The organism is Caballeronia sp. Lep1P3 (assembly GCF_022879595.1).
GTDB lineage: Bacteria > Pseudomonadota > Gammaproteobacteria > Burkholderiales > Burkholderiaceae > Caballeronia.
Window position 1 is genome coordinate 2,785,597 of the sequence record NZ_CP084265.1, and the last position, 111,249, is coordinate 2,896,845.

Consider the following 111,249-nt stretch of genomic DNA (forward strand, 5'->3'; position numbering starts at 1 on the left):
TCGGCCGCGCGGCCGCGGCGCTCGATCTCTCCAACGCCGTCATCACGCGTTATGTCTCGTTGCTCGAGACACACCTCAACACGCGCTTGCTGAACCGCACCACCCGCAGCTTGTCGCTCACCGAAGCCGGCAGGGCGTATGCCGATGGCTGTCGCGCGGTGATCGAACAGGTGGAATCCATCGAAGCGGCAGTGGCGAAAAGTTCCGTCGATCCGTCAGGAACGCTGAAGATCGTCGCATCGGCGTCGTTCTCGCTGCTGGAACTGACGCCCATGCTGCGCGCCTATCGCGACCGTTATCCGAGCGTCAAGCTGCGTCTCACGCTGTTGCATCGTCCGGTCGATCTCGTCGACGAAGGCTTCGATGCCGGCATCGTCGTGCCGCATCTGGTGAACAGCGGTACGCTCATCAACCGGCCGTTGTTTAAGGTGGCGGCGGCGCTCATCGCGTCGCCCGACTATCTGCACCGGCGCGGCACGCCTGCGCGACCGTCCGCGCTGTCGAAACACGACTTCGTCGCGCCGTCCGCCGACATGCACGGCTCGACGTGGACGTTCGTCGGTCCGTCGGGCGTACAGGAAAACGTGTCGCTGGATCCGGCTTATACGGTGAACAGTTCGCCCATGCTGCGGCAGGCGGCGCTCTGCGGCATGGGCGTGGCCGTGCTGCCTCTCAGTTACGTGACGGGCGACATCGAGACCGGCGCGCTGGTGCGCCTGTTTCCGGGCCATACGGTCAAGGACGCGGACAAGGAAGTGTCGATCGTCTATCCGGGGCGCCGGCACGTTTCCGCGAAGACGCGCTCGTTCGTGGATTTCGCGCTCGCGTACTTTCGAGATCGCGTGCCCGCCGAACCGGGCGTGGCCGGCGCAGCGGATTAGCGGCCCAGCGCAAGGAAAAGCGCGATGCGTGGACATCGCGCTTTGGCCGCACTATGCGATGGCGGCGCCCTTCGCCTCGATGCGCTCGAGCAGCGCGGTGCATCGTTCGATCAGTGCCCTGCCGTCGCGCCGCCAGGCATCGCGGTCCTTCTTCGGCAAATCGCGTCGGAACGCCTCCAGCGCCGCGAGCAACGGACGATATTGCAGCACGCTCACGGCGCCCACCACGCGATGATGCCACTCGCGCAGATGCTCGACGGTGCCATGTTCCAGCAGCGGCTCGAGCGCTTTTAGATCGTCGCGGAACGAAGAAACGAAGGCGTCCAGCAGCGCCTTCACCGTCGCCTCGCTGCCCCATAACTGAGCCATGGCGCTCAGGTCCAGTTCGTCGTCATCGCCGCGTTTCGGCTCGAACGCGCGGTGCCGCTGCGCTTCGTGCCGCTGATCGGCGCGCTCAGGCGTTTTCCATCGGTTCAGATGCTCGCGCAACGTGGCAAGACGCGTCGGCTTGACGAGGCAATCGTCCATGCCCGCCTCGCGGCAACGTGTCAACTCGGACGCGGACGTGCTCGCGGTAATGGCGAGAATCGGCAGGCGCGCCGCCCTGCCGCGCTCCTTCGCGCGAACGCGCCTCGCCAGTTCGTAGCCGGTCATGTTCGGCATATGACAATCGGTGATGAGAAAGCCGTAGCGCGTCGTCTCGAGCGCCGCGAGCGCCTCGACGCCGTCCTGCACGACATCGCATGCGAAGCCGAGCAGCGAAAGCTGATGCCGGATCAACTCCTGATTCACCGGATGGTCTTCGGCAACGAGCACGAGATTGCCGCTGTGCAGCGCCTGTTCGCGGCACGGCGGCTCCATCCGCCCTGCCGGAGCGAGCGTTGCGCGCACGGCGACCTGCGGCATGCCCGTCAGCGCCGCGACGCACGCCGCGCCCAGCCCGCGCCACGACAGCGGGTTCACGCTCACGCGGATGTGGTCCTCGAGAATGCGATAGCCGGTCGGCTTCGGTTTCTCGGTGACGTGGATCACGCGCGATCCGAGCGGCAGCGACGCCTTGCGCGTTTCGCTGAAGAAAACGAGATCGACGCCATCGAACGTGTGGATGTCGCGCAGCCGCGCGTCGTCAGGCGCAATGCGCTCCAGTTCCAGTCCGAGCGCCTGACCGTGACCGAGCAGCGCGCTCGCGACTCCGTTGTCTTCGACCGCGACGATGCCGCGCCGGCCGCGCAGTCCGTCCATCTGATAGTGCTGCATCTCGACGGGCATCCTGAGCCGAACGGTCATCGACGTGCCCGTGCCGACTTCGCTTCGCAGCGCAAGCGTGCCGCCCATGAGATCGACGAGGCGGTTGCAGATCGTAAGCCCGAGGCCCGTGCCGCCGAAGCGACGCGTGGTCGACGTCTCCGCCTGGACGAACGGCTCGAAAAGTCTCTCCTGCGCCGCCGGATCGATGCCGATGCCCGTATCGCTCACGCACAGTTCGATCACCTGCTCCGCGCCGCGCGCTTGCACCGCGCTCACGTGCACCGCGACTTCGCCCTTGTTGGTGAACTTGATCGCGTTGCTCATCAGATTGAAGAGAATCTGACGCAGGCGCACGCTGTCGCAGCGCAGGGACGCGGCCACGTCCGGCGCGACTTCCACGCGCACCCGCAAGCCTTTCTCGTGCGCGCGCCCGGCGAGCAGGCCGACGGCGTTATCCACGAGTTCCCGCAAGTCGATCGGTGTCGATTCGATCGAGAGGCGCCCGGCTTCGATCTTCGTGTAATCGAGTAGGTCGTCGAGAATCTGCAGCAGCGCGCCCGCGGAGTCCTGAATCATGCCGAGCATCTGCGACTGATCCGCATTGAGCGGCGTGTTTTCCATGACTTCGACGAGTCCGAGCACGCCATTCATCGGCGTGCGAATCTCGTGACTCATCATCGCGAGGAAGTCGTCCTTCGCGCGCGACGCCGCCTCCGCTGCGTCGCGCGCACGCGCGAGTTCTTCGGCTCGCGCGTGTTCGACGCTCGCATCGGCCCAATAGCCGCTCCACACAACCGAGCCGTCTTCCTCGCGGTGGGCGACGAGGTCCGCGCGTATCCACCGGAGCGTGCCCTTGACGGCGGAGCGGAACTCGGTGTGCACCGGCTCCAGCGTGCGCGACGACGCTTCGATCTCTTCGAGCAGGCGGCCGCTGTCCGCTGCATCGACGTGTCGAAGGACGTTGGTCGGATCGTCGGCAAGCGCGGCGAGGTCGAGGCCCAGTAACTGCCGCGTGTCCCCGTCGATATAGGGAAGGCTGTATCTGCCATTGCTCGTCCGGCGCAACTGGAACACGACGGCGGGCAATGACCGCGTGACGTCCTGCAGGCGCTGCTCGGTCTCGCGCGCGCGCAGTTCGGCGTCGCGGATATCGGTGATGTCGATCATCGTCCCCACGACGCCCACGCGCTCGCCGTTGGACGAGGAGAACGCGCCCGTCCAGAAGAGGCCATAACGCGCGCGGCCGCGGCTGTCGACGAATTCGGCTTCGATCTGATGACGCTTGCCGGAATTGAGCGTTGCCGCGGAGATATCGTCGAGCAGACGGCTCGGCCCCTCGCCCCACGCGCCGACTTCGACGCAATCGCGCCCGATAATGTCCTCTCGCCGCACGCCGAGCGTCTCCTCGAACGCCCGGTTGACAGCGATATACCGATTCTCCGTGTCCTTCGCGACAAGCGGATATGGAACCACCTCCATCATCGTCTGCTGAAAACTGAGCTGGGTGGCGAGGCGTTGTTCGGTCAGGACGCGCCGGTTCATCTCGCGCTGGAGAAGCAGGAATGCGCGCAGCGTGACCAGCAGCACCGCGGCCACGCCGATGAGTATGGGCAGCAGGCGCAGCGCGCTGATGCCGGCAGAACGAGGGACCCCTTGTGCGACCGTCTGCTGCAAGGGGCGCAAGACATCGTGACTCTTATCCAATGATGCGTGCTGCGCGCCCGCGACCAGATGAGAAGGCGTTGACGGATTCCGGTCGGACGCCCAAACATCGCGCGCGCCCGCAAGACCGAAGGCGGATGCAAGGATACAAACGACGAACCAGTAACGCGCCAGCAAGGATCTCATCTCGGCTCTCTGGGAAGTAGGCGCTCGGGCGCCGGGCGACGGCGCAGCGATGGCAAAACTTAAGAGTCTGACCGTGCGTGCGGCCGAGGAGAATCGGAGGTGTCCGAAATAATTCTTAGGACGCTCCGAAAATGCGCAGTTACGTGGCTTAGACGAGTCCGACCTGACGCAAGTATTCGACGAGTTCCGTTTCCGTATCCAGGCCGAGCTTGCGCATGCCGCTTCTCTTCTGCGTTGCGATGGTTTTGCTGCTCCGGCCGAAATGCTTGGCGATCTCGTGGATCAGAAGCCCGCTCGCGTACAGACGGAAGACTTCCCACTCGCGCTTGCTGAGGACTCCGGCGCGCGCAGGCGACGCACCCGGAAGCCCGTTCAGTGCCTGCGCGACCGACGGCGAAAGAAATGAGCCACCGCCCCGCGTGACCGTGACGGCGTCCATCAGGCATTCCAGCGGATCGCGCTTGTCGACGATTCCGTCGATACCCAACTGAAGCAAGCCCGCGAGCATCCGGCTATGGGAAATCATCGTCACCACGATGACTTTCGGGCGCCGCTCCTGCCACGACAGACGCCTGAGAAACGCGATCGAATTGCTCTCGCCATCGATGCCGCGCATGCCGATGTCCGCGAAGACGTAATCGCATGGCGCGGCGTCGAGTGCCTCGGCGAGTCCGAGCGTGTCATGAGCCGTGGCGACTACTTCTATTGCACCGTCGCGCTCGAGAAAGCATTGAATGCCCTTTACGACGGCGGAATGATCGTCCGCGATAATGGCCCTCAGCGGCGATGTCTGTCTCATATCTTTTTAGTTCTGATTCGAGCGAGCAGCAGTTTTCGGCATGAACCCCGCTGGCTCTGTGCGAGTCGAAAAGTCGGAACCGGGATATTTCCCGTATTCCTTAAATCAGATCGCTGTCTGCGATAAAGCGGAAAAGATCGGCGTCCGTGGACAAATCGAGCTTTCGCATTGCGGCACATTTTTGCGCGCTGATGGTCTTCACGCTGCGTCCCAATTCTTTCGCGATTTCGGTGACGTTCGAACCGCGCGCATAGCGCTCGATGACTTCGAGTTCGCGACCGGTCAGCCGCTGGCGAATGAAGCGCGCGCGGCTTTCCACATTCGCGACGGCGAGCGTGCGGCGAATGGCCGGCCCGAGATAGGTTTCGTTCGCGAGCGCCGAAACGATGGCGACGTAAATGAGGTCGAGCCGGTCTTCCTTGCTCAGGAACGCATGCGCGCCGGCCTCCAATGCTTGCCTGACGAGCGCGGGACTATCGCTGCGCGAAAGGACGACGATTCTAACTTCCGGATAAGCATGCGCAATATGTTGAATCATGGGTACGCCATCGCCATACCGGCCGCCTGGCATATAAAAATCCACGATAACGACGTCACATTCGCTGCGAGCAAGCGACTCGTCCAATTGCGTTGAATCCGCACTGCGGCTCACGACTTCCACATTAGGGAAGTTCCCCGCAAGCCCCTCGATTGCGAGTGTGACAAGCGGATGATCGTCCGCTATGGCCAGCCTTATCCGCTTTGCGTGCGAAAAAAGGTGGCTCTCATTCCCGAATTCCATCGAAACTAACCCCAACGTTATGCGACCTTACATCGCTTTAAGCCGCGAAATACAAGCATCGGATACCGCACCCCCAAAAGACATAAGATGCATCCGAAATCAAAATGCATCGCCGCTCAATTCAGCCGAGTCCCTGCGCTCTGACAAAAGCGAACAAACCCGGGTCATTTCTCACTCCGAGCTTGTGCATCGCGTCGCGCTTCTGACGACTGATGGTTCGCACGTCGCGCTGAAGTTCCTTTGCGATTTCAGTGATTGACCTGCCCTTTGCGAACAGCTTGACGACTTCTACTTCCCTTGGCGAAAGCCGCGGCGCTTCCGGCGAAAATTCGCGTTCCTTACCCGCCTCGGCGAGCGCCGCGACGAAAGAAGCGCTCACGTAGCGGCGCGCCATGCTCGCGTGCCGGACGGCCGTCGGCACGAGTTCGATCGGCTCTGCCTTATTGACGAGCCCCATCGCGCCGGCATTCAGGATGGAGCGCAGAATCGCGACATTGCTGACGCTCGTCAGCACCACGATGCCGATGTCCCGCCATTCCTGCCGGACCGTGCGAATGAGCCGCAGCCCGTCGTGCGCGTCCGGTCCCGGTTCGGGCATCGCGAAATCAGTGACGAGCACGTCGCACGGTGTTTTTGCCAGCACGGCGAGCAGCGTGCTTGCATTGGGTGCTTCTCCAACTACCGTTAATCCCTTGTCGGCGTGAAATAACGCTTTCATCCCGAGCAGGACGAAAGGATGGTCGTCCGCCAAAACTACACGAAGTATCAAGAGCCCCCCAGTTATATGCTTTTATTGCGACGCCTCTCGACCGGCCAGAGCCGAGGCATCTGCTTGACATCATTGATTTATGACGATAGCCCGATTAACGAAGCCCAATGCCTGAAGCTAAATCGATTGACCGCGCACGCATGTCCGGACAATTTAGATGACTTTGAGCAGTTGAAACGTTTACGCTAGATCGAGCGCGTTTCGTCAAAATAAGGCGGTATTAAACTTCGAACCATCGGATTAATCCGATTAGGTTTTCTAAGTATTTTATCGGTGCCTGTCGGCAGCATATTTAGGACTTCTTGCTCGGCGCACTGGGAGTATTCAGGCGCGACTCTGGGCAAAGAAAATCAGCGACCCGGAAATGAAAAAAGGGCCTTCTGCGAAACGCAGAAGACCCTTTTTAGCGAACTCGCGGTTATGGCCGCGTCAGAACGGAATATCGTCGTCCATGTCGTCGAAGCCGCCGCCCGCCGGCGCGCTCGGCCGGCTGCTGCCGCCGCCCGAACCGCCGCCCGATCCGCCTGCGCGTCCGCCGACCGCGCCCGACGGGGCGCGGCTGCCGCCGCCGGAACGATCCATCGGTGCGCTGCGGCTGTAGCCGCCGTCGTCGCCGGCGCCCGCACCGCCGCGGCCGCCCAGCATTTGCATCTGGTCAGCGACGATTTCCGTCGAATAACGCTCCTGGCCCGCTTGATCGGTCCACTTGCGCGTGCGGATTCGCCCTTCGATATACACCGACGACCCTTTCTTCAGATACTCGTTGACGATTTCCGCGAGACGCCCGAAGAACGCGACGCGATGCCATTCCGTGAGCTCCTTCATTTCGCCGGACGCCTTGTCCTTGTAGCGGTCGGTCGTCGCGAGACGAATGTTGGCCACGGCGTCGCCGCTCGGAAGGTAGCGCGTTTCCGGGTCAGCGCCCAGATTGCCTACGAGAATGACCTTGTTGACAGATGCCATGATTTCTCCGGTTGATTCTTTGCCTACTGTCAGTCGTGCAGCGCTCTTCAAGCGGGCCTCGCTCATGAGCCGAAGCCTGACAGCACGTCTGATTCAATTCAAATGATTAAAAGATTCCGTCAAGCCGCGGGCCCGGTCTTGCGCGGCGGCGGCTTCATCCACATTGCAACGACGAGCCACGCCAGCACCAGCGCCGAACACGAGAAGAACACCGCGCTCGGTCCGTCGAGCTTGAGCAGCCACCCGCCGATGACCCCGCCCATCGCGAGGCCGATCGACTGCGTCGTGTTGTAGACGCCTGCTGCCGCGCCCTTTCGCGTGCCCGGCGCGAGCTTCGACACCAGCGACGGCTGCGACGCCTCCAGCACGTTGAAGCCGAGAAAGTACACGAACAGAATCGCGGCCACGGACCATAGCGTATGGGGCGCCGCGCCTAATAACAACTGTCCGATCAGGATAAGCCCAATCGCACTCAGCATGACGCTCTTCATCTTGCCGCGCTTTTCCGCGGCGATGATCGCGGGCACCATCATCACGAAAGCGAGCGCCATCACGGGCAGGTAGATCTTCCAGTGCGACGCGACCGGCAGCCCGCCCGCCTCCAGAATGCGCGGGACGACGAGAAAGAGCGCCGTCTGCGTGGCGTGCAGCACGAGCACGCCGAAGTTCAGGCGCAGCAGCTCGACGTTGTGCAGCACTTCGGCGAAGGGCGCCTTGACGTGGACCGGCGGCATCGGCGGATTGGGGACGATCCATAGCACCACGCCGACCGCGACGATCGACAGCACGCCGATCACCGCGAAGAGGCCGCTCATGCCGACCCAGTGGAACAGGACCGGCGCCCCGACGATCGCCACCGCGAACGAGACGCCGATGCTGCCGCCGACCATCGCCATGGCCTTCGTGCGGTTTTCCTCGTGCGTCAGGTCCGCGATGAACGCGATCACGGCCGAGGACACCGCGCCCATGCCCTGAATCACGCGGCCCGCGATGATCCACGCCATCGAGTGCCCGACGGCCGCGACGAAACTCCCGAGCGCGAAGACAAGCAGCCCGAACGCGATCACCGGCTTGCGTCCGAACTTGTCGGACACCCATCCGTAGAAGATATAGAGCATCGACTGCGTGACGCCGTAAGCGCCGAGCGCGATGCCGACGAGCACGACGTTGTCCCCGCCGGGAATCGTTTTCGCGTAGACCGAGAACACCGGCATGATCATGAAGAGACCGAGCATGCGCAGCGCGAAGATGGCGGCGAGCGACACGGTCGCGCGCAGTTCCGGCGCGGAAAGACGTGCGGACGTGGCAGACGGATTGGACATCAGGAACGGGAAATGGATGAGGGTCGCGTCTCGCCGGCCTGTTGCGACGCCAGGCGCGGCCGCCTTGTTCTTGCTCGAAACGGCACTATATGCGACGAATTGGCCGAAGCGCCGCCGCTCTCGCCGGGCGTGCTGCCCGTGCGCTCGTTGCTGGATGCGCGGGCGCTGCGCCCAGCAAAAGTCGTTATAGTAGCAGGTTTGGCCCCCTCTAATTCGCGCTCGCCGCCGGAACAAACTCGTGGAAGAAATTCGTATTCGTGGGGCTCGCACCCACAATCTGAAGAACGTCAGTCTCGACTTGCCGCGTCACAAGCTGATCGTGATTACGGGGTTGTCCGGGTCGGGCAAGTCGTCGCTCGCATTCGATACGCTTTACGCCGAAGGCCAGCGCCGTTACGTCGAAAGTCTGTCCGCCTATGCGCGGCAATTTCTGCAGCTGATGGAAAAGCCGGACGTCGATTTGATCGAAGGTTTGTCGCCCGCCATTTCGATCGAGCAAAAGGCCACGTCGCATAATCCACGCTCGACGGTCGGCACCGTCACCGAGATTCACGATTATCTGCGCCTTTTATATGCGCGCGTCGGCACGCCATATTGTCCCGAGCATCTGATTCCGCTCGAAGCGCAAAGCGTCTCGCAAATGGTCGATGCCGCGCTCGCGCTGCCCGAAGAAACCAAGCTCATGGTTCTCGCGCCTGTCGTCGCGGACCGCAAAGGCGAGCACGTCGAATTATTCGAGGAAATGCAGGCGCAGGGTTTTATCCGTTTCCGGATTCGCTCGGGCGGCGGCACCGCCAATGAAGGCGTCGCGAAAATCTACGAGGTCGACTCGCTGCCGAAGCTCAAAAAGAACGACAAGCACACGATCGACGTGGTCATCGACCGCCTGAAAGTGCGCCCGGACATGAAGCAGCGTCTCGCGGAATCGTTCGAAACGGCGCTGCGTCTCGCCGATGGCCGCGCAATCGCGCTCGAAATGGACACCGACCACGAGAAGCTCTTCAGCTCGAAATTCGCGTGCCCGATCTGCTCGTACTCGCTGCAGGAACTCGAGCCGCGTCTTTTCTCGTTCAATAATCCGATGGGCGCGTGTCCCGAATGCGACGGCCTCGGCCAGATCACGTTCTTCGATCCGAAACGCGTGGTCGCGCATCCGTCGCTATCGCTCGCGGCGGGCGCCGTGAAGGGCTGGGACCGGCGCAATCAGTTCTACTTTCAGATGCTGCAAAGCCTCGCGGCGTTCTACGAGTTCGACACCGAAGCGCCCTTCGAGGAACTGCCCGAGAAAGTGCGCAAGACGCTGCTCTACGGCTCGGGCAAGCAGTCGATTCCGTTTTCGTACATCAACGAGCGCGGTCGCGCGTCGGTCCGCGAGCATGCGTTCGAAGGCATCATCCCCAATCTCGAACGGCGCTACCGCGAGACGGATTCCGCCGCCGTGCGCGAAGAACTCGCGAAATACCAGAACAATCAGCCGTGCCCGGCCTGCGAAGGCACGCGCTTGCGGCGCGAAGCGCGTTTCGTGAAGGTCGGCGCGGGCGAACAGGCGCGCGGCATCTACGAAGTCAGCGGCTGGCCGCTGCGCGACACGCTCGGCTATTTCCAGACCCTGCGTCTCGATGGCGCGAAAGGCGAAATTGCCGACAAGGTCGTGAAGGAAATCGTCGCGCGGCTGTCGTTCCTGAATAACGTCGGGCTGGATTATCTGTCGCTGGAACGCAGCGCGGAAACGCTTTCGGGCGGCGAGGCGCAGCGCATCCGGCTCGCGTCGCAGATCGGCTCGGGACTCACCGGCGTGATGTACGTGCTCGACGAACCGTCCATCGGGCTGCATCAGCGCGATAACGACCGCCTGATCGACACGCTCAAGCACCTGCGCGACATCGGCAATTCGGTGATCGTCGTCGAACACGACGAGGACATGATCCGCATGGCCGATTACGTCGTCGACATGGGACCGGGTGCGGGCGAGCACGGCGGCGTGATCGTCGCGCAAGGCACGCCGGTTCAGGTGCAGAAAGATCCCAACTCGATCACGGGACAGTATTTGTCCGGCAAGCGGACCATCAGCTATCCGGACAAGCGCAACACGCCTGACGAGCGGCGGCTGCGCATCGTCGAGGCGCACGGCAACAATCTGAAGAACGTCACGCTCGATCTTCCGGTCGGGCTGCTGACGTGCGTGACGGGCGTCTCCGGTTCGGGCAAATCGACGCTCATCAACGACACGCTTCAGCACGCGGTCGCGCAGCATTTGTATGGCTCGTCGACGGAGCCGGCGCCGTATGAGTCCATAGAAGGCCTCGAGCATTTCGACAAGGTGATCGCCGTCGATCAATCGCCGATCGGCCGCACGCCGCGCTCGAATCCGGCCACTTATACCGGCTTGTTCACGCCGATCCGCGAGTTGTTCGCAGGCGTGCCGGCGGCGAAAGAGCGCGGCTACGAAGCGGGCCGCTTCTCGTTCAACGTAAAGGGCGGACGCTGCGAAGCCTGTCAGGGCGACGGCGTGCTCAAGGTCGAAATGCACTTTCTGCCCGATGTCTACGTGCCGTGCGACGTGTGCCACGGCAAGCGCTACAACCGCGAAACGCTGGACATCCAGTACAAGGGCAAGAACATCAGCGAGGTGCTGGACCTGACGGTGGAAGCCGCGCACGAGTTCTTCAAGCCCGTGCCGGTGGTCGCGCGCAAGCTCAAGACGTTGCTCGACGTGGGCCTCGGCTATATCCGTCTCGGCCAGTCCGCGACGACGCTATCGGGCGGCGAAGCCCAGCGCGTCAAGCTTTCGCTGGAACTGAGCAAGCGCGATACCGGTCGGACGCTCTATATCCTCGACGAACCGACGACGGGCCTGCACTTTCACGACATCGCGCTTTTGCTCGAAGTGATTCACCGGCTGCGCGATCAAGGCAACACGGTCGTTATCATCGAGCATAATCTCGACGTGATCAAAACCGCCGACTGGGTGATCGATCTCGGTCCGGAAGGCGGCGCGGGCGGCGGACAGATCATCGCGCAGGGCACGCCCGAGCAGGTCGCGAAGTCGAAGGCGAGCTTCACCGGCCGTTATCTCGCCCCGTTGCTGCAGCGTCCGAAGTCGGCGGCCTGACGGCTGGCGAGGCCGGCCGCCGCGCACGAACAACCGTTGTATCCAGCAGCGAAAAGGGAACGCAGTCATGGGGAAGCGCAACGAAGCGGCCAACGAGGAGCGACGTGTACGGGATTTGCCGGCACGCCCCGTCAGGCTGACGAGCGACATGAGCATGCCCAAACTCCCCGCCGTGGAGATCGGCAGCTATCTCGCCGCGTTCGCGGCGATGTTCCTCGTGCTGCATCTGAAGCTGCTCGGCGCGCTGCTCGCGGGCATGCTCGTGTTCCAGCTCGTGCACATGATCGCGCCGGTCATCGAGCGGCACATCATGAGCAAGGGCGCGCGGCTGATCTCGGTCGTGCTCATATCGGCGATCATCATCGGCGGGTTGACGGGCGCGACCATCGCGATCATCGAGCATTTCGAGCACGACGTCCCGAGCCTGCAAAAGCTGCTCGACCAGTTGATGAGCATCACGTCGCATGCGCGGCTTCAGGTACCGAACTGGATCGCGAATTATCTGCCGGTCGATTCAGGCCAGATGAAGGAGCGCGCCGCCGAACTGATGCACAAGCACGCCGAGCAGTTGCAGGAAGGCGGCCGGGACGTGGCGCGCGGCTTCGGGCATATTCTGATCGGCATGATCATCGGCGCGATCATCGCGGTGGGTGTGCCGAAGCAGGTGCATCGGCTGCCGCTCTCCACGGCGCTCGTCACGCGCGTGTCGCGCTTCGCGGATGCGTTCCGGCGCATCGTATTCGCGCAGATCAAGATTTCGGCGATCAACGCCGTGTTCACCGCGCTTTATCTGCTGATCGCGCTGCCGATCTTTCACGAACGGCTGCCGCTTTCGAAGACGCTCGTTTTGGTGACGTTCATCGTGGGACTGCTGCCGGTGATCGGCAATCTGATTTCGAACACGATCATCGTCGCGATTTCGTTTTCGGTGTCGTTCGGCACGGCGGTCGCATCGCTTGGGTTTCTCATCGTCATACACAAGCTCGAATACTTTCTGAACGCGCGAATCATCGGCGGACAAATCGAAGCGCGCGCGTGGGAACTACTGCTCGCCATGCTCGCAATGGAAGCTGCATTCGGCTTGCCGGGCGTGATTGCGGCGCCCATTTTCTATGCGTATATCAAGCGCGAGCTGATTTATCTGCGGCTCGTATAAAAAAAGCCGCTGACTGGATAATCAGCGGCTTCTTGCAAAGCGCGAAAATCGTTTCAACGAAACACGACCGTCTTGCTTCCATTCAGCACGATGCGATGCTCCACATGCCACTTCACGGCACGCGCGAGCGTCACGCATTCGACATCGCGGCCAATGGCCGTCAGTTGATCCGGCGTCATGCTGTGATCGACGCGCTCCACTTCCTGCTCGATGATCGGGCCTTCGTCGAGATCCGTCGTCACATAATGCGCGGTCGCGCCGATCAGTTTCACGCCGCGGTCGAACGCCTGATAGTACGGTTTCGCGCCCTTGAAGCTCGGCAGAAACGAATGGTGAATATTAATCGCGCGGCCCGCGAGTTTGTCGCACATTTCGGGCGACAAGATCTGCATATAGCGCGCGAGCACGACGAGATCGGTTTCGTGCTGGTCGATGATTTCCATCACGCGCGCTTCCTGCGCGGCCTTCGCCTGCGCGGTGCCGCCGTTCAGCGGCAGATGATGAAACGGAATGTCGTAGCTCGCGGCAAGCTGATAAAAATCCTTGTGATTCGAGACGATCGCCGGAATCTCGATCGGCAATTGCCCGGTGCGATACCGAAACAGCAGATCGTTCAGGCAATGCCCGATTTTCGACACCATGATGACGACGCGCGGTTTCACCAATGCATCGTGCAATTCCCAGCGCATGCCGAATTCGTCGGCGAGCGTGGCGAACGACTTGCGCAGCGCGTCGAGGCCCGGATCGCCGCCCACTTCCTGAAAATGCACCCGCATGAAGAATTCACCAGTGTGGCTGTCGCCGAACTGCGCGGAATCGAGAATGTTCGCGCCGAGGTCGAACAGGAAACCGGACACGGCATGCACGATTCCCGGCCGGTCCGGACACGACAACTTCAGGATGAAACTATGTTCGGTCGACATGAACCGGTTACTCCTTCCTCAATGCGTTAATGCTTGAAATTCAGATTGGCGGCGGCGTGTACAGCGCAGCGAGACCCTCGCAGGCGTCTTCGTCGATCCACCGGTGACGCAGCATGCAATCGAGCGTCGCGAGGCTGGCATCCACGGTCAGCTTGCCTTCTTCGATCCAGCGCGCGACATCGTCGATGCGCGCAAGGCGATGCTCGCCGACTTCGCCGTCCTGATTGCGCGGCGTGAAGTCTTCCGGCAGCACGACGTCGTACACGAAGATCTGCTCCGCCTGCGTGCCTTCCGGGAGCGACTGCAGCACGTAAAACGTGCCGCCCGGTGTCGCGCCCGACGCGAGTTCCGCGCTCATGCCCGCCTCCTCCCAGCACTCCTTCACGAGCGTCGGCATCAGTCCGAAGCCCCAGCCGATGCCGCCCGCCACGACGTTGTCGAGCATGCCGGGATCGGTCGCCTTGGTGTCGCTGCGGCGCGCGATCCACAACTGCGGCGCGCTATCTCGATATTTTACGATGCCGTTCAGATGCACCGCGTAAGTCATCGTGCCGAAGAAGCGCGACGCCGCGCGCTCGATGAACGCGAGCGGCGCGGCCTCGAAGCGATTGCGGATTCCGTAGATTTCATCGCGCCAGCCGGGGATGTTGCCGTCGGCGTGAAGCGCTTCGATGACCGTGGCGAGCGCGGCGGTGCGCGCATCGACCGTGTCGAGCGAGCGTTGCAAGCACACCGCGTTCGCGCCCGTATCGAAGGTTTCGGGCCAGCGCGCGAGCAGTGGCACGCCGGCTGCGCGTATCCAGCCGACGCGCTCGTCGCCGATGAAGAACGGCACGCGCGCTGCGACGTCGAAGCGGCGCGCGGCGACGATGGAAGGCAAAGTCATGAAAGCTCCGGCGGACTCGATGGCGAAGAAAAACGACGACGCGCGCTCAGCGAGGCAGATTCAGTCGCGGAGCGCCACACGAATGCCGAGCGCGATGAACGTCACGCCCGCGAGCCGGTCGAGCCAGACGCCGACGCGCGGACGGCGCTTGAGCCACGCGCCGATCATCCCCGCGCCGATGCCGAAGAGCGAAAACACCGCGACGGTTTGCAGCATGAATACGCCGCCGAGTTCGAACATCTGCAGCATCACGCTTTGCGCGCCGTGCGGATCCACGAATTGCGGCAGGAACACGATGAAGAAGAGCGTCACTTTCGGATTGAGCATGTTGCCGACTACGCTCTGGCGGAACACGGTCGAAAGCGGCTGGCTCGGGCGTTCGTGCGCGGTGGCGAGGCCGTGGCTTCGCAACGCCTTGATGCCGATCCACACGAGATACGCCGCGCCCGCGAGCTTCACCGCCTGAAACGCGAGCGGCGACGAGCGCAGCAGCGCCGCGACGCCCAACGCGGCGAGCGTCGTATGGAAAATCACGCCGAACGCGAAGCCGAGCGCCGCGACGACGCCCGCAAGCCGCCCTTGCGAGATGCCGCGCGCGAGCACTTGCAAGTTGTCCGGGCCGGGCGCGACGGTGATCGCAACGGACGCCGCGAGAAACAGCAGCAGGTTCGGCATGTCAATGCCCGCCGAATTCGCAGACCGTGAAGAGCGGCAGCCCGCCGTCGCGCAGCAGTTTCGAGCCGCCGAGATCGGGCAGATCGATGATCGCCGCCGCTTCGACTACTTCCGCGCCGAGCCGCTCCAGCAAAATCTTGCCGGCCATCATCGTGCCGCCGGTGGCGACGAGATCGTCGACGATCACCACGCGGTCGCCCGGCTTGCACGCGTCCTCGTGAATCTCGACCGTCGCGCTGCCGTACTCCAACTCATACGACTGCGAGAGCGTCCTGTACGGCAGCTTGCCCTTCTTGCGGATCGGCACGAAGCCGAGACTCAATTCATACGCGAGAATCGGCCCGATGATGAACCCGCGCGCATCCATGCCGGCAATCACGTTCAGATTCGCGTCGATGTATCGCTGCACGAAAAGGTCGATGAGCGTGCGCAGCGCGCGCCGGTCCTGAAGCACGGGCGTGATGTCGCGAAACTGCACGCCGGCCTGCGGCCAGTCTTCGACGGTGCGCACGCGCTCCTTGATGAAGCGCGCGGCGTCGGACGAAGCGCTCGAAGGGAAAGTGGACATGACTTCTCCGGGAAATCCGCGCTGCGAGGCCGCGCCTGCCTGATGAATGGAACGTTACGCCGCCCGGCGATTGCGCGAGAGCCGTTCCTCGGCTTGCGCGAGCACTTCGGGCAGGCCGCGCAACACGACGATGTCGTTCGCGCGCAGCTTGGTTTCGGGGTCCGGCTCGACGCCCCGGATGCCGTGACGCCGGATCGCGGTCACCTCGACACCGTTGCCGACGAGCCCCAGATCGTCGAGCGAATGCCCGACCGCCTCCGAATTCTCGTCGATGGGTACGGATTGTAGCCGCACCTGCTCGTGGCCATCGTCGTCGTCGACGTCGTCCGCGCCGTGAAAATAGCCGCGCAGAAGGCTGTAGCGCGCGTCGCGCATTTCCTCGACGCGCCGCACGACGCGGCGCATCGGCACGCCCATCAGCACGAGCGTATGCGACGCAAGCATCAGACTGCCTTCGACGATTTCCGGAATGACTTCCGTCGCGCCGGCCGCCGTCAGCTTTTCGAGATCGGCGTCGTCGACGGTGCGCACGATCACCGGCAGCGTCGGCGCGAGTTCGTGGATGTTGTGCAGCACGCGCATCGCGGACGGCGTGTTCGCGTAAGTGATCGCAATCGCCGCCGCACGATTCACGCCCGCCGCGACAAGCGACTCGCGCCGCCCTGCATCGCCGAACACGACGGATTCGCCCGCCGCCGCAGCCGCCGCCACGCGGTCCGGGTCGAGATCGAGCGCGACGTACGAAATGCCTTCCTGTTCCAGCATGCGCGCGAGGTTCTGCCCGGCGCGGCCGTAGCCGCAAATGATGACGTGGCCGCTTTGCTTGAGACTTTGCGTCGCGATCTTCGTCATTTGCAGCGATTGCAGCATCCACTCCGTCGACGACAGCCGCAGCACGATCCGATCCGCGTTCTGGATGATGAACGGCGCGGCGAGCATCGAAAGCAGCATCGCGGAAAGGAGCGCCTGGAGGATGGTGGCGTCGACGAGATGCGAATCCAGAATCAGATTCAGCAGCACGAAGCCGAATTCGCCCGCCTGCGCGAGCCCGAGGCCGGTGCGCATCGCGACGCCCGGCGGCGAACCGAACGCGCGCGCGAGCCCGGTGATCATCACGGCCTTCAGCAGGATCGGCACGACGAAGAACGCGAGCACGAGAACCGGATGCTCCCAGATCACGCGCGGATTGAGCAGCATGCCCGTCGTCACGAAGAAGAGGCCGAGCAGCACGTCGCGAAACGGCTTGATGTCCTCTTCCACCTGATGCCGGTACGGCGTCTCTGCAATCAGCATCCCCGCGATGAACGCGCCGAGCGCGAGCGACAGCCCGAACTTGTCCGTGATGAACGCCGCGCCCAGCGTGACGAGCAGCAGGTTCAGCATGAAAAGCTCTTGCGAGCGGCGGCGCGCGACGAGATCGAACCAGCGCGTCATGAACTTCTGGCCGAGAAAGAGCAAAACCGTCAGCGCGACGACGATCTTGATCGCCGCGATGCCGAGCCACATCGCCAGTTGCGACGAATTGCCGTTGCCGAAGGCCGCGATGATGATGAGCAGCGGCACGACCGCGAGATCCTGAAACAGCAGCACGCCGAAGATATTGCGGCCATGCTCCGATTCGAGTTCGAGCCGCTCGGCGAGCAGCTTGCTCACGATCGCCGTGGACGACATGGAGAGCGCGCCGCCGAGCGCGAAGCTCGCCTGCCACGACATGCTCGTCCAGAAGTGCGCGATCCAGCCGAAGATGAGCGCGAACGCGATGGTCGCGCCGACCTGACTCGCGCCGAGCCCGAACACGATGCGGCGCATCGAGCGCAGCTTCGCGAGCGAGAATTCGAGACCGATGGAGAACATCAGGAACACGACGCCGAATTCGGCGAGATGCTGGGCGCGCTCGGTATCGGGCGCGATACCGGCTGCATGCGGACCTACGATGATGCCGACCGCCAGATAACCGAGCATCGGCGGAAGGTTGAGAAAGCGAAATACGACGACGCCCGCCACCGAACACAGCAGCAACAACAGCGTCATTTCGAGCGGAGAAGTCATCCGTCTAGCGTCCTCGTTCGTCAGTGTTCCGAAGCGCGTTTTTGCCTGCGTTTTCGGTCTCTAAGAAAGCCCCTGACGCCAGGGCTTGCGGGGGCGGATAGGCGGCGGCGCGCCGCGCACCGTAAGGCGCGGCGAAGAAACGCCTTTGCTATACTCCGCGAATGATAGCGAAAATCAATGGCGGCCGGGCACTGGCGCTGGCTCGCAACGTAATCCACATCGAAGCGGACGCTGTTCGCGGCCTCGCAGATCTTCTCGACGACAACTTCACGAACGCAGTCGAAGCCCTTCTGGGCTGTCGCGGCCGCGTGGTCGTTTCGGGCATCGGCAAGTCGGGACACGTCGCGCGCAAGTTCGCGGCCACGCTCGCGAGCACCGGCACGCCCGCGTTTTTCGTGCATCCGGCCGAAGCGAGCCACGGCGACCTCGGCATGGTCACGGCGGACGACATCTTCATCGCGCTGTCGAACTCCGGCGAAACCGAAGAACTGGTCGCCATTCTCCCGCTCATCAAGCGCCTCGGCGCGAAACTCATCGCTATTACGGGCCGGCCCGAATCGAGCCTCGCGCAACTTGCGGACATGCATCTGAACGCGCGCGTCGAAAAGGAAGCATGCCCGATGAATCTCGCGCCCACCGCGAGCACCACTGCCGCGATGGCGCTCGGCGATGCGCTCGCCGTCGCCGTGCTCGACGCACGCGGCTTCGGCCCGGAAGACTTCGCGCGCTCGCATCCGGGCGGCGCGCTCGGGCGGCGCCTGCTCACCTATGTGCGCGACGTGATGCGCGTGGGCGACGAAGTGCCCGTCGTGCCGCTCGACGCCACGGTTTCCGACGCGCTCTTCCAGATCACCGACAAGCGCATGGGCATGACGGCGGTCATCAACGGCAATCGTCATGTGGAAGGCATCTTCACCGACGGCGACCTGCGCCGCATTCTCCAGCGCGACGGCGATTTCCGCGCGTTGAAGCTCGCCGACGTGATGACGCGCAATCCGCGCACCATCGGCCCGGATCATCTCGCCGTCGAAGCGGTGGAACTGATGGAGCGTTATCGCATCAATCAGATGCTGGTCGTCGACGCCGACGCGACGCTGATCGGCGCTCTGAACATGCACGACCTCTTCTCCAAGAAGGTAATCTGATGGCACAAAAGCCTTCTCCCGCCGAACGCGCGAGCCGCATCAAACTCATGATTTTCGACGTCGACGGCGTTTTCACCGACGGCAGTCTGTACTTCACCGCCGACGGCGACACGATGAAGTCGTTCAATTCGCTCGACGGCCACGGCGTGAAGATGCTCGAACGCACCGGCGTGCAGACCGCGATCATCACCGGGCGGCAGTCGGGCATCGTCGCGGCGCGCGCGAAGGAACTCGGCATCACGCATCTGTATCAGGGTGTCGCGGACAAAACCGTCGCGCTCGCGCAATTGCTCGACGCCACCGGCATCGCGCCGGAAGAATGCGGCTATATGGGCGACGACTGGCCCGACCTCGCCGTGATGCGACGCTGCGGTTTCGCCGCCGCGCCCGCCAACGCGCATCCCGAAGTGATCCAGCGCGTGCATTGGGTCGCGCAAGCACGCGGCGGTCACGGCGCGGTGCGCGAAGTCTGCGACGCGATCGTCCGCGCGCAGGGCCACTACGACGCGCTGCTCGCCGCGGCGCTCGGAGACTGACGCGATGCCGCGCACGGGACGCTTGGCCTCGCTGCTGCCGCTTCTCGCGATGGCGGCGCTCGCGGGCATCACCTACTGGCTCTTGCAGGCGACGCTGCCTTCCGCGCCCGAAGCGCCCGAGCAGCCGAAGCGCCATACGCCGGACTACTTCGCGAACAATTTCTCCGTCTCCGAACTGGACACGAGCGGCACGACGCAATACCGGCTGACGGCGAAGTCGATGCTCCATTACGAAGACGACGAAAACAGCGAACTGACGCAGCCCGCCATGCGAATGTTCCAGCCGCAGAAGCCGACCGTGACCGCCACGGCCGCGCGCGGCACGGTGAATGGCGACGTTTCCATCGTCGATCTTTACGACAACGCGCGGATTCTGCGCGCCGCCGGTTTCGGCGATCCGCAGATGCAGGCGGATTCGCAGCATTTTCGCGTGCTGGTGAACGACGATGTCATCGAAACGGAAAAGCCGGTTAAACTTCAGCGCGGTCCGTCCGTGATGACCGCGAGCGGCATGAACTACAACAACGTCACCCGGGAAATGAAGCTCTTCGGTAACGTGCGCGGCGCCATCGCCGCCTCGGACATCAACGGCGGCTCTTCCAAGTAACCCGGGATTCCATCCTAATTGTGACTGCATGAACGAAAGCTTCCCTCGTCCCGACGGCGGCCCCGTGCGCGCAACGCTCGCGCATCGCAGCGCGCGCGCGAGGCGTGCGATGCGAGCCGCGCTGGCCGCCGCCGTCACCGCGCTCGCCGCGCTGCCGTTCGCGGGATTCGCGCCGGCCGCGCACGCCGAAAAGGCCGACCGCGACAAGCCGCTCAACATCGAAGCGGACAATATGTCCTACGACGATCTGAACCAGAAGAACATCTTCACCGGTCACGTCGTCGCGACGAAAGGCACCATCATCATCAAGGCGGATCGCGTCGAAGTGACGCAAGACCCGCAGGGCTATCAGTACGCGACGGGCACGTCCTCCGGCAACACGCTTTCGTATTTCCGCCAGAAGCGCGACGGCGTGAACGAGTACATCGAAGGCAACGCCGTGCGCATCGACTACGACGGCAAGAACGACTTCACGAAGCTCACGACGCGCGCGGTCGTGCGCCGCCTCGCCGGACTGACGACCGTCCAGGACGAAGTGCGCGGCAGCGTCATCACCTACGACGGCCAGAAAGACTTCTACACCGCGAGCGCCGGCAAGGACGTCGCCGGCCCCGGCAATCCGAGCGGCCGCGTTCGCGCCATGCTCGCGCCGCGCTCGGGCGGCGCCGCGCCGCTCAACGGCTCGCCCGCGACCCTCGCGCCGTCGACCACCATTCAAGGAACGCCGCAGCAGTGAACGCCCCCGCCATGCCCCAAAGCAAGCCGGAAGGCAAGTCGAGTTCGCTCGTCGTCCGCAATCTGAAGAAGCGCTACGGCTCGCGCACGGTCGTGAAAGACGTGTCGCTCGACGTGAAAAGCGGCGAAGTCGTCGGTCTGCTCGGGCCGAACGGCGCGGGCAAGACGACGTCCTTCTATATGATCGTCGGCCTCGTGCCGCTCGACGCGGGCGAGATCGATCTCGACGGCAACTCGATCAGTCTCCTGCCGATCCACCAGCGCGCGCATCTCGGTCTTTCGTATCTGCCGCAGGAAGCGTCCGTTTTCCGCAAACTCACCGTCGAGCAGAACATTCGCGCGGTGCTGGAACTTCAGACGGACGAAGCGGGCAAGCGCCTCACGAAGGACGCCATCACGCAGCGCGCGGAAGCGTTGCTGGACGAACTGCAGATCGCGCATCTGCGTGAGAATCCCGCGCTTTCGCTTTCTGGCGGCGAACGCCGTCGCGTGGAAATTGCGCGCGCGCTCGCGACCAATCCGAGCTTCATTCTGCTCGACGAGCCGTTCGCGGGCGTCGATCCGATCGCGGTCCTGGAAATTCAGAAGATCGTGAAATTCCTGAAGCAGCGCAACATCGGCGTGCTGATCACGGACCACAATGTGCGCGAGACGCTCGGCATCTGCGACCACGCGTACATCATCAGCGACGGCAGCGTGCTCGCGGCCGGCGCCCCCAGCGAGATCATCGAGAACGAGAGCGTGCGGCGCGTCTACCTCGGCGAGCATTTCCGCATGTGAACCCCTGCCGATCCGCGCGGTGCACGCGATGAATTACCGCAACGCGACGCGCGAAAACAGCAAAACTTACGTGCCGCCCTCGAGGCGGCACGCGCTTTTTTGGATTGGCCGCGAGGTTTCGCGCGCGTGGCAAACTCTCTACAATGGTTAAAACTTTGCCATGAAAGCCAGCCTCCAACTCCGCCTATCGCAGCATCTTGCGCTGACCCCGCAACTGCAGCAGTCCATCCGGCTGCTGCAGCTGTCGACGCTCGAACTGCAGCAGGAAGTGGCGATGGCCGTCGCGCAAAATCCGCTGCTGGAGAACGACGACGACTGGATCGCAAGCCCGTTGCGCGTCGCGTCGGACGGCTCGCTCATCGCGTCCACGGCCGCCGGCAGTACGGCGCCGGAACCGATGATGAGCAACGGCTCGACGTCGAGTTCGTCGAGTTCCGAACGCTCCGAGAGCAGCGAGCCGCAAGGCGTCGACGAATATAACGGCATGGCGTCCGATGGCGGCGCCGACTCCAGCAACTGGAATCTCGAGGACTACGGCCGCTCGAACAACGCATCCGACGACGACGACCTCCCCCCGCTGCAAATCCACGAATCCACGACGACGCTGCGCGATCACCTGACTGCGCAAATGCGCATGACGCAGGCGAATCAGCGCGACCGTGCGCTCATCACGTTTCTCATCGAATCGCTGGACGAGGACGGCTACCTCACCTCATCGCTTGACGAGATTCAGGCGGATTTGCCGGCAGAACTGGAAGTCGATGTCGACGAACTGAGCGCGGCACTCGCTTTGCTCCAGAGTTTCGACCCGCCGGGCGTGGGCGGGCGGTCGGCATCGGAATGTCTGAAGCTGCAATTGCTGCGGCTCGACGCATCGCCGACACGCACGCTCGCGCTCGAAATCGTCACGAATCACCTGGAATTGCTGGCCGCGCGCGACTTCACGCGCCTGCGCAAGCAACTGAAGGCGACGGACGACGCGCTGCGGGACGCGCATTTGCTGATCCGTTCGCTGGAGCCGTTTCCGGGCGCGGCATACGGCAAGAGCGAAGCGGACTACGTCGTTCCGGACATTCTCGTGCGCAAGATGGCGAGCGGCTGGACGGCTGAGCTGAATCCGGAGATCGTGCCGCGGCTGCGGATCAACCACTTGTACGCGAATATTTTGCGCAACAACCGTGGCGATCCCGGCAGCGGTTCGCTGCGTCAACAGCTTCAGGAAGCACGCTGGCTGATCAAGAATATCCAGCAGCGTTTCGAGACGATTCTTCGCGTCGCACAGGCTATTGTCGAGCGTCAGAAGAACTTCTTTGCGCATGGCGAAATCGCCATGCGCCCCTTGGTTTTAAGGGAAATTGCTGATACGCTGGGCTTACACGAATCGACAGTTTCTCGTGTGACCACAGGGAAGTACATGCTCACCCCATTCGGGACGCTTGAATTTAAGTACTTCTTTGGATCGCATGTTTCTACCGACACGGGAGGCGCGGCATCGTCCACGGCGATCCGGGCCCTCATCAAGCAACTGATAGGAGCGGAAGACCCCAAGACTCCTCTTTCAGACAGCCGCATCGCCGAACTGCTGGCGGAACAGGGGTTCGTGGTTGCCCGGCGCACGGTCGCCAAATACCGCGAAGCGCTCAAAATCCCCGCAGTGAATCTGCGCAAGTCTCTTTGACCCGTCTCTGTGGTTCATCGCATACCGCGATGGACTTTTACCGGCCGCATCGCGAAAGCGCGGACGAGCCGGCCCGTGCGGCCCATTCCTTGCGCGTACAAGCATCGTGCATCGGCGGACCGCACAACCGACCGGTATCGGACGAGCCGCCGTGATTAACGGTCACTAGCTTGGAGAGCAACTATGAATCTGAAGATCAGTGGACACCACCTCGAATTGACGCCTGCGTTGCGCGAGTATGTGATCACGAAACTGGACAGGGTACTCCGTCATTTCGATCAAGTGATCGACGGCAACGTGGTCCTCTCGGTCGACAATCATAGGGAAAAGGACAAGCGGAACAAGGCGGAAATCAACCTGCACCTGAAGGGCAAGGACATTTTCATCGAGAGTTGTGACGCCGATATGTACGCGGCGATCGACCTGATGGTCGACAAGCTGGATCGCCAGGTCATTCGTCACAAGGACAAGATTCAGGGCCACGCCCACGAAGCCGCGAAGTATCGCGATGAAGCGCGCGGTATCGAAGCGCCGTCGCCCTGAGCATCGCACCTTAAGCGAGTGTCATTCGAGGACTCCCTCGAATCCGGGACACCGCCCAGCCCCGAAAAGCCGCCGCTGGCGGCTTTTTCGTTGTCTCGCCATCGCACGGGTAGCACAAGGCGTTGATTTTTCGCACTTTGTACTGCACATTTGCTCACAAGCAGCGTAATGGCGCGCCGCACCATCGCCGGTTAGCCTGTTCTATAATGGGCCGGTTATTATCGGGGTCGCACAGGAACGCTGCAGGGAACGCCGCAAGCGCATCTTCCGTTTCACCATCGCCGTGAGCGCTTTCAGACAGCACCACGATGAGGAGCTATCAGGCCACGCATCAGCCTGCCAACATGAATCGTTTAGCCAAATTTCTTCCCATCGAGAACGTCGTTCTCGGACTGTCCGTTACAAGCAAAAAACGCGTATTCGAGCAGGCGGGCCTGATTTTCGAGAATCAGAACGGCATCGCCCGCAGCATTGTCACCGACAACCTCTTCGCCCGCGAGCGCCTCGGCTCGACCGGCCTCGGCGAAGGCGTTGCCATTCCGCACGGTCGCATCAAGGGGCTCAAGCAGCCGCTCGCCGCCTTCGTGCGTCTTGCCGAACCGGTGGCGTTCGAATCGCCCGACGGCCAGCCGGTCTCGCTGCTCATCTTCCTGCTCGTCCCCGAGCAGGCCACGCAGCAGCATCTCGAAATCCTGTCCGAGATCGCGCAACTGCTTTCCGACAGCGAAGCGCGCGAGCGCCTGCATAAGGAAGAGAACCGCGAGGCGCTCCATCAAGTGCTCACGCAATGGCAACCGTGAGCGCCGCAAAAACCTCCGCAAAAAGCATCTGAGGCGTGCCCCGGGCCGCTCTCGCGCGCATGCGCGCCTCGCACGCGCGGTGCTTCTGCGGCACAATCGGTCAAAACGCATGGCCAGGCGTCGAATCGGAACAAATCGGTCCGGCGCGCGCTGGCTGCGCCCGGCTTCCAACGGAGTTCCGGCCTCATGGATACGTCCAGCATCAACGCCCAAAGTATTTTCGACGACAACGCCGCCGCTCTGAAGCTCAGTTGGCTCACCGGGCATGAAGGCTGGGAACGCGGGTTTTCGAGCGAGACCGTCGCGAACGCGACATCGAGCGCCGACCTCGTCGGCCACCTGAATCTCATCCACCCGAACCGCATTCAGGTGCTCGGCGACGCCGAGATCAACTACTACCAGCGCCAGTCCGACGAAGACCGCTCGCGCCACATGGCGGAGCTGATCGCGCTCGAGCCGCCGTTTCTCGTCGTCGCGGGCGAAGTGGGCGCGCCGCCCGAACTCGTGCTTCGCTGCACGCGCTCGTCGACACCGCTTTTCACGACGCGCATGTCGGCGGCAGCGGTGATCGACAGCCTGCGCGCGTACATGTCGCGCATCCTCGCGCCGCGCGCGACGCTGCACGGCGTGTTCATCGACATCCTCGGCATGGGCGTGCTGCTCACCGGCGATTCCGGTCTCGGCAAGAGCGAACTCGGACTGGAACTCATCAGCCGCGGCCACGGTCTCGTCGCCGACGACGCCGTCGACTTCGTGCGCCTCGGTCCGGATTTCGTCGAGGGACGCTGCCCGCCGCTTCTGCAAAATCTGCTCGAAGTGCGCGGTCTCGGCCTGCTCGACATCAAGACGATCTTCGGCGAAACCGCCGTGCGCCGGAAGATGAAGCTCAAGCTCATCGTGCAGCTCGTGCGCCGTCCGGACGGCGAGTTCCAGCGCCTGCCGCTGGAAAGCCAGACGGTCGACGTGCTGGGCCTGCCGATCAGCAAAGTGACCATTCAGGTCGCGGCAGGCCGCAACCTTGCTGTGCTGGTGGAAGCCGCGGTGCGCAACACGATCCTGCAGTTGCGCGGCATCGACACCTTGCGCGATTTCATGGACCGGCAACGTCTTGCCATGCAGGACCCGGACAGCCAGTTTCCGGGCAAATTGATCTGAAGCACGCACATCTTCGCGGAATCGGCAGGGAATCCGGATCATATGCAGGTGCTAAGATAAAGCGAACGAGCACACCCCCATGCGTATCATCCTGATTACGGGCATTTCCGGCTCCGGCAAGTCCGTCGCGCTCAACGCGCTCGAAGACGGCGGCTATTACTGCGTCGATAACCTGCCTCCGCGCTTTCTGCCCGAACTGGCCGCGTACCTCGCGGGCGAAGGCCAGCAGCGCCTCGCCGTCGCAATAGACGCGCGTTCCAGTCTTTCGCTCGACGAAGTACCGGCGATCATCAAAAACCTGTCGAGCGCCTACGACCTGCGCGTGCTGTTTCTCAACGCGAGCACGCAATCGCTCATTCAGCGCTTCTCGGAGACGCGCCGCCGCCATCCGCTATCCGGCCCGCCGGTGCAGGACGCGAGTGTCGGCGCGCTAAATTCGCTCGCCGAAGCGATCGAGCGCGAGCGCGAACTCGTCGCCGGCTTAGCCGAATACGGCCATCAGATCGATACCAGCAATCTGCGCGCGAACGTGCTGCGCGCGTGGGTCAAGCGCTTCGTCGAAACGGACGCCGCCGATCTCACGCTGATGTTCGAATCGTTCGGCTTCAAGCGCGGCGTGCCGCTCGATGCCGATCTCGTCTTCGACGTGCGCACGCTGCCGAACCCGTACTACGACCGCGAGTTGCGCCCGTTCACCGGCTGCGATCAACCGATCATCGACTATCTTCGCGCGCAGCCGATGGTGGGCGAGATGATCGACGACATCGGCGAATTCGTCGGCAAGTGGCTGCCGCGCTTTCGCGAGGACAACCGCAGCTATCTCACCGTCGCCATCGGCTGCACGGGCGGGCAGCATCGCTCGGTGTACATCGCGGAAGCGCTCGCCGCGCGCTTTCGCGAGAAGGCGAATGTGATCGTGCGGCACCGCGATGCGCCCATTCCCGTCGATGAGGGCGCCAGCACCACGCGAACCTGACCGCTACGCAGGCGGTCCCCACTGGAGGGGCGCGATGTCCTCGAATCCCGTGAATCCTGCGAGTCCTGCGAATCCTGTCATCGCCGACTTGCCGCTGTTCCCGCTTCACACCGTGCTGTTTCCCGGCGGCCTCCTGCCGCTCAAGATCTTCGAGGCGCGCTATCTGGACATGGCGCGCGCCTGCCTGCGCGAGAACACGCCCTTCGGCGTGTGTCTGCTGAAAAGCGGGCACGAGATCGCGTCGCCGGGCGATCCTTCGGTGCCCGAGAGCGTCGGCTGTCTCGCGCAGATCACGGAATGCGATGTCGATACATTCGGCCTGCTGCTCGTGCAGGCGCGCGGCACGGAGCGCTTCCGGCTGCTGTCGCATCGCGTCGAGCCGAGCAATCTGCTCGTCGCCGAGGCGGAGCTATACGGCGACGACCGCCCTCTCCAGGGCGCCGAGGCGCTCGCGAAGTTCGGCGCGTGCGCGGAAGTGCTGGAGCGCATCATCGATACGATCAAGACGCGCGAGCCGCAGAATCTGCCCTTCATCGAGCCTTTTCTCTTCGACGATCCGAGCTGGGTCTCGAACCGCCTCGCCGAGATCCTGCCGATCCCGATGCGCTCGCGCCAGAAGCTCATGGAGTTGCTCGATGCGGGCGCGCGCATCGACGTCGTGCATCACTACATGCAGCATCATCAGCTGCTTTAGAGGAGCGAGCCGGTGAGCGCGTCGAGGAGCTTCCGGACAGGCGCGGGAACGCCGAAGGAATCGATGCGCGAAAGCGGCGCCCAGACGGTCCGCCCGTCCATTGCTTCGATTGACTGAGCGCGCGCCTGCGCGAGCCGAGGCTCGATTTCCAACTTGAAGTGCGTGAACGTGTGCGAGAAAGCCGCGAGACGCTGCAGATGTTCGTCGCCGCCGAAGCCATGCGCGACAGCCGCGAGCGCGGCTTCGTCGGACGCTTCGGGCAAGCTCCACAAGCCGCCCCAGATGCCTGTCGGCGGGCGCTTTTCGAGCAGGACCGAATCGCCGTCCTGCAGCACCAGCATCCACGTCTTGCGCGTCGGCACGGTTTTCTTCGGGCGCGCAGCCGGCAGTTCGCGCTGCCGGCCTTCGACATTCGCGACGCAATCCGCGGCGAACGGGCAGCGCGCGCAATCCGGCTTGCCGCGCACGCAAAGCGTCGCGCCGAGGTCCATCAGGCCTTGCGTGTAGGCGGTGACGTCGTCCTTGTTCGCGGCGTCCGGCAATAGCGATTCCGCGAGCGTCCACATCGCGTTTTCGACGCGCTTTTCGCCCGGAAAACCCTCGACGCCGAACACGCGCGCGAGCACGCGCTTCACGTTGCCGTCGAGAATCGTCGCGCGCGCGCCGAAAGCGAACGATGCGATCGCCGCCGCCGTCGATCGGCCGATGCCGGGCAACTGCGCGAGTTCATCGACCGTTTGCGGGAACGCGCCGCCATGTTCGCGCGCGACGACCTGCGCGCAGCGATGCAGATTGCGCGCGCGCGAGTAGTAGCCGAGGCCGGCCCAGAGCGCCATGACGTCGTCGATGGGCGCATCCGCGAGCGCGGTCACGGTCGGAAAGCGTTCGAGAAAGCGCGCGTAATAGGGAATCACCGTCGAAACCTGCGTCTGCTGCAGCATGATCTCCGACAGCCAGATGCGGTACGCGTCGCGCGTGTTCTGCCACGGCAGATCGTGGCGGCCGTGAACGCGTTGCCACGCGATCAGGCGCGTGGAGAAATCGGTGAGTGCGAGCATCGGAATTAGCGTTGGCAGCGCGGACAGAAATACGTCGAACGCTGTCCCTGGACGATTTGGCGGATGGCCGTGCCGCAGACGTGACACGGCAAGCCGGCGCGATCATAGACGAAGTAGTCGAGCTGGAAGTAGCCGGATTCGCCGTTGCTCCCGACGAAGTCGCGCAGTGTGCTGCCGCCTTTGTCGATGGCCGCGGCGAGCGTCACGCGCACCGCGTCCGCGAGCAGGTCGTAGCGCACGAGCGAGATGCGCCCGGCGGCGGTCGTCGGCCGAATGCCCGCGCGAAAGAGACTCTCCGACGCATAAATGTTCCCCACGCCCACGACGATGCCGCCCGCGAGCAGCGCCTGCTTCACCGACACCTTGCGCCCGCGCGTCTCGCGAAAGAGGAGCGCGCCCGAAAACTCGGGCGAGAACGGCTCGACGCCGAGACTCGCGAGCAGCGGATGATCGAGCACGTCGCCGTCTTCGCGCGGATGCCAGAGAATTGCGCCAAAGCGCCGCGGATCGCGAAAGCGCAGGATGAACTCGTCGAAGATCAGATCGACGTGATCGTGCTTCGCGGCATCGGGCGGTCGCGGGACGTTGCGCAACACGCGCAGCGTGCCGGTCATTCCGAGATGGACGATCAGCCAGCCCTGCGCCGTCTCGAACAGCAGATACTTGCCGCGCCGCTCGACCTTCTCGATTTTCAGATGCCCGAGCGTCTTCGCGAGATGCGTCGGGATGGGCCAGCGCAGCGCCGGCGTGCGGACGTCGACACGCTCGACGCGCCTTCCCGCGACATAGGGTTCGATTCCCCGGCGGGTGACTTCGACTTCCGGCAGTTCGGGCATTTTCCTGGAGAGAGACTTGCTGGGGGCGAGTGTGCCGGTATTTTAGCGACCGCGTTACAATCGACCGAAACATCGTCTGGATTTCCATGAACTCGTTCGTCAAGAAGCTGTTTTCGAAGCGTCAGACCGGCGTGGCGCAATCGTTCGCGATGCCGATGTCGCGCGTCGCCGCTGCGGCGGCGTTCGCCGTGGCCGGGCTCGCGTTCACGCCCGCTCACGCGCAGTCGCCAGGCGCGACGCCCGTTCCGAGCGATGACGATTCCGCTGCGCAAACCGCCGCCGACGCGCTGACCGCACCGGTCAGCGGCGCCGAACAGCAAGACCTGCCGAACGTCTCGATGTCGAGCCAGATCGTGTTTCAGGTGCTGGCCGCCGAAGTCGCGCTTCAGCGCGGACAGCCCGCGCCTGCTTTCCAGACATATCTCGCGCTTGCCCGCGACACGCACGACCCGCGTTTCGCGCAGCGCGCAACGGAAATTGCCATCGCCGCGCAAAGCCCGAACGACGCGCTCACGTCCGCGCAGCTTTGGCAGCAGTTCGCGCCTCATTCGGAGCGCGCGGCGCAGTTGAGTGCATCGCTGCTGATCGTGTCCGGCAAGCCGGACGACGCGAAGCCCACGCTCGAGCGTGAACTCGCGAAAGTCGCGCCGGAGCAGCGCGGCGACGCGCTCCTTTCGCTGCAAGCGCTGCTCGCGCGCGGGCCGAACCGCGTCGGCGGGCTCAACGTGCTCAAGGATCTCACCGCGAACGATCAGGACCGCCCCGAAGCGCAGCTCGCGCTCGCGCGCCAGCAATTGCTCGCAGACGATCAGCCGGGCGCGAAGGCATCGCTCGAAAAGGCGCTGCAACTGCGCCCCGACTATCTTCCCGCGGCGTTGACGCTCGCGCGCATGGGGCCTCAGGAGCGCGCGGAAGGCATCGCTTCGTTCGAGAAGTATCTCGACAAGAACCCGAAATCGCATGATGCGCGGCTTGCGCTCGCGCAACTGTATCTGTCGTCCGACCGGCTCGACGACGCGCAGAAGCAGTTCGAGATCATGCGCAAGAACGACTCGAAGGACCTCACGCCGCTGATGGCGCTCGCGCTCATCGACATCCAGAAGAAGGACATCGACAAGGCGAAGGATTATCTGAACCAGTACGCCAAGGCGGCGCAGAATACGCCGGGCGCGGACCCCGGTCAGGCGTACATCTATCTCGCGCAACTCGCGCTCGAACAGAAGGACGATGCGGGCGCGGCCCAGTGGCTCGACAAGATCCCGCGCACGAGCCAGCAGTATCTGCCGGCGCAGGTCACGCGCGCGCAACTGCTCGCGAAGCAGGGCAAGGTCGATGAAGCGCGCGCGCTCATCAACAGCCTGCAAAGCTCCGATCCGCGCGATCTCGCGATGCTCGCGCGCACCGATTCCGCCATTCTCTTCGAGGCGCATCGCTACGAGGAGGCCGAGGCGAATCTCGCGAAGGCCGTCGCCGCGTTTCCGGACGATCCCGACCTGATCTACGACTACGCGATGGCCGCCGAAAAGAACGGCCATTACGACGTGATGGAAACGCAGTTGCGCGCGCTGATGCGTGTACAGCCGAACAATCCGCAGGCGTACAACGCGCTCGGCTATTCGCTCGTCGATCGCAATCAGCGGCTCGACGAAGCGGTGAAGCTGATCGAAAAAGCCGTGTCGCTCGCACCGAACGACGCGTTCATCATGGACAGTCTCGGCTGGGCGCGCTTCCGTCAGGGCAACGCGGCGGAAGCCGAGAAAATTCTCAAGAATGCTTACGATCTTCAGCCGAATGCGGAGATCGGCGCGCATCTCGGCGAAGTGCAGTGGAAGTCCGGCCAGCAGGATCAGGCGCGCGCGACATGGCGGCAAGCGCAAAAGCTCGAACCGGACAACGACACGCTCGTCAAAACGCTGAAACGACTTCAGGTGAACGATCTTTGATGGCATTCGATTTCTTCGCCGGCGCGCAGCGTTGTGACGTTCGGCGCTGCGCCGCCGGACTCGCGGCCGCCGCCGCGCTCGTTCTCTCCGGCTGCGCGCTGCAACCGCGCGTGCCGACCACGTCGAACGCATCGACTTCGCTCGCGACACAGACGAGCCGCATGTATCACGGCCGCTTCGCGGTGCAGTACAACGACCAGAACGGCGTGCAGCGCAACGCCTACGGCAACTTCGACTGGCAGGAAACCGGCGATACGGTCACGCTGCAGTTGCGCAATCCGCTCGGCCAGACGATGGCGATCGTCACGTCGTCGCCGTCACTCGCCACGCTCGAATTGCCCAATCGCCAGCCGGTGAACGCGGACAACGTGTCGGATCTGATGCAGAACACGCTCGGCTTTGCGTTGCCGGTCCAAGGCTTGCGCTACTGGCTGCAGCCGTCCGCCGCGCCCAGTTCGCGCGCGCAGACGACGCCCGATCCCGCGTCCGATACCGGCCGTCCCAAGGAGATCCGGCAGGACGGCTGGACGATCGACTATCTCGCCTATGCCGATGCGCCCGCGACCGGCGTCAAGCGCGTGAATCTCACGCGCAGCGAGCCGCCGCTCGACATCAAACTCGTGCTCGATCAATAACGCTCTTTCGCTTCGCGTATGTCCCCGTCCAACGATTCGATCCGCGACTGCCTCGCGCCCGCCAAGCTCAACCTCTTTCTGCACATCACGGGCCGCCGTCCGGACGGCTATCACGCGCTGCAGACGGTCTTTCAGCTACTCGACTGGGGCGACGTGCTTCACTTCACGCGCCGCGAGGACGGCGTGGTCATGCGCGAGACGGACGTGCCCGGCGTGGCCGCGGACGACGATCTCGTCGTGCGGGCCGCGCGATTGCTCCAGAAGCATGCAGGCAGCCGTTTCGGCGTGGACATCGAGATCGACAAGCGTCTGCCGATGGGCGCGGGCCTCGGCGGAGGAAGTTCCGACGCTGCAACGACTCTTTTAGCGTTGAATCGTCTCTGGGGAGTTGACCTTTCGCGCAAAACTCTGCAGAATCTCGCCCTGCAACTCGGCGCGGACGTGCCGTTTTTTGTCTTCGGGCAAAATGCGTTTGCTGAAGGAGTGGGTGAGGCGCTGCAGGCGGTCGAACTGCCGAAACGCTTCTTCCTGGTGGTGACTCCTGCGGTTCACGTTCCGACCGCGGCGATTTTCTCCGAAAAGAGCTTGACACGGAATACGGAAGTCGTCACAATTACGGACTTTCTTGCACAGCAAAGGTCAGACGCTAACTGGCCCGACAGCTTCGGTCGAAACGACATGCAGGCTGTAGTTGCAAGAAGGTACGCGGAAGTTGCCAAGGTGCTCGAGTGGTTTTCCAATCTCGCACCGGCGCGAATGACCGGATCTGGAGCAAGCGTGTTCGCCGCTTTCACCAGCCAGGCTGAAGCAGAGTTGGCGCAAGCCAAACTGCCGGCAAGCTGGAAGAGTGTCGTGACAAGCAGCCTGGATTCGCATCCTCTCTTTGCTTTCGCGTCATAGGTTTTGTTTTGTCGGGTATGTCCTACACTTCCCCGGCAAGATTCAAGTTAAGTGTAGGGGAGTCGCCAAGTTGGTCAAGGCACCGGATTTTGATTCCGGCATGCGAGGGTTCGAGTCCTTCCTCCCCTGCCATTCTTTCTCGCGTTTTCCTCACGCCTCCAGCCGCAGACAGGTGCACGATGAGCAGTGACGGCCTGATGGTTTTTACTGGCAACGCGAATCCCGCGCTTGCTCAGGAAGTCGTCAAGATCCTTGGAATCCCTCTCGGCAAAGCGATGGTCAGTCGTTTCTCCGACGGCGAAATCATGGTCGAGATTCAGGAAAACGTTCGAGGCAAAGACGTATTCGTTCTTCAGTCCACCTGCGCGCCGACGAACGATAACCTGATGGAACTCATGATCATGGTCGATGCGCTCAAGCGCGCATCCGCAGGCCGGATCACCGCAGCCATCCCCTACTTCGGTTATGCGCGCCAGGATCGCCGTCCGCGTTCCGCGCGCGTGGCTATTTCGGCGAAGGTCGTCGCGAACATGCTGGAAATTGCCGGCGTCGATCGCGTGATCACCATGGACCTTCACGCCGACCAGATTCAAGGCTTCTTCGACATCCCCGTCGACAACATCTACGCTACCCCCGTTCTTCTCGGCGACCTGCGCAAGCAGAACCATGACCATCTTCTGGTCGTGTCGCCGGACGTCGGCGGCGTGGTGCGCGCGCGTGCGCTCGCGAAGCAGTTGAACACGGACCTCGCGATCATCGACAAGCGCCGTCCCAAGGCGAATGTCGCCGAGGTGATGAACATCATCGGCGAAGTGGAAGGCCGCACCTGCGTCATCATGGACGACATGGTCGATACGGCCGGCACGCTGTGCAAGGCCGCACAAGTGCTGAAGGACCGCGGCGCGAAGCAGGTCTTCGCCTACGCGACGCATCCGGTGCTGTCGGGCGGCGCGGGCGAGCGGATCACATCGTCGCAACTGGACGAACTCGTCGTGACGGACACCATTCCCCTTTCGGCGGAATCGCTCGCGTGCCCGAAAATTCGTCTGCTGTCGAGCGCGGGCCTCCTCGCGGAGACGTTCTCGCGAATCCGGCGCGGCGACTCGGTGATGTCGCTCTTCGCCGAAGGCTAAAGCATCGGCAATAAACGCGAAGTTCACACTTCGCGTTTTTGCATGATCGGCGCGAACGGACGAAGGTTCGCGCCGTTTGTTTTGGGATCGCATATTCGAATGATCCCGGTTTCCCTGCCTGGTCGCGGGCAGATCAAGGAGTCAAAGATGAAAGTCGTCGCTTTTGAGCGTAGCAAGCAAGGTACGGGTGCGAGCCGCCGCCTGCGCAACTCGGGCAAGACCCCGGGTATCGTGTACGGTGGCGCCGCGGACGTTCAGCTGGTCGAACTGGACCACAACGCCCTGTGGCACGCCCTGAAGAAGGAAGTGTTCCATTCGTCGATTCTGGACCTGGAAGTTGCGGGCCAGTCGCAGCAAGTGCTGCTGCGCGACGTGCAATATCACCCGTTCAAGCAGCTCGTGCTGCACGTGGACTTCCAGCGCGTCGATTCGACGAAGAAGCTGCACACGAAGGTGCCGCTGCACTTCATGAATCAGGAGACGAACCCGGCCGTGAAGCTGGCGGGCGCCGTGATTTCGCACGTCGTCACCGAACTGGAAGTGGAATGCCTGCCGGGCGACCTGCCGGAATTCCTCGAAATCGATCTGGCGAAGATCGAAGCCGGCCAGACGATGCACGCGAAGGACATCGCGCTGCCGAAGGGCGTCGCGCTGACCGCCCACGTCGAAGCAGAAAACCCGGTCGTCGCATCGGCTACCGTGCCGGCTGCGAAGCAGTCGGATGCGGCGGGCGAAGCGGAAGGCGAAACGCCGGCTGCCTGAGCGTCCTCTGCACGCTGAAGTATCCTCTCGATCCGTTCTGCCGAACGGTCGACGCGACCCGCCGGAGTGCAAGCCCGGCGGGTTTTTTTCGCACCCTACCCAAGCGGGCGCGCACGCTCGCGATGATTCGACATGATCAAGCTGATCGTAGGCCTGGGCAATCCGGGCGCCGAATATACGGCGACGCGGCATAACGCCGGGTTTTGGTTCGTCGACCAACTCGCGCGCGATTCCGGCGCGACGCTGCGCGACGAACGCCGCTTTCACGGTCACTATGGCAAGGGGCGGCTGCACGGCCACGAAATCCATCTGCTCGAACCGCAGACTTTCATGAACCGCTCGGGACAGTCGGTCGTGGCGGTCGCGCAGTTCTTCAAGATTCTTCCCGACGAGATTCTCGTCGCGCACGACGAACTCGATCTCCCGCCCGGCACCGTCAAGATGAAGCTCGGCGGCGGCAGCGGCGGCCATAACGGGCTCAAGGACATTTCGGCGCATTTGTCGTCGCAGCAATATTGGCGCTTGCGCATCGGCATTGGACATCCACGCGATCTGATTCCCGAAGGCGCGCGCGCCGGCGCGAAGCCCGATGTCGCCAACTTCGTGCTGAAGCCGCCGCGACGCGAGGAACAGGACGTGATCGATCAGTCGATCGAACGCGCCCTCGCCGTCATGCCGTTCGTCGTCGCGGGCGAAACCGAGCGCGCGATGATGAACCTTCACCGCAATTCCTGACCACTCATCTGGAGCCGACAGTGAGCCGCTTCTGGAGCGATATCGTTCACCGCCTGACGCCGTATGTTCCGGGCGAGCAGCCCGCGCTCGCGCATCCGATCAAGCTGAACACGAACGAAAATCCGTATTCGCCGTCGCCGCGCGTAGTCGATGCGATTCGCCGCGAACTCTGCGATGACGGCGCATCGCTGCGCAAATATCCCGACCCGACGGCGCGCGCGCTGCGTGAAGTGGTGGCCGCGCATCACGGCTTGCGCATCGAGCAGGTTTTCGCCGGCAACGGCTCCGACGAAGTTCTCGCACACGCGTTTCAGGCGCTGATGAAGCGCGCCGATCCGATCTGCTTCCCGGACATCACATACAGCTTCTATCCGGTGTATGCGCAGTTATACGGCGTCGAATACCGGACGATCCCGCTCGATGCCGATTTCGCAATCGACGTTCACGCTTACCGCGCGCCGAACGGCGGCATATTGATGCCGAATCCGAACGCGCCGACCGGCCGCGCCCTGCCGCTCTCCGATATCGAAGCGCTGCTGAAGGCGAATCCCGATGTGCCGGTGATCATCGACGAGGCGTATGTCGATTTCGGCGCGGAATCGGCGGTGAAGCTGATCGACGCGTATTCGAACCTGCTCGTCGTGCAGACGACATCGAAGGCGCGCTCGCTCGCGGGCATGCGCGTGGGCTTCGCGTTCGGCGATGCCGCTTTGATCGAGGCGCTCAGGCGCGTGAAGGACAGCTTCAACTCGTATCCGCTGGATCGCCTCGCGCAAGTCGCGGCCATCGCGTCATACGAAGATCGCGCGTGGTTTGAGGAAAGTTGCGCGAAGGTCATCGCGAGCCGGAATCGGCTCACCGCACAGTTGGAGGCGCTCGGTTTCGACGTGGTGCCGTCCGCGGCGAATTTCGTGTTTGCGAAGCACGCGGCTCGCGACGCCGCAACGCTGGCGGCCGCGCTCAGAAAACGGGAGATTTTCGTGCGGCACTTCGGGCTGCCGCGCATCGACCAGCATCTGCGCATTTCGATCGGCACCGACTCGGAATGCGATGCGCTCGTCGGGGCGTTGAAGGAAATCGCTGGCGATTGAGCGAGCGACGGGCTTACTTGCCCTTCGCCGCCATCAGCGCGTGATACTTCGTCAGCAATTGCTCGGGCGTTTCCGCGTGCGCCGGATCGCGCGGAATGCACTCCACCGGGCACACTTGCTGACATTGCGGTTCATCGAAGTGGCCGACGCATTCCGTGCACTTGTTCGGGTCGATGACGTAGATATCCGGTCCCATCGAAATGGCGTCGTTCGGGCACTCGGGCTCGCACACGTCGCAGTTGATGCACTCGTCGGTGATGATCAGGGACATGCTGCTGCCAATTTCGCGTTTGAAAACAATCGATTATAGCGCCGGCACACGCGACGCGCCGATCGGACGCGCCCACCGCGCGTAGCAGCGCGCCTAAAGTTGTTCGAACCACAGCCGTAAACGAGCACTGGACGATGCATACCTCCCGTTGCGTTCGAATCGATATAATTTTTATACCGGTTCGACGCTTCGCCAGCGAACCTTCATCACCGTTGGGGCGACCCATGCTTGCGCTTCTTGGCCTAGTCGGATGCTTCTCGCTGCTCTTGATTTGCGCAACCTGTCGCCGGCCTGGCGTCAGTCTGTTCACCGTCGCCAGGTCGTCCAACAGGCGGCACAAGCTGACCCCGCTCGGCAGCAGGCTTTATCTCATCATGTCGATGTTCTGCATCGCAATCGTCACGCTATCGCTCCTGTATCCGAACGCGTTCATGCATCATCCGCGCTAAGAATGGGCGGCGTGTCATTCCAGCGTCGGACCGCGAGGCACGCCGTTGCGGAACACCACGGCGAGCAGCGCTTTCGCGAGATACAGCACGATCAGCGCGCCGGCGAGATCGCCCGCGACCATCACGAAGAATCGCTCGACGATGTTTTGTGTGTCGCCACGCAGCGCAAACCAGATGTGATGCAGCAGCGGATTCGCAACCGAATAGGCGACGGCGAGTATCAGCAGGCGTTTCGGCGTGAGGTTCGATAGCGACGCCTTGAGCCCGTACCACTCTCTCGCGAGTCGATAAGCGGCATACGGCGCGACCGTCGCGATGATTCCGCCAGCGAATGACCGGACAGGGTCTTGAGGAAAGAAGTAGAAGAAGTCGACGAGCCAGCTTGCGAGCAGCAGGCCCGCGGCGCCGTCGCCGCCCAGCAGCAGCGTGCTGAGCAGCCTCACGCCCGAAGGCAGATAGATCCAGTTGACGCCCCGCACGAACTCGGTATGCGTGAAGATTTCCTGATTGGCCCAGAGCGACAAGACAAACACGAGCGCCGTGCCGAGCACGGAGACGGCCCGCAAACTCAGGTTGGACATGGAGGTAGAATGTCGGTCACTCGTTGTTCGCCGGCTTGCATCATAGCTTATGCAGTTGAAGCCAGGCGCGCCTTCACACCGGCTGACGCACAGGCATGACACGCCCCGCCGACATCTACCTCCGATTTCTTCAACTCGCCGAAACGCTGCGCGGCCTGCCCTCGCTTCCCGCGCTCGATCCGCTCGAAGAACGGATCCTCGACTTCGTCGCGCGCATGAGCCAGAAAAACGAACGGCTTTCGGTCCGGGACATGATGGCGCAAAGCCAGCTCGGCTCGCCCGCCACGCTTCACGCCCGCATCACGTCGATGCGCGAGAAAGGCTGGATCATGCTGAGCGACACGGAAGACACGCGCCGAAAGCAGATCGAACTGACGCCCGGCGCGCTCAGACACTTCGACAAGCTCGCCGAAGCGTTCGCCAAGGCCGCGAATAGCGGCCGTTCATAGAGAAGTCGCCGGTTGCGCCGTCAGGGCGCAGCGGGACCTTTTTGCTGGGAAGCCGAGACCTTGTCCATCAGCCGCTTTTCGACGGACGGGAACACGAACTTGCTCACGTCGCCGCCCAACTGCGCGATCTCGCGCACGATGGTGCCCGAGATGAACTGGTACTGATCGGATGGCGTCATGAACATCGTTTCGACGTCGGGCAGCAGATAGCGGTTCATGCCCGCCATCTGAAATTCGTATTCGAAGTCGGAGACGGCGCGCAGGCCCCGCACGATCACGCGCGCGTTGTTCTTTCGCACGAAGTCCTTGAGAAGCCCGGTGAAGCTGCTCACCTGCACGTTCGGATAGTGCCCGAGCACGTCGTGCGCGATATCGAGCCGCTCCTGGAGCGCAAAGAACGGCTTCTTCGCGCGACTGTCGGCCACGCCGACGACCAGCGTATCGAAAATGCTCGATGCGCGCCGCACGATGTCTTCATGCCCGCGCGTCAGCGGGTCGAATGTTCCCGGGTACACGGCGACAACCATGAGCTTCTCCTCTTTTATTGACCTTGAGCCGCGTGGCGACCGTCATTCCCCGCGTTGCCGATTCGCCGCGCGCGGCGTGGGCCAGAACGGGGCAGGCGCATTATTCCTCATTTTGACGACGCAGCAAATGATAGCGAACCGCCCCGGCTTTCCCCTCGCGCACGACGCTCCAGCCCGATAGCGCGTCGATGCGCGCCGGTTCCAGCGGATCGCCGCATTCCACGTAGATCGCACCGTCGGGCGCGGCAAGCGGCGCGGCAACGTCGAGCGCGCGGGCGAGCAGCGCTTCGTCGCCGAACGGGGGATCGAGAAAGATCACGTCGAACGATCCGGGAGCGAGGCCGGCGGCGAGTCGCAATGCGTCCGCTTCGGCAATCTCGATGTTGCGCGCGTCGAGCCGTTGCTGGTTCGCGCGCAATTGCGCGGCGGCGCGCGCGTTACGCTCGACCATCAGCACGCGCGCAGCGCCCCGCGACGCCGCCTCGAAACCGAGCGCGCCGCTGCCCGCGAATAGATCGAGGCAGCGCAGGCCGTCGAGGTCCTGGCCGAGCCAGTTGAAGAGCGTCTCGCGCACGCGATCGGGTGTCGGGCGCAGGCCGTCGAGATCGAGCACGGGCAGCGGCGTGCGCTTCCAGTTTCCGCCGATGATGCGGATCGTATGCGGCTTGCCGCCGCGCGCCGGAGCGCGGCCAGCAGCGGCGGAATGAGGCGAACGTGTAGCGGCGGGACGGGGCATGAGAAGAGCGTCGAGATGGGGCACGCGCCGCTGGCGACGCGTGTTTCGCGGCGGCCAGGGGCAATGAGGCGAACGTTACCACAGGCGGCTCGCGCACAAGCGCGCGAGGCCGCGCCTGATAAAATACGCGGCTTGACTCCTTCTGCGCGGGCCGTTGCGCGCGGCGTTCAGCGTGAGCGCGCCGGGCCATCGAATGACGCGCATCATCGTCCGAGACCCATGTTCAGCTTTTTCAAACGATTCAAAAAGCCGGCTGACGCGCCGCCCGAGACGTCCGCCGACGAGACGACCGAAGCCGCCGAGGACGAGGAAGCGTCCGCGCCTGACCTCGCGCACGAGGCCGCGAACGAGGCCGCGAACGACACCGCGATCGAGGCGGAACTGGAGCGCGAGCCGGCCGTCGACGCCGCGATTCCGCCCGAAGCGCCGCCGCCCGCCGATCCCGCGCCCGCGGAAGAATCCGCGACGCCCGCCGCAAGCGGACAGGCGAAGCCGTATTGGCAGGGCCGCACGCAGTCGCAATGGCTGCGCGCGCCCGAAACCGACGAGGCGAGCGAAGAAATCGTGCCGCCGCCAGAGCCGGACGCCGCCGCGCGCAAGTCGTGGATTTCGCGGCTGCGGCACGGCCTGTCGAAAACGAGTTCCAGCCTGACCGGGATTTTCGTCGGCGCGAAGATCGACGAAGACCTGTACGAAGAACTCGAAACCGCGCTGCTGATGTCCGACGCCGGCGTGGACGCCACCGAATATCTGCTCGAATCGCTGCGCGAAAAAGTGCGCACGGAACGGCTGACGGACGCCTCGCAGGTGAAGGCCGCGTTGCGTGCGCTGCTCGTCGATCTGCTGCGTCCGCTCGAGAAATCGCTGATGCTGGGCCGCGCGCAGCCGCTCGTCATGATGATCGCGGGCGTGAACGGCGTCGGCAAGACGACGAGCATCGGCAAGCTGGCCAAGCATTTGCAGAGCTTCAACCAGTCGGTGCTGCTCGCCGCCGGCGATACGTTCCGCGCCGCCGCGCGCGAACAGCTCACCGTCTGGGGCGAGCGCAACAACGTGACGGTCATCGCGCAGGAAAGCGGCGATGCCGCCGCGGTCATCTTCGATGCGGTCGGCGCGGCGCGCGCGCGCAAGATCGACGTGATGATGGCCGACACCGCCGGCCGGCTACCGACACAGCTTCATCTCATGGAAGAGTTGCGCAAGGTCCGGCGCGTCGTTGCGAAGGCGATGCCCGACGCGCCGCATGAAGTGCTGCTCGTCATCGATGCGAACACCGGTCAGAACGCGCTCGCGCAAGTGAAGGCATTCGACGACGCGCTCGGACTCACCGGCCTCATCGTGACGAAGCTGGACGGCACCGCGAAAGGCGGCATCCTCGCCGCCATCGCGCGGCAGCGGCCGATTCCGGTGTACTTCATCGGCGTCGGCGAAAAGGTCGAAGATTTGCAGCCCTTCAAGGCCGACGAATTCGCCGACGCTCTGCTCGGCTGAAGATAAAAAAGGCGTCCCTCGGGACGCCTTTTTTGCATCGGCACGTTTTAGCGCGAGAACACCAGCGCCGCCGCAATCCACCACATCACGCAGCCCACGATCACATCGAGCACGCGCCACGAGACGTCTTTCTGGAACCACGGCTCCAGAAGCCGCGCGCCGTAGCCGAGCGCCGTGAACCACACGATCGACGAACACATCGCGCCCGCCGCGAACCACGCGCTGCCCGGCCACGCGTGGCGCGCGCCGATGCCGCCCAGCAGCACGACGGTATCGAGATAGACGTGCGGGTTCAGCAGCGACAGCGCGAGCACCGTGGACGCCGCGCCCATTGCCGTTTGCGAATCGCCGTCGGAGGCGTCCAGGTGGCCCGGTCCGCGCCATGCCGCGAGAAAGGCGCGCAGGCCGTAAAGAAACACGAACGCCGCGCCCGCCCAGCGAATCACTTCCAGCAGAAACGGCGCACGCGCGATGAGCGCGCCCATTCCGCCGACGCCCAGCGCGATCAGCATGACATCGATGAACGCGCAAATCGCCACGACGATGCCCACATGCCGCCGCTTCAAGCCTTGCCGCAGCACGAACGCGTTCTGCGCGCCGATCGCGACGATCAGGCTCGCCCCCAGTCCCGCGCCCGCCAGATAACTCGACAGCGCTCCCGCAGAAACCGCCGCCGTCATTCCGCGTCCGGCTGTTGTGCCGGCGCAGCCCGCGCAAAGGCGTCGATTCCGTTGGCGTAGTCGGCGATGCGCTCGATCGTCGGATAAGGCGCGAGGTCGATGCCAAAGCGCCGCGCGTTAAACACTTGCGGCACGATGCACAGATCGGCGATGGTCGGCGTATCGCCGAAAGTCAGCTTGCCGACGCGCGAATCGCCGGCGAGCCGCTTTTCGAGCGTGGCGAAGCCCGCTTCCACCCAATGCCGATACCACGCGTCCTTCGCTTCGTCCGGCACCTTCACCTGATGCTTCAGGTACTTGAGCACGCGCAGATTGTCGAGCGGATGGATTTCGCACGCGATCTGCAGCGCGACCGAGCGCACGAACGCGCGATCGGACGGACCGCGCGGCAGCATCGGCGGCTCGGGATGCGTCTCTTCGAGATACTCGAGGATCGCGAGCGACTGCGTGAGGACGTCGCCGCCATCGACGAGCGCCGGCACGATGCCGTCTGGATTGACCGCGCGATATTCCGGCTTCAGTTGCTGGCCGCCTTCGCGCAGAAGATGGACGGCCTCGTATTCGTAATCGAGGCCCTTGAGATTCAGCGCGATACGCACGCGATACGCAGCCGAGCTGCGAAAGTAGCTGTACAGCTTCATACGACGCGCACTGAGAATTCGCCGATGCCGTCCACGCCGCCCGTCAGGAGATCGCCCTTCACGACCGCGCCGACGCCTTCGGGCGTGCCGGTGAAGATGAGATCGCCGGGAAAGAGTTCGAAGAGCGTCGAGAGATAGGCGATGGTTTCGCCCACGGACCAGATCAGTTGCGAGATGTCCGAGCGCTGCTTTTCCGCTCCGTTGACGGTGAGCCAGATCGCGCTTTTTTCCAGATGCCCGACCTTCGATACCGGATGGATCGGGCCGAGCGGCGCGGAATGATCGAAGCCTTTCGCGGTATCCCACGGACGGCCGAGCTTCTTCGCTTCGGCTTGCAGGTCGCGACGCGTCATGTCGAGGCCGAGCGCGTAGCCGTACACGTAGTCGAGCGCCTGGCCGGCGGGAATATCCTTGCCCTGTTTGCCGATGGCCGCGACGAGCTCCATCTCGAAGTGCAGGTTTTTAGTCTGCGGCGGATAAGGGAATTCGCCCGTCGCGCCGGGTGCGACGTACAGCACGGCATCGGCGGGCTTGCTGAAGAAGAAAGGCGGCTCGCGATCCGGATCGTGGCCCATTTCGCGCGCGTGCGCTTCGTAGTTGCGTCCGACGCAGTAGACGCGGCGCACGGGAAACTGCTCGCTGGAACCCGCAACCGGCACGGCCGCTGCCGGCGCCGGGGGAAACACGTAAGTCATCCTGTTCTCCTGTTGGCCGGACGCTGCGCTCGCTGGCAACGTCCATCCGATGTTATTCGCTCGCCGACGCGCGCCCACGTGCAGCCGGCCGGAAGAGCGAGTGTAACGTGCGCGCGCGAATCGTGGCGAGCCTTGTCCGGCGCGGGCGCGCGAGCTTTCGGCTGGCCTTCGCGAATCGGTCCATGCGCCGCGCCGACGCATCCGGCGCGACGCGATGTTCGTCACCGGAAGGCCGCCGAAGCTTGCAAGCGGCGCTCAAATGCGATACTCAGAGACATTCCCGCCTCTCGACTCGCGACGGCGCCGCCCACGACCCCGGAACTGAACCCCCGTCCGCGCACGCATCCGATGACCGACATTCCAGCCCCTTCTTTCTCCTGCGCACGCTATATCAAGGAAATCGGCCGCGGCCCCAACGGCGCGCGCGCGCTGTCCCGCGACGACACCTACTCGCTCTACGAGGCCATGCTCGACGGCCGCGTGTCCGATATCGAACTGGGCGCGGTGCTGCTCGCCTATCGCGTCAAGGGCGAGACCGCCGCCGAACTCGCCGCGATGCTCGCGGCAGCGCATGCTTCGTTCGAGCCGCTACACGTTCAGGAAGGCCGCGAACATGCGCGTCCGGTGTCGATCCCGAGCTATAACGGCGCGCGCAAGCAACCGAACCTGACGCCGCTGCTCGCGCTCCTGCTCGCGCGCGAGGGCGTGCCGGTGCTCGTGCACGGCGTCGCCGACGACCCCAGCCGCGTGACGAGCGCCGAGATCTTCGCGGAACTCGGCATCCCGCACAGGGCATCGCGCGATGAAATCGAGGACAACCTCGCGTCGCGCCGGCTCGCCTTCGCGCCGATCGACTCGCTCGCGCCCAAGCTCGCACGTTTGCTCGAACTGCGGCGCGTGATGGGCGTGCGCAACTCGACGCACACGCTCGTCAAGATTCTTCAGCCGTTCGCGGAACCGGGGCTGAGGCTCGTCAACTATACGCATCCGGAGTATCGCGACAGCCTGACGCAGCTTTTCACCGAGCATCCGGAGGCCGCGCAAGGCGGCGCGCTGCTTGCGCGCGGGACCGAAGGCGAAGCTGTCGCCGACACGCGCCGTCAGGTGCAGATCGACTGGTTTCACGACGGCCGCGCCGAAACGCTCGTCTCATCCGAACGTTCGCAGGCGGATGCGCCCGCCATCGAACTGCCGGAATCACTCGATGCGGCGACCACCGCGCGCTGGATCGAAGACGTGATGCGCGGCGATGTGCCCGTGCCGCCGGCGGTTGCGCGTCAGGTCGAACTGATCGCGGATATCGTGCGCAAGCCGGTCTAGCGCTTCGCCGCACGCATTTGACACGCGCTCCAACGCTGGTTTAAAGTGGACCGATGCGTTTCACCCAGCCTTCCTCCCTCCGAATTATTTCGGGCCGCCTAGCGCGGCCCCTATCGCTACGTCTAGCGTAAGTCGCCGGACGTAGCGCCGTGCGTCGCGGGGTCTTCCCAGCACGCGCGGTCCTCCCAGCAGTTCCCGCAGTTCCTTTCCTTACACTTGTAGTCGTCAGCTTTCCGTTCGCGCATCCCGCGAAACGAGAACGCGAGGGTCACATGCACGCTGCTTCGCGCACGTTCACGTTGGTCGCAGGCGTCACCGTCGCCGGTGCGCAATGGGATCGCGCGCGTGTCGGCGCATCGGACGCATCGCGCCGCAGCCGGCCAGCCGCCGGCCACGGCCGCTCTCGCAGACGCTACGCAAACCGTCCTACGAGAGACCGACGATCATGATGCCGAGCCCCGCCGCGAAATACCGTCCGTTCCCGCAAGTCCGTCTGCAAGGCCGCCGCTGGCCGAACCGCACGATCGAGAAAGCGCCCGTCTGGATGAGCACCGATCTGCGCGACGGCAATCAGTCGCTGATCGAGCCGATGAGCATTGCCGCCAAGCTCGAATTCTTCGAGATGCTGGTCGCGACGGGGTTCAAGGAAATCGAGGTGGGGTTCCCGTCGGCATCGCAGACGGATTTCGACTTCGTTCGCACGCTGATCGACGAGAAGCGCATTCCCGATGACGTGACCATCGAAGTGCTCGTGCAGTCGCGCCGCGAGCTGATCGAGCGCACGTTCCAGGCGGTCGAAGGCGCGGGCAAGGTGATCGTGCATCTGTACAACGCGATCGCGCCGTCGTTCCGACGGATCGTCTTCAATCAGTCGAAAGAAGAGGTGAAGGCGCTCGCCGTCGAAGGCACGCGCATCATCAAGGAATGCGCGGCGGCGCGGCCCGGCACGCGCTGGACTTACCAGTATTCGCCCGAGACGTTCAGCATGACGGAGTTGCCGTTCGCGCGCGAAGTCTGCGATGCCGTCGCGCAAATGTGGCGTCCGACGCCCGATCACAAGATGATCGTGAACCTGCCCGCGACGGTCGAAGCGGCGACGCCCAATGTGTTCGCCGACCAGATCGAGTGGATGGACCGCAATCTCGGCTTTCGCGACAGCATCGTGTTGTCGGTGCATCCGCATAACGATCGCGGCACGGCGGTCGCCGCGGCCGAGCTGGCGCTGCTCGCGGGCGCCGAACGCGTCGAAGGGTGTCTCTTCGGCAACGGCGAGCGCACGGGCAATGTCGATCTCGTGACGCTCGCGCTGAATCTCTACACGCAAGGCGTCGATCCCGGCCTCGATTTCTCGGACATTGATGCGGTGCGCCGCGTCGTCGAGCGCTGCAATCGGCTTCCGGTGCATCCGCGCCATCCGTATGCCGGCGATCTCGTATTCACCGCGTTTTCCGGTTCGCATCAGGACGCGATCCGCAAGGGGTTCGCGCAGCGCGTGCCCGGCACGCCGTGGGACGTGCCGTACTTGCCCATCGATCCCGCCGATCTCGGCCGCAGCTACGACGCCGTGATTCGCGTGAACAGTCAGTCCGGCAAGGGCGGCGCGACGTATCTGCTCGAGCGCGGGCTCGGCTTTACGCCGCCACGCCGCGTGCAGATCGAGTTCAGCCACGCGGTGCAGGCGCTCGCCGACGCATCCGGCGAGGAAATCACCGGCGACGCGATCTGCGCCCTCTTCAAGCGCGAATATTTCGATGCGGGCGGTGAGGTTTCGCGCGTCGATGCGTCGACGCTCTCGGCGTTCGGACGGCGCATCGCGATGCCTTCTGCATCGAACGTCGCGAGCGAGGAGCACTACGCGCAGGCGGCGGCCTCGTGTCTCGATGTGGGCGCGGGCGTGAGCTGGTTCGAATCGACGCTGACGGCGAGCGGCGATACGGCGGTGTTCGTCGGCTGCCGCTTCGGCGACGAACCGACGCGCTTCGGCGTCGCGGTGCACGCGAATCCGGCGCTCGCGATCGTCGATGCGGTGGTGAGCGCGGTCAATCGCTCGAAGCGGATCGTGGAGAACCGGCGGCAGGACGAGGCGGTGGAAGCCTGACGCGACAGCCTGCGCCCGGCGGCGCGCGTCATTCGAGCGCGACGCGTGTCGCCTGCAGAGCGAGCAGCAGCCATTGGCCGTCGGTCTGAACGTGAATGGCCGTGTAAGCGATTGGAAACAGCAGCGCGCCGTTCTTCGATTCCATCTCGATCAGCACGCGTCCCGCGACGAGGCAACCGTCGCGGCCGGCTGGAATCACGTCCTGCGACTGGATCTCGATCTGGCGGTAGCGGCGGCGGCCCGCCGTGATGGCGTCGATGAACTGACGCTTGGTTTCGCGCTTGCCGTTGGTGTGGACGTAGCTGACGTTCTCGGCCAGCAACGCTTCGAGCGTCGCGCCGTCGCCTTCCACCATCGCACGGAAACGGTCGCGCTCGAGGCCGCGGATGGCCTCCAGGGTCTTTGCCGGCATCTGTCGGTTCCCCTTGCGTCGAGGAACCGATGCGCCGGCGCCTCGTCAGAAGTTGTATTGCAGATATAGCTGGCTGAAATTTATACCAGGATTGGGCTCTTTGATACTCGCGTTCGAGAGATGCTGGAAGCGGAATCCGGCCTGATAATTCTGTTTCTCGCCGAAGATCGCGCCGACGCCGACCATGTCCGCGAACTGGAACGCCGACGACACCGTGAAGTTCTCGGTGATGCGCGCGTGCGAAAGCAGCCGCACGCCCACGCCCGCCTCGACGAACGGCCGGATATAGCCGGAACTCTTCACGAAGCGCAGGACCGGCGTGACGCCGAATTCCCAGACGTTCGGATTGACCGCGTTGCTTTCCTTCGTGTGCCAATAGGCGACGTGGCCTTCGCCAAGCAACGTGAAGTGGAACCCGCCGATCTCCCACCACGTCAGATCCGGGTCCCAGACGACGCCGAGGTCGGCTTTCTTGAAGTCGTGGTTCGCCACGCCGCCGGCTATCTGGAGGCCGAAGCGGTCGGCGTGCGCCGCCGCCGAAGCGAGGCCGAGCGAAAGCGCAATTGCGCCGCGAGACAACAAACTGCGCCAGAGAGCTTTGTTTTTCTGCATGAGCGCCCCATTTATGGGTTGTGTTGCACGTCCGCCGAGCGGTGGTTCGGCGCATTGTATTTCGACTGACAGATATTTGCACAATCGCCCTTTCTCGACGCATTTAATTGAATTATTGCGCGCCGCCACGAACAAAACGGTAATTCGTTCGAATTTATCGGGCACTTCGGTAAGTTCGACATCATCGACCGCGCTTCGCGCCTATCAATCTCACAAAGTCGATAGCTTTGTGGGAACTCTCACATTTCGTTGCCCTCTAACACTTAGCACTCACTTGACGGGAGTGCTAATATCGTGACTGGCCTGTTGTCGCCGTTCGGCAGCAGGCGATACGTTGAAAAGGAGCTTATGAGCGTGACCAATGCGATGACCCTTCCGAATGTTGTAGGCGCGGCACCTGCCAAGGCATCTTCGGCAGGCGCGCTGACGTACGCACAGTCGTCGATGCTGACCGGTCAGATCGGCAACATCGATTCCTATATACAAGCAGTGAACCGCATTCCGATGCTGTCGCCGGCAGAGGAACGTCAGTACGCCACCGAATATCGCGAACACGGCAGCCTGTACGCGGCGCAGCAACTGGTGCTGTCGCACCTGCGTCTCGTCGTGTCGATCGCCCGCAATTATCTGGGCTACGGCCTGCCGCACGCGGACCTGATCCAGGAAGGCAATATCGGTCTGATGAAGGCCGTGAAGCGCTTCGACCCGGAGCAAAACGTGCGCCTCGTGTCCTACGCGATGCACTGGATCAAGGCCGAGATTCACGAGTACATCCTGCGCAACTGGCGCATGGTGAAGGTCGCGACGACCAAGGCGCAGCGCAAGCTGTTCTTCAACCTGCGCAGCCACAAGACCGGTCACGCGGCGTTCACGCCGGGCGAGATCGAAGGTCTCGCGAGCGAGCTGAACGTGAAGCGCGAGGAAGTCGCGGAGATGGAAACGCGTCTGTCCGGCGGCGACATCGCGCTGGAAGGCCAGGTCGAGGACGGCGAGGAAGCGTTCGCGCCTATCGCCTATCTCGCGGACTCGCATAACGAGCCGACGAACGTGATCGCCTCGCGCCAGTTCGACAAGCTGCAAAGCGACGGCCTCTCGACCGCGCTCGAATCGCTCGACGAACGCAGCCGCCGCATCATCAAGGCGCGCTGGCTGGATGTCGAAGACGACGGCTCGGGCGGCAAGACGCTGCACGAACTGGCCGACGAATTCGGCGTGTCGGCGGAGCGCATTCGCCAGATCGAGGCGAGCGCGATGAAGAAGATGCGCACCGCGCTGCACGACTACGCGTAACGCTTCAGGCAAGACTTAGCAGGAACCTTCGAGCCCCGCTGTCGAAAGACAGCGGGGTTTTTCTTTGCCCGCCGCGTGCGGAAAAGAAAAACGGCGCCCGAAGGCGCCGTTTCTGCATGAACGACCGCTCGGCCGGATCAGGCCGGCATCGGTGCCGCGCCGCCGCCGTTGCCGGACAGCCGCGTGGCCATCTGAGCCGCATAACGCTGCGCCGCCGAACCCACGACGATGTGGAACGTATCCGCCGATACCCACGCCACATCCAGTTGCGACAGGCGCTGCTTATCGACCGCCGAAGGGTCGCGCACGACCACGCGCAGGCGCGTCTGCGCCACGGCATCGAGGGAAGCGACGTTCGTCGCGCCGCCGAAAACGGCGAGCCAGCGCAGCGGGTCCGGATCGAGCGGGCCGGCGGTCTGATCGACGGCGCCTGCCGCCGCCACCGTGGGCTGCGCCGGAGCCGACGAAGCCGGCGTCGCGCCGCGCGTCGACGAATGCTCGAGTTCGCCGCGAATTTCATCGGCGATCAAGTCCGCTTCCGGTCCGATGATGACCTGCACGTTCGTCTTGCCGCGCTTGAGCACGCCGCGCGCGCCGATAGTCTTCAACTGCGGCTCGGACACGGCGTCGGTATCCGCCACCGAAAGACGCAGACGCGTGGTGCAGGCATCGACGAGCGTCAGGTTCGACGCGCCGCCCAGCGCCGCGATGTACTTCGCCGCGCGCGTGTTCGCCGCTGCCGGCGCGTAACCACCGGCAACGCCCGGAACACCGACCGGCGTGGCGTCGGTTTGCGCGTCGGTGGTGGCCGGCTCGCGGCCCGGCGTCGCCATGTTGAACTTGCGGATGAAGAAGCGGAACAGGCCGTAATACACGATGCCGTACACGAGACCGATCGGAATCGCGAGCCAGCCGCGCTGCGACAAGCCGTAGTTCAGCACGTAGTCGATCGCGCCCGCCGAGAACGTGAAGCCCAGGTGAATGCCGAGCGCCGAGCAGATCGCGAGCGACAGGCCCGTCAGCACCGCGTGAATGCCGTACAGCACCGGCGCGAGGAACATGAAGCTGTATTCGATCGGCTCGGTCACGCCCGTCAGGAACGCGGTCAGCGCCATCGAGAACAGCAGGCCGCCGACGACCGCGCGGCGCTCCTTCGGCGCTTCGTGGAACATCGCGAGGCATGCGGCCGGCAAGCCGAACATCATGATCGGGAAGAAGCCGGTCATGAAGCCGCCCGCCGTCTTGTCGCCGGCGAAGAAGCGATGCAGGTCGCCGTGCACGACCGCGCCGCCGTCCGGAGGCGTGAACGAGCCGAACACGAACCACGCGAGCGAATTGATGATGTGATGCAGGCCCGTCACGAGCAGAATCCGGTTCAGCACGCCGAACACGAACGTGCCGATCGCGCCGGCAGTGGTGAGCCAGGTGCCGGCTGCGTCGATGGCCGCCTGAATCGGCTGCCAGACGTAGCCGAACACGATGCCGAGCACGAGACACACGACGCCCGTGACGATCGGCACGAAACGCTTACCGCCGAAGAACGCCAGATATTCGGGCAGCTTGATGTCTTTGTAGCGGTTATAGAGATAGCCCGCGACCATACCGGCGACGATCCCCGACAGCACGCCCATGTTGAGCTTGTCGTTGATGTCCTTCATCACGGCGGTTTCGATCAGATAGCCGATCGCGCCGGCGAGACCCGCCGTGCCGTTGTTGTCCTTCGCGAAGCCGACCGCCACGCCGATCGCGAACAAGAGCGGCAGGTTCGAGAAGATGGCGTCGCCGGCGTCGGCGATCATCTTGATGTTGAAGACATCGGGCTGGCCTAAACGCAGCAGCAGGCCGGCCACCGGCAATACGGCAATCGGCAGCATCAGGGCGCGGCCTAGGCGCTGCATTTTTGCAAACGGGTTGGCGTCCATCGGGTTCTCCAAAAGATATAGGTCTTGTCGTTGCTGCTCGGGGTGGTGTTACGGTTTTGCGTCTCGCCTGCGTGATTAGTCGAGCGGCCAGATTTCGCGGCTGGCCGCCCTGACTGCCTGCGCCGATTCGAGCGCGAGCACGTCTTTCGCGCGCTGACGGCAAAGCTGGTAATCGAGATTGCGCACGCGCGCCTTGATGCTCGGCACGGCGACCGGATCGACCGACAGCTCGGTCACGCCGAGGCCGACGAGCAGCGGCACCGCGAGCGGATCGCCGCCGAGCGCGCCGCAGACGCCGACCCACTTGCCGTGCTTCTCCGCGCCCTGCACCGTCGCCTCGATGAGCCGCAGCACGGCCGGATGCAGGCCGTCGGACTGCGCGGCGAGATCGGGCTGGCAGCGGTCCATCGCGAGCGTGTACTGCGTGAGATCGTTCGTGCCGATCGAGAAGAAATCCGCGTACTTGGCAAGCTGGTCGGCGAGCATCGCGGCGGACGGCACTTCGATCATCACGCCGACTTCGACGGGATCGGTGCGGCCCGCTTCGCGCGCCAGTTCGTCGATGCGCGCGCGCAGGCGTTGCAATTCGCCCGCGTCCGTCACCATCGGCAGAAGAATTCGCACGGCGCCCGCCGGCTTCACGGCGAGCAGGCCGCGCAACTGGTCGTCGAGCAGATCGGGGCGCACCTGCGCGAGGCGGATGCCGCGCAAGCCGAGCGCCGGGTTTTCCTCGGGCGGCAGCGTCAGATAATCGACTTCCTTGTCCGCGCCGACGTCCAGCGTGCGGATGATCGCGCTGCGTCCGGCGAGCGCCTCCACGATCTCCTGATAGCTCGACGCGTGTTCGGCCACGCTCGGCGCGGCCTGGCGGTGAATGAAGAGCAGTTCGGTGCGCAGCAAGCCGACCGCGTCCGCGCCGTTTTCGACGGCGGCTTTCGCGTCGTCGAGCGTCGCGATGTTCGCCGCGATTTCGACGTGGCGGCCATCGCGCGTCGCCGCCGCCTGCTGCGACATCTTGCGGTTGGCCTCGCGCACGCCCGCGAGACGCTCGCGCTCGTGGCGCGCGCGTTCCACGTCGAGTGCGGTCGGCGCGTGTTCGAGCCGGCCCGCCGATGCGTCGACGACCACTTGCGTATCGTCGGGAATCGCATGCAGCGCATCGCCGATCGCGACGAGCGCCGGAATGCCGGTTTGACGCGCGATGATCGCCGCATGCGACGTCCCGCCGCCGCGCGACATCACGATCGCCGTCACGCGCGTGCGGTCGATGGACGCGAGATCGGACGGCGTGAATTCGGTCGCCGCGAGCACGGCTTCGTCCGGCAGCGCGCGCGCCGCCGTGTTCTTGAGCCCGAGCGCGCGCAGCACGCGCTTTTCGATGTCGCGCAGGTCGGCGGCGCGTTCGGCGAGCAGCGCGTCCTTCACGTTGGCGAGCAGCGCGATCTGCGCGCGGATCGCCTCGCGCCACGCGAAGCCCGCGCTCTTGCCGAGGCTGATGAGATCGCGCGCGGCATCGACGAGCGTCGGGTCTTCGAGCAGCACGCGATGCACCGCGAAGATGCCCGCTTCGCCCACCGCGCCGCGCTGCGAAGCGGTCCGCACGGTGTCTTCCAGTTCGGCGTCCACTTGCGCGATCGCGCGGTCGAGCGCACGGCTTTCCGCCGCCGACGCGCCGCTCGCCTGTTCGGGCGGCACGATTTCCTGGTCGTCCCAGCGCACCAGCTTTCCGACCGCGATGCCCGGCGCGGCACAAACGCCCGCGAGCGTGTTCGGCGGCAGCGGCTGTGCCGATGCGCGCGCAGCCGCAACCGGCGCAGGCGACTTTTCGCGCGCGGGCGTCTCTTCCACTTCGCCTTGCGCGGCGCGCAGCAATTCGGTGGCGACGGCATCGACCGCTTCCTGCGCCTGTGCGCCGATGCCGACGAGTTCGATGGTCGCGCCTTCGCCCGCGCCGAGACCCAGCAGGCCGACGACGCTTTCCACCGGCGCCTTGCGGCCTTCGAAGCGCACTTCGACCTTGGCGTCGAGGCCGCGCGCCGCTTCGCGCGCACGCGCCGCCGGGCGCGCATGCAAACCGCCCGAGTGCGCGAGCGTGACGCTGCGCCGCGCTTCGGTCATCACGTTCGACGACGAGCGCGCCGCCTGCGCCGCCGCGCCGTCTTTCGCGCGCAGCACCAGCATGCGCGCGCCCGCCTTGAGCACGCCGCGGCCGGGGCGCTCGGCGACATCGAACGCATCGCCGTTGGCGACCGCGATCACCGAGACGAGGCTCGGCGCGTTCTGGGCGACGAAGTCGGCGTTGAATTCGATGAGCGGGTCGCCCGCGCGCACGCTCGCGCCCTGCTCGACCATCGGCGCAAAGCCCTTGCCGCCAAGCTCGACGGTGTCGATGCCGATGTGCACGAGAATTTCCGCGCCCTCCGCCGTGCGCAGCGTGACCGCGTGATGCGTGCGCGCGAGATGCGTAACGGTGCCGTCGCACGGAGAAAGCAGCACGTTATCGAGCGGATCGATGCCGATGCCGTCGCCGAACATGCCCTCGGCGAACACGGGGTCGGGCACGTCGGCGAGCGGCACGACGGGGCCGGTAAACGGAGCGAGCAGAACGATATCGCTCGGGTTATCGGTGGAATGGTTCAACAGGGACTCCTCGGCGCGACGCATCGGCTTTCTCACTCAATGGGTTTCGGTGACCTTGTTCAGGTGGCGCGGCGAGTCGGGATTGCGCCCGCGCGCGGCGGCCAGACCCGCGGCCATCACATAGAACGAAAGGATCGCGGCGATCGGATCGAGCGCCGGGTGATCGGTGGCGACGAGCGGCAGGTCGGCATCGGACACGTCGTCCGGGGCGGCGAGCAGCACGCGGGCGCCCCGCGCGCGCATGTCGGCGGCGAGCTGCACGAGACCCGCCTGCTCCGGTCCGCGCGGCGCGAATACGAGCAGCGGATAGTCGCGGTCGATGATTTCCATCGGCCCATGACGCACTTCCGCGCTAGAAAACGCCTCGGCCTGAATGCCCGACGTTTCCTTCAGCTTGAGCGCGGCTTCCTGCGCGATGGCGAGCCCGAGCCCGCGCCCGACGACGATCATGCGATCGACGCCCTTCAGTTCATCGACGGCGCGCGTCCAGTCGAGCTTGCCCGCGGCGCGCAGCGCGTCCGGCAGCGTCGTGAGCGCGTTGAGCAGTTCGACGTCGCGCTGAACGTGCGCGATCACGATGGCCGAAAGCGATAGCATCGCGATATAGCTTTTAGTCGCGGCAACCGAGAGTTCCGGCCCGGCGAGCAGCGGCAGGAAGTATTCGCACGCGTTTTCCAGCGGCGAACCCGCGACGTTGACGGCGGCGACGGTGAACGCGCCCGCTTCGCGCAGCGCCTGCATCGTGCCGACGAGATCGGGACTCTTGCCCGACTGCGAGAACGCGACGGCAAGCTGCCCCGACACGCGCAGCGGCGCCTGTTGCAACGTGGCCACCGACATCGGCAGCGACGCGACGGGCACGCCGATGCGGCTCATCGTCAGGCTTGCGAAGTAACTGGCGGCGTGATCCGAACTGCCGCGCGCGACCGTCAGCGCGACATGGCGCGGCTGCTCGGCGAGCTTCACGGCGAGCGCTTCGATGCGCGAGGTATCGGCGAGTTGCGCCGCGACGACATCCGCGGACTCCAGCGCCTCATTGAGCATATTCGACAATCGATTCTCCTTCGACATAAGTTGCGGTCAGCGCGAAATCCCGGTCGAGCACGACGAGATCGGCCCACGCGCCGCGCGCGATGCGGCCGCGGTCTTCGAGCCCGAGGTAGTCGGCGGGATAGCGCGACAGGCGATTCGAAATGTCCGCGAGCGCAATGCCCAGCGAGACGAGGTTGCGCAGCGCCTGATCCATCGTGAGCGTGCTGCCGGCGAGCGTGCCGTCCGCGAGGCGCACGCCGCCCATGCACTTGGTGACGTGCTGGCTGCCGAGGCGGTATTCGCCGTCGGGCATGCCCGCCGCCGACGTGCTGTCGGTGACGACGTAAAGACGCGGAATGGCGCGCATCGCGGCGCGAATGGCGCCGGGGTGAACGTGCAGCAGGTCGGGAATCAGTTCGGCGTACTCTGCATGCGCGAGCGCCGCGCCGACCATGCCGGGATCGCGATGATGCAGCGGCGACATCGCGTTGAAGAGATGCGTGAAGCCGCGCGCGCCGTGCTTGAGCGCGTTCACGGCGTCGTCGTAAGTGCCGAGCGAATGGCCTAGCTGCACGCGCACGCCGCGCGCGGCCAGGTCCGCGATGATGTCGAGGTGTCCCGAAATTTCCGGCGCGATGGTCACGACGCGGATCGGCGCGAGTTCCAGGTACTTGAGCACTTCGTCGCGCACGGCGACGGCGGCGGCGTCCGGCTGCGCGCCGAGCTTGCCCGGATTGATGTACGGGCCTTCGAGATGCACGCCCAGCACGCGCGCGCCGCATGCGGCACGGCGCTTCGCCTGTTCGCCCAGACCGGCGACGACCTGCATCAGTTCGTCGCGCGGCGCGGTCATCGTGGTGGCGAGCAGGCTCGTCGTGCCGTGCTTCGCGTGCTCGCGCGCGACGGTGTCGGCCGAGTCGCCGCCTTCCATGATGTCGCGGCCGCCGCCGCCGTGGACATGAAGATCGATGAAGCCGGGCAGGATGTACGGCGCGTCGTTCGTCGACGGATCGGCAATGTGGCCCTCGAGCGCCGTCACGCGGCCGTTCTCGAAGCGCACGGAGCCGTGAATCCAGCCGTCGTTCGTCAGTATGTTTCCTTTCAGCATGAAGTTCTCGGGGAAGTAGGCAATGCGTGATGAGGCTCGGGCGATCCGCGCCATGCTGCGAGCAGGTGGCCGCGCGTGATCCGGTGCGCGGCCTGCGGACGGCTTGTCTGGTCCTCTCGTTCTCTTTTTGCTCTCTTCTGATGAGCCTCGTTCAAGGCGCAGAAACGTCAGGAGGCGTCTTGTCGATGCAGCTTCGCGCTCGGCAACAGGTGGCCGTCCGCTGAATTGCACGGGACTTTCCGACGCGCGATGGCCGTTCCGGCGACCGACCGGCGCTGCTGGCTGGTGTGCGGACGCCGCCGCGTTGCCAGGAATGCGCGCGTTAGTGATTGCCGGGATGAGCCGCCCACACGACTCGCCCCGAAAGCGGAACCCAGCTCCTTACCTCGCGCTTCGGACAGCATCAGCAAATTCGCACGAAATGCGTCCCGGGCATCGACGTGGAGCCCATTATATAACCAACATAATACCAGTCAACGCGGCGCGGCCGGACCGTCGCCCGTCGGATTTCATGCTCACAATCAATAAGTTACAAGTCGATCAGCAAGTAATCTTGGAAGAGTTCCCACATCCGGACTTACCCGCATAAGCCGCCGATGTAACCAGTGCGTCCGCCATGCATTCACGCATCCGCATTCGGGCATTCTCGCATTCGCACGACCGTGCTTTCTTTGGCACAATGCGCCGTTAGTTCGGAATCGAAACTAATTCAATTAAAAACAAATTTTTGAGAGAGCAAACGCAGATGGGCTGTTTTGATCCGAGTCGGGCCTTCGAAGCGGTGCGACGCTTCAACCGGTTTTACGCGCGCCACGCGGGCGCCTTCCACGAACGACTTCACAAGAGTCACTTTTCGCTGACCGAAGTCCGCATTCTTCACGAGCTGGCGCATGAACGCGCGCTGACCGCTGCCGACTTGTCGCGAAACCTGGGGCTCGATACCGGCTATCTCAGCCGGCTCATCACGAACTTCCAGAAGCTCGGGCTCATCGTGCGGCGCAAGAACGAATCGGACGGCCGCGCTCATTTGCTGACCGTGACGCAAGAGGCCCGCGCTCAGGTCGACGAACTCGATCTGCACGTCTCGTCTGAAACCGCCTCGCTGCTCAATCGTCTCGCGCCCGGCGAAATCGAGCAGTTGTCCCTGGCAATGGCCGATATCGAACGCCTGTTGTCGCCGCGTTTCCACGAAGTCGGCACGCGCCTGCGCAGCCCGCGGTGTGGCGATTTCGGCTGGATCATCGAGCGTCACGCGCATCTCGACATCGGGGAAGGCGCGAGCCTGTCGAACGAGGCCTACGCGGCCACGGTCATCGCGCGCTTTCTCGGCGCCCTGCAGAGCAATACGCCGCGTATCGCGTGCTGGGTGGCGGAGCACGACGGCAATGCCCGCGTCGGCGCGGCGCTGCTCACGGCGGCATCGGAGAGTCAGGCGTGCATCGAACTGCTGTTCGTCGAGCCGGGCGCGCGCCGCCGCGGCCTCGGCGAGCGGCTCGTTGCGGCGTGCATGAACTTCGCGCAGGGCGCGGGATACGAAAGCGTCGTCTGCCGGCTCGACGAAGCGCGCGAAGACCTGTGCGGTCTCTTCATGCGTACGGGCTTCAAGGCGCAGCAGGCGAATGACGCGGGCGTCGTCTGGGAGCGCGAGCTGCGGCGCATCTACGCGGACTGAGACGGGCAAAAAAACGGCGTCCGCACGGGACGCCGTATTGCGATCAGTCGCTCTGGCCGCTTAGAACGAAGGGACCACCGATCCCTTGAACTGCGTCTTGATGAACTGGCGCACGTCTTCGGACTGATACGCCGCGACGAGTTTCTTCACCCACGGCTGGTCCTTGTCCTTCGCGCGCACGGCGATCAGGTTCGCATACGGGCTATGCACGTCTTCCAGCGCGATGGCGTCCTTCGTCGGCTGAAGGCCGGCCGCGAGCGCAAAGTTCGTGTTGATGGCGGCGGCATCGACGTCAGCGAGCGTGCGCGGAAGCTGCGCGGCGTCGAGTTCGACGAGCTTGATCTTCTTCGGATTCTCCGCCACGTCGAGCGCGGTCGCATTGTTGCCATTGGTGCCCGCGCCGGCCTTCAGCTTAATCACGCCTTGCGATTGCAACAGCAGCAGCGCGCGGTTTTCATTCGACGGATCGTTCGGCACCGCGACCTTCGCGCCCTGCGGCAGGTCCTTGAGCGACTTCAGCTTCTTCGAGTACACGCCGAGCGGCGAAATGTACGTCAGGCCAGCGGTGAAGATCTTGTATCCGCGCTGCTTGACCTGGCTGTCGAGGTAAGGCTGATGCTGGAAGCTGTTCGCATCGAGGTCGCCGGCGTCGAGCGCGGCGTTCGGCTGCACGTAGTCGTTGAACTCGATCACCTTCACATTGAGGCCTTCACGCTTGGCCACCTTCTGCACGACTTCCCAGATTTGAGCGTCGGGGCCGCTGATCGTGCCGACCTTGATGACCTTGTCGTCGGCATGAGCCGAGAAGCTCGTGACGAACGCGGCCGACGCGACGACGGCGGCCAGGGCTTTAAGCAAGTTTCTGCGCTGCATGGTCTTCCTGTTTCAAAAGCAATGACTGCGGGATAACTGATACGACTTCGGCCCGCGTGACAGACCGAGGGCGCGAATGTTCGCACGGAGCCGGTGCAGGTGGAAATACAGTTTGCTCATGTCAATATCCGCGCGTGGCGAGGCTAGAATGGCCGAACGAACCGACTCCGCGGACGGCACTCATGTACGTGATCAATCTCCGTTACACCGGCGCGCTCGCCGAAATAGACGATGCGCTCGACGCGCACCGCGCCTTCCTCGAACGCTATTTCGCGGCGGGCGTCTTCGTGATGGCCGGGCCGAAGGTGCCGCGCGACGGCGGCATCATCATCGCGTCGGGCATCGATCGCGCGCGGCTCGACGAGATCATCGCCGAGGACCCGTTTGCCCGTCAGCAGTTGGCGCACTACGACATCACAGAGTTCAAGGCCACGCGTCTCGCGCCAGGAATGACTCTGCCCGTGCCAGCGGAGTTCTGAGCGGGCAGTCGGTGCCGCCCGCGAATCAGTCGATGAGCAGCTTGAGATCGTGGACCCACGGGTCGACGCCTTGTCCGTCGCGCGCGAAAAGGCGCAGCTTGCCGTCCTTGTCGAAGACGTAGCTGGCGGCGGTGTGATCCATCGTGTAGTCGCCGGGCGTCTTGCCCGCCGCCTTCGCGTAGTACACGCGAAAGTCCTTTGCGACCTTCTGAAGCTCGGCGTCGTTGGCCGGGCGCAGCCCGATGTATGTCGGGTTGAACGCCGACACGTACTGGCCGAGCAGTTGCGGCGTATCGCGCGCCGGATCGACCGTGACCATCAGCACTTGCACGTCCTTCGACTTGTCGCCCAATTGCTGCATCGCCTGCGAGAGTTCGGCGAGCGTCGTCGGGCAGACATCCGGACAGTGCGTATAGCCGAAAAACAGCACGACGGCCTTGCCCTTGAAGTCGGCGAGCGTGCGCGTTTTGCCGGACGTATCGGGCAGGGAGAAATCGCTGCCGAACTGCTTGTTGCCGGTGATGTCGAGATTCTTGAAATCCGGGGCTTTCTCGCACGCGGACAACAGCGCCGCGCAGACGAGAAGCGCGAACCACCGGCGAAGAGTGCCCGTCATGCGCCGATCACCGTGCGAACGTAGTGATCGACGAGCAGCGCGCCGAAGAGCAGCGACAGATACACGATCGAATAACGGAACGCCCGGCGCGCGAGGGCATCCGAGTAATTGCGGTACAGCTTCCATGCGTAGCCGAGAAACACCGCGCCGAGCGCAACGGCGCATGCGAGATACACGACGCCGCTCATGCCCGAGACGAACGGCATCAACGTGACGGCGAACAGCACGATGGTGTAGAGGAAGATGTTGAGCAGCGTGTACTTCTCGCCGTGCGTGATCGGCAGCATCGGCAGGCCCGCGTTTTCGTAGTCCTTGCGGCGATACAGTGCGAGCGCCCAGAAATGCGGCGGCGTCCACACGAAGATGATGAGCACGAGAATCCACGCGTCGCCGGGAACCGCGCCCGTGACCGCCGCCCATCCGAGCGCGGGCGGCATGGCGCCCGACGCGCCGCCGATCACGATGTTCTGCGGCGTGTACGGCTTGAGCAGCAGCGTATAGATGACCGCGTAACCGACGAACGTCGCGATGGTGAGCCACATCGTCAGCGGATTGGTGAACGTGTAGAGCGTCCACATGCCGATGCCGCCCAGCACGGCCGAGAACGTCAGAATTTGCGCGCTGGTGATTTGCCCGCGCGCGGACGGACGCCACGCGGTGCGGCGCATCTTGGCATCGACCTTTTGCTCGACGAGGCAGTTGATCGCGAACGCGGCGCCCGCGAGCAGCCAGATGCCGATGCCGCCGCCGAGCAGTTTCGTCCACGGCACCATGCCGGGCGTGGACAGGAACATGCCGATGACGGCGCAGAAAACGGCGAGCTGGGTGACGCGCGGCTTGGTCAGCGCAACATACTGCGAGACGCGGCTGCCGAGGGGGGAATTGAGTGTCGTGCTATCCATGGGAATGGGCAATCACGCTGAAACGACGTCGCGTGCAGGGAGCACGGCGCGGCCGGGACGGCTGGAGGAGATTCGAAAGTTTAGCATGACGAGCAGAAGCAAAAGGATGGCCGCCCCGCCGTTGTGCGCGACGGCAATCGGCAGCGGCCATTGCAGGACGATGTTCGAAAGCCCCGTAAGAAACTGGATCACGATGACCGCGAGCACGCCGTTCGCCGGCTTGCGCAGCGACTCGAAGCGGCGAAGTTTCGCCGCGAGCCACAGCAGATACAGCACGACGACGACCGCGAACGTGCGATGCGTCCAGTGGATCGCAACGAGCGCGTCCTGCGAGATCACGTCGCCCTCGCCGGTCATGCCGAGCGCGCGCCAAAGGTGAAAGCCGTGTTCGAAGTTCATCGGCGGAATCCATTGACCGTTGCAAAGCGGGAAGTCCGTGCAGGCGAGTACAGCATAGTTCGTGCTCACCCAGCCGCCGAGCGCGATCTGCACGACGAGCAGCGCCAGCCCGAAGAGCGCGGCGGGCATCCAGCGCGCCGCAGCGGAATCGAGCGAGGGAATCGGCGTCTGACGCGCCGCGAGCCAGCCGAGCGCCGCCAGCAGCGCGAGGCCGAGCAACAGATGCGTCGTCACGATCACCGGCTGTAGCTTCAGCGTGACGGTCCACGCGCCGAACGCGCCTTGCAGGCAGATGAGCAGCAGGATGCCCGTCGGCCACCACGGCGATACGTGCAGCGCGCGACGCCTGATACGCGCGGTCCACGCGATCGCGACCTGCGCAATGATCAGCACGCCGATCGCCATGGCGAAATAGCGGTGCAGCATCTCGATCCACGCCTTGACCATGCTGACGGGGCCGGTCGGCATCGCCTGATACGCGGCGGAAATCTGCGCATGCGCGATGAACGGCGACGACGTGCCGTAGCAGCCGGGCCAGTCGGGGCAACCGAGGCCGGAATCGGTCAGGCGCGTGAAGCCGCCGAACATGATGAGATCGAGCGTCAGGAAGGTCGTGAGCCAGACGAGCTTTCTGAACTTGTTGTCGTCGGCCTTCACCCAGACGAACGAAAGCGGCAACAGCGCAATGCACACGCCGATCAGGCCGAGCTGCAAAAGATACATACCAGACATACTTTTACCTTCGATTTGGCCTTCAGCCGATGCGCGACCACTTCAGCAGCTTCGCCAGGTCCGCGTTGATCTTCTTCGGATCGGGATTCTTGGGAAAACGCATCATCAGATTGCCGTTCGGATCGACGAGGAAGATGTGATCCGTGATCTTGGTGCCGTTCGCGACGGGCAGCCACTCCGCGACGGCGCGCGGATCGGCCATCAACATGCGCGTGTCCGGCTGCGGATATGCGGTCTTGATGACGTCCGTCACCGGCTTGGCATCGGTGCGCAGCCAGACGTTCACGACGCGGTCGCGTTCCGCCGATTGCAGCACACGCACTTGCCGCATGTAGTAGAGGCGCGTCACGCATTGCTCGTCGCAATCTCCGCTATTCACGGTGATCATCAGCCACTTTCCTTCGAGCGATTTCAGCGGCATCGCGCGCCCGTTTTCGTCGGTCACGACGAGTTGCGCCGGAATCGGGCGCTGCGGCTCGATCAGCGTGCCGTAGCTCGTCGTGCCGCCGGCCGGCTTGAACACGTAGTACATCAGATACGAGGCGATCACCGGCGCCGCGCACACGAGCGCGAGCAGCACCAGCATCCAGCGGCCGCTGATCCACGAGCCTTTCGAAGGCGTGCGTTGGCGCGTGGGCGTCTTGTCGGCGGCGGTCGTGGGGCGTTGAGGTTGCATCAGAGTTTCTTTCGGGGTTGGGTCATGCGCGAGCCGTGCTCGGTTCACGCGTGATCGGCGGCTTCGTCGTCGGCGCCGGACGCGTCGGGCTTCTTCGCGGCGCGGCGTGCAGCATAAAGGCCGAAGCCGATGGCGGCGGCGGCCATGCCCCACCACTGCAGCATGTAGCCGTAATTGCGTTCGACGCCCTGAGTCGGCGCGGGCCAGTCGCGCACGAGCCGATCATGCGTGGCGCTCGTCTGCTGAATCACGAACGGCTGGAACGCGAGGCCGGTTTCGGCGGCATAGGCGGGAATGCTCAGGTTCTGCCGGATCTGCTGGTGCGCCGCCGATCCACCCTTGCCGAGCTCGAACGCCTGCGACGGATTCGCGCGGGCGACGCCCTCGATGTCGACGACGCCCTTCGGCGTCTCGTAGGGCTCGATGCCGGTGCGGTCCGCCAGATTGCGCGGCAGCCATCCGCGGTTGACGAGCACGTAGCCGCCGCCTTCGAGTTTAAGCGGCATCACGACGTAGAAACCAGGTTGGTCGTTATACGGACGATTATCGAGGTAGACGACGCGCTCCGGCATGAACTCGCCGCGCGCCATCACGCGATGAAATTCGACGGATTTCAGCGGCATCGGATCGACGCCGACACGCTGCGCCGGCGCGCTCTCCATTGCGACGATGCGCGCGTTGATCGCTTCTTTCTGATGCGCGCGGTCGCGCTGCCAGAAGCCGAGACGCACCGTCACCGCGACGACGACGAGAATCAGAACCGTGGGCCAGAAACGTATCTTCATGCCCGCTTCTGCCGCAAGAAAGAACCCGGCGCCGCGCGCCGCGACGCGTCGAGTGAGATAATGAGACGACTCTTTTCCATACTGCTCAATGCGTTATCCGGGCAACTCGAGCGCCATTGCCGGCTGGTTTCATGCACATTATCGTCGCCATCGCTTTCATCCTCATTCTCGGCAGCCTGGGTTCGGCGCTGTATTTCATGATGACCGACCGCGGCAAAACGAAGCGCATGGTCTGGTCGCTGGCGATGCGCGTCGGGCTGTCGATTTCGCTCTTTTTGTTCATCCTGTTCGCGCACTGGATGGGCTGGATCCAGTCGACCGGCATTCCGCTCGGACGATAACCCGCTCGCGCCGCGTTCAGACGAGACCGATTGTCGCGGCGCCGCGCCTCTCCCGCGCCTCTCCCGTGCATCTCGCACGCCCGAAAGCAAAACGCCGCCCTCGAACGTCGGGGCGGCGTGCTTGGACTCTCGCTCTCGGTCGGCTGCGGGCAAAAGCGCCCGCTGACATCCGCTTACAGCCAGTAGACGACGACGTAAAGCCCGAGCCACACGACGTCGACGAAGTGCCAGTACCACGCGGCGCCTTCGAACGCGAAGTGATGTTCCGGCGTGAAATGCCCGCGAATCAGCCGCACCATCACCACGGCCAGCATCGTGCCGCCGAGGAAGACGTGAAAGCCGTGAAAGCCCGTCAGCAGGAAGAACGTCGAGCCGTACACGCCCGATGCAAGCGTAAGGTTCAGTTCGTTGTACGCGTGGAAATATTCGTAGCCCTGGCAGAACAGGAAGGTCACGCCGAGCAGCACCGTTGCCGCGAGCCAGCCGATCGCCTTCCTGCGATGATCCTCACGCAGCGCGTGGTGCGCCACCGTCAACGTTGCGCCGGAGCTCAAGAGCAGCGCCGTGTTGATGGTCGGCAGGGGCCACGGCACCATCGCGCGGAAGTGCGGGACCAGCGCGGCCGGGCCGTTGTTCGGCCACACGGCGGAGAAGTCCGGCCAGATCAGCTTGTAATCGAGGCTGCCGAGTTCGTGCAGCGCGATGGCGCGCGCGTAGAAGAGCGCACCGAAGAACGCACCGAAGAACATCACTTCGGAGAAGATGAACCAGCTCATGCTCCAGCGGTACGACACATCCACGCGCTTGCCGTACATGCCGCCTTCCGATTCGGAGATGGCGTCGCCAAACCAGTGCCACAGCACGAACAGCAGGAAAAGCAGGCCGATCAGCGTCGTGAACGGCGCGAACGAATGGCCGTTCACCCACGCCGCCAGCGACGACAGCATCACCAGCAAGCCGCACGCAGCCATGATCGGATGCCGTGACGGATGCGGCACGAAATAGTACGGGCTCTCGTTTTGACCGCTCATTGTTGATTCTCCACTTCGATCCAGTTGCTTGAATTGTTGTCTCAGCGCCGCTCGTCTTCCGGCCGCGCTTTCCGTCTATCGCACCACCGCCCGCACGATCACCAGCAGCAGCCCGATGAAGAGCGCAGCACCAATCACGCCCGCCGCGATGAGATGCAGCGGGTTGAGCTGCGCCGCATCGCTTTCGAGGTCCGCGCGGCGCCGTACGCCGAAGAAGGACCAGAACACCGCCTTCAACAGCTTCAGGAAACCGCCCTTGCGCGGCGTCTCGGGGTTCATGGCGCTCACGTTCCGTTGCCAGCCGACTTCGGCGCGTCGAGTTCGAAGAACGTGTACGACAGCGTGATCGTCTTTACGTCCTTCGGCAGCTTCGGATCGACGACGAACACCACCGGCATGCGCTTCGTCTCGTTCGGCGCGAGCGTCTGCTGGGTGAAACAGAAGCATTCGATCTTCTTGAAAAACTCCGTGGCCTGCTTCGGCGCATAGCTCGGAATAGCCTGCGCCTTCACCGTGCGGCTCTGCTGGTTCGTCACCTGATACATCACCGTCATGACTTCGCCCGGATGGATGTCCAGATTCGACTGCTCCGGCTTGAACTGCAGCGGGCCGCGCGCGTTCGCATCGAATTCGATGGAAACGGTCCGGCTCGCATCGACCTGCGTGTTCTTCGCCTCGAGCGCGCCGACGTCGCGCTGCACGAGATTGTTGACGCCCGTGATCTGGCAGATCGCGCGATACATCGGCACGAGCGCGAAGCCGAAGCCGAACATCATCGCCGCGACGACGAATAGCTTCACCAGCATCGACCGGTTGAAGCTCCGGTCGATATGCGTTTGTTCCTGCTGAGTCGACACATTAGCCTCGCGACAACAGGTATTGCCTGACGACGATACCCAGAAAAAAGACGGCGGCGATCAGCATCATGATGAGACCGAGCCGCTTGTTGCCCGCGCGGATTTCCTCGCGGGAGCGTCTTTTCTGTGGATTCGGGTTCATGCTTTCCTGCTTGTGAATCCGTGGAGCTTCTGCGAACAGAAGCCCCACGGAGGAATCGAACCGCTTACTCGACGGTCGGCGGATTTTCGAACGTATGGAACGGCGCCGGGCTCGGCACGGTCCATTCGAGGCCTTCCGCGCCATCCCACGGCTTGTCGCCGGCCCTCTCATGCTCGCCGCCGCCGCGATACGTCGGCAGCGCGACCGCGAACAGGAAGTACACCTGCGAGAGACCGAAACCGAACGCGCCGATGGTCGCCACCTGGTTGAAGTCCGTGAACTGCGCCGGGTAGTCCGCATAGCGGCGCGGCATGCCCGCGAGACCCAGGAAGTGCATCGGGAAGAACGTGACGTTGAAGGTGATCATCGACGCCCAGAAGTGAATCTTTCCGCGCATTTCGTTGTACATCCAGCCCGTCCACTTCGGCGACCAGTAGTACCAGCCCGCGAAGAGCGCGAAGAGCGAACCCGCCACCAGCACGTAGTGGAAGTGCGCGACCACGTAGTACGTGCCGTGCATCTGGATATCGAGCGGCGCCATCGACAGGATCAGCCCCGTAAAGCCGCCCATCGTGAAAACGAACAGGAAGCCGATTGCGAACAGCATCGGCGTCTCGAACGTGAGCGCGCCGCGCCACATCGTCGCCACCCAGTTGAACACCTTCACGCCCGTCGGCACGGCGATCAGCATCGTCGCGTACATGAAGAAGAGCTGGCCCGTCACCGGCATGCCGGTCGCGAACATGTGGTGCGCCCACACCATGAACGACAGAATCGCGATCGATGCGGTTGCGTACACCATCGAGCTGTAGCCGAACAGCGGCTTGCGCGAGAACGCCGGGATCACCTGCGACACGATCCCGAACGCCGGCAAGATCATGATGTACACCTCGGGGTGGCCGAAGAACCAGAAGATGTGCTGGTACATGACCGGATCGCCGCCGCCCGCCGCGTTGAAGAACGACGTGCCGAAGTGACGGTCGAACAGCACCATCGTGATCGCGCCCGCGAGAACCGGCATCACGGCGATCAGCAGATACGCGGTGATGAGCCACGTCCACGCGAACATCGGCATCTTCATGAGCGTCATGCCCGGCGCGCGCATGTTCAGGATCGTCACGACGATGTTGATGCCGCCCATGATCGACGACGCGCCCATGATGTGCACGGCGAAGATCGCGAAGTCCATGCCGGGGCCCATTTGCGTCGACAGCGGCGCGTAGAGCGTCCAGCCCGCGGCGGTTGCGCCGCCCGGCACGAAGAACGAGCCGACGAGCAAGACAGCAGCGACCGGCAGGAGCCAGAAGCTGAAGTTGTTCATCCGCGCGAACGCCATGTCCGATGCGCCGATCTGCAGCGGCACCATCCAGTTCGCGAAGCCGACGAACGCCGGCATGATCGCGCCGAACACCATGATGAGGCCGTGCATGGTCGTCAGCTGATTGAAGAACTCGGGGCGCATGATCTGCAGGCCCGGTTCGAACAGCTCGGCCCGAATGCCGAGCGCCATCACGCCTCCGGAGAGGAACATGATGAACGAGAACAGCAGGTACAGCGTACCGATGTCCTTGTGGTTGGTGGCGAAAAGCCACCGGCGCCAACCATGCGGCAACTCGTGCGCGTGGTCGTCGTGCGCGTGGTCGTGACCCGCGACTACATCGTGTCCGATGCTAGACATGACAATCATCTCCTAAAGCGAATACTCGGGGCACTTGGCTTCTCCTACGTGCTTCTCCGTTGCTCGTCGAGCGAAGGAGAAGGACGCGAGACATGTCAAGCAGCCGGACTGATTTCCACGCGGCGTGCTTCCTTCGCATCCGTGCCGCCCGTCACCGACTCGGGCTTTTTCAATACGATACGTTCTTCCGACACGCCCGCTGCCTTCAGCGCGTCGCGGACGGCTTGCGCGCGCTTCCTGGCAAGGTCGGCGTTGAGGTCGGCGCCGCCCGTTGCATCCGTGAAGCCGGACAGCGCGATCTTCGCGTCCGGATGCGCCTTCACGTAGGCCGCGGCAGCTTGCACTGCGTTGTTTGCGTCGGCGGGCAAGTCGCTCTTGCCCGTCTCGAAGTAGATGCTGGCCGGCAGCGGCGCGGCCTGGGCCGCTTGCCCCGCTTGCTCGCCCGATGCCGCCGCCGGCGCGCTCGCGTCAGCCGCACCCGATGCGCCCGCCGCGCCCGATGCCGCCTCGCCGCCCGCAGCCGCGGTGTGGTCGCCGCCTTCGGGCATCTTGCCGTTGCGCGCATCCGCGACCTGCTTCGGCTGGAGGATGTCGCCCGTGTGGTTGCCCCACGTGTTGCGCTCGTAAGTGATGACCGATGCGATCTCGACGTCGTTGAGCGTCGTCTGCCACGGCGGCATCGCGCCCTTGCCGTGCAGCACGATGTTGACGTGACCCGCGATAGGACCGTTCGCGACCTTGCTGCCGTCGAGCGCCGGGAACTGGCCCGCGCCCTTGCCCGTCGGCTGGTGGCAGACCGCGCAATTCGATGCGTAGATCTGCGCGCCGCGCGTCTTGAGTTCGTCCATCGTGTAAGTCTTGTTGGGATCGTCGGCGGAAGAAGCCATTTTCTTCTTCTGCGCGTCGACCCACTTCGCGTAGTCGTCGGCGGACAGCACTTCCACGACGACCGGCATGTACGCATGCTCCTTGCCGCACAGTTCGGTACAGAAGCCGCGATACGTACCGACCTTCTCCGCCTTGAACCAGGTGTCGCGCACGAAGCCGGGAATCGCATCCTGCTTCACGCCGAACGCCGGCACGTACCACGAGTGAACGACGTCGTTCGCGGTGGTGATGACGCGGATTTTCTTGTCGACCGGCACGACGAGCGGGTTATCGACTTCCTGCAGATACGTGTCCGAGATCGGCGTCTGGCCGTTCACCTGGCTGCGCGGCGTGGAAAGCGTCGAGAGGAAGCTGATGCCTTCGCCCGGGCCCTTCACGTAGTCGTAGCCCCATTTCCACTGGTATCCCGTTACCTTGACAGTGAGATCGGCGTTGGTCGTGTCCTTCATCGCGACGACGGCTTTCGTTGCCGGCAGCGCCATCAGGATGACGATGATGAACGGCACGATCGTCCAGATGATTTCGACCGTGGTGCTTTCGTGGAAGTGCGCGGGCTTGAAACCCTTGGACTTGCGATGCTTCACCACCGAATAGAACATCACCCCGAACACGCCCAGAAAGATGACGGTACAGATGATGAGCATGAAGATATGGAGGCCGTAGAGCTCCTCGGCGATCTTCGTCACTGGCTGCTGGAAGTTGATTTCGTTCACAGCGGGACCGCCAGGACTGTCGTTGACCGCCAGGGCTACGCCGGCGTTGAGCAGTGCGCCTGCCGCCAGCACGCCCGAGAGGGCTCGCTTGATTGTTTTCATAGCATCCTTACCCAAAATTTCCATTCAAACCCTCGACCCCCGTTGCGCATCGCGCCTGCCACGCCAGTTCCTCGTCAAGCGAGGCGTCTCAGTGACGCCTGCAGTTCGGCAGCGAATTGTCTGCGACGATGCTGTGCAAGGTGTTGTCCGACTTTTACCGACTGGCCGCGCGCAACGATCGTAAGCGGCTCTCTCGGCGTCGCGCCCGTTTCGATCCGCACCCAGCGCGGATTGAACTCGAACTGCGTCAATGTTTCGGCGTTCATCTGCTCGATCAACAACCGGTTCTGATACAGCCGGATTCGCTCGTAGTCGACCGCGTGCCGCGCATGGATCAGAAACGCGACGGCCACGACCGTCAGCTCGACTCCGGTGAACGGCAGCACCAGCCAGGCGCCATTCAGGAAAAGCGGCGTCGCGATGCCCAGCGAAAACAGCGCAAGCGACGCATAGAAGCCCATGAACTGACGCGGCGACACCGAGCAGTTGCGTTTCATCAGCCAGTCCTTGATGACCGGCTCGGACTCCGTCAGCGTCTGGCTGACCTGCATCGCCGCCTCCATCAATCCGCACACGCAATTCACACTTTTGCTCGGATTTCGCCCAAATTTGTGTCAGTCCGGGCGACAAACTGACGCATTATAGGCGGGTTGGGTGGCATCCACAAGCAAGGGTCCAAACGTCGCAAAGCCAAGCGGCACAAGCCTCTGCGCCCAATTGACGCACCTTTTCGCGCATGTTCGGCACGCAAATTCATGACATAACACGCGCCCTCTTTACCCCTTTCGCGATTCGCGTCTCCAGCCCTTCACCGGCTTCATTGCCGGCTCCTCTACCGGTTCTTTCTCGGGCCGCGTCCGATATCTTCCAGCCGCACGATTCCGTGTCCCTCGGCATCCGTGCGCGGCACCGCCTTCCACGCGTGGCCATAAATGATTTCGAAGGTCAGCGGGATCGTGCCGTCGTCGCGGCGCAGCGCTTCGAGCGCCCGATGCACCGCGCCGCGCACCGCTTGCGCGTCCGCACGGGCGCCACGCGGTTCGCGCTCGAACGGATACGTGCCCCAGCGCGTGACATCCGCAAGCAGCGATTCCGGCGAGCGATACGTAATGGTCAGCACTTCCTGATCCATCACCGGAATTTCGAAGCCGCTTTCGACGAGCATGTCGCCGAGATCGTGCATATCGACGAAATCGATGGTGTGCGGCATCAACTGCAAGCCCAGCGTGCGCTCGGCTTCGCGGTAGGCCGCGGCCAGCTCGCGCAGCGTGTCGGGGCCGAACGTGCTGAACATCAGCAGGCCGTTCACCTTGAGCACGCGCTGCCATTCCGGAAAGACGAGATCGGGCCGCGAATGCCAGTGCAGCGCGAGATTCGACCACAGCAATTCGAATGCAGCCGATGCGAACGGCAGCGCCGAAAAATCCGCCTGCGCGAGTTGCGGCCCGCGCGCACCGAACGCCTTCGCCAGCGTCGCGGGCAAAAAGCGCCGCCAGCCGGCGCCGGCTTCGCCTTCGGCGGCTTCGGCGTCGCGGGCGCGCGCGAGCATCGCCCCCGAAATATCGACGCCGAGCACCGACGCCTCCGGAAACCTCTCCCGCAGGCGCGCGAGGTCCGCGCCCTGCCCGCATGCCGCATCGAGGACGCGCGCGGGCGTCACCTTGATGTATTCGAGACGCTCGCGCATGCGGTCCGCGATCTCGCGCGGCAGGAACGCGACTTCGTCGAATGCGGCGGCGCGACGGTCGAAGATCTCGCGCAGACGGCGCGGATCATAGGCCGGTCGGCCAGTTTTGGAAGACGTTGGGGACATGACGGTCTGTTCGCGAAGAGTGCGAAGTATACTCGGTCGTCTCGAAATGGGCCGGCGCAACCGGCGCACGCGCCAACGCTTCCGACCTCTCACTCGTCTTCAGCCATGACCGCCTTCGGCCACTTTTTGCAGTTTTCCGCGCGCGCTCGCGGGCTGGCCGGCATGGCAATGCGCGCGCTCGACATCGCGCTGCCGAATCAGTGCGCGCTGTGCGGCAACGTGTCGCAGCACTTGCTGTGCGCCGGCTGCGACGCCCACTACTGGAACGAGCCGCGTTTCCGATGCGCGACGTGCGCGATGCCGCTCGCGCCGCAGTACGTGCGGCGCGAGCGCGAGGACGCGCGCGTGCACTGCGCGGCCTGCCTCGAAGACCCGCCCGCGTTCAACGACACGCTCGCCATCGCCGACTACCGCGCGCCGCTCGATACACTCGCGGTCGAGCTGAAGTTCCGCGCACGCCTCGCGGCCGGCGCCGAATTCGCGCGCCATCTGCACGCGCGCTTCGAAGACAGCGCCCTGCCGATGCCCGACGTCATCGCGCCCGTGCCGCTTTCGCGCAAGCGGCTCCTTTCGCGCGGCTACAACCAGGCGTGGGCGATCGCGCGTCCGCTCGCGCGGCGGCTTCGCGTGCGCGCCGACGCCGCGCTCGTCACGCGCGCGGTGCATACGGCGCCGCAGTCGCGGCTCGATGTCGATACGCGCAGGCGCAATGTCGCGTCGGCGTTCGTCGTGAAGCGCGACGTGCGCGGCAAGCACGTCGGCATCGTCGACGATGTCATGACCTCCGGCGCGACGCTCGATGCCCTCGCGCGCACGCTCAAGCTCGCGGGCGCGCGGCGCGTCACGAACTTCGTCGCGCTGCGTACCCCGAAAGATTAACCACGTCAGTCAGAAAGACCGTCATCCATGTTCAACGTCGTATTGGTCGAACCCGAAATCCCGCCGAATACCGGCAATGTCATCCGCCTGTGCGCGAACACGGGCGCGCGGCTGCATCTGATCGAGCCGCTCGGTTTTCCGCTCGACGACGCGAAGATGCGCCGCGCCGGTCTCGACTATCACGAGTACGCCGAAATGACCGTGCATGCCAACTGGGATGCGTTCGTCGCGAAGGAAGCGCCCGACGCGGCGCGCATGTTCGCGTTCACGACGCGCGGCTCGACGCCGTTCTTCGACCATGCGTTTCGGCCCGGCGACTGGTTCGTGTTCGGCGCGGAAACGCGCGGCCTGGCGCCCGACGTGCTGGAACGCTTTCCGACAGAACAGCGCGTGCGTCTGCCGATGCGTCCCGGCAATCGGAGCCTGAATCTGTCGAATACGGTGGCAATCGTGACGTTCGAAGCGTGGCGTCAGTCGGGCTTCGAAGGCGGCGCCTGAGCAGCGAGTTCGGCGCGGTAGCGCGCGAGCATGTCGTCGCTAAAGCACGCGAAGATCACATGCTCGATGAAAGGCGCGGCGTGAAGCGCGCCGATGACGGTCGATACCGCGATCTTCACCGCGTCGTCGACGGGAAAGCGATAAATGCCGCAACTGATCGCCGGGAACGCGATCGACGTGCAGCCGGCTTCCTGCGCGAGTTCGAGCGAGCGCCGGTAGCAGCGCGCGAGCAATTGCGCTTCGTTGCGCTTGCCCCCGCCCCATCGCGGGCCGACCGCGTGGATCACATGCTTCGCGGGAAGACCGTGGCCGCCGGTGATTTTCGCGTCGCCGGTTTCGCAGCCGCCGAGCGTCTCGCATTCGCGCAGCAGACCTTTGCCCGCTCTGCGATGAATCGCGCCGTCGACACCGCCGCCGCCGAGCAGCGACTTGTTCGCCGCATTCACGATGGCGTCCACTTCGAGCGTGGTGATATCGGCACGTCGCGCTTCGAGCTTCGCCATCCCGCACCTCGTGGAAGATGTCGCGCTATTCGGCCTTCGCGTCGCGGCTGAGCAGCGCCTGCACCGCGTCGCGCGGCGTGACGTTCTCGAAGAGCACGCGGCATACCGCGTGAGTGATGGGCATGTCGATCCCGCGCGACTGCGCGAGCGACAGCACCGCGCGCGCGCAGCGCACGCCTTCGGCCACGTGACCGAGCGCCGCGAGAATCTCGTCGAGCGTGCGGCCGCTCGCGAGTTGCACGCCGACCGTGCGATTGCGCGAAAGATCGCCGGTGGCGGTGAGAATCAGATCGCCGAGGCCGGTGAGACCGGTGAACGTTTCCGCGCGCCCACCGAGCGCGACGCCGAGCCGCGACATTTCCGCGAGCCCGCGCGTGATGAGCGCCGCGCGCGCGTTCAGCCCGAGGCCGAGGCCGTCGGAGATGCCGGTGGCGATCGCGAGGACGTTCTTCACCGCGCCGCCCACTTCCACGCCGATGACGTCGTCGCCGGTATAGATGCGCATGGCGCCGTGATGGAACGCCGCGACGGTCCGCGCGCACAATTGCGCCGATGCGCTCGCCACCGTCAGCGCGACCGGCAAGCGCTGCCCCACTTCGCGCGCGAAGCTCGGCCCCGAAAGCGTGCCGTTGCTGCGATGCTCGGGCAGTTGCTCCGCGACGACCTGGTTCGGCAGACATTGCGTGTCCGCCTCGAAGCCTTTGCATAGCCAGACGATGTTCGCGGGAACGACGCCCGCTTGCCGCATCGCGCCGCAGAGCGAGCGCAGGCCCGCGACGGGCGCAGCGACGACGCAGAGCGCATCGGATGCGGCGGCATGCGCGAGCGCGCTGTCGAAGTCGGCCTGAAAAGCGAGCGCGCGCGGCAGTGCGACGCCCGCCAGATAGCGCGTGTTTTCGTGCGTTCGGGAGAGGGATTCGATGAGCGCGGCGTCGCGCGCCCAGAGCATCGTGTCGTGCCGCGCCGCGAGGTGGCCCGCGAGTGCGGTGCCCCACGCGCCGGCGCCGAGAACGGCTACTTTCATGCTCGGCTCCGGTTCGGCAGAGTCAGTTCAGCGCGTGACGCTCAGTGCGTCGCGCCGTTTGCCGTGCCTTCCTGCGCGCTCGCGAGTTGCGCGATGCGCTGCTCGTACAGCGCCTGGAAGTTGATCTCGGCGAGGTGAATCGGCGGGAAGCCCGCGCGCGTGATCGCGTCGGCGATATTCGAGCGCAGATACGGGAACAGAATGGTCGGGCATGCGATGCCGACGAGCGGATCGATCTGTTCGGCCGGGATGTTGCGAATGTCGAAGATGCCTGCCTGCTTCGCTTCGATCAGGAACGCGACCTTGTCGACGACCTTCGCCGTGACCGTGCCCGTCACCAGCACTTCGAAGACGCTTTCCGCGAGACGGTCCGCCTTCACGTCGACTTCGACCTCAACCGAGGGCATTTCCTGTTCGAGGAAAATCGCGGGCGAGTTCGGCTGCTCGAGCGACATATCCTTCAGGTAAATGCGCTGGATGTTGAAAAACGGCTGGTTGTTCTCGTCGGACATAGTGATTTCCTAGTGATTCGAATGCCCGGCGCCAAGCCGGGCAGCGTGTGGTGTTGTCAGGCCGACTCGAGCAGCGGCACGAGACCGCCCTTGCGGTCGAGCGCCGAAAGATCGTCGTAACCGCCGACGTGCGTATCGCCGATATAAACCTGCGGCACCGTGCGGCGCCCCGTGCGCGACATCATTTCCTCACGACGGCCCGGTTCGCGATCGATCAGCACCTTCTCGATCGTTTCGACCCCGCGGGACTTTAAAAGACGTTCGGCCATCTGGCAATACGGGCACACTTGCGTGCTGTACATGACGACTTTTTTCACTTGACGGCTCCTTGTTTCACGACCGGCATTCCTGCCTTCTGCCAGGCATCGACCCCGCCTTGCAAGACATGGACCTCAGCGTAGCCAGCTTCGGAGACGGCACGGCTGGCGCGCTGCGATTGCTGTCCGGTCTGACAAACGAGCACGACCGGATTGCTCTTATTCTTCGCGATCTGGCCGATTTTTGCTTGAAGCTCCGCCGCCTCGATATTGCGCGCCGACGGCAAATGTCCCTTCGCGAATTCGCCGGCGGGCCGCAGATCGACGATGACGGCGTTGCGCCGGTTGATGAGCGTGGTGGCTTCGGCTGCGGAAATGCCGCCGCGGCCGCGCCGCGCGATGACGGGCCAGAGCAGCAGCGCGCCGGAGACGAGCGCGATGACGATGAGTGCGAGATTCGTGTAATCGGTGAAAAACTTCACGTCTAGGGCCGCCGAAAGGTAGAGAAAAAGGAAGGAAGGAAAATGAGGGCAATCGGGGCATTATAAAATAACCGTTTCCCGCGATGGCCTATGCCGTTCGGCCGATGGCGGCACTCCGCGCGCGAGGGCAGGATGACGGAGTGCGGTCGGCGCGAGTCGCGCGCACCCGTTTTTCAACTGACCGACCTATCAAACATGTACAAGCTAGTGCTCATCCGCCACGGCGAATCGACGTGGAACAAGGAAAACCGGTTCACGGGCTGGGTCGATGTGGACCTGACCGAACAGGGCAACCGCGAGGCGCGTCAGGCGGGCGTGCTGCTGCGCGAGGCGGGCTACACGTTCGACATCGCGTACACGTCGGTGCTCAAGCGCGCCATTCGCACGCTCTGGCATGTGCAGGACGAGATGGACCTGATGTACATCCCGGTCGTTCATTCGTGGCGTCTGAACGAGCGTCACTACGGCGCGCTCGCTGGTCTGAACAAGGCCGAAACCGCGAAGAAGTACGGCGACGAGCAGGTTCTGATCTGGCGCCGCAGTTACGACACGCCGCCGCCCGCGCTCGATCCCAGCGATGAGCGCGCGTCGTTCAACGATCCGCGCTACGCGAAGGTCCCGCGCGAGCAATTGCCGCTCACCGAATGCCTGAAGGACACCGTCGCGCGCGTGCTGCCGGTGTGGAACGAGTCCATCGCGCCGGCCATCAAGGCGGGCAAGCAGGTGCTGATCGCCGCGCACGGCAATTCCATGCGCGCGCTCGTCAAGTATCTGGACGAGATTTCCGACGCGGACATCGTCGGGCTGAACATCCCGAATGGCGTGCCGCTCGTGTACGAACTCGACGAAAACCTGAAGCCGATCAAGCATTACTACCTGGGCGACGCGCAAGCCATCGCAGCGGCTCAGGCCGCAGTCGCGAAGCAGGGCAAAGCGGGCTGACCGGCCTGCCCGAGTCGCGGATCGCACGTTGACGGGCGTCGCATCGCGGCGCCCGTCGCACATTCGCGGTCGTCGAAATGACGCCCGCCTGACCGCGCGCGGTCGCCGTCGACAAACGCGCGCGCCGGCGTCCCGCAGCGAACGTTGGCGCGCGCCAAGGCACCGGGCATTTAAGTTGCGCTTAAGTCGCCTTTAGGGGCGAGCGGGTATACTGGCCCGTCACCCACGATGCAGCTCATTCGATTCCGAACGCACTCCTCTATGCGAAAGAACCTGAAAAACTTCAGCCTGATCGCCGCAGGCGTTGCCGTCGGCGCGCTGGCTACCCTGCAGATTTCCGCGTCCGCTCAGCAAGCCGCATCGTCGCCGTTGCCGCTCGACCAGCTCCGGCTCTTCGCCGAAGTGTTCGGGCAGATCAAGCACGAATACGTCGAACCGGTCGATGACAAGAAGCTCCTCACCGCCGCCATCAAGGGCATGGTGTCGAGCCTCGACCCGCACTCGTCCTATCTCGACAAAACGGACTACGAAGAGCTCCAGGAACAGACGAAGGGCCGTTTCGCGGGTCTCGGCATCGAGATTTCGTCGGAAGACGGTCTCATCAAGGTGATTTCGCCGATCGAAGACACGCCCGCGTTTCGCGCAGGCATTCGTCCCGGCGACCTCATCACGCGCATCAACGACAAGCCCGTGCGCGGCATGACGCTCGACAAGGCCGTCAAGCAGATGCGCGGCGATCCGGGCACGAAGGTCACGCTCACCATCTTCCGCAAGAGCGACGACCGCACGTTCCCGCTCACCGTCACGCGCGCCCTGATCCGCGTGCAGTCGGTGAAGATGAAGGTGCCGGAGCCGGGCTACGGCTATATCCGCATCACGAGTTTCCAGGAACGCACGGTGCCGGATCTCGCGTCGAAATTGCAGGATCTCGCGCGCCAGCAGCCGAATCTGAAGGGTCTCGTGCTCGACCTGCGCAATAACGGCGGCGGCCTGCTGCAAAGCGCGGTCGGCGTTGCGGGCGCATTCCTGCCGGACAACGCGGTCGTCGTGTCGACCAATGGACAAATCGCGGACGCGAAGCAGACGTTCCGCGACACCTACGACAACTACCGTCTGCCGTCCTTCGATTCCGACCCGCTGAAGAGCGTGCCGGACATCTTCAAGAAGGTGCCGATGGTCGTGCTGACCAACGCTTACTCGGCTTCGGCGTCGGAGATCGTCGCGGGTGCGCTGCAGGATCATCATCGCGCGCTGATCGTCGGCAAGACCACGTTCGGCAAGGGTTCGGTGCAAACCGTCCGCCCGATGACCGCCGACACCGCGCTGCGCCTGACCACGGCGTACTACTACACGCCGAGCGGCAAGTCGATCCAGAACCAGGGCGTGCGTCCCGACGTTCCGGTCGATCAATACGCGGACGGCGATCCGGACGACGCGCTCGTGACCCGCGAAGTGGATTACTCGAACCACCTCGCGAACACGCAGGACCCGAACGAGAAGAAGGAACAGGAACAGCGCGAACAGGATCGTCTCGAGCAACTGCGTCTGCTCGAAGAGCAGAACGACAAGAAGACGCCCGAGCAGCGCCGCAAGGATCGCGACCGCAAGCCGGTCGAATTCGGCAGCAACGACGACTTCATGCTTCAGCAGGCGTTGAACAAGCTGGAAGGCAAGACGGTCGTCGAATCGAAGTCGTTCGCCGAACGCAAGCTCGCGCAGAACAAGCCGGCGCGCTCGGCATCGGCGCCGGTGGTCGCGCAGCCCGCGCTGCCGGCCACGCCGGGATCGTCGCCGGCGTCCGGTTCGGTGCCGGCTTCGGCGCCGACAGCGCAGTCGAAGTAACGGCGAAGCAATCCGCAGAACGGCTTCGCGGCGCTCGCGCCGCGAAGCCGCTTTCTTTTTCGCGCGCTTAGAATCTCATTTCCATGCGCGCCGTCTTTCCGGCGTTCCCTTCGCAGCAACCTGAGCGCATTCGCGCGCCCGCTCGATGAACGACGACCAACTCCTCCGCTATTCCCGCCACATTCTCGTCGATGAGCTCGGCATCGAGGCGCAGCAGCGTTTTCTCGATTCGCACGCGATCATCGTCGGCGCGGGCGGGCTGGGCGCGCCCGCGGCGATGTATCTCGCGGCGGCGGGCGTCGGCAGGATCACGCTCGTCGATGGCGATTGCGTCGATATCACGAATCTGCAGCGCCAGATCGTCCACATGACGCAATCGGTCGGGCAACCGAAAGTCGAGTCCGCGCGGCAGACGCTGAACGCGCTGAATCCGGATGTCGTCGTAGAAGCCGTCAACGCACGCGCCGACGCCGCGTGGCTCGATGCGAACGTGCCGCGCGCCGCCGTCGTGCTCGATTGCAGCGACAACTTCGCGACGCGCCACGCGATCAACGCGGCGTGCGTCGCGCATGGCGTGCCGCTCGTTTCGGGCGCGGCGCTGCGCTTCGACGGGCAGATCAGCACGTTCGACTTCCGCTCGCCCGCGTCGCCCTGCTATGCGTGCATCTTCCCGCCGGATCAGGCGTTCGAGGAAGTCGCGTGCTCGACGATGGGCGTGTTCGCGCCGACAGTCGGCATCATCGGCGCGATGCAGGCCGCCGAAGCGCTGCGCGTGATCGGCGGTTTCGGGGAAACGCTCGCGGGCCGGCTCATGATGCTGGACTCGCTGCGCATGGAATGGAACACGATGAAGATCGCGCGCCAGCCGGATTGCCCGGTGTGCGGCGCGCGTCACGCCTGAAGGTCAGGCTTTCTGCAAGCGGGCGAGCGCCGCCTGAAGTTCGGCGGGCTCGTAGGCGGCGAGCACATCCGCGACCGGCTTTTCGAGCGCCTTCAGGTTCGCGCGAAGAATCTCCTGCTTCACGACGAGCAACTGGCTCGGATGCATCGAAAACTCGGTCAGCCCGAGCCCGAGCAAGAGGCGCGTGACGGACGGATCGCCCGCCATTTCGCCGCACACCGAGACCGGCACGCCCGCGCGCTTCGCCTCCCGGAGGGTGAACCCGATCAGGTGCAGCACGGCCGGATGCAGCGGATCGTAAAGATGCGCGACGGAATTGTCCGCGCGATCGATGGCAAGCGTGTACTGAATCAAATCGTTCGTGCCGATGGAAAGAAAATCCAGCCGGCTCAGGAACAACTGCACGGCGATGGCCGCGGCGGGAATCTCGATCATCGCGCCGACCTGCACCTGACGGTCATACGCGATGCCCGCGTCGTCGAGCTGGCGCTTCGCCTCGCGGATCAGATCCAGCGTCTGGTCGATTTCCTGCGCGTGCGCGAGCATCGGAATGAGAATCTTGGCCGGGCCGAACGCCGACGCGCGCAAAATGGCGCGCAACTGCGTCATGAACATTTGCGGCTCGGACAGGCTCCAGCGGATCGCGCGCAGGCCGAGCGCCGGGTTCGGCGCGGTTTCGTAGCCGTCGCCGCCGCTCATCGAATCGAGCGGCTTGTCCGCGCCGACGTCGATCGTGCGGATCGTCACGGGCTTGCCGTTCATCAGCTCGATCGCGCGCCGGTACGCGCCGAACTGCTCTTCCTCTTCCGGCAACCGGTCCTTGTGGTTCATGAAAAGGAATTCGGTGCGAAAGAGACCGACGCCCATCGCGCCCGCTTCCACGGCCACTTGCGCGTCGTCCGGCAGTTCGATGTTCGCGCACAGGTCGATCTTCGTGCCGCAGAGCGTCTGCGTCGGCGAGAACTTGAGGCGCTGGAGCTTGCGCTGTTCGAGCAGCTTCTCGCTTTGCCGATACGAATATTCTTCGAGGACGATCGGCGCCGGATCGACGATCACGATGCCATGGTCGCCGTCCACGATGATGAGATCGTTCTGGCGAATCAGCACGCTCGCCTGCTGCACGCCGACGGAAGCCGGAATGCCGAGACTGCGCGCGACGATCGCCGTATGCGACGTGCGCCCGCCGAGATCGGTCACGAAGCCCTTGAACGCCTGCGTCTTGAACTGGAGCATGTCGGCCGGCGCGATGTCGTGCGCGACGACGATCATCTCGTTGTGACCGTTGCTCGCGACGGTTCGCGCGACGAGCGACGCGGTCGTCGGCGCGCCCGCGAGCGCCTTCAGCAGCCGCTCCACCACTTGTTCGATATCGGCTTTGCGTTCGCGCAGGTATTCGTCCTCGATGTCGTCGAAATAGCTGCCGAGAGTCTCCAGTTGCTCGGTGAGCGCCCACTCGACGTTGTAGCGGCGCGCACGAATGAGGTCGATGGTTTCCTGCACGAGCATGGCGTCGTTCAGGATCATCGTGTGGACGTTGATGAACGCGCTCATTTCGCTCGGCGCGTCGGCGGCGAGGTCTTCGCGCAGCGCTTCGAGTTCGGTGAGCACGGCAGCCTGCGCCGCGTAGAAACGGGCGATTTCCGCGTCGATCTGATCCGGCTCGATCAGGTAATGGGCGACGTCGAGCGCGGCCGGCGCAATGAGATACGCTCGCCCGATGGCGATGCCTCGTGATACGGGAATTCCATGCAGCGTGAACGACACGCGCACCTCCTCTAGTTGTGATGTGCCCGCGATCTCCCAGGACCCGCGGCGGGCGCTTCGGCCTCGGCTAATTATAAGTTCGAACTATTCGAAAGTCGCTGCACGCCCTGTCGCGCCGGGGCCGAGCCGGTTTCGGCACGTTACGGCGTTCGGAGCGTTCGAAATGAAGCGCGCACAAAAAAGCCGCGTCGATGCGCGGCTTCTCCTTCATGTCGATGCGCGATCTATGCGCTTACTGCCCTTCGCCGAACTTGTCGGCAATCAGCGCGAGAATCGCCTGCATCGCCTCGGCTTCGTCGGAGCCTTCCGTTTCGATTGTCACCGTGCTGCCGATGCCCGCAGCCAGCATCATCACGCCCATGATGCTCTTCGCGTTGATGCGGCGACCGTTGCGGCTCATCCAGATTTCGCACTGAAAACTGCCCGCGAGCTGCGTCAGCTTGGCGGACGCCCGCGCGTGAAGCCCCAGCTTGTTCACGATTGTTGTTTCTTGTTGCAGCATGATGCTCCGGAACGCAAATGGATGATTGAAGCGACGTCAGTGGCTCGCGGCTTTCGCGGCGACGAGATCGGCGCTGGCGGAGCAGGCCGGATCGGGCGAACCGGCCGCTTTGGTCGCGAGCGCGCAGGGGTTGAGCGGCGTGGACGCGTCCAGTTCCTGGATGCCTTTGGAGCCGCCCTGCAGGATTTTTTCGGTGAGCGTGTCGAGCGGCGTCGCGCGATAGCAGACGGCGCGCACGAGCATCGGCAGGTTCACGCCCGCCAGCACGCGCACGTCCGGCGCGGCCAGGCTCGCGGCGATATTCGCGGGCGTCGCGCCGAAAACATCCGTCAGAACGATCGCGCCGTTGCCTTCCTTCAGACGATCGATTTCCGAGGTTGCGAACGCGCGCACTTGGACGGGATCGCAGTCGGGCATGACGTCGATGACGCCGATGCGTGCGGGCAAGCCGCCGTAGATATGAGCGACGCACTCGCGTAGCGCGGTGGCGAACGGTGCGTGCGCAATGATCAGGATGCCAGCCATGTCAGAATTGCTGCCTCTCTTGCGACAAATATGTCAGAGATCGCTCGAAAGCGCGCGAGCGTCGCGGGTTACTAACCAGAACAAAGCGAATATGCGTCCGGACGGCCGGGAAATCAACCGATCGCGCCCCAGATCGCAAGCCGTCGGGAAGTCGATTGTAACAGTGCTGGCAGCGCGCGTTTTGCAGCGCGCCAAACGCCTCGTCGCGGCGGTCAGCCGGCGGCGCGCTCCAGAGCGTCGATGAACATGGCGGCGACGTCGAAGCCGGTTTGGTCCATGATTTCGCGGAAGCACGTCGGGCTGGTGACGTTGACTTCGGTCAGATAGTCGCCGATCGCATCCAGACCGACGAGCAGCAGTCCGCGTGCCTTGAGCACCGGCCCGAGCGCTTCCGCGATTTCGCGGTCGCGCGCGGTTAGCGGCTGCGCGCGTCCGAGGCCGCCGGCGGCGAGATTGCCGCGCACTTCGTTGCCTTGCGGAATGCGCGCGAGCGAGTACGGCACCGGCTCGCCGCCGATCAGCAGAATGCGCTTGTCGCCGTCCGAAATCTGCGGGATGAACTTCTGCGCCATCACCATGCGCGCGCCGTCCTCGCTCAGCATTTCGATGATCGAGCCGAGATTCATGCCGTCCGCCTTCACGCGGAACACACCCATGCCGCCCATGCCGTCGAGCGGCTTCAGGATGACGTCGCCATGTTCGGCGTGAAATGCGCGAAGGCGCGCCGGATCGCGCGTGACGAGCGTCGGCGCGACGTACTGCGGCCATTCCCCGATGGCGAGCTTTTCCGAATGGTCGCGGATGGCCTGCGGCTTGTTGAATACGCGCGCGCCGCCGCGCTCCGCGATGTCGAGGAGCCACGTCGCGTTCACGTATTCGAGATCGAACGGCGGGTCCTTGCGCATCAGCACCGCGCCGAAGCGCGTGAGCGGCAGACTCTGCGGCGCCTCCGCGGAAAACCACGGCGAGCGGGCGCTGTCCGCTTCGTCGCCGACAATCGCGATGCGACGCACATCCGCTTCCACTGCGCTGCCCGTCCACGCGAGATGCTGCGGCTCGCACGCATAGAGCGCGTGGCCGCGCCGCGCGGCTTCGGCCATCATCGCGTAGGTCGTGTCCTTGTAGATCTTGAAGCGTTCGAGCGGGTCGGCGATGAAGAGGATGTCCATGAGTATTCGCTTGGGTTCACGCGGCCTCGGAGCTTACCGCAAGCCGCGCCGTTTCACCGGCATGACCGGCATGACCGGCTGCGGCGATCAGATCTGAATGGCTTCCGGATCGGTCTTTTCCAGTTCGACCGATGCCGCGAGCAGCCCGAGACGCGCAACCACGCCGTACATGTAGAAGCGGTTCGGCGGCGCCGCGCCGGGCTTCGCATGCGCATCGGGGAGCGCCGTGTGCTCGAAGCCGAGCGGAACGAAGTGCATGCCCGGCGCGTTGAGGTTCTGGTCGCGCTCGCGCGATTCGTGCACGCGATAAAACCCGCCGACGACATACCGGTCGATCATATAAACCACCGGCTCCGCGACGGCGTTTTCGACGCGCTCGAACGTATGCACGCCTTCCTGCACGATCACGTCGTGGACTTGCAGGCCGTCCTTCGCGTCGTTCATCTTCGCGCGCTCGCGCTTGGTGAGCGCGGCGACTTCGCTCGCGTCGTGCACGGTCATCACGCCCTTGCCGTAGGTGCCGGCGTCCGCCTTGATGACCACATACGGCTTCTCGCTGATGCCGTATTCGCGATACTTCTTCGCGATCTTCTTGATGACGCCGTCGATTGCGTCCGCAAGCGCCTCCTCGCCCGTGCGCGCCTCGTAATCGACGCCTTCCACATGCGCGAAGTACGGATTCACCATCCACGGATCGATTTCGACCGTCTTCGCGAACTTCTTCGCGACGTCGTCATAGCAGGAAAAATGCGTCGACTTGCGGCGCACCGCCCAGCCCGCGTGCAGCGGCGGCAGCAGATACTGTTCGTGCAGGTTTTCGAGCACCGGCGGAATGCCCGCCGAGAGGTCGTTGTTGAGCAGGATCGAACAGGGATCGAAGTTCTTGAGACCGAGACGGCGCGGCGTGCGCTCGAGCGGCTCCAGCACGATCTTCTGGCCGTCTGCGAGCGGAATCGTCACCGGGCCGTGGATGTTTTCATCGAGCGTGCCGAAACGGACGTTGAGACCCGCTTGCCGCATGATGGCCGCGAGCCGCGCGACGTTCTCGAGATAGAACGCGTTGCGCGTATGGCGCTCCGGAATCACGAGCAAATTCTTCGCGTCCGGACAGATTTTCTCGATGGACGCCATCGCCGCCTGAACGGCGAGCGGCAGCACTTCTTGAGGGAGATTGTTGAAGCCGCCGGGAAAAAGGTTCGTGTCGACAGGCGCGAGCTTGAACCCCGCGTTACGCAGATCGACGGAACAGTAAAACGGCGGCGTGTGCTCCTGCCATTCGAGACGGAACCACCGTTCGATGGCAGGCGTGGCCTCGAGGATTTTCCGTTCGAGCTCGAGCAGAGGGCCACTCAACGCCGTAACTAAGTGCGGAACCATTGATTTCTCGCGAACAGCTTTGCACGGAGCCGGATAAAACCCGGCCGACAGAAGACGAAAGATTGTAGAGCAATTGTTTTGCCTAATTGGGGATGGGCCGCCAATTACCAAGGTCTCCTGCCTCCGGTCCGCCGAACGCGTGCCCGCCTCGTAGACGAAACCCGGACGCGAGCCGTTTCATTCCATCCTTCGGCGAAAAAAACCCGCCATGAAGGCGGGCCAAGTCGCTGCGCTCATTCTTCGGGCCGCCGCGCACGCGCGATGCGCGCGCCCGCCGCAGCCAGCGTGTCACTCGACGTGCTCGCCGTGCAGCGTGACGTCGAGACCTTCGCGTTCCTGTTCTTCGGTGACGCGCAGGCCCATCACCATGTCGATGACTTTCAGCAAGACGAAGCTCACGACGCCCGAGTAGACGAGCGTGACGAGCACGCCCTTCGCCTGCACGAGCACGCTGCCGTCGAAGCCGCCGATGTCCTTCACCGCGAACACGCCCGTCAGCAACGCGCCGATGATGCCGCCGACGCCATGCACGCCGAACGCATCGAGCGAGTCGTCGTAGTTGAACTTGTGCTTGAGCCACGTCGCCGACCAGAAGCAGACCACGCCCGCGACGATGCCGATCACGATCGCGCCCGTCACGCCGACGAAGCCCGAAGCCGGCGTCACCGCCACGAGACCCGCGACCGCGCCCGAAATGATGCCGAGCACGGAAGGCTTGCCCTTGGTGATCCACTCCGCGAACATCCAGCCGAACGCGGCGAACGCGGTGGCGATCTGCGTCGTGAGCATCGCGAAGCCCGCGCGGCCGTCGGCCGCGACCGCCGAACCCGCGTTGAAGCCGAACCAGCCGACCCACAGCATCGACGCGCCGATGAGCGAAAGCACGAGGTTGTGCGGCGCCATCACTTCGCGGCCGTAGCCGACGCGCTTGCCGAGCACGAGACAGCACATCAGGCCCGCGATACCCGCGTTGATGTGCACCACGGTGCCGCCCGCGAAGTCCAGCACGCCCGCCGACGCCAGCCAGCCGGTCGGTTCCCAGACCATGTGCGCGATCGGCGAATAGACGATCAGCGACCACAGTGTCATGAAGACGAGCATCGCGGAGAACTTCATGCGGTCGGCGAACGCGCCGGTGATGAGCGCGGGCGTGATGATCGCGAACGTCAGCTGGAACGCGAAGTAGACGGACTCCGGAATCGTCGAGGCGAGATGGCTGACGGTGAGCGTCGTCGCCTTGTCGCCCTTGATGTAGGCCATGCCGTGCAGGAACACGCGCGAGAAGCCGCCGATGAACGAGCCGCCCGGCGTGAACGCGATGCTGTAGCCGACGACCGTCCAGAGGATTGTCACGAGACAGCAGATCGCGAAGCTCTGCATCGCGGTCGCGAGCACGTTCTTCTTGCGGACCATGCCCGCGTAGAAAAGCGCGAGGCCGGGAACCGTCATGAACAGCACGAGCGCGACGGAGGTCAGCATCCACGCGGTGTCGCCGGAACTGATCTTCGACGAATCGACGGAGAACGGCTCGGTCGGCGCGGCGGGCGCCGCTTCGGACGCGCCGGATGCGGCGGCCGCCGCTTGTGCCGACGAAGCCATCGCGGTGTTCGCGCTGGCCGGTGCGCTTGCAGCGGAAGCGGCGTCGGTCGCGGGCGCCGAAGCCGCGGCCGGAGCGGACGCGTCCTGCGCGAGCGCGGTGCCGACATTCGCGCCGATCAGCGCGCCCGCCACCATCAGAGACATCAAAAAGTTGCGCATTCTTCTGGTTCCTCTTATCGCCGATTTTTCTTAGAGCGCGTCCGCGCCGGTCTCGCCGGTGCGAATGCGAATCACCTGTTCGATGGCGGTGACGAAAATCTTTCCGTCGCCGATCTTGCCCGTGCGCGCGGCGCGCTCGACGGCTTCGATCGCCTGATCCACGATGTCGTCCGATACGGCCGCCTCGATCTTCACCTTGGGCAGGAAATCGACGACGTACTCCGCGCCGCGATAAAGCTCCGTATGCCCCTTCTGGCGGCCGAAGCCCTTCACTTCCGTGACGGTGATGCCCGACACGCCGATGGCCGAAAGCGCTTCGCGCGCTTCGTCGAGCTTGAACGGCTTGATGATTGCGGTAATGAGTTTCATGTATCCCTCGCTGTGGTTTCCCGATCCTTCCGCCTGCCGTTCCGCCGAAAAAGCGTGCAGAAAAGGTCGCGCCATTTACGCAACTCGTATGCCATGCGAGTATTCATAAGGCTTTGCGGGGATTTTCGAAACATCGCGTCATGCCCTCTGCCGAACGGCCAATGCAGCGCGCGCTTGCTGGCGCGGGGGCCGGTTCGTTGCTAGAGTGGTCGCGAGGTCCCGTAAAAAGGGCATGGACGAAGCGTTCGCGCACTTGAGACGGCTAAAATCGCGCGGCCTGTGCGGTGACTCCGGCGCGGTTCAACGCGCGGCGTGCGCGCACCAAGTTCGACCATCGGGCCATCCGGGGCACTGAGCTAACAATGAATGCACATTTCCTGTGCACGAGGGAGAAAACGATGAAGCAGCCCAACGACGTATTCAACGATCTGCAGCAGAAAATGAGCGAGCTTTTCAAGAATTCGCCCGCGAAGGATGTAGAGAAAAATATGCGAGCCATGCTTTCGCAGGGCTTTTCGAAGCTCGATCTCGTCACGCGCGAAGAGTTCGATACGCAGACGCAGGTGCTCGTGCGAACGCGCGCGCGCCTGGAAGAACTCGAGAAGCGCGTCGCGCAGCTGGAGCAGCGGCTTTCGAGCAGCGGCGCTTCGCAGGACTAAAGCGCCGCATCCTCTGGTACCCGGCCGGCGAGCCGTGAAGTCCTAGTCTCATTGCCGGCGCAGCCATCGCGGTGTGCGCCGTTTCAGGTGAAATCATGTCGCTTGCCGTGGTACGCAGCCGCGCGCCCGCCCCTGGGCGCGCGCCGGAAGTCGTCGTCGAAGTCCATCTGTCCAACGGGCTGCCGTCGTTCTCCATCGTCGGCCTGCCTGATCTCGAAGTGCGCGAAAGCCGCGAGCGCGTGCGCGCGGCGCTTCAGAATTGCGGCTTCGACTTTCCCGTGAGCCGTATCACCGTCAATCTCGCGCCCGCCGATCTGCCGAAGGAATCGGGCCGCTTCGACTTGCCTGTCGCGCTCGGCATCCTCGCCGCGAGCGGGCAGATTCCGGCGGAATCGCTCGAGCATCGCGAGTTCGCGGGCGAGTTGTCGCTGACGGGCGCACTGCGTCCGATGCGCGGCGCCTTCGCGATGGTCTGCGGCGCGGCCCGGCAGTACGCGGGCGCCGACGCACGCGACGCGCAGGCCGCGCGCGTGCCGCAAATCTACGTTCCGCTCGCAAGCGCAGCGGAAGCCGCGCTCGTGCCGGGCATCGATGTGTACGGCGCCGAGGACCTTCCCACGCTCTGCGCTCACCTCAACGGTGTGCCGGATGCGCGCCTGAGACCGGTGCGCGCCGAGACGCTTTGCGCGGCGAGCGGCGCGGCGTCGCCCGATCTCGCGGATGTCATCGGCCATCCGGGTGCGCGGCGCCCGCTCGAGGTGGCGGCGGCGGGCGGGCATCATCTGCTGATGGTCGGGCCGCCCGGCGCCGGCAAGTCGATGCTCGCCGCGCGCCTGCCCGGTCTCCTTCCGCCGATGACGGACGACGAAGCCCTGAGCTCCGCCGCGATTCTCTCGGCGAGCACGCTCGGCTTCAGCCCGGCGCAGTGGCGGCAGCGGCCCTTTCGCGCGCCGCATCATTCGTCGAGTTCGGTCGCGCTCGTCGGCGGGCGCAATCCGCCGCAGCCCGGCGAAATCACGCTGGCGCACCTCGGCGTTCTCTTTCTCGACGAACTCCCCGAATTCGACCGCAAAGTGCTCGAGACGCTGCGCGAGCCGTTGGAAGCCGGGCGCATCACCATTTCGCGCGCCGCGCAACAAGCCGACTTCCCCGCCGCCTGCCAACTCGTCGCCGCGATGAATCCGTGTCCATGCGGATGGCGCGGCGACCCCGCCGGCCGTTGCCGATGCTCGCCTGATGTCGCCGCGCGCTATCTGCGCAAGCTGTCAGGCCCGCTGATGGACCGCATCGACATTCAGATCGAGTTGCCCGCGCTTTCGCCTGCGGAGTTGTCGGCGCGCAGCGCGAAGCGCGGCGAATCGAGCGCGGACGTCGCGGCGCGCGTGTCCGCTGCGCGCGACGTGCAGTTGCGTCGGCAGGGCAAGACCAATCGCGAACTCGACGGACGCGAAGCCGACGACGTCTGCCGCCTCGATGCCGCCGGCGAAGCGCTATTGCGCTCGGCGGGCGAACGCTTCGGCTGGTCTGCGCGCGCGCACTACCGGGTGCTCAAGGTCGTGCGAACCATCGCCGACCTCGCGGGCGCCGACGCGCCGACCGCCGCACACGTCGCGGAGGGCGTGCAGTACCGGCGCGCGCTATCCATCGCCTGAGAAACGAAGCGTCCGTTTACTTGTGGAAAATCGCTTGTCAAGACTTGACTTATGCACACGGAGCCGATCCGTGGTTCGTTTTCATCCCATCAAACCGCCGCTTTGGAGCAATTGCCCAGACTATTGATTTTATTGAACTATTTAACTTGCCGCGTCCGAAGGCAAAGTAAGCGGCCGCCCGAATTTCGGGGCTTGGCGCGCTACCGTACGTTGTTCTCCACAAAGTTATCCACAGAGATTGTGGATAGCGGAAAAAGTCCTGACAAATCCGCGAATTACGCGCGGATGCTTGCGCGGAACTTTCACTTGCGCAGGCGAACGAGTGTGCCGCCGAACGATGCGGGTCGTCGATTCGAGGAGGCACTCTAAAAGAGCTTGAAGGACGAGAAGAACTGTTCCGCCTGCTCGGCGGGCGGGGCGTGATCCGAGACGATGGCGACTTGATAAACATGCGCGCCCCGCGCGACGAAGCGCGCCTGAATGGTGCGCGCCTCGGGCTTTTCGCCGCTTTGGGCGCGGCCTTGTCCGCGCATCTGCATTTCGCTGCCAGTGACGTGGCCGCCCGCTGCGAGGTCGATCTCGGTCGTGCGCGCGTCGGGATGCGCGTTCACGTTGCGAGCGAGGCCCTGCTCCAGATAGTCGAGCGCGGCGCGCTGAAGCGCAGGATCGGCGCTCGGAAGCACGACCGTGCCGACCGCGAAAACGGCGTCGCCGGCTTCGGCGGTTTGCATGCGCATCGTTATCGGCTGGCCGGCAATATCGATCTTGCGTTCCGCCGCGCGCGGCTTCGCGGGCAGCGTCACTTCGTAACCGTCGTCGTTATTCGTGACGGTGCGCCAGTCGTAGGCGGGCGTGCAAGCGACGAGCGCGGCGCACCCCAGCGCGATGCACGCGGCGGCGCGCGAAGTCCGTGCGAGGAAACGGCGCAATTTCGCCGGGTTGGGGGAAGAAACGTGCGTCATGTCGATTCGATGCGTGGAAAGCATCATTATCGCGCCGCTATGCAGCGCCTTTCCCCGCCGTCATGATGCCGCCGCGCGTTTGGGGCTAAAATACTCGGCACTTTCCCATTGCATGTGCGTCCACCGCGGCGCTCGAATCTGCAATCCGAGGTTCCCATGTCCCAAACCACGCAAGATAATCCCGCGCGCGCCAAGAGCCCGCTGCGCTACATCGTGATGGCGCTCGTCGCGGGCGTGATCGCCTGCACCGGCTACTTTGCCTTCGGCGGGCAGCAGCGCGTGCCGGACGCCACTTTCACGCTGCTATCGGGACAGAAGATTTCCACATCGGCGGATCTCAAGGGCAAGGTCTATCTCGTCAATTTCTGGGCGACGAGTTGCGAGACCTGCATGAAGGAAATGCCCGAGATGATTCACACGTACAACAAGTTCAAGGGCCGCGGTCTCGAATTCGTCGCGGTGGCGATGAACTACGACGCGCCGATGTACGTCAGCAACTACGCGCAGACGCGCAATCTGCCGTTCAAGGTCGCGATGGACGACGGCAGCGCGGCCAAGCAATTCGGCAACGTGCAACTCACGCCGACGACCTTCGTCATCGATAAAAACGGCAAGATTCTCAAGCGCTATGTCGGCGAACCGACGTTCGCGGAACTGGACGCGCTGCTCGACAAGGCGCTCGGCTCGGCCTGACGCAAAACACCCGCGCGCCCGCACGCCCGCTTCACGCGGGCGTTCGTTTTTTCACCGCTCGGAATCGCCTTTCACCGCGATTCCATATCGCTTGATCTTCTCGTAGAGCGTCGCCTTGCCGACTTGCAGGCGATCCGCCGCGACCGCCACCGCGCCGCCGCACTGCTCCAACGTTTCGCCGATGACCGCGCGCTCGAACTGCTCGGTGCGCTCCTTGAGCGATTGCGTCGTCATGTCCGGCGAAACGCCGATATCGTCCATCACGCCCAGCACCATGCGGTCCGCCGCGTTGCGCAACTCGCGCACGTTGCCGGGCCACTCGCGCTGCATCAGTTCGGCGCGCTGCCGGTCGGTGAGGAGCGGCGCGGGCCGCCCGTAGCGCACGGCGGCATCGAGCAGAAAATGCTCGAAAAGCGGCACGATGTCCTCGCGACGCTCGTTGAGCGGCGGCAGCGTGATCGTGACGACGTTCAGCCGGTACAAGAGGTCGCGCCGGAACGTGCCGTCCGCGACGTGCTCGTTCATGTCGCCCTTCGCGGCCGCGACCACGCGCAGATTCGCCCGCACCGGCTGGTTCGAACCGAGCCGTTCCAGCACGCCGTCCTGCAACACGCGCAGCAGTTTCACCTGCAGCGAAAGCGGCATGCTTTCGATTTCGTCGAGAAAAAGCGTGCCGCCCGACGCGTGCTCCAGCTTGCCGATGCGCCGCTTCTGCGCGCCGGTGAATGCGCCCGCCTCGAAGCCGAACATCTCCGATTCGAACATCGGCTCGGGCAGCGCGCCGCAATTCACCGCGATGAACGGCTTGTCGCGGCGCGGCGACAAGTCGTGCAGGCTGCGCGCGATCAGTTCCTTGCCCGCGCCGGTGTCGCCGTTGATGAGCACGGACGCATCCGTCGGCGCGACGTTCGCGATCAGCCGGCGAACCTGCTCGATTGCCGGACTGCGCCCGATGATGCGCGGCGCGACGCTGCTTTGCCCGGCGAGTTCGCGCCGCAGCGCCTGATTCTCGAGCACGAGCGTGCGGCGCTCCAGCGCGCGGCGCACGGCTTCCACGAGACGCTCGGACGCGAACGGCTTCTCGATGAAATCGTAGGCGCCGTCGCGCATGGCCTGCACAGCCATCGAAATGTCGCCGTGGCCGGTGACGAGAATCACCGGCACGTCGGGCGCGCGCTCGCGGCATTGCGCGAGCAGGTCGAGACCGCTCGCGCCCGGCAGACGAATGTCGCTCACGATCACGCCGGGGAACTTCGCGTCGATTGCGCGCGCGGCGGATTCCACGCTGCCGTGGCCTGTCACGTCGAAGCCCGCCAGTTGCAGGCTCTGCACGCTCGCGCGCCGCACGAGTTCGTCGTCTTCGATGAAAATCACCTGCAAACCGGTGCTCATGGTCTTGCCTCGAATCGTTTCTGCAACGTGAATCACGCGCGGCGCAGCGTCAGCACGAATTCCGCGCCGTGCGAGCGGTCCGCGTCGGCCTGCGTGCCGCCTTCCGGGCCATCGGCGACGATCGGCGCGACGCGGTTTCTCGCGACGAGCGTGCCGCCGTAATCGCGCGCAATCGCCGATGAAATCGCGAGCCCGAGCCCGAGTCCGTGGCCGGTCTCCTTCGTCGTGAAGAACGGCTCGAAGAGACGCGGGAGCGCGTCGGCGGGAATGCCCGGCCCGTTGTCGCGCACGACGATCTCGACGGCGTCGGCTCGCAGATCCAGCTCGATCGCGATGCGCGGGGCGTCGCAGGACGCGACGGCATCGAGCGCATTGCCGATCAAGTTGATGAACGCCTGCTCCAGCCGCAAGTCCTCGCAGCGCACGATGATCGGCGCGCCGTCGCGTTCGAGTTCCGGCGCGATGTCGAGCGCGACGTTCTTCAGACGCGGCTGCAGCATCGCGACGACGTTTCTCAGCGCGCGCGCCACGTCCGTGCGCGCGTTCTTGGGCCGCGCCTTTGCGACGAAGAGCTTCAACTGATTGGTGATTTTGCCCATGCGCTCGGTGAGCGCCGCAATCGCTTCGAGGTTTTCGCGCGCCGCCGCCTGATCGCCGCGCTCGATCAGCACGCGCGTGTTGTCGGAGAAACTGCGCAGCGCCGCGAGCGGCTGATTCAATTCGTGCGTGATGCCCGCCGCCATCTGCCCGAGCGCGGCGAGCTTGCTGGCCTGCACGAGTTCGTCGTGCGCGGCGCGCAAGTCCTGCTCGGCGCGCGTGCGCTCGTTCACTTCCTTCGTCAATTGCGCGTTCGCCTGTGAAAGATCCGCCGTGCGCTCCGCGACGCGCTGATTCAGTTCCGCATACGCCGTCTGCAACAGCTCGCGGCTGCGGATCATTTCGCGCACGCGCGCGCGCCGCATGCGCCAGTAGAACGCCAGCAGGCACAGCGAGAGAAAGCCGAGTCCCGTCACGACGACAGCCGTCTGCGCGCCGCTTACGACGGGATCGAGCGGCGCCATCGTGATCAATTGCCAATCGGGTTCGCCGATGGAACGCCGCGTCGCGAGAAAGCTCGGCGCGTTGCGGCCGCCGCCGACGCGCACGATCTGCGCGCCGCCTTCGAGCGTTTCGACGATCGACATCGGCAGCGGCGTGATCGGCTGCTGCGCGTACTGGCGCGTCTGATAGACGGAGGCCTCCACGCTCTGCGGCAGCGGCCGCACGGTGTGATATTTCCACGACGGCACCGACGACAGAAAAATCACGCCGTGGTCGTCGGTGACGAGAAGCGGCTCGGAAGCGTCCGCGCCTTGCAGCCATTCCAGATTCAGCTTGACGACCGCCACGCCGATCAACTCGCGCGTGCCTTCCTGATAAACCGGCTGCGAGATGTAGTAGCCCGGTTCGAGCGAGATGGTGCCAAGTCCGAAGAAACGTCCGACGCCGCCTTTCACGGCATCCACGAAATACGGCCGGAAGCGATATTCCACGCCGATGAAGCTGTCCGGCCCGCGCCAGTTGCTCGCGGCGACGCAAAGGCCGTTCGCGCGGATCAGATACGTCGCGGTGGCGTGCGCGCGGCGGTTCAGGTCTTCGAGATAGCGATTCGCCCGGTCCACGTTGCGCGCATCGGGCGTCACGAGAACGTCCTGCACGAACGGATGGCGCGAAAGCAGATACGGGAGATATTCGTAGCGGTCGAGCGTGCTTTTAAGCGTGCTCGTCGTGCGATCGACGCGCGCCGCCGCGTTGCGCCGCAATTCGTCGATGCCGCGCTGCCACGCGATATGCCACGTCAGCGCGCAGCATCCCGCGAAAAGCGCGGCGAGCGCGAAGAACACGAGGATGCGGCGCGTCACTTGGGCAGATTCCCGCGGCTGAGAATCCGTCATTGTGGCATAGGCGTTTTCGGGATACGCCCGTGCAAACGCGCGCGGCGAAGCATCCGCCGATCGGTGCTTCGCCGCGTCGCGCATGGCCAGTTTGCCGGGAGACGGCTTAGACCGTTTCCGCTTCGGTGTCGTCGGCGCCGTGCTGCAGCGCCGCGCGCAGCTTGTTGCGGTCGAGTTCGCGCTCCCACGCCGACACGACGACCGTCGCCACGCCATTGCCGACGATGTTCGTCAGCGCGCGGCATTCGCTCATGAAGCGGTCGATGCCGAGAATCAGCACCATGCCCGAGAGCGGAATCGTCGGCACCACGGCGAGCGTCGCCGCGAGCGTGATGAAGCCTGCACCCGTCACGCCGCTCGCGCCCTTGGACGTGAGCATCGTCACGGCGAGCAGCGTCAACTGCTGACCCCACGTGAGGTCCGTGTTCGTCGCCTGCGCGATGAAAAGCACGGCCATCGTCATGTAGATGTTGGTGCCGTCCAGATTGAACGAATAGCCGGTCGGCACGACGAGACCCACGACCGAGCGCGAGCAGCCGAGCTTCTCGAGCTTGAGCATGAGTTGCGGCAGCGCGGCTTCGGACGAACTCGTGCCGAGCACGATCAGCATCTCTTCCTTGATGTACGCGACGAAGCGCAGGATCGAGAAGCCGACCATGCGCGCGATGATGCCGAGCACGACGACCACGAACACGATGGAAGTCAGATAGAACGTGCCGATCAGCTTGAGCATGGGCACGAGCGAACCGATGCCGTACTTGCCGATGGTGAACGCCATCGCGCCGAACGCGCCGATCGGCGCGAGCTTCGTGATGATGCCGACCGTGCCGAAGAGCACGCTCGACAGGCTTTCGATGAAGCTCGTCACCGGACGGCCGCGCTCGCCCAGATGCGCGAGCACCGCGCCGAAGAGGAGCGCGATCAGCAGAATCTGCAGGATTTCGCCTTGCGAGAACGCGGAAACCAGCGTGTCGGGAATGATGTGCAGGAAGAAGTCGACCGTGCTCTGGCCGTGCGCTTTCGCGGCATACGTGTCGATGGCCTTGTGATCGAGCGTGGCCGGATCGATGTTGAAGCCGACGCCGGGCTTGAGCACATGCGTCGCGATGAGGCCGAGGATCAGCGCGAACGTCGACACAATTTCGAAGTACAGCAGCGCCTTGCCGCCGACGCGCCCGACCTTCTTCATGTCCTCCATCCCTGCGATGCCGGTGACGACAGTGCAAAAGATGATCGGCCCGATCACCATCTTGATGAGTTTGATGAAGCCGTCTCCGAGCGGCTTCATGTCGGTGGCGAACGAGGGATTGAAATGCCCGAGCGCAATCCCGATGGCGATGGCCACGAGCACCTGCACGTACAGGACTTTATAGAAAGGTTTCTTCACGATGGTTCCAGGCAATGTCAGCAGTTGGCAAAAGAAGCGCCAGCGGCGAGCCGCGAAGAGCGGGCAAAGCGTCGTTGCGTGGCAGGGCCGCGCACGTCGGATCGCGTCGCGTAAGCGTGAGCCGCTACGTCGACGGATTCAGGGACGGTTGAAAGCGAAATGGTTCATTGGCGTGTCTCCTTGAACTTTTATGGGCGGCTTCGCGGGCCGCGCTTCATATTGCAAGGGGGATGCCAGTTTGCATCGCGCTCAACGCATTGTTTTGCATAGCGTTTTTCGCATGCGCCTTTTGCACGATTCCGGGATTCCGGAAATCCGGAAATAGCGCGTCCGGGGTTCCGGACCGCTTCGCGATGCGCGCGACGGCAAGCGCGTCCGAAAAAAAACCCACGTCGCCGTGGGTTTCTCGATGCCGGATCAGCGCGCCGCGTCAGACCACGCCCGCTCCGTGCGCCTGCAAGTCCGCGTGATAGCTGGAGCGCACCATCGCGCCGACGGCCGCGTGCGTGAAGCCCATCTTGTAGGCCTCTTCCTCGTACATCTTGAACGTGTCGGGATGCACGTAGGCGCGCACCGGCAGATGATGCTCCGAAGGCTGCAAGTACTGGCCGATCGTCAGCATGTCCACGTCGTGCGCGCGCAGATCGCGCATCACCTGAAGAATCTCTTCTTCGGTTTCGCCCAGGCCGACCATCAGACCGGATTTCGTCGCGACTTCGGGATGCAGCGCCTTGAAGTCCTTCAGCAGCTTCAGCGAATGGTGATAGTCCGAGCCCGGACGCGCTTCCTTGTAGAGACGCGGCACCGTTTCGAGATTGTGGTTCATCACGTCGGGGGGCGCGGCAGTCAGGATATTGATCGCGCGGTCCAGACGCCCGCGAAAATCCGGCGTCAGAATCTCGATGCGCGTTTCCGGCGAATGCTCGCGAACTTGCCGAATGCACTCGACGAAATGCGCCGCGCCGCCGTCGCGCAGGTCGTCGCGATCCACGCTCGTGATCACGACGTACTTGAGCTTCAGCGCGCCGATGGTGCGCGCGAGATTGATCGGCTCTTCCGCGTCGAGCGGATCAGGGCGGCCGTGGCCGACATCGCAGAACGGGCAGCGGCGCGTGCACTTGTCGCCCATGATCATGAACGTGGCCGTGCCCTTGCCGAAGCATTCGCCGATATTCGGGCAGCTCGCTTCCTCGCACACCGTATGCAGGTTGTGCTCGCGCAGAATCGTCTTGATCTCGTTGAAGCGCGAGTTGCCGGTCGCGGTGCGCACGCGAATCCAGTCGGGCTTCTTCAGCTTTTCGATCGGCACGACCTTGATCGGAATGCGCGATGTCTTCGCCTGCGCCTTCTGCTTCGCGGTGGCATCGTAGCCGGCGGGAGCGGCGTCGGCAGCGAGGTTTGCGGTTGCGTCAGTCATTCGGTTGATCCGGTAGATGCTGCTAAACGGCTCTCGCCGTCTTGCGGTTGAGCGGCGCTCGGCGTGCCGTCGATCTGATGCGCCAGCCGTTGCGCGAGCGTCAGTGCGACGTCGCGCCAGGCGGCCACGGCGCCGAGCGTCGCCATGTCGACCGTTTCGAGTCCCGCGTAGCCGCACGGGTTGATCGCGAGGAACGGCCGCAGATCCATCTTCACGTTCAGGCTGACGCCGTGATAGCTGCAGCCGTTGCGGATCTTGAGCCCGAGCGCGGCGATCTTCGCGCCCCGATGCGCGCCATGCAGACGAACGTTCGCGCCTTGCGCGGCCTGTCGCGCCGACGGTTCGGCGACGTAAATGCCCGGCGCGCCGGCCTTGCGGTCGGTCGCGAGATTATACGTTGCAAGCGTTTCGATCACGGCCTCTTCGATGCGCCTCACCAGCTCGCGCACCATGAGCTTGCGGCGGCGCAAGTCGATGAGCAGATACGCGACGATCTGCCCCGGCCCGTGATACGTGATTTGCCCGCCGCGATCCACCTTGACGAGCGGAATGCCGCTGTCGGCGAGCAGCAAGTGCGCGGGATTGCCGGCCAGACCGAGCGTGAAGACTTGCGGATGTTCGACGATCCAGATTTCATCGGGCGTATCGGGCGTGCGCGCGTCAGTGAAGGCGCGCATCGCGTCGAAGCTCTCGTTGTACGGCTCGACGCCGCGCCAGCGCAGCGTCACGTCGCGCACAACGGTGACGGGATCGGCGGAAATCTCGGACGAAAGGGCAAGCGGCGTGGCGGACATGGTGCCGGTAGTTTACCGAAATCGTTCCATGCCCGCCCGCCGTGAAAGGGAAGATGTGCCGGACAGCATGCTCAGACGGTGCGCCAGCCTGCGCGCAAACGCTGCGCAAGACGCTCGATGCTGGTCGAAAGCCAGTGGATCGCGCGTTCGTCGCGGCGCGGCACGATGGTGAAGACGACGCACGCCGGCTTGTCGCCTTCAGCGGAAAGCCAGAGCCGCTCGCGTTCGCGCAGCTTGAGACGGTCGCCGGGCGCGAGCCAGTAATCCTCGATGTCGTCGCTGCGCGTGGCCCAGACAGGCGCGCCGTGCACGGTCAGGCGCGTGCCGCGCGCGATTCGCATCGGCACCGTTTCGCCCGGCCGGATTTCGAACGTGATGCTTGTTGAAATTTCTCGCATGATCCACTCCGCCAACGGAACGTTTCGATGACTACAATCGTAGACGTGGCAAGGCCTGGGACCAAACGATCAATTTTCACCGCTATGTGAGCCGGATTGACAACGCCATCGACCAACATCCCCATGGACCTGCGCCAGCTTCCCGCGCTGAACGCGCTGCGCGCCTTCGAAGCCGCCGCGCGCCACGAGAGCTTTTCGCGCGCCGCCGACGAACTGTTCGTCACGCACGGCGCCGTCAGTCATCAGATTCGCGCGCTGGAGGCGGAACTGGGCGTCGCGCTATTCGCCCGCGACGGCAAGCGCGTGCGTCTCACCGATCGCGGCCGGCAATACGCGGCGGACGTGCGCGCGGCGCTCGTCGCGCTCGCGGAATCGACGCGGCGCATCCGTTCCGGCGACCGCGACAGGCGGCTCGTCGTTTCGATGCTGTCGTCGTTCTCGGCGCGCTGGCTCACGTCGCGCGTGGGCGGGTTCATCGAGAAGCATCCGGAATTCGACCTCGAATTGCTGTCGACGAACGCGCTCACCGATTTCAGCCGCGACGACGTGGATGTCGCGATCCGTTTCGGCTACGGAAAGTACCCCGGTTTGCACGCGGAGCCGTTGCTCGACGAAGTGTTCTTTCCGGCGTGTTCGCCGCGCTTCAACGGCGGCGCGCTGCCGCGCGTGCCGGCCGACCTCGCCACGCTGCCGCTCTTGCGTTCGGGCGACGAACTGTGGCGACCGTGGTTCGATGCGGCAGGCCTGCCGGAGATGCCCGAACCCAAGCGCGGCGTGCTGTTCGAGGATTCGTCGAATCTGCTGCAGGCGGCCATCGACGGCCAGGGGATTGCGCTCGTGCGGCGCTCGCTCGCGATGCAGGAAATCATCGACGGGCGGCTCGTGAGGCTTTTCAACGTGGATGGTCCGAGTCCGTGGACCTATTTTTTCGTGTGTCCGCCGGAGTTGCTGGCGACGACGCGCGTTCAGGCGTTTCGTGCGTGGATTTTCGCGGAAGCGGAGCAGTTCAGGCTGCTCTACGAGCGCACGCCCGCCGCGTGCGATGCGCCCGCGGGCAAGCTCAGAGCACTACCTTGACCATCGGATGCCCGGTGAGCGCGCGATAGATGTCGTCCAGATGCGCGCGGTTCTGCGCGCGCACCGTGCAGGTAAGCCCGGTGTAGTTGCCACCGGACGATGGCCGCGCCTCGACGCGCGTGACGTCGAATTCGCCGTCGAACGCGCGGATCACGGTGACGATCGTGTCCTGAAACTCCGGGTGCGACTTGCCCATCACCTTGATCGGGAAATCGCAGGGGAAGTTGAAGAGGTCGTCGGTGCTCGCGGCATTGCCGCTTGGATTTTGCGATTGAGACATGGCTTTCTCCTTAACCGGCGCGCATCGCGCTTGCCGCGAACTCGCGCGCCTTCGCCCGCTGGTAGGCGTCATAAAGCGCAGCATAGACCGGGCCGGGGGCGCCGCCGCCCACCGGTTTGCCGTCGAGCGTGGTGATCGGCATGACTTCCTTCGTCGCCGAAGAGATCATGACTTCGTCGGCGGCGCGCAGTTCGGCCTCGGTGATGTCGCGTTCCTCGAACGGAATGCCGGCTTCGGCCGCGAGTTCCTCGATAAGCCCATAACGGATGCCTTCGAGAATGCGTGGCCCGCGCGGCGCGCCCAGCAGCGCGCCGTCCTTGACTACCCACACATTTGAGGACGAACCCTCGGTAAGCAAGCCATCGCGCAACTGGATGGTTTCGAGCGCGTCGTTCTCCGCCGCGTGCTGCGCCATCAGCACGTTGCCGAGCAGCGAGACGGATTTGATGTCGCAATGCAGCCAGCGCCTGTCCTCGGCAGTGACGGCCGCCGCGCCCTGCGCGCGGCTCGCGGCGCCCGGAAAGACGAGCGGGCTCAGCATCACGAAGACGGTCGGTGTGATGCCCGCCGGAAACGCGTGGCCGCGCTTCTTCGCGACGCCGCGCGTGACCTGGATATACACGAGCGCGTCGCCGGCGCCGGCGTTCGCATCGATTGCGCGGGCGATGAGCGCGCGCCAGCCGGCATCGTCGAACGGATTCTCGATGCGGATCTTGCCGAGGCTGCGCGCGAGCCGCGCGAGATGCTGCGTCAGGCGAAACGGCAGGCGCGTGCCGTCGTTCTGCGCGTAAAGCGGCACGACTTCATAGACGCCGTCGCCGAAGATAAAGCCGCGGTCGAGCACGGGAATGCGCGCTTCGGAAAGCGGCCCCCATTCGCCGTTCAGATAGACCGTCGGGTTGAAATCGTCGGCTTGCGTCTGGGTCATCGGAACCGCTCCGTCAGAACGAGAACAACGCGATTACTTCTTCTTTTGCCACATGAGCAGCGCGGAATCCCACAGGCGGCCGAAGATGCCGGCCTGCGGCACGTCCTGCAGCGCGACGAGCGGGAACTGCGCGACTTCCTTGCCGTCCGCCATCATGCGCACGTTGCCGATCTGCTGGCCCTTCTTGATCGGCGCGATCAGAAGGTCGTTGCGCGTGATGGCGGGCTTCACCTTGTCGCCGAGGCCCTTCGGCACGGTGATGTACTGATCCGTCTCGACGCCCGCCTGCACGGTGTCGGACGTGCCCTTGTACACGCGCGGCGTCTCGACCACCTGGTTCGCCTTGTAGAGACGCAGCGCGTCATACGCGGTGTAGCCGTAGTTCAGCATCTTGAGGCTGTCCTGCACGCGCGCCGATTCCTTCGGCTCGCCCATCATCACGGCGACGAGACGGCGGCTCGCGTCCGGCGTGCCGACGAGCGAGCGCTTCGCCGTCGCGATCAGGCAGTAGCCGGCGGCTTTCGTGTGGCCGGTCTTCAGGCCATCGACGGTCGGGTCGAGCCACAGCAGGCGGTTGCGGTTCGGCTGCCTGATCTTGTTGTACGTGAACTCCTTCTCCGAAAAGATGCTGTAGTACTCGGGGAAGTCGCGGATGAGGCGCGTCGAGAGCACGGCGAGATCGCCCGCCGTCGTGTAGTGCTGCGGGTCGGGCATGCCGTTCACGTCGGCATAGTGCGTGTGCTTCATGCCGATGCGCTGCGCCGCGCCGTTCATCAGATTGACGAAGTTGGCTTCGCTGCCGCCGACGAGTTCGGCGAGTGCAATGGCGGCGTCGTTGCCCGACTGGATGATCATGCCGTACACGAGGTCATGCACGGTGACCGGCTTGTTCGCCTCGATGAACATGCGCGACTCGTCCGTGCGCACGCGGCGCACGGCCTCGCTCGGCATCACGGTCTGGTCCATGTTGATCTTCCTGGACTTGAGCGCGTCGAATACGAGATACGCGGTCATCAGCTTGGTGAGCGACGCAGGTTCGACGCGCTCGTCCGGATTGCCCGATGCGAGCACCTGATTGCTCGTGGCATCGACGAGCACCCACGAGCGCGCCGTCACCGCGGGCGGCGCGACTTGCGCGAACGCGCTCGCGGCGGCGAGCACGGCGGGCAGCACGATGGCGGCCTTGAACGCGCGATGACGGGGAGCGGAAACGGATACGGAAACGGACGAAGCAGAAAAGCCGGAAGGGAAAAAGCGCATAGGTCGGTCGGCAGAAAGAGCATCGGCGCTACGCCCGGGATGATCCGCAAGGCGGCGAAGCGCGGGTTGAACAGGCAGACCGTTCGTGCCGGTCGCGCTCTTCGTCCGAAGGCCGGAAGCCCGCACGCTTAAAACGCGGCGGCGAAGAAGCGCTCATTCGACAGACGGCCGCGCTATCGGTTCTCAAACGTTTGATTTGGAACGTCGCGTTGCCGGCATGAGAGCCGGCATCTGCGTCGGGCGTTTGCCGCGATAGGGTCGAGACGACAAGCGTCGACCCCAAAAGCCGCGGCAAAAAATTCTGCGCCATTATACGCGCGGGGCACCGCGCGCTTGAGCGCAATCCGGCTGCATTCAGCGCATATTCACGCTTTTCCGGCGACGCCGCGAGCGAAATCCCGGCGCACGATCCGGCCCGCGAAACGATGCGGCGCGAAGCCTTCGAAACGCTTTCAGCGCACAGGCGTCAGCGCCAGGCATCGACGATCACGCGCTTCAGAATATGCAGCTTGCGATGGAAGAAGTGCTCGCCGCCCGGAATCACGACGACCGGCAATTCCTGCGGCCGCGCCCAGTCGTACACGGACGCGATGGGCACCGTGTCGTCCACTTCGCCGTGGATCACGAGCGTGTTCTCGGGCACCGTCGCGACTTCCCAGCGGCTCGCCGCCGTGCCGACGAACACCATGCGCTCGATCGCCTGCCCGCTTTCGACGAGACGCTTCGCGACATGCGACAGCACGAAAGTGCCGAACGAAAAGCCCGCGAGCACGATCGGCATGTCGGCCTGGCCGGGCTGCGCGCGCATGTGCGCGATGACCGCGAGCAGGTCCTCGCGCTCGCCGATGCCGTCGTCGTGCTCGCCCGCCGTCTGCCCGACGCCGCGAAAGTTCGAGCGATACGTCGTGTAGCCGAGCTGCACGAAAGTGCGCGCGAGCGTCTGCGCAACCTTGTTGTCCATCGTGCCGCCGAAAAGCGGATGCGGATGCGCGACGAGCGCGATGCCGCGCGGCGCGGCCTCTGTCCGATCGAGCGCGACTTCGATCTTGCCCGCCGGCCCGTCGATCAGGAATTTTTCTGTTTGCGCGTTCATGGAGAGAGCGTCAGGCGGGTTGATCGATCAGAAGACGCTCGACGATCTTCCCGTTCGCGAGATGCGAATCGACGATTTCGTCGATGTCGGTTTCATCGACATACGTGTACCAGACGCCCTCCGGATACACGACGACGACCGGCCCCTGTTCGCAGCGGTCGAGGCACCCCGCCTTGTTGATGCGCACCTTGCCCTCGCCCGCGAGACCGAGCTTCTTCACGCGCTTTTTCGCGTGCTCCTGCATGGCTTGCGCGTTGCAGTTCGCGCAGCTCGGGCGCGACGCCCCCGGCTCGCGCTGATTGAGGCAGAAAAAGACGTGGTACTTGTAGAAGGAGTCCATGAGCGTCGGCGGATGAGAGGTGTCGGTCGATTATAGCGAGCGATGTTTGTCGCTGCCGTTCGCGGGGCGCGTGCGCCGCCGCGCGAGCCACGCCCGCTCCGCCGCCGACGCGAGCCATCCGAGCGCCGCATACGGCCACACCCACGCGAGCCAGTGCAGCAGCCCGTTGAAGTGCAGATAGCGTCCCTGCCGCCAGTCCGCGAGCACGATGTCGAAGTACGGATTCACCGGCAGCAGATTGACGAGCGCCAGTCCGACGACGAGCGCGGCGCCCGCGAGCGCCGCGCGCAGCGCGCGCGGCAGCGACACCGCGAGCACGCCCGCCACCGCGCCGATGGCGATGCCTTCGAGCGCGCCGTCGGTGGCCCAGTCGAACGTCAGCCCCGCGCGCGATTGCAGGAACGACGCGCCCGCTTTCGCGAAGAGCGTCGCCGCGATCAGCGTGAACATCAGCCGGATGCGAGGCGCGCGCTCGCGCGTGAGCAGCGTCACGAGCACGAGCGCCGCGAACAGGTTCGACGACGTGATGAGCGCTTCCCACGAATCGTCGGGCAAGAGCGCGCCGAGGCGGTCCGGCCACGTTTCGACGTCCCACGCGGCGGGCGCCCAAACCAGCAGCGCGTCCTGCATCGCCGGATCGAGCGTGTCCCACAGCACGCGCGGCAAGTCGCCGCCGCCGAAGAGATACGGCGCGGGAAACATCGACGCGAACGGCCACAGCGCCGACAGCCCGATCACATACGCCGCGTGCCGCTCGAACCATGCGAAGCGAATCCGCCGCAGAAAGCCGCGGTCGAGCAGCGGGCTCGTCGCCGGGGCGGCCAGCACGCCGCCGATGAGCGCGCCGAGCGCATTCGCGGCGAGGTCGAGATTGGAGGCGACGCGCGTCGGCAGATACGTCTGAATGGATTCCATCGCGCCGGACAGGAGCGCGCCGCCGAGGAACGCGGCGCAGACCGCGACCGAGCCGCGCCGGCGCGGATAGAGCGCGAGCACGATCAGCGCGCCGAGCGGCATGTAGCCGAGCACGTTCGTGACGACATCGAATGCCGTGACGTACTGCGGGATCGGATCGGCGATGAACGCGAACGGCCCGATGCCGAGCGAACGCCAGCCGGTGAACGGATACAGCGAGCCGTACACGACGAGCGCCGCATACGCGAGAAGCGCCTGACGCGAGAACGCCGATGGACGGCGCTGCCATTGCTTGATCGTCATGAGCCGCCCGGCCGCCTGCGTGCGAGCGGCACTACGCTGACACGCGACGTCATCGTGAAGCGGCGAGCCATGCGCTCAACTGGCCGATCAGATCGTCCGATGCCGCCGCGAGCGCCCGCGCGCCGCCCGACGCATCCGCGCTCGGAGCGGGCGCGCTCGCGGCGAACGCGCGCTGCGCGAGCACGCGGCCCTGCTGCGTGAGCGTCGCGCGCACGGAGACGACGCCGTGGCTTTGTCCCGGCGCATCGAAGACCTGCTCGAAGCCGGTCAGCTCGACTTCCAGCAGCGCGGCGCGCACCGGGTCCGCGCCGGTGAGAACGGGGCCGCGCGCGGACAGCGCATCGCGCAGGCGCTGCGTGAGAAGCTGCGCGGGCGGCATCGTCCAGTGGCTCGTGGCATAGGCGCCCGTGCGCTGCGCATCGACATAGCTCAGCCGATAGACGAACGCATCGGTTTCGAGATTGCGCGGCGCGCTCACGGCCAGCACCTTGATCGGCGCGGGCGCGGGCGCCACCGACGCTGCGCTCGCTGCGGGCGGCGGGCCGAGGTCGTAGCGCGCGTTCGGCGTCGCGCCCGGGTCCGACGCGCATCCCGCGAGCATCGCGATGCAGGCGAGCGCGAGCGCCATCGGTCGGTTGAAGTCTGCAAGTGGCATGGCGTTCCTTCGTTATCCTTTCTGAGCCCTGACGCTTCAAATGGACCGTTTTCAATGAACCGGCTTCGCGGGCCAGGCGAAGCCCGGCTCGCCCGGCCCCGGCGGCATCGACGGCGCGCCGAACAGCACGCTGCGCGGGCTCGTGCTGAACGTATCGGCGGCGCGGTCGACGGAGCGCGCGGCGCTCGCCACGTCCTCGGTGAACGAATAGAGGCGCGGCAAGGCTTCGAAGCCCACGCGCGCCGTCATTTCGCGCAGCGACTCGTTCATGTCCGAGAGCGCCGCCGCCGCCTGATCCGCCGCGTTGCCCGCCTTGTTCAGATTCGTCACGAACGGCCCGTTCTCCCGGTTGAGCATCTGAATGAGCGTATTCGTCGATGCCAGCGTGCGGTCGAGCTGACTCAACGTCTGCGGCAGATGCGCGGTGGCGGGCGCGACCTGGCTCGCGAGCGACGCGATGCCGTCGGCGGCGCCCTTGAGACTCTTCGTCGTGTCGAGAAGCTGATCGCGCACGTCGTCGGAGAGGAACTTGTCCGCGTCTTCCGACAGGCGCTCGAACTTGTGCAAGATCACGTCGCCGCGCTCCTGTAGTTGCTCGAAAAGACCGGGACGCATCGGCACTTCCGCGACGTGCTGCGGCGACGACGCGAGCGCCGTCGTATCGCGCCCGGTGTCGTCCAGTTGCACGAACGCGATGCCCGTCACGCCCTGAAAGCCGAGCGTCGCGAACGTGGAATGCGTCATCGGCGCGTTCTTGTCGACGAGAATGCGGATGCGAATCTGCCCCGGATGCGCGCGATCGAAGCGGATCGACTCTACCTTGCCGACACCGAGACCGCGATAACGCACGGCGGCATCGGTGAAGAGGCCGGTCACGTTCGTGCGCGCGATCAGGTCATATGGCACGCGCACCGTGCGATCGACGTTGAAGAAGAACGCCGCGAACGCGATGGCGAGCAACAGAACGATCGTGAACAGGCCGGTCCAGAACGCGTGTGATTTGTTTTCCATCGGCAGGTTCCTTGTCCCTTTGCGCGGCGTCGCTCGCCGTGGCTACTTCACGGTGATGGTGGCGCCGTCGAGCGCGGCGGCGGGCAGCTTCGCGCGGCGCTCGGGCGGCAGCGCCTGCAGCGCGCGCCGGCCGCGTCGCCCGAGAAAATATTCGCGGATGAACGGATGATCCACCGCGACCGCCTCCTCCACCGGCGCCGCGACGAGCACGCGCCGGTCCGCGAGCACCGCGACGCGCGTGGAGAGCGCGACCATCGTATCGAGATCGTGCGTGACCATCACGACGGTCAGGCCGAGCGCGCGATGCAGCGTCGCAATCAGATCGACGAATTCGTCCGATGCCTTCGGATCGAGTCCGGCTGTCGGCTCGTCGAGAAAAAGCAGTTCGGGTTCGAGCGCGATCGCCCGCGCGATGCCGACGCGCTTGACCATGCCGCCGGAAAGCGCCGCCGGCATCTTGCTCGCGTGCTTGCACGACAGCCCGACCATTTCCAGCTTGAGCATCACGAATTCGCGGATCAGATCCTCGGGAATCTTGCCGAGTTCGCGAAACGGCTGCGCGATGTTGTCGTACACCGTCAGCGACGAGAAGAGCGCGCCATGCTGGAACATCATGCCGGAGCGCGTGCGCAGCATCTTGGCCGTCTCGCCGTCCATGCGCGCCCATTCCTCGCCGAGCACGCGAATGGTTCCCGATGTCGGCGATTCGAGGCCGAGAATCTGCCGCACGAGCGTGGTCTTGCCCGATCCCGAGCCGCCCAGCAGCGCGACGATCTCGCCGCGCCGCACGTCGAGATTCAGATGCTCGTGGATCAGCGCGTTGCCGTAGCGCTTGGTGACATCGCGCACTTCGATGACCGGCTCCGCGATGACGGGCGGCGGCTGATGGCGCACGGCGGTGGCGAGCGTCGTCGACATGGCGGTCAAAGCCCTACGTTCTGGAAAAGAATCGCGAAGACGGCGTCCGCGAGAATGACGACGGTGATGGACGTGACGACGGACGTCGTCGTGCCTTCGCCCAGACTCTGCGAATTCGCCTTGATGCGAAAGCCGAAGTGACACGCGGCGAGCGCGATCAGCATGCCGAACACGACGCCCTTGCCGAGCCCGATCCACAGATTCGCGATCGGCACCACGGACGGCAGCGAGCGGATGAAAAACGACACGTCGATGGAGAGCACGAGCTTCGCCGCGAGCGCACCGCCCGCGAGCGCGATGATGTTCGTCCACATGACGAGCAGCGGCATCGCCACGCCGAGCGCGAGCACGCGCGGCAGCACGAGACGCAGGCCGTGCGGGATGCCCATGACCTGCATGGCGTCGAGTTCCTCGGTGACGCGCATCACGCCGATCTGCGCGGTGATCGCCGAGCCGGAGCGCCCCGCGACGAGGATCGCGGACAGCACCGGCCCGAGTTCGCGGATCACCGACAAACCGAGAATATTCACGATGTACTGGTTCGCGCCGAACATGCGCAACTGCTGCGCGGACAGATAGCTCAGCACGATGCCGATCAGGAACGCGACGAGCGCCGTGATCGCGAGCGCCTGTGCGCCGGCGTTGTAGATGTTGGCGGAGATTTCCGTCCACGGGATGCGCTGAGGACGCCGGATCAGCCCGAGGAAATCGAGCACGAAGCCGCCGAACATCGCGAGGCCGCCGTGCAGATGATCGAAGAACGCGAAGATCAGTTGTCCGAGACGCGTGACCGGATCGACGCGATCGACGGGCTCGGGTTCTTCTCGCTCGGCGTCGAGCAGCGCGACGCGCTCGAAGATCTCGCGCTGTGTGTCGGAGAGCGCGATGGTCTCCGGCATCCGGCGCCCCCAGATGCGCCAGAGCGCCTGCCCGCCGACGTGATCGAGCCGCTCGACGGAGAGCAGGTCCCACTGGCTGATCGCCTCGCGTCCGATGGCGCGCAAGCGCCGCGTGACGCCGCTTTTCGCGCGGTCACGCGCGAGCGCGAGCGCGGTCCACTGGCCGGAAAGCCGGACCACCTTGCCTTGCTGACCGGCTTCCACTCGCAGGCGGGGCGGCGTGTCGAAGTTCAAGGGTCGAGAGCGTGCTGGGACGCGCGATGGGAGGGAGAGGACATTCTAGCGGAGGTGGATGAGGCAAGCCGGATGCGGGGCTTAGCAGGTTGCTGAAATACAGGTGCTTACGACGCAGCTTTGGTCTGTCGCCGCGGCCTTTGCCGCGATTTTTCGCAGTGTGCAATTTCAACGCGAATTCACCGTCTTTTTCGACGGTTTGAGGCCGATTGTTGGCCTCGTGACTACTCATTGCGCCACTATGGGCGGACTTGTCCCAGTGACCGCATGCGCACGAGGTTATAGGCGGCCATGTTCAACACGAACATCTGGTCAACCTTCTCCAAACTACGCACCATCACTTGGCGCATGCGCCCCACGGTCTTGGCCCACCCGAAGCCTTGTTCGATCAACTTGCGCTTTCGCTGCGAAATGGAATAGCCCAGGCTTGATGCAATCGCGTCGGCCACCGCTGAACGCCGCCCAGAAGTGTTTTGCGCAACGTGCGGGGTGACCTTCATTTGCTGGCAGGCTTCAATGAATTCCTGTGCGTCGTAACCCTTGTCTGCACCCAGCGTGATTTCTGCGTTCGCATCTTCTGCCGCTTGCCGCGCATCGTTGATCATGATCTTGGCCGCTTCACGCTCGGCATGCCCATCAGCGTGTGTCACGCGAGCGTTGACCACCAGGCCGTGCCGATTATCGGTCAGCGTATGGCCCATGTACCGCAATTGGCTGGCCGTTTTGCCTTTGCGATAGAGCCGCGCATCAGGATCAGTCTTGGACTGATGCGTCTCGTTGCTGCGCTTGCTGCCTTTGAAGTCGCCCGCGCTGCCGTCATCGTTGTCCTGATCGTCACGGTCCTTGCGCACGAAGCTCTTGTGGCCCGCCCACGCCTGAATCAAGGTGCCGTCCACGCTGAAGTGCTCACCTGAGAGCAGGTCCTTCTTCTCGGCAATGGCCACCACTTCGTTGAAGAATTTGATGACCGCGTCGTGCTTGATCAACCGCTCGCGGTTCTTCGTGAACACGGTGGGCACCCACACCACATCATCCATTGCCAAGCCGACGAACCAGCGAAACAGGAGGTTGTATTGCACCTGCTCCATCAATTGTCGCTCCGAGCGGACACTGTAGAGGATCTGAATCAGCATTGCCCGCAGCAGCTTCTCCGGCGCGATGCTCGGCCGTCCACCTTTTATGTCGACCTCGTACATCTCGGAGAACAGCCGATCCATCTTGGCGAGCGCTTCGTTCGCCATGACGCGAATCGAGCGCAGCGGATGCGACGCCGGAACGAAGTCGTCGAGCTTGCGAAAGGAAAACAAACTCTCAGTGAACGTGTCGGCGCCGCGCATGATCTCCGGGGGGGCAAGTTAGGTCCTTCTATCAACGCTTCAGGCACATCCCGCGATGACCTCTGCGATCAGTATTTCAGCGGCCTGTTAGGCCGATCGGATGACTGTTCGTGAGGACGCGGGTGCGTGAAAGTGGAATGAATCGCTCCTGAATAAATTAGCAAATATGCTAACATCCGATACTGGCCCGTGGACCATCGCTTATTACAGCGCGCGCGTCAAAGATGAAGTCTGGCAACTGCCTCCGGGCATCCTCGCCAGTTACTTTCGCCTCACTCGCCCGCTAAGGGAGCACGGTCCCGGCCTGCCTCTTCCTCATGCGCGGCCGATGGGCGACAAACTTTTTGAACTGCGTCCGGCAGGTCACGACGGCATTGGACGCGTGTTCTATTGCACGCTCGAGGGAAGGCGCATCGTCATATTGCATTCCTTCGCCAAGAAGACGCAGCGCACGCCGCTGAAGGAACTGCATCTTGCCCGCAAACGGTTGAAGGAGGTTCGACGAAATGGCTAAGACCCGCTGGCAGCAGCAAATGGAAGCGCGCTACGATCCCGTGCCGCATTCGGACGAGGAAGTCGCGCAGATGTTCGCCGCCGATCCCGCGTTGAAGGCCGCCTACGACGCGCTCGAAGACGAATACGCCGCACTCGATGCTCTGCTTCGCGCGCGCAAGGAAGCCGGCCTGACGCAGGCGCAAGTCGCTGAACGCATGGGCACGACCGCGTCAGCCGTGGCGCGGCTCGAAGGATCGCTCGTCAGCGAAAAGCATTCGCCGACGCTGGCCACGCTCCGCAAATACGCCACCGCTTGCGGCAAGACCTTGAGAATCTCGTTCGTCTGATGCGCGCGGTCGCAGGAGCGCAATCGCTCGCCAGGACGCCCCCGCTACAATATCCGCCATGACCCCGTCCCCCTCCTTCGCCCCCGACGCCCCCTGGCGCATCGACCGCATTCGCCTCGCGGCGCTCGCGGAGCGCCCTGCGCGCGAGTGGAACATCGATATCGTCGACGAAACCGGTTCGACCAACGCCGACCTCATCGAGCGGCTTCGCGCACTGCCGCGCGGCGCGGCGCAGGACGCGCTGCCCGCGCCTGTCGTGCGCATCGCGTATTCGCAGACGGCGGGTCGCGGACGGCGCGGCCGCGCGTGGCTCGCCGAGCCGGGCAACGCGCTGCTGATGTCGGTCGGATACGCACTGCGACGCCCCATCGAAGGGCTCGCCGGCCTGAGTCTCGCCGTCGGCACGGCGGTGCTCGATGCGCTCGCGCGCCTGCCGCTGTCGCCATCCGCGCGGCCCGCGCTCAAATGGCCGAACGACGTGCTGCTCGACGATGGCAAGCTCGCCGGCATCCTCATTGAAACGGCGTGGACCGCGCCCGGCGTGACGGCGGTCGTGATCGGCATCGGCATCAATCTGCACGGCGCGGAGCAGCTCGCCGCGCAGGTGGACGATGCGAACCGCCAGTCGTCGCCGAACGGAACCGGCGTTACCGGCACCGCGCCCGCCGCACTCGCGCGCGCGTGGCCGGACGCGAATCTCACCGACACGCTCGCCGCGCTCCTCAACGCACTCGACGCCGCGCTGCCGCGCTTCGAAGCCGACGGTTTTCGGGCGTTCCGCCAGCGCTGGCTCGACGCGCACGCCTACGCCGGACGCGAAGTCGCGCTGCTCGATCAGGGACAGGAAGTGACGCGCGGCATCGCGGCGGGCGTCGACGACAACGGCCAGTTGCTGATCGACGCGCCCGAAGGTCCGCGCGCCGTCGCGACCGGCGAACTGACGCTGCGCCTCGCGAAGGAGCGTCCATGAGCCACGCGCCGATGCTGCTGATCGACGCGGGCAACAGCCGCATCAAATGGTCGCTCGTCGATGCGAACGGCGCGGCGATCGCGGGCGGCGCACTGGAACACGGGAACGACGCGGCATCGCGGGAAGACCCGGCGCTCGACGCATGGTCTCGCGTGCCGGCGCCAGGCAGCGTCTGGATTTCGAATGTGGCGGGCGCGGCAGTCGAGGCGCGCATCGCGGGTGTGCTGGACGCTGCGTGGCCGGCATCGCCGCGCACCGTCGTCCGCGCGAAGCCCGCGCAGTGCGGCGTCGTCAACGGCTATGCGGAGCCGGAGAAACTCGGGAGCGACCGCTGGGCCGGATTGATCGGCGCGCGCGCGGCGTTTCCGGGGCAGAACGTGCTGATTGCCACTTTTGGCACCGCGACGACGCTCGAAGCGTTGCGCGCCGATGGCGTCTTCACGGGCGGGCTGATCGCGCCCGGCTGGTCGCTGATGATGCAATCGCTCGGTAGCCATACCGCGCAATTGCCGACGCTCGACGCACGCGCCGCGCGCCGCGCGCTCGATCGCGCCGGCGACGAACCGCGCGGCCTCTTCGCCACCGATACCGCCGCCGCGTTGTCGGCCGGCTGCCTGCTTGCGCAAGCGAGCCTCGTCGAACGCGCCTGGCGCGACTTGCGCGCGGACTGGCAAGCGGACGTGCGCCTCGTGCTCGGCGGCGGCGCGGCGCATGAGATCGCGGGCGCGCTCGGCGTCGCGCATACGCGGCACGATTCCCTCGTGCTGGCCGGCCTCGCGCTCATCGCGCAGGACGCGGCCGCACACTCACCATCCTCGATTGCTTGACTGACGGAGCTTCACGAATGCTGCGCTGGCTGATCGCCTTTCTCGTCCTCGCGAACGTGCTGGTCTTCGCGGCCATGCACGGCGTGTTCGGAACGCCGCTGCCGGCAGCCGGCGCGCGCGAGCCGCATCATCTGTTGCAGCAGGTGCGGCCTGAAACACTCACGACGCGCCCGCTTCGTCCCGAGGAGGCCGCCGATCAACCGCAAGTCGGCGGTCCCGCGCCCGCCGCGAACGTGCAGACGAAGCCGCTCGGCCAGTGAAGCCTGCGGTTACGGCTGGGCGCGGACCTTTTTGAGCAGCGCGGTGGTCGAGCGGTCATGCTCGAACGCGATCGCGAGCGCCTTGCCGCCCCAGCCGCGCACCAGCGCCGATTCGGCCAGCTTGTCCATGTCG

The 111,249-nt window shown here is 64.5% G+C and carries 113 protein-coding genes, 1 tRNA gene and 1 pseudogene (2 of these 115 cut by a window edge); 44 read left to right on the top strand and 71 right to left on the bottom strand.

Annotation, left to right across the window (positions count from 1 at the left end; translation table 11 throughout):
* A protein-coding gene (locus LDZ27_RS13020) for a LysR family transcriptional regulator (RefSeq protein WP_244814482.1) crosses the window boundary here: on the top strand, nt 1-881 show its 3' portion. It extends 55 nt beyond the left edge of the window; the window shows 881 of its 936 coding nt (coding positions 56-936); its start codon lies beyond the left edge, outside the window; the stop codon is at nt 879-881.
* 51 nt (nt 882-932) lie between these two features.
* Here LDZ27_RS13020 and LDZ27_RS13025 read toward each other — a convergent pair.
* The 6 genes and pseudogenes from LDZ27_RS13025 to LDZ27_RS13050 form a co-directional block, all read right to left on the bottom strand.
* Nucleotides 933-3,761: pseudogene (locus LDZ27_RS13025) on the bottom strand (ATP-binding protein); the annotation flags it as partial.
* A 364-nt stretch (nt 3,762-4,125) separates the two neighbouring features.
* A complete protein-coding gene (locus tag LDZ27_RS13030; protein WP_244814484.1) occupies nt 4,126-4,776 on the bottom strand; it encodes a response regulator transcription factor in 651 nt (216 codons plus the stop codon).
* 100 nt (nt 4,777-4,876) lie between these two features.
* Nucleotides 4,877-5,557 (bottom strand): response regulator transcription factor, encoded by a 681-nt coding sequence (locus LDZ27_RS13035; RefSeq protein WP_244814485.1) that lies wholly within the window; start codon nt 5,555-5,557, stop codon nt 4,877-4,879.
* A gap of 121 nt (nt 5,558-5,678) precedes the next feature.
* Nucleotides 5,679-6,308: a response regulator transcription factor gene (locus LDZ27_RS13040; protein ID WP_244814486.1), complete on the bottom strand. Its 630-nt coding sequence runs from the start codon at nt 6,306-6,308 to the stop codon at nt 5,679-5,681.
* Between the two features lie 447 nt (nt 6,309-6,755).
* A complete protein-coding gene (gene ssb, locus LDZ27_RS13045) occupies nt 6,756-7,289 on the bottom strand; it encodes a single-stranded DNA-binding protein (protein ID WP_244814487.1) in 534 nt (177 codons plus the stop codon).
* Between the two features lie 119 nt (nt 7,290-7,408).
* Nucleotides 7,409-8,611: an MFS transporter gene (locus LDZ27_RS13050; protein ID WP_244814488.1), complete on the bottom strand. Its 1,203-nt coding sequence runs from the start codon at nt 8,609-8,611 to the stop codon at nt 7,409-7,411.
* A gap of 238 nt (nt 8,612-8,849) precedes the next feature.
* Between LDZ27_RS13050 and uvrA the strand changes: the two genes are divergently transcribed.
* Together uvrA and LDZ27_RS13060 are read left to right on the top strand one after the other, a co-directional pair.
* Nucleotides 8,850-11,723, top strand: coding sequence for an excinuclease ABC subunit UvrA (gene uvrA / locus LDZ27_RS13055; RefSeq protein ID WP_244814489.1), 2,874 nt, complete (start codon nt 8,850-8,852; stop codon nt 11,721-11,723).
* 67 nt (nt 11,724-11,790) lie between these two features.
* A complete protein-coding gene (locus tag LDZ27_RS13060) occupies nt 11,791-12,879 on the top strand; it encodes an AI-2E family transporter (protein ID WP_244814490.1) in 1,089 nt (362 codons plus the stop codon).
* 53 nt (nt 12,880-12,932) lie between these two features.
* Here the strand turns inward: LDZ27_RS13060 and purU are convergent, their stop codons facing one another.
* Genes purU through LDZ27_RS13085 form a run of 5 tightly spaced genes read right to left on the bottom strand, consistent with a single transcriptional unit; the run spans nt 12,933 to nt 17,980 of the window.
* Entirely contained in the window at nt 12,933-13,802 is an 870-nt protein-coding gene (gene purU / locus LDZ27_RS13065) for a formyltetrahydrofolate deformylase (RefSeq protein WP_244814491.1), read from the bottom strand.
* A gap of 40 nt (nt 13,803-13,842) precedes the next feature.
* Entirely contained in the window at nt 13,843-14,688 is an 846-nt protein-coding gene (locus LDZ27_RS13070; protein ID WP_244814492.1) for an NUDIX hydrolase family protein, read from the bottom strand.
* Nucleotides 14,689-14,748: 60 nt separating this feature from the next.
* On the bottom strand, nt 14,749-15,363 hold the full coding sequence (locus LDZ27_RS13075; RefSeq protein WP_244814493.1) for a LysE family translocator: 615 nt from the start codon (nt 15,361-15,363) through the stop codon (nt 14,749-14,751).
* A gap of 1 nt (nt 15,364) precedes the next feature.
* Entirely contained in the window at nt 15,365-15,931 is a 567-nt protein-coding gene (locus LDZ27_RS13080; RefSeq protein WP_244814494.1) for an adenine phosphoribosyltransferase, read from the bottom strand.
* 54 nt (nt 15,932-15,985) lie between these two features.
* Nucleotides 15,986-17,980, bottom strand: coding sequence for a monovalent cation:proton antiporter family protein (locus LDZ27_RS13085; RefSeq protein ID WP_244814495.1), 1,995 nt, complete (start codon nt 17,978-17,980; stop codon nt 15,986-15,988).
* Nucleotides 17,981-18,141: 161 nt separating this feature from the next.
* On the opposite strand from LDZ27_RS13085, the gene kdsD reads away from it, so the two are divergent.
* The 11 genes from kdsD to LDZ27_RS13140 all read left to right on the top strand — a co-directional run bounded on the left by kdsD (nt 18,142) and on the right by LDZ27_RS13140 (nt 27,629).
* A complete protein-coding gene (gene kdsD, locus LDZ27_RS13090) occupies nt 18,142-19,125 on the top strand; it encodes an arabinose 5-phosphate isomerase KdsD (protein WP_244814496.1) in 984 nt (327 codons plus the stop codon).
* Nucleotides 19,125-19,661 (top strand): HAD family hydrolase, encoded by a 537-nt coding sequence (locus LDZ27_RS13095; protein ID WP_244814497.1) that lies wholly within the window; start codon nt 19,125-19,127, stop codon nt 19,659-19,661. Before kdsD ends, LDZ27_RS13095 begins: the two co-directional genes overlap by 1 nt.
* A 4-nt stretch (nt 19,662-19,665) precedes the next feature.
* Nucleotides 19,666-20,268 (top strand): LPS export ABC transporter periplasmic protein LptC, encoded by a 603-nt coding sequence (gene lptC / locus LDZ27_RS13100; protein ID WP_244814498.1) that lies wholly within the window; start codon nt 19,666-19,668, stop codon nt 20,266-20,268.
* Nucleotides 20,269-20,296: 28 nt separating this feature from the next.
* Nucleotides 20,297-21,004, top strand: coding sequence for a lipopolysaccharide transport periplasmic protein LptA (lptA, locus tag LDZ27_RS13105; protein ID WP_244814499.1), 708 nt, complete (start codon nt 20,297-20,299; stop codon nt 21,002-21,004).
* Nucleotides 21,005-21,015: 11 nt separating this feature from the next.
* Nucleotides 21,016-21,783, top strand: a complete 768-nt coding sequence (lptB, locus tag LDZ27_RS13110) for an LPS export ABC transporter ATP-binding protein (RefSeq protein ID WP_244816144.1) — start codon at nt 21,016-21,018, stop codon at nt 21,781-21,783.
* A 160-nt stretch (nt 21,784-21,943) separates the two neighbouring features.
* A complete protein-coding gene (locus tag LDZ27_RS13115; protein ID WP_244814500.1) occupies nt 21,944-23,461 on the top strand; it encodes an RNA polymerase factor sigma-54 in 1,518 nt (505 codons plus the stop codon).
* 183 nt (nt 23,462-23,644) lie between these two features.
* Nucleotides 23,645-24,004 carry a ribosome hibernation-promoting factor, HPF/YfiA family gene (hpf, locus tag LDZ27_RS13120; RefSeq protein ID WP_244814501.1) on the top strand — a complete coding sequence of 120 codons (360 nt, stop codon included), beginning with the start codon at nt 23,645-23,647 and terminating at the stop codon, nt 24,002-24,004.
* 344 nt (nt 24,005-24,348) lie between these two features.
* On the top strand, nt 24,349-24,804 hold the full coding sequence (gene ptsN, locus LDZ27_RS13125) for a PTS IIA-like nitrogen regulatory protein PtsN (RefSeq protein WP_159835156.1): 456 nt from the start codon (nt 24,349-24,351) through the stop codon (nt 24,802-24,804).
* A gap of 186 nt (nt 24,805-24,990) precedes the next feature.
* The gene (gene hprK / locus LDZ27_RS13130; RefSeq protein WP_008351692.1) at nt 24,991-25,959 is read left to right on the top strand and encodes an HPr(Ser) kinase/phosphatase; all 969 of its coding nucleotides are present in this window, start codon (nt 24,991-24,993) and stop codon (nt 25,957-25,959) included.
* Nucleotides 25,960-26,038: 79 nt separating this feature from the next.
* Nucleotides 26,039-26,935, top strand: coding sequence for an RNase adapter RapZ (gene rapZ, locus LDZ27_RS13135; RefSeq protein ID WP_244814502.1), 897 nt, complete (start codon nt 26,039-26,041; stop codon nt 26,933-26,935).
* 34 nt (nt 26,936-26,969) lie between these two features.
* On the top strand, nt 26,970-27,629 hold the full coding sequence (locus tag LDZ27_RS13140; RefSeq protein WP_244814503.1) for an LON peptidase substrate-binding domain-containing protein: 660 nt from the start codon (nt 26,970-26,972) through the stop codon (nt 27,627-27,629).
* Here the strand turns inward: LDZ27_RS13140 and mutY are convergent.
* The gene (gene mutY / locus LDZ27_RS13145; RefSeq protein WP_244814504.1) at nt 27,626-28,687 is read right to left on the bottom strand and encodes an A/G-specific adenine glycosylase; all 1,062 of its coding nucleotides are present in this window, start codon (nt 28,685-28,687) and stop codon (nt 27,626-27,628) included. The two genes, LDZ27_RS13140 and mutY, sit on opposite strands and share 4 nt — an antisense overlap.
* Before the next feature lie 5 nt (nt 28,688-28,692).
* A complete protein-coding gene (gene mutM / locus LDZ27_RS13150) occupies nt 28,693-29,523 on the bottom strand; it encodes a bifunctional DNA-formamidopyrimidine glycosylase/DNA-(apurinic or apyrimidinic site) lyase (protein ID WP_244814505.1) in 831 nt (276 codons plus the stop codon).
* A gap of 86 nt (nt 29,524-29,609) precedes the next feature.
* Between mutM and LDZ27_RS13155 the strand changes: the two genes are divergently transcribed.
* The 8 genes from LDZ27_RS13155 to hisC all read left to right on the top strand — a co-directional run bounded on the left by LDZ27_RS13155 (nt 29,610) and on the right by hisC (nt 36,722).
* Complete coding sequence (locus LDZ27_RS13155; protein ID WP_244814506.1) at nt 29,610-31,466, top strand: tetratricopeptide repeat protein; 1,857 nt, start codon at nt 29,610-29,612, stop codon at nt 31,464-31,466.
* Nucleotides 31,466-32,101 carry a lipoprotein insertase outer membrane protein LolB gene (lolB, locus tag LDZ27_RS13160; protein WP_244814507.1) on the top strand — a complete coding sequence of 212 codons (636 nt, stop codon included), beginning with the start codon at nt 31,466-31,468 and terminating at the stop codon, nt 32,099-32,101. Before LDZ27_RS13155 ends, lolB begins: the two co-directional genes overlap by 1 nt.
* Before the next feature lie 18 nt (nt 32,102-32,119).
* Entirely contained in the window at nt 32,120-33,001 is an 882-nt protein-coding gene (ispE, locus tag LDZ27_RS13165) for a 4-(cytidine 5'-diphospho)-2-C-methyl-D-erythritol kinase (RefSeq protein WP_244814508.1), read from the top strand.
* Nucleotides 33,002-33,056: 55 nt separating this feature from the next.
* Nucleotides 33,057-33,133: transfer RNA gene (locus LDZ27_RS13170), tRNA-Gln, on the top strand.
* A gap of 47 nt (nt 33,134-33,180) precedes the next feature.
* Entirely contained in the window at nt 33,181-34,134 is a 954-nt protein-coding gene (locus LDZ27_RS13175) for a ribose-phosphate pyrophosphokinase (RefSeq protein ID WP_244814509.1), read from the top strand.
* Between the two features lie 147 nt (nt 34,135-34,281).
* Nucleotides 34,282-34,896 (top strand): 50S ribosomal protein L25/general stress protein Ctc, encoded by a 615-nt coding sequence (locus LDZ27_RS13180; protein ID WP_244814510.1) that lies wholly within the window; start codon nt 34,282-34,284, stop codon nt 34,894-34,896.
* 132 nt (nt 34,897-35,028) lie between these two features.
* The gene (gene pth / locus LDZ27_RS13185; RefSeq protein ID WP_244814511.1) at nt 35,029-35,631 is read left to right on the top strand and encodes an aminoacyl-tRNA hydrolase; all 603 of its coding nucleotides are present in this window, start codon (nt 35,029-35,031) and stop codon (nt 35,629-35,631) included.
* Nucleotides 35,632-35,651: 20 nt separating this feature from the next.
* On the top strand, nt 35,652-36,722 hold the full coding sequence (hisC, locus tag LDZ27_RS13190) for a histidinol-phosphate transaminase (protein WP_244814512.1): 1,071 nt from the start codon (nt 35,652-35,654) through the stop codon (nt 36,720-36,722).
* 13 nt (nt 36,723-36,735) lie between these two features.
* On the opposite strand, the gene LDZ27_RS13195 is transcribed toward hisC, so the two are convergent.
* A complete protein-coding gene (locus tag LDZ27_RS13195) occupies nt 36,736-36,993 on the bottom strand; it encodes a YfhL family 4Fe-4S dicluster ferredoxin (RefSeq protein WP_244814513.1) in 258 nt (85 codons plus the stop codon).
* A 463-nt stretch (nt 36,994-37,456) separates the two neighbouring features.
* The gene (locus LDZ27_RS13200) at nt 37,457-38,023 is read right to left on the bottom strand and encodes a hypothetical protein (protein ID WP_244814514.1); all 567 of its coding nucleotides are present in this window, start codon (nt 38,021-38,023) and stop codon (nt 37,457-37,459) included.
* 95 nt (nt 38,024-38,118) lie between these two features.
* Here LDZ27_RS13200 and LDZ27_RS13205 point away from each other — a divergent pair, with 95 nt between their 5' ends.
* The gene (locus LDZ27_RS13205; RefSeq protein WP_244814515.1) at nt 38,119-38,472 is read left to right on the top strand and encodes a winged helix-turn-helix domain-containing protein; all 354 of its coding nucleotides are present in this window, start codon (nt 38,119-38,121) and stop codon (nt 38,470-38,472) included.
* 20 nt (nt 38,473-38,492) lie between these two features.
* On the opposite strand, the gene coaD is transcribed toward LDZ27_RS13205, so the two are convergent.
* Together coaD and rsmD are read right to left on the bottom strand one after the other, a co-directional pair.
* Nucleotides 38,493-38,999 carry a pantetheine-phosphate adenylyltransferase gene (gene coaD, locus LDZ27_RS13210; protein ID WP_244814516.1) on the bottom strand — a complete coding sequence of 169 codons (507 nt, stop codon included), beginning with the start codon at nt 38,997-38,999 and terminating at the stop codon, nt 38,493-38,495.
* Between the two features lie 100 nt (nt 39,000-39,099).
* On the bottom strand, nt 39,100-39,735 hold the full coding sequence (gene rsmD, locus LDZ27_RS13215) for a 16S rRNA (guanine(966)-N(2))-methyltransferase RsmD (protein WP_244814517.1): 636 nt from the start codon (nt 39,733-39,735) through the stop codon (nt 39,100-39,102).
* A 219-nt stretch (nt 39,736-39,954) separates the two neighbouring features.
* Here rsmD and ftsY point away from each other — a divergent pair, with 219 nt between their 5' ends.
* Nucleotides 39,955-41,226, top strand: coding sequence for a signal recognition particle-docking protein FtsY (gene ftsY, locus LDZ27_RS13220; protein WP_244814518.1), 1,272 nt, complete (start codon nt 39,955-39,957; stop codon nt 41,224-41,226).
* 47 nt (nt 41,227-41,273) lie between these two features.
* Here ftsY and LDZ27_RS13225 read toward each other — a convergent pair whose 3' ends face one another.
* From LDZ27_RS13225 to LDZ27_RS13235, 3 genes are read right to left on the bottom strand one after another with little or no spacing between them, the layout of a single operon-like run.
* Nucleotides 41,274-41,906, bottom strand: coding sequence for a LysE/ArgO family amino acid transporter (locus LDZ27_RS13225; RefSeq protein ID WP_244814519.1), 633 nt, complete (start codon nt 41,904-41,906; stop codon nt 41,274-41,276).
* Nucleotides 41,903-42,547 (bottom strand): maleylacetoacetate isomerase, encoded by a 645-nt coding sequence (gene maiA / locus LDZ27_RS13230; RefSeq protein WP_244814520.1) that lies wholly within the window; start codon nt 42,545-42,547, stop codon nt 41,903-41,905. The genes LDZ27_RS13225 and maiA overlap by 4 nt, the downstream gene beginning before the upstream one ends.
* Nucleotides 42,544-43,242: a fumarylacetoacetate hydrolase family protein gene (locus LDZ27_RS13235; protein WP_244814521.1), complete on the bottom strand. Its 699-nt coding sequence runs from the start codon at nt 43,240-43,242 to the stop codon at nt 42,544-42,546. The genes maiA and LDZ27_RS13235 overlap by 4 nt, the downstream gene beginning before the upstream one ends.
* Before the next feature lie 348 nt (nt 43,243-43,590).
* On the opposite strand from LDZ27_RS13235, the gene ybiB reads away from it, so the two are divergent.
* Together ybiB and leuA are read left to right on the top strand one after the other, a co-directional pair.
* Nucleotides 43,591-44,562 (top strand): DNA-binding protein YbiB, encoded by a 972-nt coding sequence (gene ybiB, locus LDZ27_RS13240; RefSeq protein WP_244814522.1) that lies wholly within the window; start codon nt 43,591-43,593, stop codon nt 44,560-44,562.
* A gap of 445 nt (nt 44,563-45,007) precedes the next feature.
* Nucleotides 45,008-46,660, top strand: a complete 1,653-nt coding sequence (gene leuA, locus LDZ27_RS13245; protein WP_244814523.1) for a 2-isopropylmalate synthase — start codon at nt 45,008-45,010, stop codon at nt 46,658-46,660.
* Between the two features lie 28 nt (nt 46,661-46,688).
* Here the strand turns inward: leuA and LDZ27_RS13250 are convergent, their stop codons facing one another.
* Nucleotides 46,689-47,072: a nuclear transport factor 2 family protein gene (locus tag LDZ27_RS13250; protein ID WP_244814524.1), complete on the bottom strand. Its 384-nt coding sequence runs from the start codon at nt 47,070-47,072 to the stop codon at nt 46,689-46,691.
* 45 nt (nt 47,073-47,117) lie between these two features.
* Nucleotides 47,118-47,684, bottom strand: a complete 567-nt coding sequence (locus LDZ27_RS13255; RefSeq protein WP_244814525.1) for an acyloxyacyl hydrolase — start codon at nt 47,682-47,684, stop codon at nt 47,118-47,120.
* Nucleotides 47,685-48,038: 354 nt separating this feature from the next.
* On the opposite strand from LDZ27_RS13255, the gene rpoH reads away from it, so the two are divergent.
* A complete protein-coding gene (gene rpoH / locus LDZ27_RS13260) occupies nt 48,039-48,974 on the top strand; it encodes an RNA polymerase sigma factor RpoH (RefSeq protein ID WP_244816145.1) in 936 nt (311 codons plus the stop codon).
* A gap of 137 nt (nt 48,975-49,111) precedes the next feature.
* On the opposite strand, the gene nagE is transcribed toward rpoH, so the two are convergent.
* From nagE to nagA, 4 genes are all read right to left on the bottom strand, one after another.
* Entirely contained in the window at nt 49,112-50,896 is a 1,785-nt protein-coding gene (nagE, locus tag LDZ27_RS13265; protein WP_244814526.1) for an N-acetylglucosamine-specific PTS transporter subunit IIBC, read from the bottom strand.
* Between the two features lie 75 nt (nt 50,897-50,971).
* Entirely contained in the window at nt 50,972-53,560 is a 2,589-nt protein-coding gene (ptsP, locus tag LDZ27_RS13270) for a phosphoenolpyruvate--protein phosphotransferase (protein ID WP_244816146.1), read from the bottom strand.
* 12 nt (nt 53,561-53,572) lie between these two features.
* Complete coding sequence (locus LDZ27_RS13275) at nt 53,573-54,580, bottom strand: SIS domain-containing protein (protein ID WP_244816147.1); 1,008 nt, start codon at nt 54,578-54,580, stop codon at nt 53,573-53,575.
* A complete protein-coding gene (gene nagA / locus LDZ27_RS13280; protein ID WP_244814527.1) occupies nt 54,570-55,676 on the bottom strand; it encodes an N-acetylglucosamine-6-phosphate deacetylase in 1,107 nt (368 codons plus the stop codon). The genes LDZ27_RS13275 and nagA overlap by 11 nt, the downstream gene beginning before the upstream one ends.
* Nucleotides 55,677-56,421: 745 nt before the next feature.
* On the opposite strand from nagA, the gene LDZ27_RS13285 reads away from it, so the two are divergent.
* Entirely contained in the window at nt 56,422-57,348 is a 927-nt protein-coding gene (locus tag LDZ27_RS13285) for a bifunctional helix-turn-helix transcriptional regulator/GNAT family N-acetyltransferase (protein WP_244814528.1), read from the top strand.
* A gap of 60 nt (nt 57,349-57,408) precedes the next feature.
* Here LDZ27_RS13285 and LDZ27_RS13290 read toward each other — a convergent pair whose 3' ends face one another.
* Nucleotides 57,409-58,221: a MetQ/NlpA family ABC transporter substrate-binding protein gene (locus tag LDZ27_RS13290; protein WP_244814529.1), complete on the bottom strand. Its 813-nt coding sequence runs from the start codon at nt 58,219-58,221 to the stop codon at nt 57,409-57,411.
* Between the two features lie 182 nt (nt 58,222-58,403).
* Here LDZ27_RS13290 and LDZ27_RS13295 point away from each other — a divergent pair, with 182 nt between their 5' ends.
* Nucleotides 58,404-58,700, top strand: coding sequence for a YciI family protein (locus tag LDZ27_RS13295; RefSeq protein ID WP_244814530.1), 297 nt, complete (start codon nt 58,404-58,406; stop codon nt 58,698-58,700).
* Nucleotides 58,701-58,725: 25 nt separating this feature from the next.
* Here the strand turns inward: LDZ27_RS13295 and LDZ27_RS13300 are convergent, their stop codons facing one another.
* From LDZ27_RS13300 to LDZ27_RS13320, 5 genes are read right to left on the bottom strand one after another with little or no spacing between them, the layout of a single operon-like run.
* Nucleotides 58,726-59,316, bottom strand: coding sequence for an SCO family protein (locus LDZ27_RS13300; RefSeq protein ID WP_244814531.1), 591 nt, complete (start codon nt 59,314-59,316; stop codon nt 58,726-58,728).
* The gene (cyoE, locus tag LDZ27_RS13305; protein WP_244814532.1) at nt 59,313-60,218 is read right to left on the bottom strand and encodes a heme o synthase; all 906 of its coding nucleotides are present in this window, start codon (nt 60,216-60,218) and stop codon (nt 59,313-59,315) included. The genes LDZ27_RS13300 and cyoE overlap by 4 nt, the downstream gene beginning before the upstream one ends.
* A gap of 12 nt (nt 60,219-60,230) precedes the next feature.
* Nucleotides 60,231-61,340 carry a heme A synthase gene (locus LDZ27_RS13310; protein ID WP_244816148.1) on the bottom strand — a complete coding sequence of 370 codons (1,110 nt, stop codon included), beginning with the start codon at nt 61,338-61,340 and terminating at the stop codon, nt 60,231-60,233.
* A gap of 31 nt (nt 61,341-61,371) precedes the next feature.
* Entirely contained in the window at nt 61,372-62,025 is a 654-nt protein-coding gene (locus LDZ27_RS13315) for a cytochrome C oxidase subunit I (RefSeq protein ID WP_244814533.1), read from the bottom strand.
* 44 nt (nt 62,026-62,069) lie between these two features.
* Nucleotides 62,070-62,810: an SURF1 family protein gene (locus LDZ27_RS13320; RefSeq protein ID WP_244814534.1), complete on the bottom strand. Its 741-nt coding sequence runs from the start codon at nt 62,808-62,810 to the stop codon at nt 62,070-62,072.
* Between the two features lie 131 nt (nt 62,811-62,941).
* On the opposite strand from LDZ27_RS13320, the gene LDZ27_RS13325 reads away from it, so the two are divergent.
* Nucleotides 62,942-63,151, top strand: a complete 210-nt coding sequence (locus tag LDZ27_RS13325; protein ID WP_035961831.1) for a twin transmembrane helix small protein — start codon at nt 62,942-62,944, stop codon at nt 63,149-63,151.
* 173 nt (nt 63,152-63,324) lie between these two features.
* On the opposite strand, the gene LDZ27_RS13330 is transcribed toward LDZ27_RS13325, so the two are convergent.
* The 8 genes from LDZ27_RS13330 to LDZ27_RS13365 all read right to left on the bottom strand — a co-directional run bounded on the left by LDZ27_RS13330 (nt 63,325) and on the right by LDZ27_RS13365 (nt 70,375).
* Nucleotides 63,325-64,182 carry a cytochrome c oxidase subunit 3 gene (locus LDZ27_RS13330; protein WP_244814535.1) on the bottom strand — a complete coding sequence of 286 codons (858 nt, stop codon included), beginning with the start codon at nt 64,180-64,182 and terminating at the stop codon, nt 63,325-63,327.
* 75 nt (nt 64,183-64,257) lie between these two features.
* Nucleotides 64,258-64,461: a DUF2970 domain-containing protein gene (locus LDZ27_RS13335; protein ID WP_244814536.1), complete on the bottom strand. Its 204-nt coding sequence runs from the start codon at nt 64,459-64,461 to the stop codon at nt 64,258-64,260.
* Nucleotides 64,462-64,466: 5 nt separating this feature from the next.
* Nucleotides 64,467-64,988 carry a cytochrome c oxidase assembly protein gene (locus LDZ27_RS13340; RefSeq protein ID WP_244816149.1) on the bottom strand — a complete coding sequence of 174 codons (522 nt, stop codon included), beginning with the start codon at nt 64,986-64,988 and terminating at the stop codon, nt 64,467-64,469.
* A gap of 52 nt (nt 64,989-65,040) precedes the next feature.
* Nucleotides 65,041-65,181 (bottom strand): cytochrome oxidase small assembly protein, encoded by a 141-nt coding sequence (locus LDZ27_RS13345; protein ID WP_244814537.1) that lies wholly within the window; start codon nt 65,179-65,181, stop codon nt 65,041-65,043.
* Between the two features lie 64 nt (nt 65,182-65,245).
* Complete coding sequence (ctaD, locus tag LDZ27_RS13350) at nt 65,246-66,859, bottom strand: cytochrome c oxidase subunit I (protein ID WP_244814538.1); 1,614 nt, start codon at nt 66,857-66,859, stop codon at nt 65,246-65,248.
* Nucleotides 66,860-66,954: 95 nt separating this feature from the next.
* Nucleotides 66,955-68,586, bottom strand: coding sequence for a cytochrome c oxidase subunit II (coxB, locus tag LDZ27_RS13355; protein ID WP_244814539.1), 1,632 nt, complete (start codon nt 68,584-68,586; stop codon nt 66,955-66,957).
* Nucleotides 68,587-68,636: 50 nt separating this feature from the next.
* Nucleotides 68,637-69,113 (bottom strand): DUF2244 domain-containing protein, encoded by a 477-nt coding sequence (locus LDZ27_RS13360; protein WP_244814540.1) that lies wholly within the window; start codon nt 69,111-69,113, stop codon nt 68,637-68,639.
* A 281-nt stretch (nt 69,114-69,394) separates the two neighbouring features.
* Complete coding sequence (locus LDZ27_RS13365; RefSeq protein ID WP_244814541.1) at nt 69,395-70,375, bottom strand: methyltransferase domain-containing protein; 981 nt, start codon at nt 70,373-70,375, stop codon at nt 69,395-69,397.
* A 105-nt stretch (nt 70,376-70,480) separates the two neighbouring features.
* On the opposite strand from LDZ27_RS13365, the gene LDZ27_RS13370 reads away from it, so the two are divergent.
* Both LDZ27_RS13370 and trmL read left to right on the top strand, forming a co-directional pair.
* Complete coding sequence (locus tag LDZ27_RS13370) at nt 70,481-71,254, top strand: phosphoribosyltransferase family protein (RefSeq protein ID WP_370653319.1); 774 nt, start codon at nt 70,481-70,483, stop codon at nt 71,252-71,254.
* Nucleotides 71,255-71,281: 27 nt separating this feature from the next.
* Nucleotides 71,282-71,752, top strand: coding sequence for a tRNA (uridine(34)/cytosine(34)/5-carboxymethylaminomethyluridine(34)-2'-O)-methyltransferase TrmL (gene trmL / locus LDZ27_RS13375; protein WP_244814542.1), 471 nt, complete (start codon nt 71,282-71,284; stop codon nt 71,750-71,752).
* On the opposite strand, the gene LDZ27_RS13380 is transcribed toward trmL, so the two are convergent.
* Genes LDZ27_RS13380 through LDZ27_RS13400 form a run of 5 tightly spaced genes read right to left on the bottom strand, consistent with a single transcriptional unit; the run spans nt 71,725 to nt 74,530 of the window.
* Nucleotides 71,725-72,255 (bottom strand): O-acetyl-ADP-ribose deacetylase, encoded by a 531-nt coding sequence (locus LDZ27_RS13380; RefSeq protein WP_244814543.1) that lies wholly within the window; start codon nt 72,253-72,255, stop codon nt 71,725-71,727. The two genes, trmL and LDZ27_RS13380, sit on opposite strands and share 28 nt — an antisense overlap.
* Before the next feature lie 25 nt (nt 72,256-72,280).
* Nucleotides 72,281-73,279, bottom strand: coding sequence for an NAD(P)H-dependent glycerol-3-phosphate dehydrogenase (locus LDZ27_RS13385; RefSeq protein ID WP_244814544.1), 999 nt, complete (start codon nt 73,277-73,279; stop codon nt 72,281-72,283).
* A 41-nt stretch (nt 73,280-73,320) separates the two neighbouring features.
* Nucleotides 73,321-73,791 (bottom strand): protein-export chaperone SecB, encoded by a 471-nt coding sequence (gene secB / locus LDZ27_RS13390; RefSeq protein WP_244814545.1) that lies wholly within the window; start codon nt 73,789-73,791, stop codon nt 73,321-73,323.
* 56 nt (nt 73,792-73,847) lie between these two features.
* Complete coding sequence (gene grxC / locus LDZ27_RS13395; protein WP_244814546.1) at nt 73,848-74,108, bottom strand: glutaredoxin 3; 261 nt, start codon at nt 74,106-74,108, stop codon at nt 73,848-73,850.
* Complete coding sequence (locus LDZ27_RS13400; protein WP_244814547.1) at nt 74,105-74,530, bottom strand: rhodanese-like domain-containing protein; 426 nt, start codon at nt 74,528-74,530, stop codon at nt 74,105-74,107. Before LDZ27_RS13400 ends, grxC begins: the two co-directional genes overlap by 4 nt.
* A gap of 195 nt (nt 74,531-74,725) precedes the next feature.
* Between LDZ27_RS13400 and gpmA the strand changes: the two genes are divergently transcribed.
* From gpmA to LDZ27_RS13415, 3 genes are all read left to right on the top strand, one after another.
* Entirely contained in the window at nt 74,726-75,472 is a 747-nt protein-coding gene (gpmA, locus tag LDZ27_RS13405) for a 2,3-diphosphoglycerate-dependent phosphoglycerate mutase (protein ID WP_244814548.1), read from the top strand.
* Nucleotides 75,473-75,733: 261 nt separating this feature from the next.
* Nucleotides 75,734-77,314 (top strand): S41 family peptidase, encoded by a 1,581-nt coding sequence (locus tag LDZ27_RS13410; protein WP_244814549.1) that lies wholly within the window; start codon nt 75,734-75,736, stop codon nt 77,312-77,314.
* 145 nt (nt 77,315-77,459) lie between these two features.
* On the top strand, nt 77,460-78,215 hold the full coding sequence (locus LDZ27_RS13415) for a molybdopterin-synthase adenylyltransferase MoeB (RefSeq protein ID WP_244814550.1): 756 nt from the start codon (nt 77,460-77,462) through the stop codon (nt 78,213-78,215).
* Between the two features lie 3 nt (nt 78,216-78,218).
* Here the strand turns inward: LDZ27_RS13415 and ptsP (LDZ27_RS13420) are convergent, their stop codons facing one another.
* The 7 genes from ptsP (LDZ27_RS13420) to LDZ27_RS13450 all read right to left on the bottom strand — a co-directional run bounded on the left by ptsP (LDZ27_RS13420) (nt 78,219) and on the right by LDZ27_RS13450 (nt 85,679).
* The gene (ptsP, locus tag LDZ27_RS13420; protein ID WP_244814551.1) at nt 78,219-79,979 is read right to left on the bottom strand and encodes a phosphoenolpyruvate--protein phosphotransferase; all 1,761 of its coding nucleotides are present in this window, start codon (nt 79,977-79,979) and stop codon (nt 78,219-78,221) included.
* Nucleotides 79,980-80,211: 232 nt separating this feature from the next.
* Nucleotides 80,212-80,481 (bottom strand): HPr family phosphocarrier protein, encoded by a 270-nt coding sequence (locus LDZ27_RS13425; RefSeq protein ID WP_244814552.1) that lies wholly within the window; start codon nt 80,479-80,481, stop codon nt 80,212-80,214.
* A gap of 36 nt (nt 80,482-80,517) precedes the next feature.
* Nucleotides 80,518-81,006 carry a PTS sugar transporter subunit IIA gene (locus LDZ27_RS13430; RefSeq protein ID WP_244814553.1) on the bottom strand — a complete coding sequence of 163 codons (489 nt, stop codon included), beginning with the start codon at nt 81,004-81,006 and terminating at the stop codon, nt 80,518-80,520.
* A gap of 212 nt (nt 81,007-81,218) precedes the next feature.
* Nucleotides 81,219-82,175 (bottom strand): glutathione synthase, encoded by a 957-nt coding sequence (gene gshB, locus LDZ27_RS13435; protein ID WP_244814554.1) that lies wholly within the window; start codon nt 82,173-82,175, stop codon nt 81,219-81,221.
* An 87-nt stretch (nt 82,176-82,262) separates the two neighbouring features.
* Nucleotides 82,263-83,552: a glutamate--cysteine ligase gene (gshA, locus tag LDZ27_RS13440; RefSeq protein WP_244814555.1), complete on the bottom strand. Its 1,290-nt coding sequence runs from the start codon at nt 83,550-83,552 to the stop codon at nt 82,263-82,265.
* A 288-nt stretch (nt 83,553-83,840) separates the two neighbouring features.
* On the bottom strand, nt 83,841-85,310 hold the full coding sequence (locus tag LDZ27_RS13445) for an ammonium transporter (protein ID WP_244814556.1): 1,470 nt from the start codon (nt 85,308-85,310) through the stop codon (nt 83,841-83,843).
* A gap of 30 nt (nt 85,311-85,340) precedes the next feature.
* Nucleotides 85,341-85,679 carry a P-II family nitrogen regulator gene (locus LDZ27_RS13450; protein ID WP_014190273.1) on the bottom strand — a complete coding sequence of 113 codons (339 nt, stop codon included), beginning with the start codon at nt 85,677-85,679 and terminating at the stop codon, nt 85,341-85,343.
* Nucleotides 85,680-86,077: 398 nt separating this feature from the next.
* Here LDZ27_RS13450 and LDZ27_RS13455 point away from each other — a divergent pair, with 398 nt between their 5' ends.
* Both LDZ27_RS13455 and LDZ27_RS13460 read left to right on the top strand, forming a co-directional pair.
* A complete protein-coding gene (locus LDZ27_RS13455; RefSeq protein WP_244814557.1) occupies nt 86,078-86,338 on the top strand; it encodes an accessory factor UbiK family protein in 261 nt (86 codons plus the stop codon).
* Nucleotides 86,339-86,433: 95 nt separating this feature from the next.
* Nucleotides 86,434-87,990 (top strand): YifB family Mg chelatase-like AAA ATPase, encoded by a 1,557-nt coding sequence (locus LDZ27_RS13460; protein WP_244814558.1) that lies wholly within the window; start codon nt 86,434-86,436, stop codon nt 87,988-87,990.
* A 365-nt stretch (nt 87,991-88,355) separates the two neighbouring features.
* On the opposite strand, the gene LDZ27_RS13465 is transcribed toward LDZ27_RS13460, so the two are convergent.
* Nucleotides 88,356-88,952 carry a hypothetical protein gene (locus LDZ27_RS13465; protein WP_244814559.1) on the bottom strand — a complete coding sequence of 199 codons (597 nt, stop codon included), beginning with the start codon at nt 88,950-88,952 and terminating at the stop codon, nt 88,356-88,358.
* 156 nt (nt 88,953-89,108) lie between these two features.
* On the opposite strand from LDZ27_RS13465, the gene LDZ27_RS13470 reads away from it, so the two are divergent.
* Entirely contained in the window at nt 89,109-89,645 is a 537-nt protein-coding gene (locus LDZ27_RS13470) for a TlpA disulfide reductase family protein (protein ID WP_244814560.1), read from the top strand.
* A gap of 51 nt (nt 89,646-89,696) precedes the next feature.
* Here the strand turns inward: LDZ27_RS13470 and LDZ27_RS13475 are convergent, their stop codons facing one another.
* The 6 genes from LDZ27_RS13475 to LDZ27_RS13500 form a co-directional block, all read right to left on the bottom strand.
* Complete coding sequence (locus LDZ27_RS13475; protein ID WP_244814561.1) at nt 89,697-91,037, bottom strand: sigma-54 dependent transcriptional regulator; 1,341 nt, start codon at nt 91,035-91,037, stop codon at nt 89,697-89,699.
* Between the two features lie 32 nt (nt 91,038-91,069).
* Nucleotides 91,070-93,055 (bottom strand): ATP-binding protein, encoded by a 1,986-nt coding sequence (locus LDZ27_RS13480; RefSeq protein ID WP_370653320.1) that lies wholly within the window; start codon nt 93,053-93,055, stop codon nt 91,070-91,072.
* 22 nt (nt 93,056-93,077) lie between these two features.
* The gene (locus LDZ27_RS13485; RefSeq protein WP_244814563.1) at nt 93,078-94,358 is read right to left on the bottom strand and encodes a dicarboxylate/amino acid:cation symporter; all 1,281 of its coding nucleotides are present in this window, start codon (nt 94,356-94,358) and stop codon (nt 93,078-93,080) included.
* Between the two features lie 430 nt (nt 94,359-94,788).
* The gene (lipA, locus tag LDZ27_RS13490; RefSeq protein WP_244814564.1) at nt 94,789-95,775 is read right to left on the bottom strand and encodes a lipoyl synthase; all 987 of its coding nucleotides are present in this window, start codon (nt 95,773-95,775) and stop codon (nt 94,789-94,791) included.
* On the bottom strand, nt 95,772-96,569 hold the full coding sequence (lipB, locus tag LDZ27_RS13495; RefSeq protein WP_244814565.1) for a lipoyl(octanoyl) transferase LipB: 798 nt from the start codon (nt 96,567-96,569) through the stop codon (nt 95,772-95,774). The genes lipA and lipB overlap by 4 nt, the downstream gene beginning before the upstream one ends.
* A gap of 71 nt (nt 96,570-96,640) precedes the next feature.
* The gene (locus LDZ27_RS13500) at nt 96,641-96,967 is read right to left on the bottom strand and encodes a DUF2917 domain-containing protein (protein WP_244814566.1); all 327 of its coding nucleotides are present in this window, start codon (nt 96,965-96,967) and stop codon (nt 96,641-96,643) included.
* Between the two features lie 123 nt (nt 96,968-97,090).
* On the opposite strand from LDZ27_RS13500, the gene LDZ27_RS13505 reads away from it, so the two are divergent.
* Nucleotides 97,091-98,044 carry a transcriptional regulator GcvA gene (locus tag LDZ27_RS13505; protein WP_244814567.1) on the top strand — a complete coding sequence of 318 codons (954 nt, stop codon included), beginning with the start codon at nt 97,091-97,093 and terminating at the stop codon, nt 98,042-98,044.
* Here the strand turns inward: LDZ27_RS13505 and LDZ27_RS13510 are convergent.
* The 11 genes from LDZ27_RS13510 to LDZ27_RS13560 all read right to left on the bottom strand — a co-directional run bounded on the left by LDZ27_RS13510 (nt 98,028) and on the right by LDZ27_RS13560 (nt 108,217).
* Nucleotides 98,028-98,324: a DUF493 family protein gene (locus tag LDZ27_RS13510; RefSeq protein WP_244814568.1), complete on the bottom strand. Its 297-nt coding sequence runs from the start codon at nt 98,322-98,324 to the stop codon at nt 98,028-98,030. The genes LDZ27_RS13505 and LDZ27_RS13510 overlap by 17 nt on opposite strands.
* Before the next feature lie 10 nt (nt 98,325-98,334).
* Nucleotides 98,335-99,252 (bottom strand): D-amino acid aminotransferase, encoded by a 918-nt coding sequence (locus LDZ27_RS13515; RefSeq protein ID WP_244814569.1) that lies wholly within the window; start codon nt 99,250-99,252, stop codon nt 98,335-98,337.
* A 33-nt stretch (nt 99,253-99,285) separates the two neighbouring features.
* Nucleotides 99,286-100,512, bottom strand: a complete 1,227-nt coding sequence (locus LDZ27_RS13520) for a D-alanyl-D-alanine carboxypeptidase family protein (protein ID WP_244814570.1) — start codon at nt 100,510-100,512, stop codon at nt 99,286-99,288.
* A 466-nt stretch (nt 100,513-100,978) separates the two neighbouring features.
* Nucleotides 100,979-101,605, bottom strand: coding sequence for an alpha/beta hydrolase (locus LDZ27_RS13525; RefSeq protein WP_244814571.1), 627 nt, complete (start codon nt 101,603-101,605; stop codon nt 100,979-100,981).
* A gap of 10 nt (nt 101,606-101,615) precedes the next feature.
* Complete coding sequence (locus LDZ27_RS13530) at nt 101,616-101,945, bottom strand: ferredoxin (protein WP_244814572.1); 330 nt, start codon at nt 101,943-101,945, stop codon at nt 101,616-101,618.
* Nucleotides 101,946-101,975: 30 nt separating this feature from the next.
* Nucleotides 101,976-103,163, bottom strand: coding sequence for a VanZ family protein (locus LDZ27_RS13535; protein ID WP_244814573.1), 1,188 nt, complete (start codon nt 103,161-103,163; stop codon nt 101,976-101,978).
* 49 nt (nt 103,164-103,212) lie between these two features.
* A complete protein-coding gene (locus tag LDZ27_RS13540) occupies nt 103,213-103,818 on the bottom strand; it encodes an ABC-type transport auxiliary lipoprotein family protein (RefSeq protein ID WP_244814574.1) in 606 nt (201 codons plus the stop codon).
* A gap of 51 nt (nt 103,819-103,869) precedes the next feature.
* Nucleotides 103,870-104,829, bottom strand: a complete 960-nt coding sequence (locus LDZ27_RS13545; protein WP_244814575.1) for an MlaD family protein — start codon at nt 104,827-104,829, stop codon at nt 103,870-103,872.
* Between the two features lie 42 nt (nt 104,830-104,871).
* On the bottom strand, nt 104,872-105,747 hold the full coding sequence (locus tag LDZ27_RS13550; protein ID WP_244814576.1) for an ABC transporter ATP-binding protein: 876 nt from the start codon (nt 105,745-105,747) through the stop codon (nt 104,872-104,874).
* Between the two features lie 5 nt (nt 105,748-105,752).
* Nucleotides 105,753-106,880 (bottom strand): ABC transporter permease, encoded by a 1,128-nt coding sequence (locus LDZ27_RS13555; RefSeq protein WP_244814577.1) that lies wholly within the window; start codon nt 106,878-106,880, stop codon nt 105,753-105,755.
* 239 nt (nt 106,881-107,119) lie between these two features.
* Entirely contained in the window at nt 107,120-108,217 is a 1,098-nt protein-coding gene (locus LDZ27_RS13560) for an IS5 family transposase (protein WP_244814578.1), read from the bottom strand.
* A gap of 166 nt (nt 108,218-108,383) precedes the next feature.
* Here LDZ27_RS13560 and LDZ27_RS13565 point away from each other — a divergent pair, with 166 nt between their 5' ends.
* The 5 genes from LDZ27_RS13565 to LDZ27_RS13585 all read left to right on the top strand — a co-directional run bounded on the left by LDZ27_RS13565 (nt 108,384) and on the right by LDZ27_RS13585 (nt 111,116).
* On the top strand, nt 108,384-108,731 hold the full coding sequence (locus tag LDZ27_RS13565; RefSeq protein ID WP_244814579.1) for a type II toxin-antitoxin system RelE/ParE family toxin: 348 nt from the start codon (nt 108,384-108,386) through the stop codon (nt 108,729-108,731).
* A gap of 70 nt (nt 108,732-108,801) precedes the next feature.
* Nucleotides 108,802-109,059 (top strand): helix-turn-helix domain-containing protein, encoded by a 258-nt coding sequence (locus tag LDZ27_RS13570; protein WP_370653401.1) that lies wholly within the window; start codon nt 108,802-108,804, stop codon nt 109,057-109,059.
* Nucleotides 109,060-109,117: 58 nt separating this feature from the next.
* Nucleotides 109,118-110,029, top strand: a complete 912-nt coding sequence (locus tag LDZ27_RS13575) for a biotin--[acetyl-CoA-carboxylase] ligase (RefSeq protein WP_244814581.1) — start codon at nt 109,118-109,120, stop codon at nt 110,027-110,029.
* The gene (locus LDZ27_RS13580) at nt 110,026-110,856 is read left to right on the top strand and encodes a type III pantothenate kinase (RefSeq protein ID WP_244814582.1); all 831 of its coding nucleotides are present in this window, start codon (nt 110,026-110,028) and stop codon (nt 110,854-110,856) included. The genes LDZ27_RS13575 and LDZ27_RS13580 overlap by 4 nt, the downstream gene beginning before the upstream one ends.
* Before the next feature lie 17 nt (nt 110,857-110,873).
* Nucleotides 110,874-111,116, top strand: coding sequence for a hypothetical protein (locus tag LDZ27_RS13585; RefSeq protein WP_244814583.1), 243 nt, complete (start codon nt 110,874-110,876; stop codon nt 111,114-111,116).
* Between the two features lie 9 nt (nt 111,117-111,125).
* Here the strand turns inward: LDZ27_RS13585 and rfaE2 are convergent, their stop codons facing one another.
* Nucleotides 111,126-111,249, bottom strand: partial view of a D-glycero-beta-D-manno-heptose 1-phosphate adenylyltransferase gene (rfaE2, locus tag LDZ27_RS13590; protein ID WP_244814584.1) — the 3' portion only. 359 nt of this gene lie beyond the right edge of the window; 124 of the gene's 483 nt are visible here — the last part of the coding sequence; its start codon lies off the right edge, out of view; the stop codon is at nt 111,126-111,128.

Coding starts and splice junctions, on each gene's coding strand:
- lptC (WP_244814498.1), top strand. CDS start 19,666: ATGCCGCGCACGGGACGCTTGGCCTCGCTGCTGCCGCTTCTCGCGATG.
- LDZ27_RS13385 (WP_244814544.1), bottom strand. CDS start 73,279: ATGAAAGTAGCCGTTCTCGGCGCCGGCGCGTGGGGCACCGCACTCGCG.
- LDZ27_RS13255 (WP_244814525.1), bottom strand. CDS start 47,684: ATGCAGAAAAACAAAGCTCTCTGGCGCAGTTTGTTGTCTCGCGGCGCA.
- LDZ27_RS13225 (WP_244814519.1), bottom strand. CDS start 41,906: ATGACGGCGGCGGTTTCTGCGGGAGCGCTGTCGAGTTATCTGGCGGGC.
- LDZ27_RS13465 (WP_244814559.1), bottom strand. CDS start 88,952: ATGACGCACGTTTCTTCCCCCAACCCGGCGAAATTGCGCCGTTTCCTC.
- LDZ27_RS13380 (WP_244814543.1), bottom strand. CDS start 72,255: ATGGCGAAGCTCGAAGCGCGACGTGCCGATATCACCACGCTCGAAGTG.
- ssb (WP_244814487.1), bottom strand. CDS start 7,289: ATGGCATCTGTCAACAAGGTCATTCTCGTAGGCAATCTGGGCGCTGAC.
- gpmA (WP_244814548.1), top strand. CDS start 74,726: ATGTACAAGCTAGTGCTCATCCGCCACGGCGAATCGACGTGGAACAAG.
- LDZ27_RS13285 (WP_244814528.1), top strand. CDS start 56,422: ATGGGCTGTTTTGATCCGAGTCGGGCCTTCGAAGCGGTGCGACGCTTC.
- LDZ27_RS13480 (WP_370653320.1), bottom strand. CDS start 93,055: ATGCGCGACGCGGCGAAGCACCGATCGGCGGATGCTTCGCCGCGCGCG.
- ctaD (WP_244814538.1), bottom strand. CDS start 66,859: ATGTCTAGCATCGGACACGATGTAGTCGCGGGTCACGACCACGCGCAC.
- LDZ27_RS13155 (WP_244814506.1), top strand. CDS start 29,610: ATGAACTCGTTCGTCAAGAAGCTGTTTTCGAAGCGTCAGACCGGCGTG.
- LDZ27_RS13450 (WP_014190273.1), bottom strand. CDS start 85,679: ATGAAACTCATTACCGCAATCATCAAGCCGTTCAAGCTCGACGAAGCG.
- rsmD (WP_244814517.1), bottom strand. CDS start 39,735: ATGCCCCGTCCCGCCGCTACACGTTCGCCTCATTCCGCCGCTGCTGGC.
- nagA (WP_244814527.1), bottom strand. CDS start 55,676: ATGCTGAAAGGAAACATACTGACGAACGACGGCTGGATTCACGGCTCC.
- LDZ27_RS13500 (WP_244814566.1), bottom strand. CDS start 96,967: ATGCGAGAAATTTCAACAAGCATCACGTTCGAAATCCGGCCGGGCGAA.
- mutM (WP_244814505.1), bottom strand. CDS start 29,523: ATGCCCGAACTGCCGGAAGTCGAAGTCACCCGCCGGGGAATCGAACCC.
- LDZ27_RS13510 (WP_244814568.1), bottom strand. CDS start 98,324: ATGTCTCAATCGCAAAATCCAAGCGGCAATGCCGCGAGCACCGACGAC.
- LDZ27_RS13070 (WP_244814492.1), bottom strand. CDS start 14,688: ATGACTTTGCCTTCCATCGTCGCCGCGCGCCGCTTCGACGTCGCAGCG.
- LDZ27_RS13530 (WP_244814572.1), bottom strand. CDS start 101,945: ATGGACTCCTTCTACAAGTACCACGTCTTTTTCTGCCTCAATCAGCGC.
- coxB (WP_244814539.1), bottom strand. CDS start 68,586: ATGGAAATTTTGGGTAAGGATGCTATGAAAACAATCAAGCGAGCCCTC.
- LDZ27_RS13505 (WP_244814567.1), top strand. CDS start 97,091: ATGGACCTGCGCCAGCTTCCCGCGCTGAACGCGCTGCGCGCCTTCGAA.
- LDZ27_RS13535 (WP_244814573.1), bottom strand. CDS start 103,163: ATGACGATCAAGCAATGGCAGCGCCGTCCATCGGCGTTCTCGCGTCAG.
- LDZ27_RS13180 (WP_244814510.1), top strand. CDS start 34,282: ATGAAAGTCGTCGCTTTTGAGCGTAGCAAGCAAGGTACGGGTGCGAGC.
- LDZ27_RS13300 (WP_244814531.1), bottom strand. CDS start 59,316: ATGACGGGCACTCTTCGCCGGTGGTTCGCGCTTCTCGTCTGCGCGGCG.
- LDZ27_RS13365 (WP_244814541.1), bottom strand. CDS start 70,375: ATGTCCCCAACGTCTTCCAAAACTGGCCGACCGGCCTATGATCCGCGC.
- maiA (WP_244814520.1), bottom strand. CDS start 42,547: ATGAAGCTGTACAGCTACTTTCGCAGCTCGGCTGCGTATCGCGTGCGT.
- LDZ27_RS13235 (WP_244814521.1), bottom strand. CDS start 43,242: ATGACTTACGTGTTTCCCCCGGCGCCGGCAGCGGCCGTGCCGGTTGCG.
- LDZ27_RS13275 (WP_244816147.1), bottom strand. CDS start 54,580: ATGCTCAATGAGGCGCTGGAGTCCGCGGATGTCGTCGCGGCGCAACTC.
- pth (WP_244814511.1), top strand. CDS start 35,029: ATGATCAAGCTGATCGTAGGCCTGGGCAATCCGGGCGCCGAATATACG.
- LDZ27_RS13085 (WP_244814495.1), bottom strand. CDS start 17,980: ATGACTTCTCCGCTCGAAATGACGCTGTTGTTGCTGCTGTGTTCGGTG.
- LDZ27_RS13335 (WP_244814536.1), bottom strand. CDS start 64,461: ATGAACCCCGAGACGCCGCGCAAGGGCGGTTTCCTGAAGCTGTTGAAG.
- LDZ27_RS13035 (WP_244814485.1), bottom strand. CDS start 5,557: ATGGAATTCGGGAATGAGAGCCACCTTTTTTCGCACGCAAAGCGGATA.
- LDZ27_RS13195 (WP_244814513.1), bottom strand. CDS start 36,993: ATGTCCCTGATCATCACCGACGAGTGCATCAACTGCGACGTGTGCGAG.
- LDZ27_RS13080 (WP_244814494.1), bottom strand. CDS start 15,931: ATGTCCACTTTCCCTTCGAGCGCTTCGTCCGACGCCGCGCGCTTCATC.
- LDZ27_RS13580 (WP_244814582.1), top strand. CDS start 110,026: ATGAGCCACGCGCCGATGCTGCTGATCGACGCGGGCAACAGCCGCATC.
- LDZ27_RS13315 (WP_244814533.1), bottom strand. CDS start 62,025: ATGCAACCTCAACGCCCCACGACCGCCGCCGACAAGACGCCCACGCGC.
- LDZ27_RS13565 (WP_244814579.1), top strand. CDS start 108,384: ATGCTAACATCCGATACTGGCCCGTGGACCATCGCTTATTACAGCGCG.
- LDZ27_RS13060 (WP_244814490.1), top strand. CDS start 11,791: ATGGGGAAGCGCAACGAAGCGGCCAACGAGGAGCGACGTGTACGGGAT.
- kdsD (WP_244814496.1), top strand. CDS start 18,142: ATGATAGCGAAAATCAATGGCGGCCGGGCACTGGCGCTGGCTCGCAAC.
- LDZ27_RS13550 (WP_244814576.1), bottom strand. CDS start 105,747: ATGTCGACGACGCTCGCCACCGCCGTGCGCCATCAGCCGCCGCCCGTC.
- LDZ27_RS13175 (WP_244814509.1), top strand. CDS start 33,181: ATGAGCAGTGACGGCCTGATGGTTTTTACTGGCAACGCGAATCCCGCG.
- LDZ27_RS13205 (WP_244814515.1), top strand. CDS start 38,119: ATGACACGCCCCGCCGACATCTACCTCCGATTTCTTCAACTCGCCGAA.
- LDZ27_RS13575 (WP_244814581.1), top strand. CDS start 109,118: ATGACCCCGTCCCCCTCCTTCGCCCCCGACGCCCCCTGGCGCATCGAC.
- purU (WP_244814491.1), bottom strand. CDS start 13,802: ATGTCGACCGAACATAGTTTCATCCTGAAGTTGTCGTGTCCGGACCGG.
- LDZ27_RS13360 (WP_244814540.1), bottom strand. CDS start 69,113: ATGCAGGTCAGCCAGACGCTGACGGAGTCCGAGCCGGTCATCAAGGAC.
- ybiB (WP_244814522.1), top strand. CDS start 43,591: ATGACCGACATTCCAGCCCCTTCTTTCTCCTGCGCACGCTATATCAAG.
- LDZ27_RS13290 (WP_244814529.1), bottom strand. CDS start 58,221: ATGCAGCGCAGAAACTTGCTTAAAGCCCTGGCCGCCGTCGTCGCGTCG.
- LDZ27_RS13340 (WP_244816149.1), bottom strand. CDS start 64,988: ATGCTGGTGAAGCTATTCGTCGTCGCGGCGATGATGTTCGGCTTCGGC.
- ptsN (WP_159835156.1), top strand. CDS start 24,349: ATGAATCGTTTAGCCAAATTTCTTCCCATCGAGAACGTCGTTCTCGGA.
- cyoE (WP_244814532.1), bottom strand. CDS start 60,218: ATGGATAGCACGACACTCAATTCCCCCCTCGGCAGCCGCGTCTCGCAG.
- LDZ27_RS13425 (WP_244814552.1), bottom strand. CDS start 80,481: ATGCTGCAACAAGAAACAACAATCGTGAACAAGCTGGGGCTTCACGCG.
- LDZ27_RS13545 (WP_244814575.1), bottom strand. CDS start 104,829: ATGGAAAACAAATCACACGCGTTCTGGACCGGCCTGTTCACGATCGTT.
- lptB (WP_244816144.1), top strand. CDS start 21,016: ATGCCCCAAAGCAAGCCGGAAGGCAAGTCGAGTTCGCTCGTCGTCCGC.
- gshA (WP_244814555.1), bottom strand. CDS start 83,552: ATGGTTCCGCACTTAGTTACGGCGTTGAGTGGCCCTCTGCTCGAGCTC.
- LDZ27_RS13430 (WP_244814553.1), bottom strand. CDS start 81,006: ATGGCTGGCATCCTGATCATTGCGCACGCACCGTTCGCCACCGCGCTA.
- secB (WP_244814545.1), bottom strand. CDS start 73,791: ATGTCCGACGAGAACAACCAGCCGTTTTTCAACATCCAGCGCATTTAC.
- LDZ27_RS13520 (WP_244814570.1), bottom strand. CDS start 100,512: ATGCGCTTTTTCCCTTCCGGCTTTTCTGCTTCGTCCGTTTCCGTATCC.
- ptsP (WP_244816146.1), bottom strand. CDS start 53,560: ATGCGTCGCGCCGAGGAGTCCCTGTTGAACCATTCCACCGATAACCCG.
- LDZ27_RS13115 (WP_244814500.1), top strand. CDS start 21,944: ATGAAAGCCAGCCTCCAACTCCGCCTATCGCAGCATCTTGCGCTGACC.
- LDZ27_RS13075 (WP_244814493.1), bottom strand. CDS start 15,363: ATGCCGAACCTGCTGCTGTTTCTCGCGGCGTCCGTTGCGATCACCGTC.
- lipB (WP_244814565.1), bottom strand. CDS start 96,569: ATGTCCGCCACGCCGCTTGCCCTTTCGTCCGAGATTTCCGCCGATCCC.
- hprK (WP_008351692.1), top strand. CDS start 24,991: ATGGATACGTCCAGCATCAACGCCCAAAGTATTTTCGACGACAACGCC.
- LDZ27_RS13525 (WP_244814571.1), bottom strand. CDS start 101,605: ATGAACGCGCAAACAGAAAAATTCCTGATCGACGGGCCGGCGGGCAAG.
- LDZ27_RS13310 (WP_244816148.1), bottom strand. CDS start 61,340: ATGTATCTTTTGCAGCTCGGCCTGATCGGCGTGTGCATTGCGCTGTTG.
- LDZ27_RS13030 (WP_244814484.1), bottom strand. CDS start 4,776: ATGAGACAGACATCGCCGCTGAGGGCCATTATCGCGGACGATCATTCC.
- LDZ27_RS13320 (WP_244814534.1), bottom strand. CDS start 62,810: ATGAAGATACGTTTCTGGCCCACGGTTCTGATTCTCGTCGTCGTCGCG.
- ispE (WP_244814508.1), top strand. CDS start 32,120: ATGTCCCCGTCCAACGATTCGATCCGCGACTGCCTCGCGCCCGCCAAG.
- LDZ27_RS13410 (WP_244814549.1), top strand. CDS start 75,734: ATGCGAAAGAACCTGAAAAACTTCAGCCTGATCGCCGCAGGCGTTGCC.
- LDZ27_RS13200 (WP_244814514.1), bottom strand. CDS start 38,023: ATGTCCAACCTGAGTTTGCGGGCCGTCTCCGTGCTCGGCACGGCGCTC.
- LDZ27_RS13370 (WP_370653319.1), top strand. CDS start 70,481: ATGACCGCCTTCGGCCACTTTTTGCAGTTTTCCGCGCGCGCTCGCGGG.
- LDZ27_RS13515 (WP_244814569.1), bottom strand. CDS start 99,252: ATGACCCAGACGCAAGCCGACGATTTCAACCCGACGGTCTATCTGAAC.
- LDZ27_RS13460 (WP_244814558.1), top strand. CDS start 86,434: ATGTCGCTTGCCGTGGTACGCAGCCGCGCGCCCGCCCCTGGGCGCGCG.
- LDZ27_RS13325 (WP_035961831.1), top strand. CDS start 62,942: ATGCACATTATCGTCGCCATCGCTTTCATCCTCATTCTCGGCAGCCTG.
- LDZ27_RS13475 (WP_244814561.1), bottom strand. CDS start 91,037: ATGAGCACCGGTTTGCAGGTGATTTTCATCGAAGACGACGAACTCGTG.
- coaD (WP_244814516.1), bottom strand. CDS start 38,999: ATGGTTGTCGCCGTGTACCCGGGAACATTCGACCCGCTGACGCGCGGG.
- trmL (WP_244814542.1), top strand. CDS start 71,282: ATGTTCAACGTCGTATTGGTCGAACCCGAAATCCCGCCGAATACCGGC.
- hpf (WP_244814501.1), top strand. CDS start 23,645: ATGAATCTGAAGATCAGTGGACACCACCTCGAATTGACGCCTGCGTTG.
- LDZ27_RS13445 (WP_244814556.1), bottom strand. CDS start 85,310: ATGCGCAACTTTTTGATGTCTCTGATGGTGGCGGGCGCGCTGATCGGC.
- mutY (WP_244814504.1), bottom strand. CDS start 28,687: ATGCTCGCACTCACCGATTTCTCCACGCGCCTGATCGCGTGGCAACGC.
- LDZ27_RS13540 (WP_244814574.1), bottom strand. CDS start 103,818: ATGCCACTTGCAGACTTCAACCGACCGATGGCGCTCGCGCTCGCCTGC.
- ftsY (WP_244814518.1), top strand. CDS start 39,955: ATGTTCAGCTTTTTCAAACGATTCAAAAAGCCGGCTGACGCGCCGCCC.
- LDZ27_RS13570 (WP_370653401.1), top strand. CDS start 108,802: ATGTTCGCCGCCGATCCCGCGTTGAAGGCCGCCTACGACGCGCTCGAA.
- lptA (WP_244814499.1), top strand. CDS start 20,297: ATGAACGAAAGCTTCCCTCGTCCCGACGGCGGCCCCGTGCGCGCAACG.
- LDZ27_RS13415 (WP_244814550.1), top strand. CDS start 77,460: ATGAACGACGACCAACTCCTCCGCTATTCCCGCCACATTCTCGTCGAT.
- LDZ27_RS13345 (WP_244814537.1), bottom strand. CDS start 65,181: ATGAACCCGAATCCACAGAAAAGACGCTCCCGCGAGGAAATCCGCGCG.
- gshB (WP_244814554.1), bottom strand. CDS start 82,175: ATGGACATCCTCTTCATCGCCGACCCGCTCGAACGCTTCAAGATCTAC.
- LDZ27_RS13050 (WP_244814488.1), bottom strand. CDS start 8,611: ATGTCCAATCCGTCTGCCACGTCCGCACGTCTTTCCGCGCCGGAACTG.
- LDZ27_RS13140 (WP_244814503.1), top strand. CDS start 26,970: ATGTCCTCGAATCCCGTGAATCCTGCGAGTCCTGCGAATCCTGTCATC.
- LDZ27_RS13250 (WP_244814524.1), bottom strand. CDS start 47,072: ATGCCGGCAAAGACCCTGGAGGCCATCCGCGGCCTCGAGCGCGACCGT.
- LDZ27_RS13585 (WP_244814583.1), top strand. CDS start 110,874: ATGCTGCGCTGGCTGATCGCCTTTCTCGTCCTCGCGAACGTGCTGGTC.
- rapZ (WP_244814502.1), top strand. CDS start 26,039: ATGCGTATCATCCTGATTACGGGCATTTCCGGCTCCGGCAAGTCCGTC.
- LDZ27_RS13295 (WP_244814530.1), top strand. CDS start 58,404: ATGTACGTGATCAATCTCCGTTACACCGGCGCGCTCGCCGAAATAGAC.
- leuA (WP_244814523.1), top strand. CDS start 45,008: ATGATGCCGAGCCCCGCCGCGAAATACCGTCCGTTCCCGCAAGTCCGT.
- lipA (WP_244814564.1), bottom strand. CDS start 95,775: ATGACTGACGCAACCGCAAACCTCGCTGCCGACGCCGCTCCCGCCGGC.
- LDZ27_RS13455 (WP_244814557.1), top strand. CDS start 86,078: ATGAAGCAGCCCAACGACGTATTCAACGATCTGCAGCAGAAAATGAGC.
- LDZ27_RS13095 (WP_244814497.1), top strand. CDS start 19,125: ATGGCACAAAAGCCTTCTCCCGCCGAACGCGCGAGCCGCATCAAACTC.
- LDZ27_RS13560 (WP_244814578.1), bottom strand. CDS start 108,217: ATGCGCGGCGCCGACACGTTCACTGAGAGTTTGTTTTCCTTTCGCAAG.
- LDZ27_RS13470 (WP_244814560.1), top strand. CDS start 89,109: ATGTCCCAAACCACGCAAGATAATCCCGCGCGCGCCAAGAGCCCGCTG.
- nagE (WP_244814526.1), bottom strand. CDS start 50,896: ATGGACGCCAACCCGTTTGCAAAAATGCAGCGCCTAGGCCGCGCCCTG.
- lolB (WP_244814507.1), top strand. CDS start 31,466: ATGGCATTCGATTTCTTCGCCGGCGCGCAGCGTTGTGACGTTCGGCGC.
- LDZ27_RS13330 (WP_244814535.1), bottom strand. CDS start 64,182: ATGAGCGGTCAAAACGAGAGCCCGTACTATTTCGTGCCGCATCCGTCA.